This window comes from Agrococcus beijingensis (assembly GCF_030758955.1).
In the GTDB taxonomy this organism is placed as follows: Bacteria; Actinomycetota; Actinomycetes; order Actinomycetales; family Microbacteriaceae; genus Agrococcus; species Agrococcus beijingensis.
The window spans coordinates 1,832,997-1,944,879 of record NZ_CP132360.1; the positions used below are offsets into that span (position 1 = coordinate 1,832,997).

At 71.0% G+C, this 111,883-nt stretch carries 107 protein-coding genes, 5 tRNA genes and 1 pseudogene (2 of these 113 only partly in view); 42 read left to right on the forward strand and 71 right to left on the reverse strand.

Annotation, left to right across the window (positions count from 1 at the left end):
- The 7 genes from Q9250_RS08805 to Q9250_RS08835 form a co-directional block, all read right to left on the reverse strand.
- Nucleotides 1-345 carry the 5' portion of a heavy metal translocating P-type ATPase gene (locus tag Q9250_RS08805; RefSeq protein WP_306231492.1) on the reverse strand. The gene continues 1,863 nt to the left of window position 1, outside the view, so only the first 345 of its 2,208 coding nucleotides appear in the window; the start codon lies at nucleotides 343-345; its stop codon lies beyond the left edge, outside the window.
- Between the two features lie 202 nt (nucleotides 346-547).
- Nucleotides 548-868: a heavy-metal-associated domain-containing protein gene (locus tag Q9250_RS08810; protein ID WP_306231494.1), complete on the reverse strand. Its 321-nt coding sequence runs from the start codon at nucleotides 866-868 to the stop codon at nucleotides 548-550.
- A gap of 25 nt (nucleotides 869-893) precedes the next feature.
- The gene (locus Q9250_RS08815; RefSeq protein ID WP_306231495.1) at nucleotides 894-1,190 is read right to left on the reverse strand and encodes a metal-sensitive transcriptional regulator; all 297 of its coding nucleotides are present in this window, start codon (nucleotides 1,188-1,190) and stop codon (nucleotides 894-896) included.
- Between the two features lie 41 nt (nucleotides 1,191-1,231).
- Nucleotides 1,232-1,822: a TetR/AcrR family transcriptional regulator gene (locus tag Q9250_RS08820; protein WP_306231496.1), complete on the reverse strand. Its 591-nt coding sequence runs from the start codon at nucleotides 1,820-1,822 to the stop codon at nucleotides 1,232-1,234.
- 72 nt (nucleotides 1,823-1,894) lie between these two features.
- Nucleotides 1,895-1,967, reverse strand: a tRNA-Arg gene (locus Q9250_RS08825).
- A gap of 57 nt (nucleotides 1,968-2,024) precedes the next feature.
- Nucleotides 2,025-2,582 carry a prepilin peptidase gene (locus Q9250_RS08830; protein ID WP_306231497.1) on the reverse strand — a complete coding sequence of 186 codons (558 nt, stop codon included), beginning with the start codon at nucleotides 2,580-2,582 and terminating at the stop codon, nucleotides 2,025-2,027.
- A 116-nt stretch (nucleotides 2,583-2,698) separates the two neighbouring features.
- Complete coding sequence (locus Q9250_RS08835) at nucleotides 2,699-3,337, reverse strand: TetR/AcrR family transcriptional regulator (RefSeq protein ID WP_306231498.1); 639 nt, start codon at nucleotides 3,335-3,337, stop codon at nucleotides 2,699-2,701.
- 336 nt (nucleotides 3,338-3,673) lie between these two features.
- Between Q9250_RS08835 and Q9250_RS08840 the strand changes: the two genes are divergently transcribed.
- From Q9250_RS08840 to Q9250_RS08880, 9 genes are all read left to right on the forward strand, one after another.
- Nucleotides 3,674-3,889 (forward strand): Flp family type IVb pilin, encoded by a 216-nt coding sequence (locus Q9250_RS08840; protein WP_306231499.1) that lies wholly within the window; start codon nucleotides 3,674-3,676, stop codon nucleotides 3,887-3,889.
- A 79-nt stretch (nucleotides 3,890-3,968) separates the two neighbouring features.
- On the forward strand, nucleotides 3,969-4,379 hold the full coding sequence (locus tag Q9250_RS08845; RefSeq protein WP_306231500.1) for a TadE family protein: 411 nt from the start codon (nucleotides 3,969-3,971) through the stop codon (nucleotides 4,377-4,379).
- Nucleotides 4,367-5,392: a Tad domain-containing protein gene (locus tag Q9250_RS08850; RefSeq protein ID WP_306231501.1), complete on the forward strand. Its 1,026-nt coding sequence runs from the start codon at nucleotides 4,367-4,369 to the stop codon at nucleotides 5,390-5,392. The genes Q9250_RS08845 and Q9250_RS08850 overlap by 13 nt, the downstream gene beginning before the upstream one ends.
- Nucleotides 5,389-6,132, forward strand: a complete 744-nt coding sequence (gene cpaB, locus Q9250_RS08855) for a Flp pilus assembly protein CpaB (protein WP_306231502.1) — start codon at nucleotides 5,389-5,391, stop codon at nucleotides 6,130-6,132. The genes Q9250_RS08850 and cpaB overlap by 4 nt, the downstream gene beginning before the upstream one ends.
- Nucleotides 6,129-7,313: a CpaE/TadZ family protein gene (locus tag Q9250_RS08860; RefSeq protein ID WP_306231503.1), complete on the forward strand. Its 1,185-nt coding sequence runs from the start codon at nucleotides 6,129-6,131 to the stop codon at nucleotides 7,311-7,313. Before cpaB ends, Q9250_RS08860 begins: the two co-directional genes overlap by 4 nt.
- Nucleotides 7,310-8,770, forward strand: a complete 1,461-nt coding sequence (locus tag Q9250_RS08865) for a TadA family conjugal transfer-associated ATPase (protein ID WP_306231504.1) — start codon at nucleotides 7,310-7,312, stop codon at nucleotides 8,768-8,770. The genes Q9250_RS08860 and Q9250_RS08865 overlap by 4 nt, the downstream gene beginning before the upstream one ends.
- Nucleotides 8,767-9,696 carry a type II secretion system F family protein gene (locus Q9250_RS08870; protein WP_306231505.1) on the forward strand — a complete coding sequence of 310 codons (930 nt, stop codon included), beginning with the start codon at nucleotides 8,767-8,769 and terminating at the stop codon, nucleotides 9,694-9,696. Before Q9250_RS08865 ends, Q9250_RS08870 begins: the two co-directional genes overlap by 4 nt.
- A 131-nt stretch (nucleotides 9,697-9,827) precedes the next feature.
- Nucleotides 9,828-10,586, forward strand: a complete 759-nt coding sequence (locus tag Q9250_RS08875; protein WP_306231506.1) for a type II secretion system F family protein — start codon at nucleotides 9,828-9,830, stop codon at nucleotides 10,584-10,586.
- A 38-nt stretch (nucleotides 10,587-10,624) separates the two neighbouring features.
- On the forward strand, nucleotides 10,625-11,416 hold the full coding sequence (locus tag Q9250_RS08880) for a transglutaminase-like domain-containing protein (RefSeq protein ID WP_306231507.1): 792 nt from the start codon (nucleotides 10,625-10,627) through the stop codon (nucleotides 11,414-11,416).
- A gap of 94 nt (nucleotides 11,417-11,510) precedes the next feature.
- On the opposite strand, the gene Q9250_RS08885 is transcribed toward Q9250_RS08880, so the two are convergent.
- Complete coding sequence (locus Q9250_RS08885; protein WP_306231508.1) at nucleotides 11,511-12,116, reverse strand: RAD23 family protein; 606 nt, start codon at nucleotides 12,114-12,116, stop codon at nucleotides 11,511-11,513.
- A 62-nt stretch (nucleotides 12,117-12,178) separates the two neighbouring features.
- Between Q9250_RS08885 and argS the strand changes: the two genes are divergently transcribed.
- Complete coding sequence (gene argS / locus Q9250_RS08890) at nucleotides 12,179-13,837, forward strand: arginine--tRNA ligase (protein WP_306231509.1); 1,659 nt, start codon at nucleotides 12,179-12,181, stop codon at nucleotides 13,835-13,837.
- Nucleotides 13,838-13,984: 147 nt separating this feature from the next.
- On the opposite strand, the gene Q9250_RS08895 is transcribed toward argS, so the two are convergent.
- Nucleotides 13,985-14,680 carry a DNA-3-methyladenine glycosylase gene (locus tag Q9250_RS08895; RefSeq protein ID WP_306231510.1) on the reverse strand — a complete coding sequence of 232 codons (696 nt, stop codon included), beginning with the start codon at nucleotides 14,678-14,680 and terminating at the stop codon, nucleotides 13,985-13,987.
- Nucleotides 14,680-16,062: a Fic family protein gene (locus tag Q9250_RS08900; protein WP_306231511.1), complete on the reverse strand. Its 1,383-nt coding sequence runs from the start codon at nucleotides 16,060-16,062 to the stop codon at nucleotides 14,680-14,682. Before Q9250_RS08900 ends, Q9250_RS08895 begins: the two co-directional genes overlap by 1 nt.
- Nucleotides 16,063-16,078: 16 nt before the next feature.
- On the opposite strand from Q9250_RS08900, the gene lysA reads away from it, so the two are divergent.
- From lysA to Q9250_RS08940, 8 genes are all read left to right on the forward strand, one after another.
- Nucleotides 16,079-17,539 carry a diaminopimelate decarboxylase gene (lysA, locus tag Q9250_RS08905; protein WP_306231512.1) on the forward strand — a complete coding sequence of 487 codons (1,461 nt, stop codon included), beginning with the start codon at nucleotides 16,079-16,081 and terminating at the stop codon, nucleotides 17,537-17,539.
- Entirely contained in the window at nucleotides 17,536-18,840 is a 1,305-nt protein-coding gene (locus Q9250_RS08910; protein ID WP_306231513.1) for a homoserine dehydrogenase, read from the forward strand. The genes lysA and Q9250_RS08910 overlap by 4 nt, the downstream gene beginning before the upstream one ends.
- A gap of 11 nt (nucleotides 18,841-18,851) precedes the next feature.
- The gene (gene thrC / locus Q9250_RS08915) at nucleotides 18,852-19,952 is read left to right on the forward strand and encodes a threonine synthase (protein WP_306231514.1); all 1,101 of its coding nucleotides are present in this window, start codon (nucleotides 18,852-18,854) and stop codon (nucleotides 19,950-19,952) included.
- Between the two features lie 38 nt (nucleotides 19,953-19,990).
- Nucleotides 19,991-20,932: a homoserine kinase gene (gene thrB / locus Q9250_RS08920; protein ID WP_306231515.1), complete on the forward strand. Its 942-nt coding sequence runs from the start codon at nucleotides 19,991-19,993 to the stop codon at nucleotides 20,930-20,932.
- A gap of 141 nt (nucleotides 20,933-21,073) precedes the next feature.
- Entirely contained in the window at nucleotides 21,074-21,307 is a 234-nt protein-coding gene (locus tag Q9250_RS08925) for a hypothetical protein (protein WP_306231516.1), read from the forward strand.
- A 222-nt stretch (nucleotides 21,308-21,529) separates the two neighbouring features.
- Entirely contained in the window at nucleotides 21,530-21,889 is a 360-nt protein-coding gene (locus Q9250_RS08930) for a response regulator transcription factor (protein ID WP_306231518.1), read from the forward strand.
- The gene (locus Q9250_RS08935) at nucleotides 21,886-22,851 is read left to right on the forward strand and encodes a HEAT repeat domain-containing protein (RefSeq protein WP_306231519.1); all 966 of its coding nucleotides are present in this window, start codon (nucleotides 21,886-21,888) and stop codon (nucleotides 22,849-22,851) included. Before Q9250_RS08930 ends, Q9250_RS08935 begins: the two co-directional genes overlap by 4 nt.
- Complete coding sequence (locus tag Q9250_RS08940) at nucleotides 22,848-24,329, forward strand: glycosyltransferase family 2 protein (protein WP_306231520.1); 1,482 nt, start codon at nucleotides 22,848-22,850, stop codon at nucleotides 24,327-24,329. Before Q9250_RS08935 ends, Q9250_RS08940 begins: the two co-directional genes overlap by 4 nt.
- On the opposite strand, the gene Q9250_RS08945 is transcribed toward Q9250_RS08940, so the two are convergent.
- From Q9250_RS08945 to Q9250_RS08965, 5 genes are all read right to left on the reverse strand, one after another.
- Nucleotides 24,294-25,943, reverse strand: a complete 1,650-nt coding sequence (locus Q9250_RS08945; RefSeq protein WP_306231521.1) for a sensor histidine kinase — start codon at nucleotides 25,941-25,943, stop codon at nucleotides 24,294-24,296. The genes Q9250_RS08940 and Q9250_RS08945 overlap by 36 nt on opposite strands.
- Before the next feature lie 2 nt (nucleotides 25,944-25,945).
- On the reverse strand, nucleotides 25,946-27,781 hold the full coding sequence (locus tag Q9250_RS08950; RefSeq protein ID WP_306231522.1) for a helicase HerA-like domain-containing protein: 1,836 nt from the start codon (nucleotides 27,779-27,781) through the stop codon (nucleotides 25,946-25,948).
- 15 nt (nucleotides 27,782-27,796) lie between these two features.
- On the reverse strand, nucleotides 27,797-29,017 hold the full coding sequence (locus Q9250_RS08955; protein ID WP_306231523.1) for a multidrug effflux MFS transporter: 1,221 nt from the start codon (nucleotides 29,015-29,017) through the stop codon (nucleotides 27,797-27,799).
- Complete coding sequence (locus Q9250_RS08960; protein WP_306231524.1) at nucleotides 29,014-30,231, reverse strand: amidohydrolase; 1,218 nt, start codon at nucleotides 30,229-30,231, stop codon at nucleotides 29,014-29,016. Before Q9250_RS08960 ends, Q9250_RS08955 begins: the two co-directional genes overlap by 4 nt.
- A 97-nt stretch (nucleotides 30,232-30,328) precedes the next feature.
- Nucleotides 30,329-30,775: an SRPBCC family protein gene (locus Q9250_RS08965; protein ID WP_306231525.1), complete on the reverse strand. Its 447-nt coding sequence runs from the start codon at nucleotides 30,773-30,775 to the stop codon at nucleotides 30,329-30,331.
- Nucleotides 30,776-30,866: 91 nt separating this feature from the next.
- On the opposite strand from Q9250_RS08965, the gene Q9250_RS08970 reads away from it, so the two are divergent.
- Complete coding sequence (locus Q9250_RS08970) at nucleotides 30,867-32,264, forward strand: MFS transporter (RefSeq protein ID WP_306231526.1); 1,398 nt, start codon at nucleotides 30,867-30,869, stop codon at nucleotides 32,262-32,264.
- Nucleotides 32,265-32,268: 4 nt separating this feature from the next.
- Here the strand turns inward: Q9250_RS08970 and Q9250_RS08975 are convergent, their stop codons facing one another.
- Nucleotides 32,269-33,435 carry a cystathionine gamma-synthase gene (locus tag Q9250_RS08975; protein WP_306231527.1) on the reverse strand — a complete coding sequence of 389 codons (1,167 nt, stop codon included), beginning with the start codon at nucleotides 33,433-33,435 and terminating at the stop codon, nucleotides 32,269-32,271.
- Between the two features lie 2 nt (nucleotides 33,436-33,437).
- Entirely contained in the window at nucleotides 33,438-34,826 is a 1,389-nt protein-coding gene (locus tag Q9250_RS08980; RefSeq protein ID WP_306231528.1) for a cystathionine beta-synthase, read from the reverse strand.
- 248 nt (nucleotides 34,827-35,074) lie between these two features.
- Here Q9250_RS08980 and Q9250_RS08985 point away from each other — a divergent pair, with 248 nt between their 5' ends.
- Nucleotides 35,075-35,455, forward strand: a complete 381-nt coding sequence (locus Q9250_RS08985) for an MGMT family protein (protein ID WP_306231529.1) — start codon at nucleotides 35,075-35,077, stop codon at nucleotides 35,453-35,455.
- A gap of 193 nt (nucleotides 35,456-35,648) precedes the next feature.
- Here the strand turns inward: Q9250_RS08985 and Q9250_RS08990 are convergent, their stop codons facing one another.
- From Q9250_RS08990 to Q9250_RS09000, 3 genes are read right to left on the reverse strand one after another with little or no spacing between them, the layout of a single operon-like run.
- A complete protein-coding gene (locus tag Q9250_RS08990) occupies nucleotides 35,649-37,508 on the reverse strand; it encodes an ABC transporter ATP-binding protein (protein WP_306231530.1) in 1,860 nt (619 codons plus the stop codon).
- A 52-nt stretch (nucleotides 37,509-37,560) separates the two neighbouring features.
- Complete coding sequence (locus tag Q9250_RS08995) at nucleotides 37,561-38,247, reverse strand: MBL fold metallo-hydrolase (protein WP_306231531.1); 687 nt, start codon at nucleotides 38,245-38,247, stop codon at nucleotides 37,561-37,563.
- The gene (locus Q9250_RS09000; RefSeq protein ID WP_306231532.1) at nucleotides 38,244-38,519 is read right to left on the reverse strand and encodes a helix-hairpin-helix domain-containing protein; all 276 of its coding nucleotides are present in this window, start codon (nucleotides 38,517-38,519) and stop codon (nucleotides 38,244-38,246) included. The genes Q9250_RS08995 and Q9250_RS09000 overlap by 4 nt, the downstream gene beginning before the upstream one ends.
- Here Q9250_RS09000 and Q9250_RS09005 point away from each other — a divergent pair.
- Nucleotides 38,518-39,045, forward strand: a complete 528-nt coding sequence (locus Q9250_RS09005; protein WP_306231534.1) for an HXXEE domain-containing protein — start codon at nucleotides 38,518-38,520, stop codon at nucleotides 39,043-39,045. The genes Q9250_RS09000 and Q9250_RS09005 overlap by 2 nt on opposite strands.
- A gap of 71 nt (nucleotides 39,046-39,116) precedes the next feature.
- Here Q9250_RS09005 and rplL read toward each other — a convergent pair whose 3' ends face one another.
- From rplL to Q9250_RS09030, 5 genes are all read right to left on the reverse strand, one after another.
- A complete protein-coding gene (rplL, locus tag Q9250_RS09010) occupies nucleotides 39,117-39,500 on the reverse strand; it encodes a 50S ribosomal protein L7/L12 (RefSeq protein ID WP_306231535.1) in 384 nt (127 codons plus the stop codon).
- 34 nt (nucleotides 39,501-39,534) lie between these two features.
- Nucleotides 39,535-40,053, reverse strand: a complete 519-nt coding sequence (gene rplJ / locus Q9250_RS09015; RefSeq protein WP_306231536.1) for a 50S ribosomal protein L10 — start codon at nucleotides 40,051-40,053, stop codon at nucleotides 39,535-39,537.
- A 267-nt stretch (nucleotides 40,054-40,320) separates the two neighbouring features.
- On the reverse strand, nucleotides 40,321-41,892 hold the full coding sequence (locus tag Q9250_RS09020) for a sensor histidine kinase (protein WP_306231537.1): 1,572 nt from the start codon (nucleotides 41,890-41,892) through the stop codon (nucleotides 40,321-40,323).
- Nucleotides 41,893-41,920: 28 nt separating this feature from the next.
- Nucleotides 41,921-42,664: a response regulator transcription factor gene (locus Q9250_RS09025; protein ID WP_306231538.1), complete on the reverse strand. Its 744-nt coding sequence runs from the start codon at nucleotides 42,662-42,664 to the stop codon at nucleotides 41,921-41,923.
- Nucleotides 42,665-42,757: 93 nt separating this feature from the next.
- On the reverse strand, nucleotides 42,758-43,753 hold the full coding sequence (locus Q9250_RS09030) for a phosphotransferase enzyme family protein (protein WP_306231539.1): 996 nt from the start codon (nucleotides 43,751-43,753) through the stop codon (nucleotides 42,758-42,760).
- 71 nt (nucleotides 43,754-43,824) lie between these two features.
- On the opposite strand from Q9250_RS09030, the gene Q9250_RS09035 reads away from it, so the two are divergent.
- A complete protein-coding gene (locus Q9250_RS09035; protein ID WP_306231540.1) occupies nucleotides 43,825-44,421 on the forward strand; it encodes a YqaJ viral recombinase family protein in 597 nt (198 codons plus the stop codon).
- Nucleotides 44,421-45,164 (forward strand): alpha/beta hydrolase, encoded by a 744-nt coding sequence (locus Q9250_RS09040; RefSeq protein WP_306231541.1) that lies wholly within the window; start codon nucleotides 44,421-44,423, stop codon nucleotides 45,162-45,164. Before Q9250_RS09035 ends, Q9250_RS09040 begins: the two co-directional genes overlap by 1 nt.
- Here Q9250_RS09040 and Q9250_RS09045 read toward each other — a convergent pair whose 3' ends face one another.
- Nucleotides 45,165-45,890 (reverse strand): DUF998 domain-containing protein, encoded by a 726-nt coding sequence (locus Q9250_RS09045; RefSeq protein WP_306231542.1) that lies wholly within the window; start codon nucleotides 45,888-45,890, stop codon nucleotides 45,165-45,167.
- Between the two features lie 117 nt (nucleotides 45,891-46,007).
- Between Q9250_RS09045 and Q9250_RS09050 the strand changes: the two genes are divergently transcribed.
- Nucleotides 46,008-46,946, forward strand: coding sequence for an NADP-dependent oxidoreductase (locus Q9250_RS09050; protein ID WP_306231543.1), 939 nt, complete (start codon nucleotides 46,008-46,010; stop codon nucleotides 46,944-46,946).
- 37 nt (nucleotides 46,947-46,983) lie between these two features.
- Complete coding sequence (locus Q9250_RS09055; RefSeq protein ID WP_306231544.1) at nucleotides 46,984-48,627, forward strand: ABC transporter ATP-binding protein; 1,644 nt, start codon at nucleotides 46,984-46,986, stop codon at nucleotides 48,625-48,627.
- 432 nt (nucleotides 48,628-49,059) lie between these two features.
- On the opposite strand, the gene Q9250_RS09060 is transcribed toward Q9250_RS09055, so the two are convergent.
- From Q9250_RS09060 to Q9250_RS09070, 3 genes are all read right to left on the reverse strand, one after another.
- On the reverse strand, nucleotides 49,060-49,971 hold the full coding sequence (locus Q9250_RS09060) for an ABC transporter permease (RefSeq protein ID WP_306233968.1): 912 nt from the start codon (nucleotides 49,969-49,971) through the stop codon (nucleotides 49,060-49,062).
- Nucleotides 49,972-49,994: 23 nt separating this feature from the next.
- On the reverse strand, nucleotides 49,995-50,999 hold the full coding sequence (locus Q9250_RS09065) for an ABC transporter permease (RefSeq protein ID WP_306231546.1): 1,005 nt from the start codon (nucleotides 50,997-50,999) through the stop codon (nucleotides 49,995-49,997).
- Nucleotides 51,000-51,123: 124 nt separating this feature from the next.
- Entirely contained in the window at nucleotides 51,124-52,794 is a 1,671-nt protein-coding gene (locus tag Q9250_RS09070) for an ABC transporter substrate-binding protein (protein ID WP_306231548.1), read from the reverse strand.
- Nucleotides 52,795-53,014: 220 nt separating this feature from the next.
- Here Q9250_RS09070 and Q9250_RS09075 point away from each other — a divergent pair, with 220 nt between their 5' ends.
- Nucleotides 53,015-54,376: a sensor histidine kinase gene (locus tag Q9250_RS09075; protein ID WP_306231550.1), complete on the forward strand. Its 1,362-nt coding sequence runs from the start codon at nucleotides 53,015-53,017 to the stop codon at nucleotides 54,374-54,376.
- Nucleotides 54,373-55,023 carry a response regulator gene (locus tag Q9250_RS09080; RefSeq protein ID WP_306231551.1) on the forward strand — a complete coding sequence of 217 codons (651 nt, stop codon included), beginning with the start codon at nucleotides 54,373-54,375 and terminating at the stop codon, nucleotides 55,021-55,023. The genes Q9250_RS09075 and Q9250_RS09080 overlap by 4 nt, the downstream gene beginning before the upstream one ends.
- 24 nt (nucleotides 55,024-55,047) lie before the next feature.
- On the opposite strand, the gene Q9250_RS09085 is transcribed toward Q9250_RS09080, so the two are convergent.
- The 8 genes from Q9250_RS09085 to Q9250_RS09120 form a co-directional block, all read right to left on the reverse strand.
- Complete coding sequence (locus Q9250_RS09085; RefSeq protein ID WP_306231552.1) at nucleotides 55,048-56,076, reverse strand: L-idonate 5-dehydrogenase; 1,029 nt, start codon at nucleotides 56,074-56,076, stop codon at nucleotides 55,048-55,050.
- Between the two features lie 34 nt (nucleotides 56,077-56,110).
- Nucleotides 56,111-56,836, reverse strand: a complete 726-nt coding sequence (locus Q9250_RS09090) for a FadR/GntR family transcriptional regulator (RefSeq protein ID WP_306231554.1) — start codon at nucleotides 56,834-56,836, stop codon at nucleotides 56,111-56,113.
- On the reverse strand, nucleotides 56,826-58,232 hold the full coding sequence (locus tag Q9250_RS09095; protein ID WP_306231555.1) for an Nramp family divalent metal transporter: 1,407 nt from the start codon (nucleotides 58,230-58,232) through the stop codon (nucleotides 56,826-56,828). Before Q9250_RS09095 ends, Q9250_RS09090 begins: the two co-directional genes overlap by 11 nt.
- Before the next feature lie 124 nt (nucleotides 58,233-58,356).
- A complete protein-coding gene (gene rplA, locus Q9250_RS09100; protein ID WP_306231556.1) occupies nucleotides 58,357-59,046 on the reverse strand; it encodes a 50S ribosomal protein L1 in 690 nt (229 codons plus the stop codon).
- Nucleotides 59,047-59,142: 96 nt separating this feature from the next.
- Complete coding sequence (gene rplK, locus Q9250_RS09105) at nucleotides 59,143-59,574, reverse strand: 50S ribosomal protein L11 (RefSeq protein ID WP_306231557.1); 432 nt, start codon at nucleotides 59,572-59,574, stop codon at nucleotides 59,143-59,145.
- 75 nt (nucleotides 59,575-59,649) lie between these two features.
- Nucleotides 59,650-60,399, reverse strand: coding sequence for a transcription termination/antitermination protein NusG (gene nusG / locus Q9250_RS09110; RefSeq protein WP_422665103.1), 750 nt, complete (start codon nucleotides 60,397-60,399; stop codon nucleotides 59,650-59,652).
- Nucleotides 60,374-60,577 (reverse strand): preprotein translocase subunit SecE, encoded by a 204-nt coding sequence (secE, locus tag Q9250_RS09115; protein WP_422665104.1) that lies wholly within the window; start codon nucleotides 60,575-60,577, stop codon nucleotides 60,374-60,376. Before secE ends, nusG begins: the two co-directional genes overlap by 26 nt.
- Before the next feature lie 132 nt (nucleotides 60,578-60,709).
- Nucleotides 60,710-60,782, reverse strand: a tRNA-Trp gene (locus tag Q9250_RS09120).
- A 174-nt stretch (nucleotides 60,783-60,956) separates the two neighbouring features.
- Here Q9250_RS09120 and rraA point away from each other — a divergent pair.
- Nucleotides 60,957-61,433: a ribonuclease E activity regulator RraA gene (gene rraA, locus Q9250_RS09125; RefSeq protein WP_306231559.1), complete on the forward strand. Its 477-nt coding sequence runs from the start codon at nucleotides 60,957-60,959 to the stop codon at nucleotides 61,431-61,433.
- A 9-nt stretch (nucleotides 61,434-61,442) separates the two neighbouring features.
- A complete protein-coding gene (locus tag Q9250_RS09130) occupies nucleotides 61,443-62,636 on the forward strand; it encodes a pyridoxal phosphate-dependent aminotransferase (RefSeq protein WP_306231560.1) in 1,194 nt (397 codons plus the stop codon).
- A 30-nt stretch (nucleotides 62,637-62,666) separates the two neighbouring features.
- Here Q9250_RS09130 and Q9250_RS09135 read toward each other — a convergent pair whose 3' ends face one another.
- The 15 genes from Q9250_RS09135 to Q9250_RS09205 all read right to left on the reverse strand — a co-directional run bounded on the left by Q9250_RS09135 (nucleotide 62,667) and on the right by Q9250_RS09205 (nucleotide 76,317).
- Nucleotides 62,667-63,119, reverse strand: coding sequence for an SRPBCC domain-containing protein (locus Q9250_RS09135; RefSeq protein ID WP_306231561.1), 453 nt, complete (start codon nucleotides 63,117-63,119; stop codon nucleotides 62,667-62,669).
- Between the two features lie 59 nt (nucleotides 63,120-63,178).
- Nucleotides 63,179-64,342: a UDP-N-acetylmuramate dehydrogenase gene (locus Q9250_RS09140; protein ID WP_306231562.1), complete on the reverse strand. Its 1,164-nt coding sequence runs from the start codon at nucleotides 64,340-64,342 to the stop codon at nucleotides 63,179-63,181.
- Nucleotides 64,339-64,764 (reverse strand): MaoC/PaaZ C-terminal domain-containing protein, encoded by a 426-nt coding sequence (locus Q9250_RS09145; RefSeq protein WP_306231563.1) that lies wholly within the window; start codon nucleotides 64,762-64,764, stop codon nucleotides 64,339-64,341. Before Q9250_RS09145 ends, Q9250_RS09140 begins: the two co-directional genes overlap by 4 nt.
- Entirely contained in the window at nucleotides 64,761-65,210 is a 450-nt protein-coding gene (locus tag Q9250_RS09150) for a MaoC family dehydratase N-terminal domain-containing protein (RefSeq protein WP_306231564.1), read from the reverse strand. The genes Q9250_RS09145 and Q9250_RS09150 overlap by 4 nt, the downstream gene beginning before the upstream one ends.
- A 10-nt stretch (nucleotides 65,211-65,220) precedes the next feature.
- Nucleotides 65,221-66,222 carry a homocysteine S-methyltransferase family protein gene (locus tag Q9250_RS09155; RefSeq protein WP_306231565.1) on the reverse strand — a complete coding sequence of 334 codons (1,002 nt, stop codon included), beginning with the start codon at nucleotides 66,220-66,222 and terminating at the stop codon, nucleotides 65,221-65,223.
- 156 nt (nucleotides 66,223-66,378) lie between these two features.
- A tRNA-Met gene (locus Q9250_RS09160) sits at nucleotides 66,379-66,452 on the reverse strand.
- Between the two features lie 38 nt (nucleotides 66,453-66,490).
- A tRNA-Thr gene (locus Q9250_RS09165) sits at nucleotides 66,491-66,562 on the reverse strand.
- Between the two features lie 87 nt (nucleotides 66,563-66,649).
- Nucleotides 66,650-68,620, reverse strand: a complete 1,971-nt coding sequence (locus Q9250_RS09170) for a glycoside hydrolase family 13 protein (protein WP_306231566.1) — start codon at nucleotides 68,618-68,620, stop codon at nucleotides 66,650-66,652.
- Between the two features lie 80 nt (nucleotides 68,621-68,700).
- The gene (locus Q9250_RS09175) at nucleotides 68,701-70,278 is read right to left on the reverse strand and encodes a solute symporter family protein (RefSeq protein WP_306231567.1); all 1,578 of its coding nucleotides are present in this window, start codon (nucleotides 70,276-70,278) and stop codon (nucleotides 68,701-68,703) included.
- Nucleotides 70,278-70,625, reverse strand: a complete 348-nt coding sequence (locus Q9250_RS09180; RefSeq protein ID WP_306231568.1) for a DUF485 domain-containing protein — start codon at nucleotides 70,623-70,625, stop codon at nucleotides 70,278-70,280. The genes Q9250_RS09175 and Q9250_RS09180 overlap by 1 nt, the downstream gene beginning before the upstream one ends.
- A gap of 117 nt (nucleotides 70,626-70,742) precedes the next feature.
- A complete protein-coding gene (locus Q9250_RS09185) occupies nucleotides 70,743-70,871 on the reverse strand; it encodes a methionine/alanine import family NSS transporter small subunit (protein WP_306231569.1) in 129 nt (42 codons plus the stop codon).
- Nucleotides 70,868-72,400, reverse strand: coding sequence for a sodium-dependent transporter (locus Q9250_RS09190; RefSeq protein ID WP_306231570.1), 1,533 nt, complete (start codon nucleotides 72,398-72,400; stop codon nucleotides 70,868-70,870). Before Q9250_RS09190 ends, Q9250_RS09185 begins: the two co-directional genes overlap by 4 nt.
- 80 nt (nucleotides 72,401-72,480) lie before the next feature.
- Nucleotides 72,481-73,407, reverse strand: a complete 927-nt coding sequence (locus Q9250_RS09195) for a sugar ABC transporter permease (protein ID WP_422665034.1) — start codon at nucleotides 73,405-73,407, stop codon at nucleotides 72,481-72,483.
- Nucleotides 73,407-74,951: an ABC transporter permease subunit gene (locus tag Q9250_RS09200; RefSeq protein ID WP_422665035.1), complete on the reverse strand. Its 1,545-nt coding sequence runs from the start codon at nucleotides 74,949-74,951 to the stop codon at nucleotides 73,407-73,409. Before Q9250_RS09200 ends, Q9250_RS09195 begins: the two co-directional genes overlap by 1 nt.
- A 112-nt stretch (nucleotides 74,952-75,063) precedes the next feature.
- Nucleotides 75,064-76,317: a sugar ABC transporter substrate-binding protein gene (locus Q9250_RS09205; RefSeq protein WP_306231572.1), complete on the reverse strand. Its 1,254-nt coding sequence runs from the start codon at nucleotides 76,315-76,317 to the stop codon at nucleotides 75,064-75,066.
- Between the two features lie 177 nt (nucleotides 76,318-76,494).
- Here Q9250_RS09205 and Q9250_RS09210 point away from each other — a divergent pair, with 177 nt between their 5' ends.
- Nucleotides 76,495-78,141, forward strand: a complete 1,647-nt coding sequence (locus Q9250_RS09210) for a glycoside hydrolase family 13 protein (protein ID WP_306231574.1) — start codon at nucleotides 76,495-76,497, stop codon at nucleotides 78,139-78,141.
- Between the two features lie 70 nt (nucleotides 78,142-78,211).
- On the opposite strand, the gene Q9250_RS09215 is transcribed toward Q9250_RS09210, so the two are convergent.
- Together Q9250_RS09215 and Q9250_RS09220 are read right to left on the reverse strand one after the other, a co-directional pair.
- Nucleotides 78,212-79,318 (reverse strand): M23 family metallopeptidase, encoded by a 1,107-nt coding sequence (locus tag Q9250_RS09215; RefSeq protein ID WP_306231575.1) that lies wholly within the window; start codon nucleotides 79,316-79,318, stop codon nucleotides 78,212-78,214.
- A gap of 279 nt (nucleotides 79,319-79,597) precedes the next feature.
- Entirely contained in the window at nucleotides 79,598-80,401 is an 804-nt protein-coding gene (locus Q9250_RS09220) for an inositol monophosphatase family protein (protein ID WP_306231576.1), read from the reverse strand.
- A gap of 91 nt (nucleotides 80,402-80,492) precedes the next feature.
- On the opposite strand from Q9250_RS09220, the gene Q9250_RS09225 reads away from it, so the two are divergent.
- A tRNA-Tyr gene (locus Q9250_RS09225) sits at nucleotides 80,493-80,574 on the forward strand.
- A gap of 154 nt (nucleotides 80,575-80,728) precedes the next feature.
- Here the strand turns inward: Q9250_RS09225 and Q9250_RS09230 are convergent.
- From Q9250_RS09230 to Q9250_RS09260, 7 genes are all read right to left on the reverse strand, one after another.
- The gene (locus Q9250_RS09230) at nucleotides 80,729-81,901 is read right to left on the reverse strand and encodes a zinc-dependent alcohol dehydrogenase (protein ID WP_306231577.1); all 1,173 of its coding nucleotides are present in this window, start codon (nucleotides 81,899-81,901) and stop codon (nucleotides 80,729-80,731) included.
- 187 nt (nucleotides 81,902-82,088) lie between these two features.
- Nucleotides 82,089-83,579: an MFS transporter gene (locus Q9250_RS09235; RefSeq protein ID WP_306231578.1), complete on the reverse strand. Its 1,491-nt coding sequence runs from the start codon at nucleotides 83,577-83,579 to the stop codon at nucleotides 82,089-82,091.
- An 81-nt stretch (nucleotides 83,580-83,660) separates the two neighbouring features.
- The gene (locus Q9250_RS09240) at nucleotides 83,661-84,863 is read right to left on the reverse strand and encodes a M20 family metallopeptidase (RefSeq protein WP_306231579.1); all 1,203 of its coding nucleotides are present in this window, start codon (nucleotides 84,861-84,863) and stop codon (nucleotides 83,661-83,663) included.
- Complete coding sequence (locus Q9250_RS09245; protein ID WP_306231580.1) at nucleotides 84,860-86,035, reverse strand: M24 family metallopeptidase; 1,176 nt, start codon at nucleotides 86,033-86,035, stop codon at nucleotides 84,860-84,862. The genes Q9250_RS09240 and Q9250_RS09245 overlap by 4 nt, the downstream gene beginning before the upstream one ends.
- 73 nt (nucleotides 86,036-86,108) lie before the next feature.
- Nucleotides 86,109-86,690, reverse strand: a complete 582-nt coding sequence (locus Q9250_RS09250; protein ID WP_306231581.1) for a protein-L-isoaspartate O-methyltransferase family protein — start codon at nucleotides 86,688-86,690, stop codon at nucleotides 86,109-86,111.
- Between the two features lie 231 nt (nucleotides 86,691-86,921).
- Nucleotides 86,922-88,295 carry a glucose-6-phosphate dehydrogenase gene (locus tag Q9250_RS09255; RefSeq protein ID WP_306231582.1) on the reverse strand — a complete coding sequence of 458 codons (1,374 nt, stop codon included), beginning with the start codon at nucleotides 88,293-88,295 and terminating at the stop codon, nucleotides 86,922-86,924.
- A 55-nt stretch (nucleotides 88,296-88,350) separates the two neighbouring features.
- On the reverse strand, nucleotides 88,351-88,611 hold the full coding sequence (locus tag Q9250_RS09260; protein WP_306231583.1) for a hypothetical protein: 261 nt from the start codon (nucleotides 88,609-88,611) through the stop codon (nucleotides 88,351-88,353).
- A gap of 401 nt (nucleotides 88,612-89,012) precedes the next feature.
- Between Q9250_RS09260 and Q9250_RS09265 the strand changes: the two genes are divergently transcribed.
- Nucleotides 89,013-89,585: an HhH-GPD-type base excision DNA repair protein gene (locus Q9250_RS09265; RefSeq protein ID WP_306231584.1), complete on the forward strand. Its 573-nt coding sequence runs from the start codon at nucleotides 89,013-89,015 to the stop codon at nucleotides 89,583-89,585.
- On the opposite strand, the gene Q9250_RS09270 is transcribed toward Q9250_RS09265, so the two are convergent.
- Together Q9250_RS09270 and Q9250_RS09275 are read right to left on the reverse strand one after the other, a co-directional pair.
- Nucleotides 89,582-90,118, reverse strand: a complete 537-nt coding sequence (locus Q9250_RS09270; RefSeq protein WP_306231585.1) for a MarR family winged helix-turn-helix transcriptional regulator — start codon at nucleotides 90,116-90,118, stop codon at nucleotides 89,582-89,584. The genes Q9250_RS09265 and Q9250_RS09270 overlap by 4 nt on opposite strands.
- 44 nt (nucleotides 90,119-90,162) lie before the next feature.
- Entirely contained in the window at nucleotides 90,163-91,296 is a 1,134-nt protein-coding gene (locus tag Q9250_RS09275; RefSeq protein ID WP_306231586.1) for an FAD-dependent oxidoreductase, read from the reverse strand.
- 212 nt (nucleotides 91,297-91,508) lie between these two features.
- Between Q9250_RS09275 and Q9250_RS09280 the strand changes: the two genes are divergently transcribed.
- A complete protein-coding gene (locus Q9250_RS09280; RefSeq protein WP_306231588.1) occupies nucleotides 91,509-92,465 on the forward strand; it encodes an NAD(P)-dependent alcohol dehydrogenase in 957 nt (318 codons plus the stop codon).
- A gap of 1,350 nt (nucleotides 92,466-93,815) precedes the next feature.
- Nucleotides 93,816-94,085: pseudogene (locus tag Q9250_RS09285) on the forward strand (HNH endonuclease); the annotation flags it as partial.
- A gap of 685 nt (nucleotides 94,086-94,770) precedes the next feature.
- On the opposite strand, the gene Q9250_RS09290 reads toward Q9250_RS09285, so the two are convergent.
- From Q9250_RS09290 to Q9250_RS09315, 6 genes are all read right to left on the reverse strand, one after another.
- Complete coding sequence (locus Q9250_RS09290; RefSeq protein ID WP_306231589.1) at nucleotides 94,771-95,157, reverse strand: RidA family protein; 387 nt, start codon at nucleotides 95,155-95,157, stop codon at nucleotides 94,771-94,773.
- A gap of 4 nt (nucleotides 95,158-95,161) precedes the next feature.
- A complete protein-coding gene (locus tag Q9250_RS09295; RefSeq protein WP_306231590.1) occupies nucleotides 95,162-96,061 on the reverse strand; it encodes a fumarylacetoacetate hydrolase family protein in 900 nt (299 codons plus the stop codon).
- Nucleotides 96,058-96,519, reverse strand: a complete 462-nt coding sequence (locus tag Q9250_RS09300; protein ID WP_306233971.1) for a DUF4440 domain-containing protein — start codon at nucleotides 96,517-96,519, stop codon at nucleotides 96,058-96,060. Before Q9250_RS09300 ends, Q9250_RS09295 begins: the two co-directional genes overlap by 4 nt.
- A 2-nt stretch (nucleotides 96,520-96,521) precedes the next feature.
- Nucleotides 96,522-97,805, reverse strand: a complete 1,284-nt coding sequence (locus Q9250_RS09305; protein ID WP_306231592.1) for an FAD-dependent monooxygenase — start codon at nucleotides 97,803-97,805, stop codon at nucleotides 96,522-96,524.
- 72 nt (nucleotides 97,806-97,877) lie between these two features.
- Nucleotides 97,878-98,639 carry a dienelactone hydrolase family protein gene (locus Q9250_RS09310; RefSeq protein WP_306231593.1) on the reverse strand — a complete coding sequence of 254 codons (762 nt, stop codon included), beginning with the start codon at nucleotides 98,637-98,639 and terminating at the stop codon, nucleotides 97,878-97,880.
- A 46-nt stretch (nucleotides 98,640-98,685) separates the two neighbouring features.
- Nucleotides 98,686-99,585, reverse strand: coding sequence for a LysR family transcriptional regulator (locus Q9250_RS09315; RefSeq protein WP_306231594.1), 900 nt, complete (start codon nucleotides 99,583-99,585; stop codon nucleotides 98,686-98,688).
- Nucleotides 99,586-99,824: 239 nt separating this feature from the next.
- On the opposite strand from Q9250_RS09315, the gene Q9250_RS09320 reads away from it, so the two are divergent.
- The 7 genes from Q9250_RS09320 (at nucleotide 99,825) to Q9250_RS09350 (ending at nucleotide 108,338) form a co-directional block, all read left to right on the forward strand.
- Complete coding sequence (locus Q9250_RS09320; protein ID WP_306231595.1) at nucleotides 99,825-100,871, forward strand: amidohydrolase family protein; 1,047 nt, start codon at nucleotides 99,825-99,827, stop codon at nucleotides 100,869-100,871.
- Between the two features lie 194 nt (nucleotides 100,872-101,065).
- A complete protein-coding gene (locus Q9250_RS09325; RefSeq protein ID WP_306231596.1) occupies nucleotides 101,066-102,076 on the forward strand; it encodes an ABC transporter permease in 1,011 nt (336 codons plus the stop codon).
- A 57-nt stretch (nucleotides 102,077-102,133) separates the two neighbouring features.
- Nucleotides 102,134-103,318 (forward strand): substrate-binding domain-containing protein, encoded by a 1,185-nt coding sequence (locus Q9250_RS09330; protein WP_306231597.1) that lies wholly within the window; start codon nucleotides 102,134-102,136, stop codon nucleotides 103,316-103,318.
- Nucleotides 103,315-104,988 carry a sugar ABC transporter ATP-binding protein gene (locus tag Q9250_RS09335; protein WP_306231598.1) on the forward strand — a complete coding sequence of 558 codons (1,674 nt, stop codon included), beginning with the start codon at nucleotides 103,315-103,317 and terminating at the stop codon, nucleotides 104,986-104,988. The genes Q9250_RS09330 and Q9250_RS09335 overlap by 4 nt, the downstream gene beginning before the upstream one ends.
- Complete coding sequence (locus tag Q9250_RS09340) at nucleotides 104,985-106,325, forward strand: DUF3500 domain-containing protein (RefSeq protein ID WP_306231599.1); 1,341 nt, start codon at nucleotides 104,985-104,987, stop codon at nucleotides 106,323-106,325. The genes Q9250_RS09335 and Q9250_RS09340 overlap by 4 nt, the downstream gene beginning before the upstream one ends.
- 2 nt (nucleotides 106,326-106,327) lie before the next feature.
- A complete protein-coding gene (gene hpaD, locus Q9250_RS09345; RefSeq protein ID WP_306231600.1) occupies nucleotides 106,328-107,323 on the forward strand; it encodes a 3,4-dihydroxyphenylacetate 2,3-dioxygenase in 996 nt (331 codons plus the stop codon).
- Between the two features lie 109 nt (nucleotides 107,324-107,432).
- Nucleotides 107,433-108,338 carry a hypothetical protein gene (locus Q9250_RS09350; protein ID WP_306231602.1) on the forward strand — a complete coding sequence of 302 codons (906 nt, stop codon included), beginning with the start codon at nucleotides 107,433-107,435 and terminating at the stop codon, nucleotides 108,336-108,338.
- 11 nt (nucleotides 108,339-108,349) lie between these two features.
- Here Q9250_RS09350 and Q9250_RS09355 read toward each other — a convergent pair whose 3' ends face one another.
- Nucleotides 108,350-109,360, reverse strand: coding sequence for a pirin family protein (locus Q9250_RS09355; protein ID WP_306231603.1), 1,011 nt, complete (start codon nucleotides 109,358-109,360; stop codon nucleotides 108,350-108,352).
- 114 nt (nucleotides 109,361-109,474) lie between these two features.
- On the opposite strand from Q9250_RS09355, the gene Q9250_RS09360 reads away from it, so the two are divergent.
- Entirely contained in the window at nucleotides 109,475-110,185 is a 711-nt protein-coding gene (locus Q9250_RS09360; protein ID WP_306231604.1) for an RDD family protein, read from the forward strand.
- Nucleotides 110,186-110,234: 49 nt separating this feature from the next.
- Here Q9250_RS09360 and treS read toward each other — a convergent pair whose 3' ends face one another.
- A protein-coding gene (treS, locus tag Q9250_RS09365) for a maltose alpha-D-glucosyltransferase (protein ID WP_306231605.1) crosses the window boundary here: on the reverse strand, nucleotides 110,235-111,883 show its 3' portion. It continues 82 nt past the right edge of the window; 1,649 of the gene's 1,731 nt are visible here — the last part of the coding sequence; its start codon lies beyond the right edge, outside the window; the stop codon is at nucleotides 110,235-110,237.

Below are 111,883 nucleotides of genomic sequence, written 5' to 3' on the forward strand. Positions count from 1 at the left end.
CACCCACTGCCAGCCGGTGAACTGCAGCGCGGGCACCATCGACAGCACGCCGACCGGCACGGCGAGCGAGGCCGAGACGATGAGGCGCGTGCGCAGGCTGGTGCCGTGCTCGTCGCGCACGGCGTCGGGCTGGGGGAGCGCGGCCTGGTAGCCGGTCTGCTCGACGGTGCGGATCGCATCCTCGACCGTCGTGCCCGACGGCAGCGTGACGCGGGCGACCTCGGTGGCGTAGTTGACCGTGGCTTCGACGCCGGGCATCTTGCCGAGCTTGCGCTCGATGCGGTTGGCGCACGACGAGCACGTCATGCCGCCGATCTCGAGGTCGATCGTCTGCGTCTCTGTCATGCCTCCACTATACCCCCCAGGGGTATGCGCCGCCACCGTTCACCACCCGTTGATCGAGCAGCTCGCGGCTGCAGCTCCGGACTTTCCCCCGTTGATCGAGTAGCTCGCGGCCACAGGCCGCGCGCGTATCGAGATCCCCACACAGCAAGAGCGCCGGCCCCCTGCACGGGAACCGGCGCTCTCACAGAACGGATGCGTCGCCTCAGACGAGCGAGTACCCCGCGTCGCTCACGGCCGCACGCACGTCGTCGAGGCGCAGCGGTGCGTCAGCGTTGACGGTGACCTTCGAGCGGCCGCCGACGACGAGCTCGACCTGGACGCCCTCGACGCCGGCGAGGCCGGAGATCTCCTCGGTGACCGACGAGACGCAGTGGCCACAGGTCATGCCCTCGACCTCGAAGGTCTGGGCGGCGACGTCGGTGGTCGACTGCTCGGGCACGGCGCAGCAGCCGCCGCCGCAGCAGCCGCCTGCCTGCACGTCGGCGTCAGCGGGCGTGGTCGTGATCTCGATGTTCTGCAGCATGGTTGCCTTCCTTGCGTGACGGGTATCAGGAGCGGACCAGGCGCGCGATCGCGGCGCTGGCTTCGGTGAGCTTCTCTTGAGCGACGGCGCCGCCGGCTTGAGCGGCTTCGGCGACGCAGTGCGCGAGGTGGTCCTCGACGAGCTGCAGCGCGACGGTCTCGAGGGCCTTCGTGGCAGCCGACACCTGCGTGAGGATGTCGATGCAGTAGGTGTCCTCGTCGACCATGCGGCCGATGCCCCGCACCTGGCCCTCGACGCGACGCAGGCGCTTGAGGATCGCCTCTTTGTCCTGCGCGTAGCCGTGGCCGGTGTGGGTGCTCATAGTGCGTCCATCATACCCCCGAGGGGTATGTGTGGCAACGGTCAGGCGACCGCGGTGCGGTACTCGGGCGCCGCCCAGCTGCGCTGAGCTGCCGAGAGCAGCTCATCGAACAGTGCGTCTGCCTCGCTACCGAGGTAGTGGCCGAGCAGCTCTAGGGTGATGAAGCCGTGCACGCCGGCGAAGATCGTCTGCGTCGCGATGGCCGCGTCGCCGTCGAGGTAGCCCACGTCAATGGCCGCGCTCACCGCGTGCAGCAGCGGCTCGGTCGTGCTCTCGCGAGCGTCGTCGATCGCGGCGGAACCCTCGGTGCGGCCGAACACCACCTGGAACTTCGTCGCGTTGCCGCGGGCCCAATCGCGCATCGCGTGCGCAAGGGCGGGGATGCGCTCCGGCACGTGAACGACATCGACCGCCAGTTGGGCATCCACGAACGACCGCGCAGCGCGCAGCGTGATCGCCTCGAGCAGCTCTCCGCGCGAGCCGAACAGCGAGTAGACGGCGGAGGTCGACGTGCCGACCGAGGCGACGAGCGGCCGCAACGAGAAGTCGGGGCCGTCACTGGCCATCAGATCGGTCGCGGCTTCGAGCAGCCGCTGGCGCAGTTGCTCGTCGTGGAGGCGTGGTCGTCCCATAGGGAGAATCGTACGGCCTGCGCAAAAGTTGTTCGACGCTTTCGCGCCGCTACGCGCAACTCTTTGAAAAAGTGCCCCCAGTAGGATTCGAACCTACGGCCTTCTGCTCCGGAGGCAGACGCTCTATCCCCTGAGCTATGGGGGCCGGGCCGCCGAGGCAGCAACTCTCAATCTATCACCGGCCCGGACTGGCCGATGCACGCTAGCGCGTCAGCGCCACCCAAGCGAGGCCGATCGCGGCGCCCACGATCATCGACGGACCGAATGCCAGGTCAGACTTCGCCGACGTGCGCCGGAGTGCGAGCATCACCAGCGCAAGAAGCGCGAATACGATGAACCCGGCCACGATGCCGTAGGCCACGGTCTGCCATCCGAACCAGCCGAGCGTCAGTCCGAGCACCAGCGAGAGCTTGACGTCGCCGAGGCCCATGCTGGTCGGCGAGATCCACGCGAGCACGAAGTAGCCGCCGCCGACGGCGAGCATCGCCAGCAGCGCGGTGCTGAAGCGTGGCCACTCGCCGGTAACAGCGGTGGTGACGAGCAAAACGCCGAGCACCGCCGTCGTCATCGGCCAAACGATCAGGTCTGGCAATCGAAACTCGGCTAGATCCACGGGGATCAGCAGGGCGCTGCCAATTGCTAGGGCGCACAGAGCCAGCGAGAATCCCCAGTGGTCAGGGAACGCAGCCGCTGCTGCGCCGCCCAGCACTCCGAGCAGCGTCGGAATCCAGCGCTGGAGCCACCGCGACTCGCTCTCCACGAGACGCCTCGCCCAGGGGGTGAGTGCCCACGCTGCTCCACCGCAGATCGCAGCGGCCAGGGGGATCGCGAGCACAGGCACCAGACGAGTCTGGCGCATCTCGCGACCCGCGCCGATCAGGCGTCGGGGCTCAGGCCAGCCTCGAGGTCGATGAAGGCCTGGTCCACGATCTCGGCGATGTGGTCGGCCCCACCGTTGGTGTTCACCCACACCTTGATCGCCGTCTTGACGGCAGCCGTTGCCGCGCCCGCGATGAGTCGGGGAAACGCAGCAGTCTCGGGGTCGGCGCCCGTGCGCTCAGCGATGACGAGGTGGATGGCCTCCTCGAGCTCGTCGAACTGCGCAGTTCTATGCGGCAGCAGCGCGGGGTTGGCGTCGACGAGCTGCTCTTTCGCCTTCAACGACTTCAACTGCTCCTTCGACCACGACCGGATGGCTGAGGTGAGCACCTCTCGCAGCGACTGCAGCGGCGCCTCGTCAGCGGGGCGCTCCTCCAGTCCGGCAAGTAGGTCGACTGGTGCGACGTCGCCGGCGGCCACGATCGCAGCCTCCTTTGATGGGAAGTAGTTCGAGACGGTGCGCGGCGAGACGAAGGCGCGGTCGGCGATCTGGTCGATCGTCACGTCATCAAGACCGCGCTCGACGGTCAGCTCGAACGCTGCCTCAGCGATCGTGCGGTGCGTCAAAGCCTTCTTCCGGGCGCGCAGGCCCAGCACGGGCTCTTCCTCGTGTTGCGGGGGAGTGTTGTCAGTCATGAGCGGCTCACTGTAGCGAGTGATCGCAGGCACCGGGCTGTTCTGGCTCGGTGTCAGCTGGGGCGGGTGCGGAACTGGGCGAGGCTCCGAAGAGCCGGCTTTCGGGGTTGGTACAGCGGGCCAAGTTTCCGGCTGCCACGGTGGCGAGCGCAAGTCGACCTACCGATCCAGGAAGAATGCTGAGCCTGCACAGCCGCCTTGAGCGAATCTTGAGACTCAGAAATGTTGCGTGCCGAGCAACCGGTGTGGCAGTGTCACTCTCGGTCGGTCCAGCAGGGCCGGCAGTCACGCGGCACCGGAACCCCAGCCCCGGGCCTGTCTCGTTAGGAAATCATCATGCTCGCATTCCTCGTTGCGGCTCAGACGTTCGTCGCTGACCGCTTTGACAAGAAGAACGACCGCGGCGCGACCGCAGTCGAGTACGGCCTCCTCGTCGCCCTCATCGCGGCCGCCATCATCGGCGCTGTCGTCATCCTCGGCCCGCTCCTCGAGGGCGCGTTCGACTCGGTGAACGACGAGCTCACGGGCGCCGGCATCACGAACGCCGACTAAGCATGTGATTGCGGCGGCTCGCGAGTGCGAGCCGCCGCAATCTCTTCTTCAGTCACCTCCGGCAGTGAGGAACCGTCGCATGAACCGTCATCGGAGCGACCGTGGGGCTGCGGCAGTCGAGTTTGCTCTCGTTCTACCGCTGCTGGTGATCCTTACCTTCGGCATCATCTTCTTCGGCTACGCCTTCCACTTGCAGACCATTCTCGACAATGCCGCGCGCGACGCGGTGCGCTACTACACACTGAGCGAGCCTGCCCAGGCCAGTGTGGCCGCGCAAGATGCCGCCGCGGCTGCTTTAGCACCGGCGTTCGGCAGCGATGCGCTTTCAAGCGGGAACGTGACATTTTCTCCGGCTCTCGCGAGTCTGGGCTGCACCGATGAAGAGATCGTCACAGTCCGACTTCGTTACAACGGCGAGCTTCCCTTGGCTGATCTGTTCGGCTGGGGCACACAGCTCGAAGGCTCAGGGAGCATGCGATGCAACGGTTGAAAATAGAGCGGACGGATCGTGGAGCCGTCGCCGTCTGGGTTGGAATCCTGCTCGTGCCGATCATGGTCGTTGCTGCCCTGGCCATCGACGTCGGATCGATGCAGGCAGATCGACAAAGGCTTCAGACCGGCGCCGACGCGGCTGCTCTCGCCATCGCCCAACATTGCGCAGAAGGCAACCCGTGCGACGATGAACACGCAGAGGACATCGCCGAAGCGCTAGTGGCGGCAAATGATCCGCTGGGAGGCACGGCCTCGGTCGACGATGTCGACCTGGAAGACACTCATGTGATTGTCACGACGACCTCGACGAGCACTTATGTGTTCGCGCCGGCCGCCGATTTCGATGAGAGTGAGCTGTACGCCCGTGGCGCGGCGAGCTGGGCTGGCCAACTGCCGGGTGGGACCTTGCCACTCGCGTTCAACTTCTGCACGATCAAGGCGTTGACCGGAGCCACCGAAATCGTGGACGCCGACGGCAATCTCGGCCTAGACATCACGAGCCCGACGTCGAAGGTCATCCTCTATTCCAAGGGCAACCAGGGGTATGAAACGGCCGCTGCTACGTGTCAGAGCGGGAAAGGCTGGAGCGCAGCGCCAGGCAACTTCGGCTGGCTCGACGTGAATTCCACTTGCTTCGGCGGTCTCCAGTGGGTTTCGACCGGTGTGGTTGAGGGCGTTGCGGAGGGCGACACAGGCTTCTCTCCGGTGCAGGAATGCAAGAGCGCCAACGCCCAGTTCGCGGCTTTGATAGCGGCGAACGAAGAACTGCTCCTTCCGGTCTATAGCACGGTTGCTGGCAACGGAAGCAACGCCAAGTTCACAATCATCGGCTATGCCGTGATCCATCTGAAGGGTATCCAGTTCCCTTCCCTCGGCTCGGCAGGTGTCGGCTGCACTCAGAATGGGTGTGTCAACGCTGAAATTATTGACTGGGTGTCCGCCGAGGCCAACGGATCGCCGATCGGCAACCCTGTCGTTCGCTTGATGCTGCCCGAAAGGCTCGAAGGATGATTCGTCGACTGATCATCGCGCTAGTCGCGCTTCTGATCGCGGCCCTAGGCGGCCTTCTCACCTTCCTCTATGCGGCGAATGCCGATGCGCGGGCGATGGCTCGCGTCCAGCCCACACAAGTCCTGGTCGTCGCAGAAGCGATTCCAGCAGGCACCCCTGCTGAAGGGATTGTCCGGTCGGTGGCACTTTCGGAAGTCCCTGCAGCAGCAGTGGTGCCGGGCGCACTCGACGACCTGTCGTCACTGTCCGGCATGGTCACGACGACCGAACTGCAAGTCGGGGAGCAGTTGCTGTCCAGCCGCTTCGACGCACCTCGCTCTGTCGCTCGAGAATTTGAAGTGCCACCAGACCTGCACCAACTCTCCATCCAGCTCGACGGACAGCGGGTTATCGGTGGAGAACTACACCCGGGCGACACTGTAGGCATCTTCGTCTCGGGTTCCCTGACGGAAGTAGCCGCTGATGGGACAGAGTCGCAGGTCGACATGACCCACCTCATCTTGCACAAGGTCCTCGTCACTGCGGTCGAAGGCGCCGCGACGGTGACGACCAACGAGGAGGGGCAACAGGTTGAGGAGGAGGCGGCCGCGCAGTTGATGGTCACCATCGCGCTCTCGCCCGCCGACGCCGAACGAGTCGTGTTCGCCCAGGAGTTCGGCTCTGTCTGGCTTTCGCTCGAGGGAGCAGAAGTGCCTGTCGACGGCACACGAGTTGTCACTGCAGAGGAGATCTTCGGATGAACAACGTGCTGCTGACCACCGATTCCAACGATCTCCAGGCGCGAGTGATGGAGGCATCAGACGGCAGGTGCATCGCGTTGAGTGCACTCGACTTGCCGACGGAGCCCGCAGACCTGCTGGCTCGGCTCGGACATCCGTCTTTGCCGGACGTCATCGTGCTCGACGCGACGCATGAGCCCGAGCGGGCGCTTGCGCTCGCAGCGAGGATTGATCAAGACCTGCCCGGCACTGCGGTTCTCCTCATCGGTGAACCAGCGGCACTGGCTGTACCCGCCATGCGCGTGGGCGCCCGCGACGTCTTGCCCGCCGACGCCTCGGCACCGCTGTTGCAGGAGACGCTGAGCCGCGTCGGCTCGCTGTTGGAAAGGCGGAGGGCTCACGCGCATCCGGCGGTCCTAGTGCCCGACGTTCAGGGTGCGCCGGGTCGCGTCATCACCGTGTTGTCGCCGAAGGGCGGAGCGGGGAAGACGACGGTCGCGACCAATCTCGCGATCGGGCTCGCGCAGTACGCTCCGGGCGCGGTTGTCTTGGTCGACCTCGACGTGCAGTTTGGCGATGTCGCGACCGCGCTCAGCCTGCAGCCAGAGTTCACGCTTGAGGATGTCGTGCACGGTGCAGCTCTGCGCGATCCGATCGCGATGAAGACCCACCTAACGCTGCACGACTCCGGGCTCTCGGTTGTGTGCGCACCTGAGAATCCTGTTGTGGCTGATTCCGTCACGCCCGAGCAAGTGAGCGAGTTGTTGACGGCGCTCGCGCGGCAGTTCCGTTACGTCGTTGTCGACACGGCGGCCGGCCTGGAGCCTCGCACGCTGGCCGCGCTAGACCACACAACCGACCCACTGCTCTTGACGACGTTCGATGTCACCGGCGCCCGCGGCCTGCGAAAAGAGATCTCAACGCTTCGCGAACTCGGCATGCTGACCAACGCCCGTCAGGTTGTTCTGAACTTCGCAGACCCCAAGTCGGGCCTCGGCGTCGCCGATGTCGAAGAGACGATCCAATCTCGCGTAGACATTACGATCCCACATTCGAAGGCGGTGACGACCTCACTTAACACAGGTACGCCGTTGCTCCTCCATCGCCCCAAGGACGTGGTGTCGAAGCAGCTCAGGCAGCTCCTCGGCGTGTACACGAACGTGAGCGAGGCGGCACGGGAAAATCGCCGGAGCAAGCGATGAGTTCGCTCTCTGAACGCCTTTTAACAAGAGCGCCAAGGGCGGAGGAGGCTGCGCCCGAGCCGACCACACGTCGGGCGGCGCGCATTGCGCAGAGCGCGCAGACGGACACGCTGGATCACCCATCGGTGGACGTCGACGGCCCCGACGCAGCGGAAAGCTTGGCGAGTGGTGAGGCCGGAGGCGATGGGCTACTCAGAGTAAAGGCAAGGGCCGCAGAGGCACTCTTCGCCCGCATCGGCGCGCGCCTGAACGACCCCAATCTCTCCGAGGACCAGCTCCACCAACTGGTGCGGGAAGAGCTGCACCGCGTAGTAGAGGCGGAGCAAGCGCCGCTGACCAGTGAGGAGCGACAGCGCCTCATTCAGGAAGTCCGCGACGACGTCCTCGGTCTTGGGCCGCTCCAAAAGCTGCTGGACGACGAGTCCGTCACCGAGATCATGGTCAACGGCCCAGAGAACGTTTACGTCGAGCAGCACGGCCAGATCGGCCGCGCCGCAGTGCACTTCAACTCGGAGCAGCACCTGAGGCAGATCATCGACCGGATCGTTTCCCGCATGGGCCGCCGTATCGACGAGTCGTCGCCTATGGTGGACGCCCGTTTGGAGGACGGGTCTCGAGTCAACGCCATCATCCCACCTCTTGCATTCACCGGCTCTACGCTGACAATCCGCAAGTTCGCCAAGGACCCCTTCAAAGTGGCGGATCTCATCCGATTCGGCACCCTCACCACGCAGATGGCTCGGTTGCTCGACGCATGCGTCCAAGGCAAGTTGAACATCATCGTCTCCGGTGGAACCGGCACCGGGAAAACGACGCTTCTGAACGTGCTCTCGTCGTTCATCCCCAGCCGCGAGCGCATCATCACGATCGAGGACGCCGTGGAGCTGCAATTGCAGCAGGAGCATCTTGTGCGCCTGGAGTCGCGGCCGCACAACACCGAGGGCAAAGGCGAGATCACGATTCGAGACCTAGTGCGCAACTCACTGCGCATGAGGCCAGATCGAATCGTGGTCGGCGAGGTGCGTGGCGGTGAAACGCTCGACATGCTGCAGGCGATGAACACCGGGCACGACGGCTCGTTGTCAACAGTGCATGCGAATACGCCGCGCGACGCGATCGCTCGACTCGAGACGCTGGTGCTCATGGCTGGCATGGATCTGCCACTGCGAGCGATTCGAGAGCAGATTGCGTCGGCGATCGACCTCATCGTGCAGGTCGAGCGCCTGCGAGATGGCACTCGTCGCGTCGTCGCAGTCACGGAAGTCGTCGGCATGGAGGGGCAGATCGTCACGCTTCAGGACATCTTCCTCTTCGACTTCTCCGCAGGCACTGACCACGCGGGCAAGTTCGTCGGCGTACCGCGCGCAACAGGCGTGCGCCCCAAGTTCTCGGAGCGGCTCGACGACCTAGGCGTTCATCTCCCGCCGGGCATCTTCAACGTGGAAGAGATGCGATGACTCCCGACGTCCTCGGAGCGATCGTCATCGCACTCGGGCTCGCGGTTGCGACATTCGTTGTCGCAGATCCGGGCCGGATACGGCTTCCAAGGGAGCGTCGCAGGCCGTACGAAGATCGCGAGGACAGCGCGCTCGCTGGAGCCGCTGAAGCGGCGACGAGCGTTGTCGGCCATGTCATCCGACGCCGAGAGCAAAGCCTTGCACAAGCGCTCGATCTAGCTGGCTTCGCGACCCGGCCCCAGGACTTCGCATTCCTGACTGCTGTCGCAGCGATGGCTGTGGCGGGTGTCGTGGTGGTTCTCGGTGGCGGGTGGTTCGCTGTGCCAGCCGCGGTCGTGGCGCCGTTGGGAGCCGCGACTCTGGTGAGGGTGAGAACCAGCCGCCAGCGGAAGGCGTTCGAACGACAGCTCGACAGCACTTTGCAACTCCTTGCCTCGAACCTGCGCGCTGGCTACAGCACCATGCAAGCACTGGCCTCAGTCGCCAGGGACTCGGAGGAACCGACGTCCTCCGAGCTTGCTCGAGTCGTCAACGAGACGCGAGTGGGTCGACCCGTGGTGGAAGCGTTGGAGACGGCGGCGGAGCGCATGAAGAGCGATGACTTCATGTGGGCAGTGCAGGCGATCGCGATCAACCGTGAAGTCGGCGGCAGCCTGTCCGAGGTCCTGGACGGTGTGGCGGGCACCATCCGGGAGCGCGGCGAGATCCGACGGCACGTCGGGGCGCTGAGCGCCGAAGGCCGTCTTTCTGCCGTGATCCTAATGGTCCTACCCTTCGTCGTCGCGGGATTCCTCTTGTTGATCAGCCCGGCTTATTTGCTTCCCCTCATCGAGACTCCGGTAGGCATCGCGCTGCTTGTGGCCGGTGTGGTGATGTTGACGGTCGGAGGACTCTGGATGCGCAAGAGCGTGGAGGTGAAGTTCTAGTGCCAACATCGATGGTTGCCGCTTGCCTTCTCATCGCCCTCGCTGTTGGCCTGCTCGCGTGGGCGCTACTCGGTGCCCTTCAGCCGGCACGATCGAGGAGCCTCGCGAACCTGCGGCGTGGTGTCAACGGGATGATCGCTGTCGAGGCGAGCGCAGACCGTGCGCCGCTGGTGGAGCTGGCAACTCGCGTGACACCGATGCCCCTCCGCCAGCTGCTCGAGCGGCAGCATGCGCGCGCTGGGCGGCCGAAGGATTGGCCTATTGAGCGACTGCTCATGCTCAAAGCCCTGGTTGTGCTCGTCGGCGCAATAGTCGTCGTGATCGTCGCAATTACCCGCGCGTCGGTGATCATGGTGGCTCTGTGCGCTGTCGTCGCCCTTATCGTCTACTGGCTGCCCGAGCTGCTACTCATCAGCCGCGGTCAGGAGCGCGATCAGAAGATCGTGCTCGAGCTTGCCGATACGCTCGACCAGATGACAATCTCCGTCGAGGCGGGTCTCGCCTTCGATGCCGCGATGGCAAGGGCTGCAGCGAACGGCAAGGGCGTGCTTGCCGAGGAGCTCACGCGCACGCTGCAAGACCTGCGCATGGGTCAGTCGCGTCGGCAGGCATTCGGCGATCTCGCAGTTCGGACACAGGCAGAGGATCTGAAGCAGTTCATCCGAGCGGTCATGCAGGCCGACGCGAACGGCATTTCTGTGGGCGACGTGCTGCGGACGCAGGCCGATGAGATGCGCCTGAAGCGCCGCCAGCGCGCCGAGATGAAGGCGCAGCAAGTGCCTGTCAAGGTGCTGATGCCGCTCATGCTTTGCATCCTGCCCGCACTTTTCATCGTCGTGATGGGGCCAGCCGCGATCAACGCCTACGCGGCCTTCACCGGCACGGGCTGACCCTTCCAGGCGGGCGGTCTGTGGGAGGATCGACGCAAATGCGCACCGCCCACGCCACCTTCTCGATGTCCCTCGTGGGCGAGACCGACGTCACGCTCCTCGTGCTCCCGGCTGCCGCGTACGCATCCGATGACCGCATCGAGGTGACGGTCGACGGGGCGCCGGTCGAGTGGCAGATCGTGCCCGCGGCACACGACACCCGCCAGCTCGTCTTCACGGCGCCGGCAGGCTCGCTCGCCGTCGATGTGCTGACCACGATCGAGGGCGCCGCGCGTCCGCTCGACGACGGCGACCCCGAGCGCTACCTCGAGGACTCCCGCTACGTCGAGGCGAGCGCATTGCGCGGCTTCGTCGAGGAGCGCTTCGGCCGGGCCACCGGCCACGAGCAGATCGCGGCGATGCGCAACTGGATCGCGCGCGGCTTCACCTACTCGCCGGCCATGTCGGCGATCGACGACACCGCCGTCATGTCGCTCGAGAAGGGCGGCGGCATGTGCCGCGACTACGCCCACGTGATGGTCGCGCTCGCGCGCGCGGCCGGCATCCCGGCGCGCTACGTCGGCGTCTACGCGCCGGGCCTGCGCCCGCCCGACTTCCACGCCGTCGCCGAGGTGTTCGTCGACGGCGAGTGGTTCGTCGTCGACGCGACCGGGCTCGCGCCGCGTCCCAGCCTCATCCGCATCGCCACGGGGGCGGATGCCTTCGAGACCGCCTGGGCGACGACAATGCGGAACCCCGTGGTGCTGCAGACGCTGCAAGTGCGGGCGAGCGACGATGCGCTGCCCGACGGTGCGGTCGACGACCCGCGCCAGCTGGTGCGCATCCTCTAGGAGGCGGTCTCGATACGCGGCCGGCTTCGCCGGCAGCTACTCGACCAGCGGGTGGGGCAGCCGATCGACCAGCGGGTGCGGCAGTCGGAGGGCGTCAGCCGATGTTCGCGACCACCTGGTCGAGCACCGGGCGCGCGTCGCGCTCCTCGGCGAAGTACTCCGAGGCGATGCTGACAGCGGTGCCGCCGGTCACGGTCGTGGCGATGCCGATGTCGCCCTCGCTCGCGAAGGTGGGCGACGAGAATCCCCCCGCGTCCCGCAGCACGCCCACGAGCAGCCGGTCAGACCCGGTCACGTGCTGGTAGATGCAGACGGTGCCGCCGGCATCGGCGATCTCGGCGACGGCACCGGGCAGGGTGCCCTGGTCGCCGGTGGGCGCGAAGTTGGGGTTGAACTCATAGAGCTGCTCGGCCGTGTAGACGGTCGAGCACGGGATGTCGCCCGCGACCGGCGGCGTCGTCGGCTGCGCGGTCTCGCTCGGTGCGGCCGTCGGCTCGCCGCTCTCGGTCGGCTCGGCGCTCTCGGTCGGCTCACCGCTGGCCGCGGGGTCGGGCGTCTCGCTGGCCGACGCCGTCGGGCTGGGGGAGTCGCTCGGCGCCAGCGCGCCCGGCTCACCGCAGCCGGCGAGCCCGAGCGCCGTCACCGACGCCATGATCACGGCGGGAAGGAGACGACGGATGCGCAGGGTCGAGTCAGACATGCCGCCAGACTACGGGCGGGGCCGGGCGTCGCGGCCCCGGCACGCTGGCTACGATTGAGCCCATGCAGCCTTCCGACCTCTCCTCCGCAGTGCTCGCCGCCGTCCGTGCCGCGGTCGTGCGCCGAGGGGTGGCAGTGGAGGTCGGCGAGAGCGACATCGTGCTCGAGCGCCCCCGCAACCGCGACCACGGCGACTGGGCGACCAACGCCGCGATGCGCTTCGCGAAGAAGGTCGGCACGAACCCGCGCGAGCTGGCCGACGAGGTCGCATCCGAGCTGGCCGCGATTGACGGCATCGCGAAGGCCGATGTCGCCGGCCCCGGATTCATCAACCTGACGCTCGCCGCAGGCGCCGCAGGCTCCCTCGCCCGCACCATCGTGGAGGCCGGCGACGCGTACGGCAACGGCACGGCGCTCGACGGTGTGCGCATCAACCTCGAGTTCGTCTCTGCGAACCCGACCGGACCCATCCACATGGGCGGCACCCGCTGGGCCGCCGTCGGCGACAGCCTCGGCCGCGTGCTTGAGCGCCAGGGCGGCCTCGTCACTCGCGAGTACTACTTCAACGACCACGGCGCCCAGATCGACCGCTTCGTCAACAGCCTGGTGGCCGCGTTCCGCGGCGAGCCGACGCCCGAGGACGGCTACGGCGGCGCCTACATCGCCGAGATCGCCAAGCGCGTCGACGACGGCTACCACGGCGACCTGCTCGACCTCGACGACCAGCAGCTGCACGAGACGTTCCGCGAGCGCGGCGTGCAGCTGATGTTCGAGGAGATCAAGCGCGACCTGCACGACTTCGGCGTCGACTTCGACGTGTTCTTCCACGAGCACCAGGTGCAGAGCGACGGCTCGGTGCAGCGCGCGATCGACACGCTGCGCGAGCGCGGCCACGTCTTCGAGGAGGAGGGCGCGCTCTGGCTGCGCACCACCGAGTTCGGCGACGACAAGGACCGCGTCATCGTGCGCTCCAACGGCGCCCCCGCCTACTTCTCGGGCGACCTCGGCTACTACCAGAACAAGCGCGAGCGGGGCTTCGAGCAGAACATCATCATGCTCGGCGCCGACCACCACGGCTACGTCAGCCGCATGATGGCCATGTGCGCCGCCTTCGGCGACACCCCGCACGTCAACCTCGAGCTGCTCATCGGCCAGATGGTCAACCTCATGCGCGAGGGCCAGCCCGTGCGGATGTCGAAGCGCGCCGGCACCATCGTCACCATGGAAGACCTGGTGGAGGCCGTCGGCGTCGACGCCGCCCGCTATGCGCTGGTGCGCTCGAGCGCCGACACGCCCCTCGACATCGACCTCGAGCTGCTCACCCAGCGCACGAACGACAACCCCGTCTACTACGTGCAGTACGCGCACGCCCGCATGTCGGCGGTGGCCCGCAACGCTTCGGCCGCCGGCGTCGATCGCGGCGAGTTCGACCCGACGCTGCTCACGCACGAGAGCGAGTCGGCGCTGCTCGGCGCGCTCGCCGACTTCCCGCGCGTGATGACGCAGGCGGCCGAGCTGCGCGAGCCGCACCGCGTCGCCCGCTTCGCCGAGGAGCTCGCCGGCCTCTACCACCGCTGGTACGACGCCTGCCGCGTCACCCCGCAGGGCGACGAGCCGATCACGACGCTGCACCGCACGCGGCTGTGGCTGAACGACGCCACCGGCCAGGTGCTGCGCACGGCGCTGTCGACGGTCGGGGTCTTGGCGCCCGAGCGGATGTAGCCGGACCGCGAGCGCGGGCCGCCGGGCGTCACCGAAAGCGGATGGATTCGTGATCTGCCGCGAAACGCGGACGGATCGTGGGCCTTTCGCAACGCGTCCGCGTCCTGAGACCGCTCGCGCCGCCGCACCAGCGAGCTGGCGAGCTGGTCACGTCGTCGGTCGGTTGCGGGATGCTGCCGCGCGGTACGCCGAGACGCTCGGCTCCCCGGGTATCCAGAAGCGCCAGGGGTAGGCGGATGCGTCGCCTCCCGGGCCGCTGACACCCACACGCGGGCCCGTGGTGAAAGAGGGCGGCTGGTCGGCGGGGGTGAAGGACCAGGTGGGCGCTGGCGCCGCGGCTTGCTGCGTGGGGATCTCGATACGGGCCTGCGGTCCTCCTCGATCATCGGGAGTGACGAGCGGCGCGCCGTCGTCAGCGAGCGTCGCACCCAGCGCCTGGGCGACGTTGCCGGGGCCGCGAGCCAGTTCGCCCGCGATGCGGGTCGAGCGCCGCGTGTGGCGACGTGACGCCGCCAGCTCGAGGCCCTCCACCACCGCCCCCGCCCGCACGAGCACGCCCCAGCCGGAGCCCTCCGGCCCGGCGACGATGTTCACCGCGTGGTGCATGCCGTAGGTGAAGTAGCAGTAGATGTGCCCGCCCGGCCCGAACATGGTCGCGTTCCTGGCCGTCCTGCCACGGAACGTGTGCGCGCCGGGGTCGTCGGAGCCGCGGTAGGCCTCGACCTCGGTGAGGCGGAGCGCGACGGCACCCGACGCATCCGCTCGTCTGAGCACTCCGCCGAGCAGCAGCGGCGCCAGCTCGAGCGGGTCGCGCTCGAACCAGACTGGGGGAGGAGCGACCATCACTTGCCGGTTCGCGTGCGACGGCCGGCTCGCTCCGCGAACCGATCAAGGGCGTTCAGGACCTCGTCGGCACGCCAGAGCGAGTCACCGAGCTTGTGCTCGTGCTTCGACTGCACGATGCCAGCCTCGGTGAGGGCGCGCAGCGGTGGATAGATGTTGCGCGTGGCGACGCCGACCGACTCGGCGGCGATCGCCGCCGAGAGCACGGGTCGTGCAGCGAACAGGTCGAGCAGCCGCCACGCGTTGGAGGAGCGCCGTGCTGTGAGCCGTTCGTTCCAGCCCGCGCGGATCTCCTCGATCTCGTCGACGAGGACCTGAGCATTCGCGACGGCCCGGGAAGCCGCGTGCGCGAACGCCCGCACGATTGGTCCGACCTCGCCACGGCGGTAGTCGTCGAGCGCCGCGTGATAGCCGTCGACATCGGTCAGCAGGCCGGCGGAGACCGGGATCGCGACCGATTGGGTGATCCCCTCGGCGCGCAGCATGGCCTGTGCCAGCGCCCTGCCTGTGCGGCCGTTGCCGTCGGTGAACGGGTGGATCGTCTCGAACTGCGCATGCGTGACGGCGATCTTGCTCAGCGGGTCGATGTCATCGCGCCGAGCGAAGTCGATGAGATCGTCGATCAGCGCGGGCACCATCTCAGCCGGGGGCGCGACGTAGCTCGCGCCGAACGGGGCGTCGGAGCGCGTGCCGATCCAGACAGGCTCGTCGCGCCAACGACCCGGGCGATGTCGCGGCTGCTGCTCGAGCAGGGCCGCGTGCATCGCGAGGATGGAGGCCGGCGCGATCGAGCCGGCGGGGTCGATCGCGGCTTGCAGCGCCCTGGTGTTGGCGACCACTTCCTCGGCATTGCGACCGCCCTTGCCCCCGAGCTCCGCCGACAGCACAGATCGGGCACTCGCGGTCAGGTTCTCGATCCGACTGGAAGCGGCGGCCTCCGATCGGAGGAGCAGCGGGCCGAACTGCTGCACACGGTGCCCGAATTCGCTGTCGAATCGCATGAGCTGTCGAGTCGCCGCGATCGCGAGCCCGCGCGTCTCGGGGTCGAGCTCGGGGGAGAGCCGGCCGATGCGCGCCGGAACCGCAGCGCTGTAGTGCTGGCCAGCTCGCCCATCGATCCCGGTGGCCGGCTCCCAGGCGACGCTCGTGCTCCCCGTGGCCGGCCAACCCGTCGACGTGCTGCTCATACACCAACCGATCCGAATTCTGCATACGACGTGTTGCTCAGAATAACCACCGTGCTGTGTCTGAGCAAGGATGCGCCCCCGCCGAACCCGCCACGCGGCCGACCCGCCATGCCGAGCCTCGTAGGATGGTGGGAGCGCCACAAGCGCCGACGCCGCCTGCCCAGCGCTGACGAGGGCAGGCCACCAACCACCCACCCGGACGGAGTCCGACGTGCCGCATCCGCTCGCCCCGCAGCTCCCTGACGCAGGCGACCCCAACGCGCTCGTCGAGGGCGTGTGGCCCGAGGGCGCCGAGCGCGTCGACGGCGCGCTGCGCGTCGGCGGCGTCGACGTGCGCGAGATCGCGCAGCAGCACGGTACCCCCTTCCTCCTCGTCGACGAGACGGTCGTGCGCGGCCGGGCCCGACGCATCCGCACCGCCTTCGAGGCCGCGTTCGGCGCCGACACCGACGTCTACTACGCCGGCAAGGCGCTGCTCACCGCCGACGTCGCCCGTTGGATGCGCGCCGAGGGGCTGCGCATCGACGTCTGCACCGGCGGCGAGCTCGCGACCGCGCTCCGCGCCGGCATCGAGCCGGCCGCGATCGGCTTCCACGGCAACAACAAGAGCGAGCTCGAGATCGAGGCGGGCGTGCAGGCGGGCGTCGGCACGTTCGTGATCGACTCGCCCATCGAGGCCGAGCGCATCGCCGCCGCGGCCACCCGCGCCGGCCGCGTGCAGCGCGTGCGGCTGCGCATCTCGGTGGGCGTGCACGCCTCGACCCACGAGTTCCTGGCGACCAGCCACGAGGATCAGAAGTTCGGCGTGCCCGTCGCCGAGGCGCCCGCGCTCGTCGCGCGCATCCGCGAGCTGCCGAGCCTCGAGCTCGTCGGCCTGCACACCCACATCGGCTCGCAGATCTTCGACGCCGACGGCTTCGCCGAGTCGGCCCGCCGCATGCTCGCGCTCCACGCTGAGCTGGGCGCAGACGACGCCCCGCTGCCCGAGCTCAACCTGGGCGGCGGCTTCGGCATCGCCTACACCGCCGCCGACAGCCCCGAGCCGATCGAGGCGATCGCCGACAGGCTCGCGGATGCGGTGCGCACCGCCGCAGACGAGCTCGGCATCGCGGTGCCCAGGATCGCGATCGAGCCCGGTCGCTGGATCGTCGGGCCCGCCGGCATCACCGTCTACACGGTCGGCACCACCAAGCCCGTGCAGCTCGGCGCCGGCACCCGCACCTACGTCTCGGTCGACGGCGGCATGGGCGACAACGCGCGCCCGGCGCTCTACGGCGCGCAGTACTCGGCCCGCATCGCGAGCCGCGCCTCGACCGCCGAGGCGGCGCTCGTGCGCGTCGCCGGCCGCCACTGCGAGTCGGGCGACATCGTCGTCGACGCCGAGTGGCTGCCCGCCGACGTCGCGCCCGGCGACCTGCTGGCCGTGGCGGCGACCGGCGCCTACTGCCACTCGCTCGCCTCGAACTACAACGCGGCTCCCCGGCCGCCCGTGCTCGCCGTCGCCGACGGCGACGTGCGCGTGCTGGTGCGCCGCGAATCGATCGACGACCTGCTGGCGCGCGACGCCGGCCTCGACGCACACGGCATCGACGCACACGGTCTCGACGCAGACCCCCTCGACGCACGCCGTCCGGACGCAAACAACCTCGACGCACACCCTGGAGTGGCATGAACTCGTACCGCAGCCTCCGCATCGCCCTGCTGGGCGCGGGCAGCGTCGGCGCGCAGGTCGCGCGCCTGCTGCTCGAGCACGGCGACGAGCTGGCCGCGCGCGTGGGCGCGCCGCTCGAGCTCGTCGGCATCGGGGTGCGCGACGTCGACGCCAAGCGCGACGTCGAGCTGCCCCGCGAGCTGCTCACCGACGACCTCGCGACGCTCGTCGCGGGCGCCGACATCGTGGTCGAGCTGCTGGGCGGCATCGAGCCGGCTCGCACGCTGCTGCTCGACGCGCTCGCCGCCGGCGCCGACGTCGTCACCGCCAACAAGGCGCTGGTCGCCGCGCACGGCCCCGAGCTCTTCCAGGCCGCCGAGACCGTCGGCGCGCAGGTCGCCTACGAGGCCGCGGTCGGCGGCGCGATCCCCATCATCCGCCCGCTCGAGCAGTCGCTCGCCGGCGACCGCGTCATGCGCGTGATGGGCATCGTCAATGGCACCACCAACTTCATCCTCGACCGCATGCACACCGAGGGCTCCTCGCTCGCCGACGCGCTGGCGATCGCGACCGAGCTCGGATACGCCGAGGCCGACCCGACCGCCGACATCGAGGGCTACGACGCGGCCAGCAAGGCGACGATCCTCGCCTCGCTCGCGTTCCACACCGAGGTGCCGGCCGAGGTCGTGCACCGCGAGGGCATCACTGCGGTGACGGATGCCATGGTCGCGCAGGCGGAGCGCAACGGCCGGGTGCTGAAGCTCGTCGCGATCTGCGAGCGCCTGGAGGACACCTCGGGCAGCGGTGCGGGCGACCGCGTCTCGGCACGCGTGCATCCCGTCTCGCTGCCGTCGACGCATCCGCTCGCCGCGGTGCGCGAGGCGAAGAACGCCATCTTCGTGACCGCCGAGTCGGCGGGCGACCTGATGTTCTACGGCGCGGGCGCCGGCGGCCCCGAGACGGCCTCTGCCGTGCTCGGCGACCTCGTCTCGATCGCCCGCCGCCACGTGCTCGGCGGCCCGGGCGCGGCGGCATCGACGCACGCCGACCTCGAGATCGCGCCCTTCGGCGACGTGCTCGCGCGGCACGAGCTCGGGCTCACCGTGGCCGACCGACCGGGCGTGCTCGCCTCGGTGGCGCGGCTGTTCGCCGAGCACGACGTCTCGGTGGAGTCGGTGCGGCAGGATCCGGGCGACGGCTTCGCCTCGCTCGTGCTCGGCACCCACACCTCGACCGAGGCCCGCATCTCGGCAGTGCTCAGAGCGCTCGGCGCGCACGACGACGTGGAGCGGATCGACAGCGTGATCCGACTCATCGACTAGGAGGCAGACAGATGGCGAACCAGGGTTCTCGCAGCCAGGGCCAGCGCAACCAGTGGCGCGGCGTGCTCCGCGAGTGGGCCGATGTGCTCGACGTGACGGATGCGTCGACGGTCGTGACGCTCGGAGAGGGCGGCACGCCGCTCATCGAGTCGAAGGCGCTGTCGGCGATGACCGACGCGCGCGTCTTCGTGAAGTTCGAGGGCCTCAACCCGACGGGATCGTTCAAGGACCGCGGCATGACCGTCGCCGTCTCGCGCGCGATCGAGCGGGGCGCGAAGGCCATCGCCTGCGCCTCGACCGGCAACACGTCGGCCGCCGCCGCCGCGTACGCCGCGGCTGCCGGCATCCAGGCGATCGTGCTCGTGCCCGAGGGCCGCATCTCGATGGGCAAGCTCGCCCAGTCGGTCGTGCACGGCGCCCGCATCGTGCAGATCCGCGGCAACTTCGACGACTGCCTCGAGATCTCGAAGGAGCTCGCCGAGCAGTACCCGGTGCACCTCGTGAACTCGGTGAACGACGACCGCATCGAGGGCCAGAAGACGGCAGCGCTCGAGATCGTCGACATGCTCGGCGACGCCCCCGACATCCACTGCATCCCGGTCGGCAACGCCGGCAACATCACCAGCTACTGGCGCGGCTACTCGCTCGCCGAGACGAACGGCTGGGCGACGAAGCGCCCGCAGATGCTCGGCTTCCAGGCCGCCGGCGCCGCCCCGATCGTGCGCGGCGAGGTCGTGCGCGAGCCCGACACGGTCGCCACCGCGATCCGCATCGGCAACCCGGCCTCGTGGCAGCAGGCGCTCGACGCCCGCGACCAGTCGGGCGGCTTCATCGGCGCGATCGACGACACCGCGATCCTGCGCGCGCAGCGGCTGCTCGCCTCGTCGACCGGCGTGTTCGTCGAGCCCGCCTCGGCCATCTCGGTCGCCGGCCTGCTCGAGCGCCACGCCGCTGGCCAGATCCCCGTCGGCTCGACCATCGCGCTGACCGTCACCGGCCACGGCCTGAAGGACGCCGGCTGGGGCCTGAAGCTCGACGACGGCACCGACGCCAGCCCCGAGTCGGCCGACGCCGACACGAAGCAGGTCGCCGAGATGCTGGGCCTCGCGTGACGGCCGCCTCCGAGGTGCCGGTTCCTGTCGGGAGCACTGTGCCCGTCGGGCGCAGCGTGCACGTGCGCGTGCCGGCCACCAGCGCCAACCTGGGCCCCGGCTTCGACACGCTCGGCCTCGCGCTCAACGTGCACGACGAGCTCGAGGTCGTGGCGACCGAGTCGGGCGTCACCGTCGAGGTCTCGGGCGTCGGCGCCGCCGGCGACCCCGAGGGTGCCGTGCCCACCGACGAGAGCAACCTCGTCGCGCGCGCCGCGCTGCACGTCTTCGACCGGGTCGGCGTCGAGGCGCCCGGCCTCGCGCTCAAGGCGACCAACAGCATCCCCCACGGACGCGGCATGGGCTCCTCCGGCGCCGCGATCGTGTCGGGCGTGCTGGCGGCGAAGGGCCTGCTCGCCGGCATCGTCGACGTCAGCGACACCGACGTGCTGCGCTACGCGACCGAGCTCGAGGGCCACCCCGACAACGTCGCCCCGGCGATCTTCGGCGGCCTCACCATCGCCTGGGTCGACGAGAGCGGCCCCCGCCACAAGCAGCTCGCCGTGCACCGCGGCGTCTCGCTGCTCGTGGCCGTGCCCGAGGCGACCATGTCGACGAAGCTCGCGCGCAGCCTGCAGCCGGATGCCGTGCCGCACGCCGACGCCGTCTTCAACCTGTCGCGCTCGGCGCTGCTCGTGGCCGCGCTGACGCAGAGCCCCGAGCTGCTGCTCGACGCCACCGAGGACCGCCTGCACCAGGCCTACCGCGCCAGCGCGATGCCCGAGACCAGCGCCCTGATCGGCGACCTGCGGGCCGCCGGCCACGCCGCCGTCGTCTCGGGTGCTGGCCCCTCGGTGCTCGTGCTCGCCTCCGACCCCGCAGCCCGCCTCGAGGCCGCCGCAATCGTCGAGCAGCGGCCCGCCGGGTGGCACGCGCGCCTGCTGGCCGTCGACATCCGCGGTGGTATGGTGGAGCCCATCCCCAGCAGCACCGCGGCCTAGCCGCGCGCAGGGGACATCCTGACTCCCTCGTCCGCATTCTGACGTGCTCGTCGGCCGCTCTCGGCCTTGGGCGCAGCGTTCGAGAAGGTCCCACGCCCGCGAGCATCGCGCGCGGGCCGACATCGAAGGAGCACTCGCGCCATGACGAGCGAGATCACCGACAGCATCCCCGCGGCAGCCGCCGCGGATTCCGAGACCACCACGACGGCGCCCAAGCGCCGCTCGCGCCGCGCGACGTCGACGTCGGTCGCAGCGCAGGCGGCAGCCCCCGCCGTCGAGGCGCCGGTCGCGACCGAGGCCCTCGCGGCCGACAGCGCAGCACCGGCTGCCGACGCCGCCGAGGCGCCCGCCGCCGAGGCGGGACCTATCAAGTGAGACCTATGTCATGAACCCAGACACCCCATCCTCCGCTCGACGTGCAGGCGGGATGTCCTCGGATGTCCCGCCTTCGTCGTCCTCGTCGTGCTGCACCGGAGCGCTCGGTGCAGATTCGGCACATCTGCCTGTAGGTTGGAGGCGTTCGATCGCCTCGTCACGTGTTGGAGCGTCCATGCCCCGCAGCCGTCCGTCGCTCCCCGACCGACCTGAGGTCGCACCGTGAGTGGCCGCATCCTCGTGGTCGATGACGACCGCGACATCCGCGATCTCGTCGCCATCAAGCTCGAGTCCGCGGGCCACGAGGTCGTCACCCGAGCCGACGGGTCGCAGGCGCTGGAAGCCGGGCTCGAAGGCGGCTGGGACGCGATCGTGCTCGACGTCATGATGCCCGGGATGTCGGGCATCGACGTGCTCCGCGCGCTCCGCGACCGCGGAGTGGCGACACCCGTGATCCTGCTGACCGCGCGCGGCCAGGAGAAGGACATCGAGGCCGGCTTCGCGGCCGGCGCCGACCACTACGTCACGAAGCCCTTCAGCCCTCGGGCGCTCCTCGCCCGCGTCACGGCCGCGATCGGATGAATCCGCTGCCGCCGGAGCTGCTGCAGGCGGTGCTGCTCGTCACCTCGATCGTCGTGGTCGGCATGCTGCTCTCCTTGGTCGTCCAGCGCACGATCCGGCGCCGACGGCTGCGGCGGATCGCCGAGCTCGACGCTCGTCACCGGCGTCTGGTGCTCGAGGCGACGATCGCCGAGGACGACGAGCTCGAGCCGCTGCTGGCCCGCGTGCGCTCGTTCGACGCCGAGGAGCGGGCGCACGTGGGCCGCACTGTCTTCCTGATGCTGCGCGACATCACCGGCGAGGCCGCGGAGCGGCTGCGTGCCGTGGCGCTGGCCTCCGGGCTCGTGCCGCGCGTGCTGCACGCGGCGGAGCGACGATCCGCCGTCGCCCGTGCCGATGCGGCCGAGGCGCTCGGCCTGCTCGCCCCGGAGGGCGCGCTGGAGCTGCTGCTCCGGCTCTCCGCAGACCGCGATGCCGAAGTGCGCACGGTCGCTGTGCGAGCGCTCGGCTCCTTCGACGACACCCTCGCCATCGACCGGGTCATCGAGGCGCTCGCGACCGACAGCGGCGTGCCTGCCAGTGTTGCCGCGAGCGCGCTGCTGCAGCAGGGCACCGCCGCCGTGGCGCGCGTGCGCTGGGCGCTCGACGACGCCGATCCCGGCGTGCGCCGCGGCGCCGCCCGGGTCGCGGGCCTGCTGCAGGTGCCCGCCGCGGGCGAGGCGCTCACCCGCCTCGTCGCCGACGAGCACGAGTCGGTGCGCCTCGCGGCGATGCGCTCGCTCGAGCTGCTGCCGGTGCGCGAGTCGCTGCCCGTCCTGCTCGACGCCGCGCTCGGCGGCGGCGTGGTCGGCGAGGCCGCCGCGAACGCCATCGTGCGCATGCCCTCCTCCTGGCAGGGCGAGGCGCTGGCGCGGATCGCCGCAGAGGCCGAGCCGGGCGTACGCCGTGCCGCCGGGCTCCCCAGGGCAGAGGCTGCCGCGTGACCTGGCTTTACGACCTCCTGACCGACGTCTTCGCGGTGCTCGTGTGGCCGTCGGCCATCTACTTCCTGCTCGGCAACACGCTGATGCTGCTGCTCATCCTGCTCGCCTCGCGGCACTTCACGCGCTACCTGCGCCGCAGCGAGCACCGCGGCGAGGATGCGATGGCCGCCTCCCCCGTCAGCCTCGGCGTCTCGGTGATCGTGCCGGCCTACAACGAGTCGGCCGTGATCCTCACCAGCGTGCGCTCCATGCTCGACCTGCGGTATCCCGACCACGAGGTCATCGTCGTCAACGACGGCAGCGCCGACGACACCTTCGAGCGGCTGCGCGTCGCCTTCGACCTGGTCGAGGACCACCGCGACGTGCCCGGGCGCGTGCCCGTGCGCGGTGCGATCCGGGGCATCTGGCGCTCCCGGGAGGGCGGCGTGCCGCTGCTCGTGGTCGACAAGGAGAACTCCGGCCGCTCCGACTCGGTGAACATCGGGCTCGACCTGGCGAGCCGCGAGCTGGTCGTCATGGTCGATGCCGACTCGATCCTGGAGCCCGACGCGCTGCTGTCGGTGTCGAAGCCCTTCGCCGACGACCCCGACAGGATCGTCGCCACCGGCGGCGTCGTGCGCATCGTCAACAACAGCCGCGTGCAGGGCGGCCGCATCACCGAGCTGCGGATGCCGAAGCAGATCATCACCCGCATCCAGGTGGTCGAGTACCTGCGCGCGTTCCTGCTGGGCCGCACCGCCTGGTCGGATCTGAACGCGCTGATCCTCATCTCGGGAGCGTTCGGGATGTTCCGCCGCGACGTGCTCATCGAGGTGGGCGGGCTCGACGCCGACTCGATCGGCGAGGACTTCGAGCTCGTCATGCGGATCCAGCGCTGGATCCGCGACGGGAAGCGCGACGCTCGGGTGCAGTTCGTGGCCGAGCCGGTCAGCTGGACAGAGGCTCCTTCGACGATCAAGGTGCTCGCCCGCCAGCGCCGCCGCTGGCACCGCGGCCTGTGGGAGGTGCTCTGGAAGTACCGTGGCATGCTGCTGAACCCGAAGTACGGCCGCCTCGGCTTCGTCGCGCTGCCCTACTACTGGCTGTTCGAGCTCTTCGCCCCGCTGGCCGAGCTCGTCGGCATCGTCATCGTCGTGGCCGGCCTCGCCGTCGGCGCCGTCGACCCGGGAGCCGCCGTGCTGCTGCTGCTCGTGTCGTACGGCTACGGGACGCTGGTGACGCTGGCCGCGATCGTCGTCGAGGAGGCGAGCTTCCACCGCTACGAGCGCTGGCGCGACCTGGCCGCGATCCTCTGGGCCGTCGTGGCCGAGAGCCTGGGCTACCGGCAGCTCACGGCGATCTGGCGCATGCAGGGATGGTGGGCAGGCATCACCAACCGCAAGCAGGTGTGGGGCGAGATGACCCGCACCGGCTTCTCCGGCAGCGAGGAGACGGCCGACGCGTCAGCCGGCGAGGGGCAGTCGGAACGAGCCGACTGAGCCGACGCCCGGCTCGCTCTGGAAGTCGATCGTGCCGCCGTGCGCGCGCACGATCGAGCTGCAGATCCACAGCCCCAGGCCCGCGCCGGCCACGCCCGACGCTCGTGCGGAGCTCGAGCGGTAGAACCGCTCGAAGACGCGCGCGGCCTCGGTGGGGAGCATCCCCGGACCGTCGTCGATGACCCGAACCACCGCATCCGCACCCTCGACGCCGACCTCGATGCCGATGTGGCCGCCCTCGTGCGAGTACTTGATGGCGTTCGACAGCAGGTTCTCGATCACCTGCCCGATGCGGCGGCCGTCGACGTCGAGCACGATCGCCGGGCCGTCGGCGAAGGCGATCGTCAGATCGCGCTTGCGCGCGCGGTGCTCGAGCTGGGCGATCGCGTCTGCCGCGAGCGAGCGGATGTCGACCGGCTCGTGCGCCAGGTGCATCTGGCCGCGGCTCATCTCGCCCACGAGCAGGAGGTCCTCGACCAGCGCGCGCAGCCGGTTGGCGTTGCGCTGCACCGTCTGCAGCCACGACTCGAGCTCGGGGCGCATGCCGTCCTCGTCGAGTGCCAGCTCGAGATAGCCCGAGATCGAGGTGAGCGGCGTGCGCAGCTCGTGCGACACGAGCGCCACGAAGTCGTCGCGATCCTCGAGCATGCGCATGTAGTCCGTCACGTCATCGACCGACGCGATCGAGCCGCGGAACTCGCCGTCGACCATGAGCGGTCGGGACGACACCGTCACCGCGAACATGTCCTGGCCCGGACGTGCGATCCAGAACCGGCTGTTGTCGAACGACTCCCCGCGCGCGGCTCGCAGGAACGGCATCTCCTCGAGCGGGATCGGCCGACGGGACTCGAGCTCGAGGAAGCCCGCGCCGTCGAGCACGTGGTCTAGGCTCGTGCCTTCGAGCGCGGGATGGTCGCTGAGCGTCGGGTTGATGCGGACGACGCCGCCGTCGGCGTCGAGCAGCATCAGGCCGATCCGTGCCGTCTCGAAGATGGTGTCGAGCAGCACGCCGTCGGCCACCGTCTGCCGTGCGAGCGCGGTCCGCTCGCGCTCCCGCTCGAGGATCTCGAGCTGCTGCTGCTCGAGCCTGCTGGTGTAGGACGCGGCGAAGAAGGCGGCGGCGGTGAGCGCGACAGGCACGAGCACCGCTCCCACCGCGTTCGCGGTCACGGTCGTCCCCGTCGAGCCGGCGATCCGCAGCGCCATGAGGATGCCCATCGCCGTGCCGCCGGCTGCCGCGATGACGACCCCCCGTCGGCGCGCGACGAATCCCAGCCAGAATGCGGGCACGACCGCGAGCATCGCCGCGATCCGCGGCACCTCCAGGTCGCCGAGGATCAGCATGATGACGAGGAGGTCCAACGCCGGCACCAGCGCCGGCAGCCACCTCGCGTCGTAGAGCGGGCCCTGCCCGAGCACGGCGATGCCGGTCGCCGCCACGACCACGACGACGCCGGCCCACACCCACGGCCGGTCCCAGATCTCGGCGGCGACGATCGTGTGCACGACGAGCACGAGCGCGAGGACCCCGACCGACAGGAGCTGGCCGCGGAGCGTCTCGGTGAGGGGGTGCGGGCGACGCGTCTGCTCGACAGCCTCGGAGCGTTCAGTCACGCTCACCGGCGTCGGTTGCCGAAGACGCCGCGCACGATCTCGCGGATCAGCGACTGGCCGGTGCGGGAGCCGATGAAGTCGGTGACCACGTTGCCTCCAGACCGCTGCCCGGAGCCGCCGGAGCCGCCCGAGCCGCGACCCTGTCGCGCCGCCTTCTCGAGCCGTGCCGCCTCAGCCTCAGCCTCCTCGCGGGCCGCCTCGTCCTGCTCCGCCTTCTGCGCCGCCCGCAGCTTGGCCTGCAGGATCTCGTACGCCGACTCGCGGTCGACGGCCTGACCGTACTTCGGCAGCAGCGACGACGACTGCACCGTCTGCCGCATCGCGGCCTCGGGCGTCGGATCCATCGAGCCCTGCGGCGCCCGCAGGCGCGTCCAGGCGACGGGCGTGGGCGCGCCGCGCTCGTTCATCACGGTCACGATCGCCTCCCCGATGCCGAGCCCGGTGAGCACCTGCTCGAGGTCGTAGCCGCTGCGCGGGTAGGTGCGCACGGTGGAGCGCAGCGCGGTCGCGTCGTCGGGCGTGTGGGCGCGCAGCTGGTGCTGCACGCGCGAGCCGAGCTGCGCGAGCACGTCGCTCGGCACATCCTTCGGGGTCTGCGTCACGAAGAAGATGCCGACGCCCTTCGAGCGGATGAGTCGGACGGTCTGGGTGATGGCGCTCAGGAAGTCCTTGGAGGCGTCCTTGAACAGCAGGTGCGCCTCGTCGAAGAAGAAGACCAGCTTGGGCTTGTCGATGTCACCCACCTCCGGCAGGTCCTCGAACAGGTCGGCGAGCAGCCACATGAGGAAGGTGGAGAAGAGTGCGGGCTGGCTGGCGACACCGGGAACCTCGAGCAGGCTGATGACGCCACGGCCGTCGGGGGTGGTGCGCATGAGCTCGCGCGTGTCGATCTCGGGCTCGCCGAAGAAGACGTCGGCGCCCTGCTCGCTGAAGGCGGTGATCTCGCGCAGGATCACGCCCGCCGTCTGCGTCGAGATGCCGCCGAGCCGCTTGAGCTCCTCCTTGCCCAGGTCGCTGGTGAGCCAGAGGAGCAGCTCGCGCAGGTCCTTGAGGTCGACGAGCGGCAGCCGCTGCTCGTCGGCGTAGGCGAAGACGATGCCGAGGCTCGACTCCTGCGTGTCGTTCAGGCCCAGCACCTTCGACAGCAGCACCGGGCCGAACGAGAGCACGGTCGCTCGGATCGGCACGCCGATGCCCTCGCCACCCAGCGCGAAGTACTCGACCGGGAATCCGGCGCCGTCCCACGCCTGACCGATGCCCGCAGTGCGCGCCAGCAGCTTGTCGCTGGACTCGCCGGGCGTCGCGACACCCGAGAGATCGCCCTTGATGTCGGCGGCGAAGACGGGCACGCCCGCAGCCGACAGCTGCTCGGCGAGCACCTGCAGCGTCTTGGTCTTGCCCGTGCCGGTCGCCCCGGCGATGAGGCCGTGGCGGTTCACCATGCCCAGCGGGATGCGCACCTGGGTCTCCGGGTCGGCCTCGCCGTTGACGAGCGCTCCCATCTCGAGCGCGGCGCCCTCGAACGCGTAGCCCGCCCGGATCGCGCCGACCTCGTCGGCGGCGAGCGGTCCGGTCGACGGCGCGGGCTCGAGGTGGGCACCGGGCTCGACCGGCTGATCGAGATCGGCCGGCGCCGGCGCCGACTGCGGCGCCTCCTCGAAGCGCTCCGCGACCGGCGGCGCCTCGTCGGGCGCCGCATCGTCCGCCGGCAGCGGCGGCGTGTCGATCTTCACCCGCTGCTGGCTCGCCTGCAGCTCTGCCAGCCGAGCCTCGGCCTCCGCCTGAGCCTTGCGTGCCGCTTCGATCTCTGCCTGCACCTTGGCCAGCTCGTCGCTCATGCCGCCATCCTTGCATCACTCGATCGGAGGCACGTCCTTGGGGCGCACGACGAACCAGAGCATGCAGGTGGCGAGCACGCCGCAGACCAGCATGATCGCGCCCATCGGAACGGCGCTCTCGACCCCGAAGAGGCCGACGACGGGCCCCACGAGGCCCGCGATCGACATGTTGAGCGCCCCGAGCAGCGAGGCTGCGGTGCCCGCTTCGCTGCGGTGGCCGACGAGCGCGAGCGTCTGGACGCACGGCATCGACAGCCCGAAGGCGAAGGCGAACAGCGCGATCGCGGGCACGAGCCCGGCGACGCCGAAGGCGAGGAGGTCGAACACGATCACCAGCGTCGCCCCGACGATGAGCAGCGCCGTCGAGACCGAGAGCACCCACTGCGGCCCGAAGCGGTTCGCCGCGCGCCCCGCCGTCTGGGTGCCGATCAGCACCGCGATCGAGCAGAGCGCGAAGACGATGCCGAACTCGCCGGGCGTGAAGCCGTAGACCTCCTGCAGCAGCAGCGACGAGGTCGATAGGTAGGCGAACATGCCGCCGAAGATGCTCGCGCCGATGACGGCGACGCCGACGAAGACGCGGTCGGTGAGCACCGCCCGGTACTTCTGGGCGAGCGTCGAGTGGCCGGGCACATGGCGCAGGTGCGGCGGGAGGGTCTCGCGCAGGAAGACGAGCTGCAGCACGATCACCAGCGCCGCATAGGCGGCCAGCACCCAGAAGAGCCCCCGCCATTCGAGGAAGCCGAGCAGCCACGAGCCGAGCACCGGCGCCGCGATGGGCGCGATGCCGATCACCAGCGCCAGCCGCGACAGCGCCGTGGTCAGCTTCTTGCCGGCGAAGAGGTCGCGCACCATCGCCATCGCGACGACGGTGCCGGCAGCCGCACCGAACCCCTGCACGACGCGCAGCACCAGCAGCGAGGCGATGTCGGGGGCGAGCGCGACGCCGACGCTCGCCAGCACGTGCACGCTGGTGGCGATCAGCAGCGGCCGCCGCCTGCCGATGCGGTCCGACAGCGGGCCGACCACCAGCTGCCCGAACGCGAATCCCAGGGTCGTGGCCGACAGGGTCAGCTGCACCGCCGCATCCGTCGTGTCGAACGCCCGCTTCACCGCCGGGAAGGCCGGCAGGTAGAGGTCGATCGTGAACGGCCCGAGCCCGGCGAGCAGCCCCAGCACGACGAGCGTCGTGATGCGGCGGCCGCGGGTCAGCCCGTCGCCGGGCGAGGCGGTCACGCCTGGGGCAGCACGAGCGGCACGTCGTCGCGCGGGGCGACGCGCTCGTCGCCGGTGGCGGCGTCGTGCTCGAACACCACGCGACCGTCGACCAGCACCGTGCGCGGGCGCGCCATCGGATCCATCCAGTCGCCGCCCCAGACCACGATGTCGGCGCGCTTGCCCGGCTCGAGCGAGCCGACCTCGTCGGCGACGCCGAGCACCTTCGCGGGGTTGATGGTGATCGCGCGCAGCGCCGTCTCGCGGTCGAGCCCCTCACGGACGGCGAAGGATGCCTGGTGCACGAGGAACGAGATGGGGATCACCGGGTGATCGGTGATGATCGACAGCTCGACGCCCGCCTTCGCGAGCTTGCCGGGGTTGGCTATCGAGCGCTTGCGCAGCTCCATCTTCGACTTGGTGGTGAACAGCGGGCCGATGAGCACGGGCACCCCGCGCTCGGCGAGCAGGTCGGCCACCACGTGCGCCTCGGTGCCGTGGTCGATCACGAGGTCGTAGCCGAACTCGGCCTGCAGCCGCAGCGCGGTGATGATGTCGTCGGCGCGGTGCGCGTGCTGGCGCCACGGGATCTGCCGCTCGAGCACGAGGGTCAGCGCCTCGAGCGTCAGGTCGACGTCGTGGCGCTCGTCGTTGCTCGGGTCGGCCTTGCGGCGCTGGTAGCTCTGCGCGGCCACGAAGGCGTCGCGGATCACCTTGGCCGTGCCCATGCGGGTGGAGGGCAGCACCTTCTTCTCGCCGTAGACGCGCTTCGGGTTCTCGCCCAGCGCGCTCTTCACCCCAGCGGGCGCCCGCAGCACCATGTGGTCGACGATGCGCCCGTGCGTGTGCAGCGTGGTCGCCTGGCCGCCGATCGGGTTGGCGGAGCCCGGGTTGACGTTGACGGTCGTGACGCCGCCCGCGAGCGCCAGGTCGAAGCCCTCGTCGTAGGGGTCGATCGCGTCGACCGTGCGCAGGCCCGCCGTGTTGGGGCTCGTCATCTCGTTCGTGTCGTTGGCGGTGCTGCCGTCGCCCTCCGGGTGCACGCCGAGGTGCACGTGCGCGTCGATGAGGCCGGGCGTGACCTGCGCGCCGCCGACGTCGAGCACCTCGGCGCCCTCGGGCACCGTCACGTCGGCGCCGAGCTCGGCGATGCGGCCGTCGCGCACCAGGATCGTGCCCTCGAACTCCTCGCCCTCGACGGGCACGACGTGGGCGTTGACGATGGCGAGCAGCATGGGTGTCCTCTTCGTGTCGGGTGTCGGGCGTCTGGGCTTCAGCCTACGACACTGCTTAGCCCGGCGAACGACTTCACCGGCTCCGAACCGGCGGGGCTCAGGCGTCGAAGAGCTCCTCGAGCCGCGTCAGGCAGTCCTGCCAGCCCTGCCGGAAGTCGTCGACCTCGTCCATCAGGGCGGTCTGGCGCACGGTCACCAGCGTGCCGCCGTCGCGCTCCTCGAGGTCGACGATCACCAGCTGCGACGGCTGGGGCGCGAACTCCTCGCCCTCCAGCCAGTCCCACGACTGCACGATCCGCCGGCCCTCGTCGAGCTCGAGGTAGCGGCCCTGCACGCCGAAGCCGCCGGTGGCCGTGCGGATCCGGTAGGTGCCGCCCTCCTGCGCGTCGATCTCGTAGCGGGTGTCGTCGAACATCGGCCACCACCACTGCTCCAGACCGGCACCCGTCGTCAGGAGCGGCCACAGCGCATCCGTCGTCGTCGTGACGAACGCGACCACCTCGGCGTGCTCGGCATCGTCCGGGATCTCGAAGGCGTCGCTCATGCGGCCACGCTATCGCCGCATGGGGCCCGCACTACAGTGGTGCCGTCCGGCGATGCGCGCCTCGAGGCGCGCCCTGACGAGAGGCACCCGCATGACCGCCCTTGCCCCGCCCGACGGCCTGACCCGCTCCGAGCGCCTCGACCGACTGCCGTTCACGCGCAGGCACGGCCGCCTGCTCGGCACCTCCGGCATCGGCTGGGCGCTCGACGCGATGGACGTCGGCCTCATCTCGTTCGTGATCGCCGCGCTCGCCGAGCAGTGGAGCCTCGGCCGCACCGAGACCAGCTGGATCGCCTCGATCGGCTTCGTCGGCATGGCGATCGGCGCGACCGTGGGCGGGCTGCTCGCCGACCGCATCGGCCGTCGCAGCATCTTCGCGATCACGCTGATCGTCTACGGGCTCGCCACCGGCGCCTCGGCGCTCGTCGGCTCGCTCGCGGCGCTGCTGGTGCTGCGCTTCATCGTCGGCCTGGGCCTCGGCGCCGAGCTGCCGGTCGCCTCGACGCTCGTCAGCGAGTTCGCGCCCAAGCGCATCCGCGGCCGCGTCGTGGTGTGGCTCGAGGCGTTCTGGGCGGTGGGCTGGATCGCCGCCGCGATCATCGGCACCTTCGTGATCGGCGCGAGCGACGACGGCTGGCGGTGGGGCCTCGCGATCGGCATGGCGCCGGCAATCTTCTCGATCGTGGTGCGCTGGGGCATGCCCGAGTCGGTGCGCTTCCTCGAGTCGAAGGGCCGCTTCTCGGAGGCCGAGCGCACCGTGCGGCGCTTCGAGGAGGCCGCCGACGTGCCCTCACCGGGGCACCTGCCCGACCTCCCAGCCGCCGACGACGCGGCGTCGGCCGAGACCACGACGCCTGCCGAGACCACGACGGCGGATGCGTCGGCTCGGCCCGAGACCGCCCCTGCGGTCTCGATCTGGTCGCCCGCGCTCCGCCGGCGCACCCTCGCGCTCTGGACCGTCTGGTTCTGCATCAACTTCTCGTACTACGGCGCGTTCATCTGGATCCCGTCGCTGCTCGTCGAGCAGGGCTTCTCGCTGGTGCGCTCGTTCGAGTTCACGCTCATCATCACGCTGGCGCAGCTGCCCGGCTACGCGCTCGCCGCGTTCCTCATCGAGAAGTGGGGCCGTCGCCCCACGCTGACCGTGTTCCTGATCGGCTCGGCGCTCGCCGCCGCCTGGTACGGCACCGCGTCGACCGAGGCGATGATCATCGCCGCCGGCTGCGCGCTGTCGTTCTGCAACCTCGGCGCGTGGGGCGCGCTCTACGCCATCGGGCCGGAGCTCTACCCGACGACCGTGCGCGGCACCGGCACCGGCGCGGCGGCGGGCTTCGGCCGCATCGCGTCGATCCTGGCGCCGCTCGCGGTGCCGCCGCTGCTGGCGCTCGGCGGACCGCTGGTGCTGTTCGGCACGTTCGCGCTGGCCTTCGCGATCGCCGCGATCGCCGCCTGGACGATCCCCGAGCGGCGAGGCCAGGCGCTCGACTGACCCGCTAGATCGCCGCGAACGCCTGCTGCAGGTCGGCGACCAGGTCGCCGGCGTCCTCGAGCCCGACCGACAGCCGCAGCAGGTCGTCGGGCACCTCGAGCTCGGTGCCGCGCACCGACGCGTGCGTCATCTCGAACGGGTAGCAGACGAGGCTCTCGACGCCGCCGAGCGACTCCGCCAGCTGGAACACGCGCGTCTGCTTCACCAGCCTGAGCGCCGCTGCCCTCCCGCCCGTGAGCTGGATCGACACCATGCCGCCGAAGCCACGCATCTGCCGCGACGCCAGCTCGTGCTGCGGGTGGTCGGGCAGCCCCGGGTAATGCACGGCGGCGATCGCCGGGTGGCCGACGAGCGACTCGGCGACCGCCTGCGCGTTCGCGCAGTGCCGCTCGACGCGCACGCTCAGCGTCTTCAGCGACCGGGTCGTCAGCCAGGCGTCGAACGGGCTGTTCACGGCACCGACCGCGAACTGGTGGAATCCGATGCCCTCGGCGAGCGACGCATCCGCCGTCACCACCGCACCGCCGACGAGGTCGGAGTGCCCGCCGATGTACTTCGTCGTCGAGTGCACGACCACGTCGGCGCCGAGCGCGAGCGGCTGCTGCAGGTACGGGGTCGCGAACGTGTTGTCGGCGACGACGATCGCGCCGGCCGCATGGCCGATCTCGGCGAGGCCCGCGATGTCGGCCACCTTCATGAGCGGGTTCGAGGGCGTCTCGACCCACAGGATGCGGGTGTTGGGGCGCACGGATGCCTTGACGGCGTCGAGGTCGGATGCGTCGGCGGTCGTGATCTCGACCCCCCACTTCTCCCAGACCTTCTTCACCAGGCGGTGCGTGCCGCCGTAGACGTCGTTGCCCATCAGCACGTGCGCGCCGGGCTCGAGCACCGAGCGCAGCACCGCGTCCTCGGCGGCGAGGCCGGAGCCGAAGGCGAACGCGTGCGTGCCGCCCTCGAGGCTCGCGAGCTGCAGCTGCAGCGCGTCCCGGCTGGGGTTGCCGCCGCGCGAGTACTCGTAGCCGTCGCGGAAGCCGCCCACGCCGTCCTGCACGAACGTCGAGGTCATGAAGATCGGCGGGATGACGGCGCCGGTGCGCGGGTCGAACGGCTGCCCGTCGTGGATCGCGCGGGTCGAGAAGCCGCGGGGCTCTGCCGGATGGGTCTCGGTCACGGTCATGCCTCCTTCGAGAGGTGGGTGAGCAGGTCGGTGCGGGTGACGACGCCCACGGGCTTCGCCTCCTCGAGCACGAGGAGGGCGTCACTGGTCTTCAGGGCCGCCAGGAGCGCATCCACCGACTCGGTGATGCCGATCTGCGGCAGCCTGGCGCCCAGGTGCTTCGACACCGGGTCGGCGAGCTGCGCGTGCTCGGCGAAGACGGCGTCGAGCAGGGTGCGCTCGTCGACGGCCCCGGCGACCTCGCCGATCACCACGGGCGGCTCGGCGGTGAGCACGGGCAGCTGGCTGACGCCGTACTCGCGCATGATCTCGATCGCGTCGTGCACGGTGTCGGTCGGGTGCGCGTGCACGAGCGAGGGCATCGAGCCCTCCTTGCCGCGGGCCGCGCCCTTGCCGACGAGCACGTCGCGCACGGTCGTCTCGCTGGCGGGGGCGGCGAAGCCGTAGGAGCGCATCCAGGCGTCGGAGTAGACCTTCTGCAGGTAGCCGCGGCCCGAGTCGGGCAGCAGCACCACCATGACGGCGTCGGCGGGGAGCTCGCGCGCGACGCGCAGCGCGACGACCACGGCCATGCCGCTCGAGCCGCCGACCAGCAGGCCCTCCTCGCGGGCGAGGCGGCGGGTCATCGCGAACGACTCGGCGTCGTTCACCGCGATCACCCGATCGACCACGCTCGGGTCGTAGTTGCCCGGCCACATGTCTTCGCCGACGCCCTCGACGAGGTACGGCCGGCCGGTGCCGCCGGAGTAGATGGAGCCCTCGGGGTCGGCGCCGATCACGGTCACCGCGCCCTCGGAAGCGCGCTTCAGGAATCGGGACGTGCCGGTGATCGTGCCGCCGGTGCCGACGCCGGCGACGAAGTGCGTCAGCCGGCCGTCGGTGTCGCGCCAGATCTCGGGGCCGGTGGTCGCCTCGTGCGCGGCCGGCGCGGCCGGGTTGAAGAACTGGTTGGGCTGGTAGGCACCCTCGATCTCGTCGACGAGCCGGTTCGCGACGCCGTAGTACGACTCGGGGCTGTCGGGGGCGACCGCGGTGGGCGTCACGACCACCTCGGCGCCGTAGGCGCGCAGCACCGCGAGCTTGTCGTCGGCGACCTTGTCGGGGCAGACGAAGATGCAGCGGTAGCCCTTCTGCTGCGCGACGAGCGCGAGGCCGACGCCGGTGTTGCCGCTGGTCGGCTCGACGATGGTGCCGCCGGGGAGCAGCAGTCCCTTCGCCTCAGCGTCGTCGATCATCGCCGCCGCGATGCGATCCTTCACGGAGCCGCCGGGGTTCAGGAACTCGACCTTCGCGAGCACGGTCGCGGCGATGCCCTCGGTCACCTTCGACAGCCGCACGAGCGGGGTGTCGCCGATGGTGTCGAGGATGGACTCTGCGTAGCGCATGGGGCCTCCTGCCTTGCCGCACGAGCCTACCGGCCGACCACGCGCGGCCCCTCCTCCCTCCCCCCATCCCTCATCCCCGGTCGGATGCACAACGCAAGCCGCGGGGCGGCTTTCCGCAGCGCTCGCCGCCGTGCCGGGCCGACTGCCGCGCCGATCGCCGATCGGGCTTGCGTTGTGGACGGCGGTGGCGGGGGCCTGGACGGGGTCGCGGGCGAAGAGGGGCGGATGCGCTGCGGCAGGATGTGGGGATGGACGCCAGGCGGGAGCTCGTCATCGAGCGCGTGCTGCGCTGCGTCGAGCTCGTGCCGCCGGGGCGCGTCGCCTCGTACGGCGCCGTCGCCGCGATCTGCGGCATCGGGCCGCGGCAGGTGGGCTCGATCCTCAAGCACTACAGCCACGGGCTGCCCTGGTGGCGCATCACCAGCCACGCGGGCGACTTCGGCGGCGACCTGCTGCAGCACGCGCTGCCGCACTGGCGGGAGGAGGGCATCCGCGTGAAGCCCAACGGGCTCGGCTGCCGATACGCCGACTACGCCGCCGACATGGACGACCTCGAGCGGCGCTGGCGGGAGGCGACCCGCGACCTGCCTGGCCTCGACGACGACGGCCTCGACGCATCCGCCCCCTGATCGCTGGGCGGCGCTACGGGCGCCGTGGGCGCGGCTGGCGCGGCTTGCTGCCTCCGCGAGCCGGACCCCTTCCACCGAATCCGATCCGGTGCACCGGGTCGAGATTGGTGCACGGGGTCGAGCTCGCCGGCAGTCGCGGCCCATGCGCGCTCGGCCGGCTCAGGCAGTCGCGGCCCGTGCGCGCCCGACCCGCTCAGACGGTCGCTGCCTGCTGCGCGAAGAGCGTCGCGTAGGTGCCGCCCGCGGCGAGCAGCTCGCCGTGGGTGCCCTGCTCGACGATGCTGCCCCGGTCGATGACGAAGATGACGTCGGCGTGGCGGATGGTCGAGAGCCGGTGCGCGATCGCCAGCGTGGTGCGGCCACGGGCCGCCTCGTCGAGCGCGCCCTGCACGATGCGCTCCGAGACGGTGTCGAGCGCGCTGGTGGCCTCGTCGAGCACGAGCACCTCGGGATCCTTCAGGAGCACGCGCGCGATCGCGATGCGCTGCTTCTCGCCGCCGGAGAGGCGATAGCCGCGCTCGCCCACGAGCGTGTCGTAGCCGTCCGGGAACCGGTGGATCGTGTCGTAGATGCTGGCCGCGCGCGTCGCGGCGTCGAGCTCGTCGTCGGTGGCGTCGGGCTTGGCGTAGCGCAGGTTCTCGGCGATGGATGCGTGGAACAGGTAGGGCTCCTGGCTCACGATGCCGATGTGCTCGGTGAGCGCCGCCGGGTCGAGCTCGCGCACGTCGGTGCCGGCGAAGCGCACCGCTCCCCCGGTGACCTCGTGCAGGCGCGGCAGCAGGTAGCCGATGGTCGTCTTGCCGGCGCCCGACGGCCCGACGAAGGCGGCGAACGTGCCGGGCGCGAGCGAGAAGGAGACGCCGTCGAGCGTGTTCGGCTCCTCGGCCTTGGCGTCGGGGTAGCGGAAGACGACGTCGTCGAACGCGACCTCGCCGAGGTGCGCGCGGTCGAGCGGCTTGCCCGCTGCCGGCGGCACGATGGCGGGCTGCAGGTCGAGGTACTCGAAGATGCGGGCGAAGAGCGCGCCCGAGGTCTGCAGGTCGAGGCCCACCCGCAGCAGCCCCATGAGCGGCATCAGCAGGCGGCTCTGCACGGTCGTGAACGCCACCAGGGTGCCGGCGGTGACCGCGCGGTCGCCGCCCTCGATGAGGAAGCCGGCGATCACGTAGACGACGGCGGGCAGCACCGAGATGAAGATCGACACCAGCGCGAAGAACGTCTGGCCGCTCATGGTCAGCCGCACCTGCAGCCCCACCTGGCGGTCGTTCTCGTCGCGGTAGCGCTGCGACTCGTCGCCCTGCCGCCCGAACGCCTTCGCCAGCAGGATGCCCGAGACCGAGAGCGCCTCCTGCGTGATCGAAGTCATCTCGCTCAGCGACTCCTGCGTCTGCGTGGCGATGCGGGCGCGCACCTGGCCGACGCGGCGCTGCAGCAGCACGAGCACGGGGGTCAGCACGACCGCCATGATCGTCAGCTCCCACGACAGGATGAGCATCGTCACGAGGCTCGCGATCACGGTGACGGTGTTGCCGACCACCGACGAGACGGTGTTCGACAGCACGTTGGCGACGCCGCCCACATCGTTCTGCAGCCGCGACTGGATGACGCCGGTCTTCGTGCGGGTGAAGAACGCGAGCTCCATCGACTGCAGCTTGTCGAACAGCGCCGTGCGCAGCTCGCCCATCAGCCGGTTGCCGACGCGGGTGGTCAGCCACACCTGCCAGATGCCGAGCAGGCTCGCCGACACCCAGAGCGCCACCATGGTGCCCACGAGCATCCACAGCAGCGGCAGGTTCGGGCCGCCGCCGTCGAGCGGGAACAGCGCCTCGTCGAACACCCGCTGGGTCAGCAGCGGCGGGAACACCGCGATCGTCGCGACCACCAGCACCAGCGCGATCGTGAGCGTGATCGCCGCGCGGTGGGGCTTGAAGAGGGCGAGGATGCGTCGGCCCAGATCGGGCACGCGGGGCGCGGTCGCGTTCACCTCGCGCTGCGCCGCATCGTCGCGCATCCCCATGCCGCCACGGCCGCCGCGGCCCATCCCCATGCTCATGGCTTCACGCTAGCCGCTGCGGGGGACGCGGCCCGACCGCCGGGCTCGGCGCTCAGCCCGATCGGAGGTGCGCCTCGAGCAGCGCGCGATGGTGGTCGAGGCGCTCGCGCCCGCAGGGGTCGCCGTGGCCCGGCACCAGCAGCGGCTGGCCGTGGGCGCCGAGGCGGTCGAGCGCGCGCAGCCATCCGCCCACGTCGGTCTGCTCGTCGAGCTGCGGGTCGCCGGCCGTCTCGACGAGGTCGCCCGCGAGCGTCGCGGCGGCGGCCGGCACGTGCACCACCAGGTCGCCGCGGGAGTGGGCGTGGCCGATCGGCTCGAGCTCCACCGCCAGCGCGCCGATCTGCAGGCGGTGCGGGGTCTCCACCTGCACCGTCGGGAGGGCGATCGTGAGGTGGCGCAGCGCATCCGCCGTCTCGCCGGAGGCGGAGCCGAGCGCCGCGGCACGCTGCTGCTCGCCGCGCTCGCGCAGCTCGGCGATCGCCGCCGGATGCGCGAACGAGGGCACGTCGGCGAAGGCCGCGAGCGCGAAGCAGTGATCCCAGTGCGCGTGGGTGACGACCACGCCGACGATGCGGTCACCGCGCGCCTCGATCGCCGTGCGCAGCCGGCCGGCGCGCGAGGGCAGCGTGCCCGGGTCGACCACGAGCGCCTCGCCGCCGTCGGCGACCACCAGCGCGTTCATCCCGGCCTCCGGCATCGGCCAGCGATCGATGCCCGGCGCGATCGGCTCGAGGCTCACGCGGCGAGCTCGATGCCGGCCGCCTCGAGCGCCTCGCGCAGCAGTCGCACTGCCTTCGGGCCGATGCCGTGCCGGGCGAGCAGCGCGCGCTCCCCCATCGCTCCCACCTGCGCCAGCGTGGTGACGCCCAGCTCGAGCAGCGCGCCGTTGGCCGGGCGCCCGATCGGCGGCAGATCGCCGATCTGCGCGGGCAGCCGCCTCGTGCTCATGGCGAGCATGATCGCAGAGCGCTCCCAGTCGCGCGACACCCGCGGGCCCGATGCTCGAGGCATGACGGATGCTGCGGCGCGATGGGCGACCTGGGGACTGCTGGGTGCATGGACGCTCCACGACCTCGAGGAGGCCATCACGATGCCCGGCTGGACGCAGCGGGCGGCCGACGCGTTCGACCGGCAGGGGCTCGCCGTCTACGCGCGCATCGTGCGCCGCTCGCGCGAGGAGATCTGGACGGCGATCGGCCTCGTCGGGATCCCGTTCGCGCTCGCCGCCGCCGACGGCGCGCGCACCGGCGGCCGCAGCGCCCTCTACCAGGGCGCGCTGCTCGGCTACGGCCTGCATGCGATCACCCACATCGGCGCGAGCGTCGCCCGCCGCGGCTACACGCCGGGCGTCGCCACCACGCCGCTGCTGGTCGCCGGCTTCTCGCTCGCCGCGGCCGGCGAGCTGCTGCGGCAGCGGGTGCCGTTCCATCCCGCGGCCGGAGCCGTCACCATCCTGCTCGGCGCCTGGGTGCCGGTCAGCCACGCCGTCGCGCGACGAGCCGCGCGCGCCCGACGGGGGCGACGCATCCGCCCCTGACCGCCTGCGACGACGAACGACGAAGGGCCGCACCCTCTCGGATGCGGCCCTTCGTGCTGTGCGGGGGAACGCTACTTGAGCGTGACCGTCGCGCCGGCCTCTTCGAGGTCAGCCTTTGCCTTCTCGGCGTCGTCCTTCTTGGCGCCCTCGAGCACCGTCGCCGGCGCACCGTCGACGAGTGCCTTGGCCTCGCCGAGGCCGAGCGACGTCAGCGAACGGACGACCTTGATGACCTGGATCTTCGCGGCGCCGGCGCTCTCGAGCACGACGTCGAAGTCCGTCTTCTCCTCGACCTCCTCGGCAGCAGCAGCGGCAGCGGGGGCTGCGGCGGCGGCGACCGGGGCGGCTGCGGTGACCTCGAAGGTCTCCTCGAATGCCTTCACGAACTCGCTGAGCTCGATGAGGGTGAGCTCCTTGAACTGCTCGAGCAGCTCGTCAGTCGACAGCTTTGCCATCGTCTTCTCCTTGTTTCTGGTTCAGACCGCGCGCCTATTCGGCCGCGGACTCCTGCTTGGCCCGCAGCGCGTCGACCGTGCGAACGGCCTGGGCGAGCGGAGCGTTGAACATGTAGGCAGCGCCGAAGAGCGAGGCCTTGAAGGCACCGGCCAGCTTGGCCAGCAGCACCTCCCGGGACTCGAGATCGGCGAGCTTGTTGACGTCGTCGGCCGTGAGCGGGTTCCCGTCGAAGAAACCGTTCTTGACCACGAGCGCCGGGTTCGCCTTGGCGAAGGCACGCAGCTCCTTCGCGACGGCGACAGGGTCGCCATGCACGAAGGCGATCGCGGACGGGCCGGCAAGCGACTCGTCGAACGCCGAGATACCGGCGTTGTTGGCAGCGATCTTGGTGAGCGTGTTCTTCACCACGGCGTACGTCGCGTGCTCACTGATGGAGCGACGCAGCGTCTTCAGCTGCGCCACAGTGAGACCGCGGTACTCGGTCAGCAGAACGGCGTTCGAGGTCTCGAAGAGGTTCGAGAGCTCGGCGACCGCAGCTTCCTTGTTCGCCATGGTGCTCCTTGCGTCGTTGCTGGCTTCCCTGGTTCGAACATGAAGAAGAGCTCCGGCGCACGCGCACGGAGCTCTGGGTCTCGACGGACCTGTTGCCACCTGCGCGGGACGACGCTCTTCGAGCGAGCCTTCGGTTGTCGCGCACCCTTGCGGGCACACGCCAACGACCAGCGGTCTTTGGTATGCGGCAAGACTACGGCATGGCGCGCTGCCCGTGCAACCCGAGGCGCTGTGCCCGGCAGGGGGCGGATGCGTGCCGCCGGTCGGTCACGGCGCATCCGTCGTGCGCGGCTCCGGCACGGACGCCGGGATCGGATCGCCGTGATGCGCGGTGTGGCCGGCCGGCGCTGCCGCTGCCTCGGTCGCGGGGCCGATCTGCCACAGCGGCAGTCGCACGGTGAACGCGGTGCGCCCAGGCTGGCTGGCGAGCGAGATCGCCCCGTGGTGCGCGTCGACGATCGCCTGCACGATCGCGAGGCCCAGCCCCGACGAGCCGGTCTCGCGCGAGCGGGAGCGGTCGCCGCGCGCGAAGCGCTCGAAGACGGTCGACTGCTGCTCGGGCGGGATGCCCGGGCCGGCGTCGACGATGTCGACGACCGCGATGTCGCCCTCGCTGCGCAGCGCCACGTCGATCGCGGTGCCCCGCGGCGTGTGCACGCGGGCGTTCGCGAGCAGGTTGGCGATCGCCTGCTGCAGGCGCAGCGCGTCGCCGGCGACGACCACCGGCTCCTCGGGCAGCTCGAGCGAGATCGGGTGCGCGCGGCCCGCGGCCTGCGCGTCGGCGACCGCCTCGACCACCAGCAGCGACAGGTCGACCTCGCCGCGCTCCAGCTCTCGGCCCTCGTCGAGCCGGGCGAGCAGCAGCAGGTCGTCGACCAGCGCCTGCATGCGACGGGCCGCCGCCTCGATGCGCCCGAGCGACTCGCGCGCATCGGGGCTGAGGCCGTCGTCGTGCTTGCGGGTGATCTCGGCATAGCCGCGCACCGCGGCCAGCGGCGTGCGCAGCTCGTGCGAGGCGTCGGCGACGAACTGCCGCACGCGGCGCTCGCTCATCGAGCGGGCGTCGAACGCCTCCTCGATGTGCGACAGCATGCGGTTCATCGACTCCTGCACGCGGCCGACCTCGGAGGCCGGATCCTCGATGCGCACGCGGTTCGTCAGCTGGGCGTCGCCGGAGGCGAGGGGCAGCTGCGAGATGCGCTCGGTGGTGGCGATGACCGAGGTGAGCGGGCGCAGCGCCTGCCGGATGATGCCGTCGCCGAGCATGAGCACCAGCACCGTCGCCGCTGCGGCGGAGGCGGCGATCACGAACGCGAGCGCGGCGAGCGTCTGGTTGGCCTCGGCCATCGAGACGCCCACGATCACGCGCACGCCGCCGAGGTCGCGGGCGATCACGCGGTAGGCGCCGTAGCTGGGCAGCTGCACGCTGGTGACGGCGTCGGTCTGCGCCTCCAGCACCATCTCCTGGTCGCGCTCCGAGAGCCCGAACTGCTGCCCGATCCGGTTCATGATGAAGTTCGTGCCGAGCGCATCGCCCTCCTGCACCGCGATGAGGGCGCCGGACGGGGTGATCGCCGGGTCGACGGTGGCGAGGTCGCCGGTGTTGAGCGCGCGCTGCACCGAGACGGTGGCGCGCCCCGAGACCTCCAGCAGCTGCTCGTCGAGGCGCGACTCGAGCACCACCCGCATCGTGATGACGCTGGCGATCGCGACGGCAGCGGTCAGCACGGCGAAGAGCACGCCGACGACCACCAGCAGGCGGCGCCGGAGCGACCACGAGGCGGGGTTCTGGATGCGTCTGCCCAGCTGGGCAGCGGACGCCGCTGCCTGCTGGGTCATCCGCGATCCCTGTTCGCTCAGCGGGGGCTCACTCAGCGGCGCGCAGCTGGTAGCCCACACCGCGCACGGTGTGGATCATGGGCGGACCGAGCGTGTCGATCTTCTTGCGCAGGTAGGAGATGTAGAGCTCGACGACGCTCGCGCGACCGCCGAAGTCGTAGGACCAGACGCGGTCGAGGATCTGCGCCTTCGAGAGCACGCGGCGCGGATTGCGCATGAGGTAGCGCAGCAGCTCGAACTCGGTGGCGGTGAGGTCGACCTGCTGGCCGCCGCGGCGCACCTCGTAGGAGTCCTCGTCCATCATCAGGTCGCCCACCCAGAGCACGCTCGACTCCTCGGCGGCCGCTGCGGTGCGGCGGATGAGCCCGCGCAGTCGCGCCACGACCTCCTCGAGGCCGAACGGCTTGGTGACGTAGTCGTCGCCGCCAGCGGTGAGACCCGCGACGCGGTCGTCGAGCGAGTCCTTCGCGGTGAGGAAGAGCACGGGCACGTCGAATCCTGCGGAGCGGAGCCGCTGGAGCACGGTGAGCCCGTCGATGTCGGGGAGCATGATGTCGAGCACGACGGCGTCGGGTCGGAACTCGCGCACGGCCTGCAGCGCCTGCTGGCCGTTGGCGGCGGTCTTGACCTCCCAGCCCTCGTACTTCAATCCCATGGCGACGAGGTCGGCGAGGCTCTGCTCGTCGTCGACCACGACGATGCGGATGGGCGAGCCATCCTGGCGCGTGAGGCGGGGCTGTGCCCGCAGCTGCTGCTGAGCGGTGTCGGTCATGCCATCCATTCGGCCAGAACCTCCTATGCGTCGCTCCGGAATCATCCTATGCGCTTCCTGTGCACTTCCTTTCGACTCGAGCGTTCGGCGGGATCAGGCAGCGTCGCGCGTGAAGACGCCCGTGTCGAGCCAGCCCCGCAGGCGCTCGGACGCCTTGCGGACGTAGTCGCGCGCCTGTGCCTGCGCGCCGGCGTTCGACATCGAGAGGAACGCGTTGGCGAGCAGCAGCTGCCGGGCCGCGACGAGCGCCTCGAAGTCGGCCGGGTCGCACTCCGGCAGCGGCGCCACCTCGGTGTAGCCGGCGCGCACGGCGGCCTCGACTGCAGGATCGGCGCCGCGCAGGTAGAACGCGGAGATCGCGAGGTCGAGCACCGGCACCCCGAGTCCGGCGTCGTCGAAGTCGAACACCGCCAGGCGGCCGTCGTGCCACTTGAGGTTGCCGCCGTGCAGGTCGGCGTGCAGCGGCCGCAGCGCTGCTCCGGCATAGAGCCGGTCGAAGGCGGCCGCGCTGCGCTCGCGCGCCGCCGCCAGCACCGCCAGGTCGTCGGAGCGCAGGCCCGATGCGTCGCCGAGCACGTCGCGGTCGCCGAACAGCGGCTCGTCGAACACGGTCAGCGTGCCGCCCGGCGGCAGCTGCCAGTGCTCGGCCTGCGCGTGCAGCTGTGCCATCGCCCGACCCAGCTCGCGGGCAACGTCGGGTCCGAGCTCATCGGCGTCCTCCCCGTCGAGCCAGGAGGCGACGGTCACGACCAGCGCACGCCCGAGCTCCGGGGACGCGACCTCGACGCACCAGTCCCCGTCGGGGGTGCGCAGCGGCTGCGGCACGAGCACGTCGGTCTGCTCGGCGACCGCCGCGATCCACGCCTGCTGGGCGATCGCGTGCGGGGCCGTGGTGGCGGAGTTCGTGCCGACGCGCAGCGCGAAGCGCCGGCCGGCGGCGGCGTCGAGCGCGAAGGTCGTGTTCCAATCGTGCAGCACCAGCTCGAGGCGCGCCACCTCGAGCCCGAAGGCTGCGGCCGCGCGCAGCGCCACAGGGCGCAGCGCCTCGACCTGCGCCTCGTCGTCGAGCTGGTCGTACGGGATGCTCATGCGGCCATCCCACCACGCCACGCGGGCGAGCGTGGGGCGCCGGGGCCGACAGGGCGTGGGACGATGGTCGGGTGGACCTGCAGCTCGACATCTTCGGAACGGAGACGTCGCTGCTGACCCACACCGAACGCATCCTCGCCTACTCGAGCGACCGCGTCGCCTGGCTGCGGGCCCGCTCCACCGGAGTCACCGCGACCGACGCCGCGAAGCTGAGCACGCAGCGCTCGATCGCCGCCGTCGCGCGCGACAAGACGAGCCTGCGAGGCTTCACCGGCAACGCCTTCACCGACCACGGACGAGCCCGCGAGCCGCACATCGCCCGCTGGGTGCACGACCACTTCTCGCTCGCGCCCTCGGATGCGCTCTTCCACTCGGTGCCGGATCGTCGCCACCTCGCGACCCCCGACTGCATCAGCGACGACGGCACGGTGCTCGCCGAGATCAAGACGACGTCGAAGCCGTTCGACAGCATCCCCAAGAGCTACCTGCGGCAGATCTGGTGGCAGCAGTACGTGCTGGGCGCCGAGCGCACGCTCTTCGTCTGGGAGGAGCACTTCGAGTTCGTGCCCATCGGGCGGCCGAAGCACCGCTGGGTGGAGCGCGACGAGGATGAGATCGCGATGCTCGTCGACCGCGCCGACCAGCTGCTCTCCCTGCTCGCCCGCTGATGCTGCTCGCCATCCACGGCCTGGGCAGCGACTCGGGGGCGATGCGCGCCTACCTCGAGGGCGCCGTGCCCGCCGGCGTGCGGGTGCTCGCCCCCGACCTGCGTGCGCACGGCGCCAGCAGGCTCATCGGCGGGCCCGACGACTTCGCGCTCGAGGCGATGGCGGCGGAGGTCGCCGACGAGGTCGCGCGGCACGCCGACGGCACGCCGCTGTCGATCCTGGGCGTCTCGCTCGGGTCGGCCATCGCGGCGAGCATCGCGCGCTCTGGCCGGTTCCCGCTCGACCGCGTCGCGCTCGTGCGGCCGGCCTTCACCGACGAGCCGCTGCCGGCGAACCTCGCGGTCTTCCCGGTGATCGGCCGGCTGCTGGAGGCCTACCGGCCGCAGCGCGCGCTCGCCGAGCTGCACCGCTCCGGCGCCTGGCGGGCCATCGCCCACGAGTCGCTCGCGAACGCCCACGCGCTCGAGGCGCAGCTCACCCAGCCGCGCGCGGTCGAGCGGCGCATCCGCCTGCTCGAGATCCCGCGCAACAGCGCCTACCGGCTCGGCGAGCTGCGCATCGCCGCACCGACGGTGGTGCTGGCCAGCCACCGCGACCCCGTGCATCCGCTGCACGTCGCCGAGGCGTGGCGCGCCGAGCTCGCCTGCCGCATGCTCGTCTCCCCCGCCCGCGACGACGGCGAGGCCGCGATGTTCGCGTGGTTCCAGCAGCAGCTGGGCAGCTTCCTCGTCGGCGTGCGGTAGTCAGTCGCGGGCCGCGTCGCGCGCCAGGTGCAGCGCGGCGGCGGCGGCGGGCACCGCGCCGCCGGCACGTCCGTGCACCGACGACCGGGAGGCATCCGCCCGAAGCACCGGCAGGGTGTGCACGACGACCATCGCGATCATCCAGGCGACGCCGATGCCCGCCGCCACGAACTCGAGCGTCGAGCCGATGTCGGTGTTGCCTCGCGCGAGCGAGATGATGCCGCCCGTCGCGGCGATGATGCCGACCGCCAGGCCCCCGACGATCGACAGGCGAGCCACCCAGCGATCGCTCGCGGTGGCGAACTGCAGCATGGCCAGGCAGCCCGCGACGAATGCGAGCACGGCCGCGATGATGTGCACCCAGTCGCGCAGCTCTGCCTCGGGGCCGAGCAGGCTAGGGCAGCCGGGCGAGCAGGGCACCGCGTCGGCGACGCCGAAGAGCGCCCCCGCGACGACGAGCGACGCGGCCGGCACCCACAGCCGCAGGATCGGCAGCTCGGTGCGCACATCGCGCACCGCCACGGCGGTGAGCAGCACGCCCACCACGATCAGGCCGAACCCGACCTGGAACTGCGCCGCGGAGTGCATGTGCTGGGCGCCCAGCTCGGAGATGTACAGGAAGCGCTCGTACATCGCCCGCGCATCGCCGATCACCGCAGCGCCGGCGACGAGGCTCGCGATGGCGAGCAGCGCGACGACGACGTCGGCGATCCGAGGCGGGAGCACAGCACGACTGTAGTCGCGCGCTCCGTCGGTCACATGTCGTCATCCGGACACACGCCCGTCACATGCGTGGGATACGTTCGGGGAGATCCGGAGGGAAGTGCGATGCGAGCAGTACTGGTGCGAGAGTTCGGCCCGACCGACAGCGTGGAGATCGGCGAGGTCGAGGCGCCGCTGAAGCTCGGCACCGAGGTCATCGTCGACGTGCACGCCGCGGGCATGAACCCGATCGACTACAAGACGGTGATCGGCAAGGGAGCCGCCAAGGCCGTCGAGCCGCTGCTGCCGTGGGTCCCCGGCGGCGATGTCGCCGGCACGGTCGCCGAGGCGCCGTACGAGGCCCACGACCTGCAGCCGGGCGACGCCGTGTTCGGCATCGCGAACCACTGGCGCACGCGCGGCACCTTCGCCGAGCAGGTCGTGGTGCCGAGCCTCGCGCTCGCGCCGAAGCCGGAGTCGCTCAGCTTCGAGGCGGCGGCGGCAGTGCCGTGCGCCGCCCTCACGGCGTGGGATGCGGTGGTGCGGGTCGCGAAGGCACGCGCCGGTCAGCGCATCCTGATCCACGCCGGCGCCGGCGGTGTCGGCCACTTCGCCGTGCAGCTCGCGAAGTACTTCGGCGCGCACGTCACGACCACCGTCTCGACCCGCAACGTCGACTTCGCCCGCTCGCTCGGCGCCGACGAGGTGATCGACTACACCCAGCAGCGCTTCGAGGAGGTCGTGCAGAAGGTCGACGTCGTCGTCGACCTCATCGGCAACGTCGCCGACGACACCGGCACCCGCTCGCTCGACGCGCTGAAGCACGGCGGCCTCTACCTCAACGTGCCCACCGGCTCCTGGCCCGATTACGCATCCGCCGCCGCCGGTCGAGGCATGCGCGCCTCCTCGGTCAAGGTGGAGTCCGACGGCTCGAACCTCGGCATCATCGGGCGCCTCATCGACGCGGGCGACGTGCGCGTCGAGCTGCAGCACGTCTACCCGCTCGAGCAGGTGCACGACGCCTTTGCCGAGCTGCAGCGGGGGCATGTGCGCGGAAAGCTCGTCCTGAAGGTGCGCTGAGCGCGCGGCGGGGCCTCCGACAGTGCAAGATGGTCGGATGAGCGACGCGAAGAAGCCGCTGCTGGAGGTCTCTGGACTCAAGGTCGAGTTCACGACCCAGGACGGCACAGTCACAGCCGTGCACGAGGCGAGCCTGTCGCTCGCCGCGGGCGAGACGCTCGCGATCGTGGGTGAGTCGGGCTCGGGCAAGTCGACCACCGCGATGGCGGTGATCGGCCTGCTGTCGGGCAACGGCCGCGTCTCGGCCGGGAGCATCAAGCTCGACGGCCAGGAGCTGGTCGGCGCGAACGAGGCGACCATGCGCGGCGTGCGCGGCCGCCGCATCGGCCTCGTGCCGCAGGATCCGATGTCGAACCTCAACCCGGTCGCCAGGATCGGCACTCAGGTCGCCGAGACGCTGCTCGCGCACGGCCTCGCCACGCGCAAGGACGTCGATCAGAAGGTGATCGAGACGCTCGAGGCCGCCGGGCTGCCGAACGCCGCCGAGCGCGCGAAGTCGTACCCGCACGAGTTCTCCGGCGGCATGCGCCAGCGCGCGCTCATCGCCATCGGCCTCGCCTGTCGGCCGCAGCTGCTGATCGCCGACGAGCCCACCAGCGCGCTCGACGTGACCGTGCAGCGCACGATCCTCGACCAGCTGCAGCAGATGACCGAGCAGCTCGGCACCGCCGTGCTGCTCATCACGCACGACCTGGGCCTGGCGGCCGAGCGCGCCCAGCGCGTCGTGGTCATGCACCGCGGCCGCGTGGTCGAGCAGGGATCCGCGAAGCAGATCCTCGAGTCGCCGCAGCACCCGTACACGCAGTCGCTCGTGAAGGCGGCGCCGTCGGTCGCGATGGCGCGGCTGCGCCCCGAGGACTTCGCCACCGAGGCTGCGGATGCGTCGAAGCCGCAGGACGTCATCGTCGAGTTCGAGAACGTCACGAAGGAGTTCCACGTGCGCGGCCGGCGCGAGCCCTTCAAGGCCGTCGACGACGTGAGCCTGTCGGTGCCGCGCGGCAAGACCGTCTCGATCGTGGGCGAGTCGGGCTCGGGCAAGACCACCACCGCCCGCATGCTGCTGAAGGCCTATGAGCCGACCAGCGGCACCGTGAAGTTCGAGGGCAAGGACGTCTTCGCGCTCTCGCGCGAGGAGCAGAAGGCCTTCCGCCAGCGGGTGCAGCCGGTGTTCCAGGACCCGTACTCGTCGCTGAACCCGATGTTCACGATCGAGAAGATCATCGAGGAGCCGCTGTCGTTCTACGGCAAGGGCTCCCGCACCGAGCGGCAGAAGCGCGTGCGCGAGCTGCTCGACCAGGTGGCGCTGCCGAGCGAGATGGCGCGCCGCTACCCGTCGGAGCTGTCGGGCGGCCAGCGGCAGCGCGTCGCCATCGCGCGCGCGCTCGCCCTCTCCCCCGACGTGATCGTCTGCGACGAGCCGGTCTCGGCGCTCGACGTGCTCGTGCAGGATCAGATCCTGCGGCTGCTGGGCGAGCTGCAGAAGGAGCTCGGCCTCAGCTACCTGTTCATCTCGCACGACCTCGCCGTCGTGCGCCTCATCAGCGACTACGTCGCGGTGATGCAGAACGGGCGGCTCGTCGAGGCGGCGACGAGCGAGGAGATCTTCACGAATCCTCGCGATCCGTACACGCGCAAGCTGCTCGCGTCGATCCCCGGCAACGAGCTGAAGATCGCGAGCTGAGCGCCCGCAGCGCCCTCCACCTCCGATTGGCGCCTTCCGCGCCTGAGCGGCGCCTTCCGCGCCTGAGTGGCGACTTCCACGCCTCAGTGGCGCCTTCCGCGCCTCAGTGGCGCCTTCCGCGCCTCAGTGGCGCCTTCCGCGCCTGAGTGGCGCCTTCCGCACCTGAGCGGCGCCTTCCCCGCCTGAGCGGCGCCCTCCGCCCCTGAGTTGGCCACTCCCGCGCCCGAGTGGCCGCTTCCCGCGGAACCCTTCCCTGCCGCGGGAGCGCCACTCACCTGCGGGAAGCGCCACTCACCCGCGGGAAGCGCCACTCACCCGCAGGAAGCGCCACTCAGGGGTCGCGGGGCAGCAGCAGGACCGGGGGCCGGGACGGCCCCCGGAGCTGCGGTCGCGGCAGAGGCCCGAAAGGGCCTCTGCCTCCAGCTCCACCGCTCAGCGCTTGCGGGTGCGGGGGTCCATCGCCTCGCGCAGCGCCTCGCCCAGCAGGGTGAAGCCGAGCGCCGCGACCATGATGCAGATGCCGGGCAGGAACGCCAGCCACGGGGCGATCGCCAGCTCTGCCTGAGCGTAGGTGAGCATGCGCCCCCACTCCGCGGTCTCGGGGCGGCCGCCGCCGAGGCCGAGGAACGACAGCGCCGCCGCATCGATGACGGCGGTCGCGAGCGTCAGCGTCGCCTGCACGATGACCGGCCCGACCGAGTTCGGCAGCAGGTGCGACATGGTGATGCGGCCGGTGCCGAGCCCCAGCGTGCGCGCCGCGAGCACGTAGTCGGCCTCGCGCTGCTGGAGCATCGACGAGCGCAGCAGGCGCGCGAAGATCGGCACCTGCGCGACGCCGATGGCGATCATCACCGCGAGCGGCGTGCGGCCGAGGATCGCGGCGATCGAGACCGCCAGCAGCAGGTGCGGCACCGAGAGCAGGATGTCGACGACCCGCATGATGACCGTGTCGACCCATCCGCCGAAGGCGCCCGCGAGCGCGCCCAGGAACATGCCGCCGAGCAGGCCGAAGAAGGTCGACACGACGCCGATGAGCAACGACGCCTGCGCGCCCCAGATGAGCTTCGAGAGCACGTCGCCGCCGAAGCGGTCGATGCCGAGCGGGAACTCGGCCACCTCACCGGGACCGGGCAGATAGGTCGGCAGGCGCAGGCCTGCGCCGGGCGTCGCGAGCTCGGGGTAGGGCGCCAGCACGGGTGCGAGCACGGAGACGAGCACGAACAGCGCCACGACGATGGCGCCCGCCCAGGCGGCGGGGTTGCGGCGCGTGCGGCGCAGCACGTCGCCCCAGAAGCTGCCGGAGCGGCGCGCCTGCCCCTGGTCGCCGCCCTCGGGCGTCGGCAGCGTCGGAAGAGCTTCTGCGGCGCTCACTGGATCCTCACCCTCGGGTCGATGAACGAGTAGGAGATGTCGACGAGCAGGTTGATGATCGCGTACGCGAAGGCGATGAAGAGCACGAAGCCCTGCAGCACCGGGAAGTCGCGCGCGAAGATGGCATCGGCGAGGAACTTGCCGATGCCGGGGAACGCGAAGACCGTCTCGGTGAGCACGGCGCCCGAGATGAGCAGGCCCGTCTGCAGGCCGATGGTCGTCACGACCGGCAGCATCGCGTTGCGCAGCACGAAGCGGTCGCGGATCACCTGCGACGAGACGCCCTTGGCGCGGCCGGTGCGCACGTAGTCGGCGTTCACGACCTCGAGCACCGAGGCGCGCGTGATGCGCACGATGATGGCGAGCGGGATCGTCGCGAGCGCGAGCGCCGGCAGCGTCAGGTGCACGATGGCGTCCCAGGCGGCGTCGAGCTCGCCCGTGAGCAGCCCGTCGAGCACGTAGAAGCCCGTCGCATGCGTCGCATCGACGCTCCGATCCTGGCGGCCGGTGGAGGGCAGCCAGCCGAGCTGCACCGCGAACACCCACTTCAGCATGAAGGCGAGGAAGAACACCGGGATCGTGATGCCGATGAGGCTGCCGGTCACCGACAGGTGGTCGATGAGGCGCCCATGGTTGCGCGCGGCCCAGTAGCCGAGCGGCACGCCGATGCCGACGGCGATGATGAGCGCCAGCACGGCCAGCTCGACCGTCGCCGGGAAGCGGTTCGCGAACTCCTCGAGCACCGGTCGACGGGTCTCGATCGAGTTGCCGAAGTCGCCCTGCAGCAGGCGCCCCAGCCAGGTGAGGTACTGCTCGGGCAGCGGGCGGTTGAAGCCGTAGGCCTCGTTGATGCGCTCGATCGCCTCGGGCGTCGCGCGCTCCCCCAGCAGCGCCGCGGCCGGCCCGCCGGGCAGCGCGCGCACCCAGAAGAAGAGCAGCACGGTCAGGCCGAACAGGGTCGGGATCAGCAGCAGCAGGCGCTTGCCGATGGTTCTCAGCACGTGGGTCTCTCCGGGTGGTGGGACAGGGGCGGGCGCGGCTGCGCCCGGTGAGCGACCGAGGGCGCTCGTGCCGGATGCCGTGGGTCGAAGGGGACCCACGGCATCCGGGTGATGAGCGTCGAGGCTACTCGCTCAGCTCGATCATGTTGAACACCTCGTCGTTGACGGGGCTGGCCGGGTAGCTGGTCACCCGCGCGTCGAACGCGAGCGTCGGCGCCGGGTGCGCGAGCGGCACGCCGGGCACGAACTGCGCGATCTGCTCGTTGATCTCCTGGTAGGCATCGCCTGCAGCATCCATGTCGGGCAGCTGGCGCGCCTCGGAGAGCGCCGAGAACAGCTCGGGGTTCTCGAAGCCCCACTCGTTCGAGTAGCCGTTGAAGAAGACGCCGACGAAGTTGTCGGTGTCGTTGTAGTCACCGGTCCAGCCGAGCAGGTGGATGCCGTGGTCGGCCGTGCCGCGCATGCGGTCGAGGTAGTCGGTCCACTCGTCCGAGACGGGCTCGACCGTGATGCCGACCGCCTCGAGCTGCGTCGACAGCGTGGAGAAGATCTCCTCGGGGTTCGGCATGTACGGGCGGGAGATGTTCACCGGGTAGTTGAACGTCAGCGTCAGGCCATCGGGGTAGCCGGCCTCGGCGAGCAGCTCCTGCGCTCGTGCGGGGTCGTACTCGTAGTCGGTGACGCTGTCGTTGTAGCCGTTGACCACGGGCGGGATGAACTGCGTGGCCACCTCGGTGCCCTCGGGCAGCACCTGCGTGGTGAGCGCCTCACGGTCGATCGCGTGGGCGATCGCCTGGCGCACGCGCACATCCTGCAGCTCGGGCACCGTCTGGTTGAAGCCCAGGTAGAGCACCGTGAAGGGGTCGCGCTGCATGACGTTGAAGCCGGCGTCCTCGAGGGCGGCGGTGTCGGCCGGCGCGACGAGGTCGTAGCCGTCGATGTCGCCCGACTCGAGCGCCTGGCGGCGCGCGGTCGAGTCGTCGATCACGCGGAAGACGATCTCCTGCACCTGGCCCTGGTCGCCCCAGTAGTCGGGGTTCGCCTGCAGCACGACCTGCTCACCGGGCGCCCAGGACTCGAACGTGAACGGGCCGGTGCCGGTGGGGTGCGCCTCGCCGTACTGGCTGTACTCCGGCGCCTCCTCCGAGCCGCCGACCTCGTCGGCGCCGAACTCCTCGAGCGCGGCGGGGCTCTGCATCGCGAAGGCGGGCAGCGAGAGCGACGCGATGAAGCCCGAGAAGGGGCGCGTCAGGTTGACGGTCGCGACGAGATCCTCGTCGGCCGAGCACGACTCGTAGAGCGCGTTCTCGTCGCCGGCGAAGCCGCCGTAGAGCGAGCCGTAGTAGTAGGAGAGGCTCTCGGTGGCGGTCAGGCCAGTCCAGTTGTACCAGCGGTCGAAGTTCGCGCAGACGGCCTCGGCGTTGAACTCGGTGCCGTCGTGGAAGGTGACGCCCTCCTGCAGCTGGAACGTGTAGGAGCTGCCGTCGTCGTTCGGCTCCCAGCTGGTCGCGAGCAGCGGCGCCGGGTCGGCCGTGCCCGGCTCGACGCCGACGAGGCCCTCGAAGATCTGCCGGGAGATGCGGAACGTCTCGCCGTCGGAGGCGAACGCCGGGTCGAGGCCCGACGGGTCGCTCGAGGACGCGAAGACGAACGTCGAGTCGACGTCGCCCTCGGGGGCCGCGCTGCCGGTGGTGCCGGGGTCGCGCTGGCTCTGCACGCAGCCGGTGAGCACGAGCGCGAGCGCTGCGCCGCCGGCGAGGCCTGCGAGCAGCCGTCGCTTTGCGGATCGATTCACGGTCTTGGACCTTTCCTGGAAGGGACTGTTCGCACGGCCCGCGGCTCAGCGGCGAGCATGCGTAGCTGTCAACCTAGTCGCAGTTGCGCGCGAACAATGTCACAGCAGGGTCACGATTGGGTTTCGCGAATCGCTCCGCCCGACGAGGCGCCTCCTCATCGAGGACGAGATGGGGGCGGATGCGCTGCGGCCCGCGGGTGCACCGCCCTAGCCTGAGCGCATGACCCTCACGTCGACCGTCGGGCGAATCGCACCATGGCTGCCCGCGGCGATCGCGGCCGCGCTCGTCCTCGGCGCCCTCCTGCTCGAGGGAATGGATGACGGACCGGTCGGGCTGCTCGCCATGACCCTTGCCGGCGCTGGCCTGTCGCTCGCGCGCCGCCACCCTGCGTGGGCGCTCGTCCCGGCAGCAGCTGGCGCGCTCCTCGCGACAGCCTTCTGCCCGCGAACCGGGTGGTTCACCCTGCTCATCGCGCTCGCGACCGCCATGCTGGCCGCCTACAGCGCATCGACGATGCGGATCGCCGGGCTGCTCGGAATCCCCGTCGCGCTGCTCTCTGCCATCTCGCTGTCCACCTGGGGCATCTCGGCCCAGGGAACCTTCATCGGCTGGTTCGTCGTTATGGCCACGTGGGCGTGTGCTCTGGGCGCTCGCGCGCTGCGCGACGCGCTGCGCGCCGAGTCGGCGAAGGAGCAGGCAGTCGCGCGCACGACCGTCGTCGAGAGCGAGCTGCGCGACGAGCGGCTGCGCGCCGACCTCACGCACGACTTCCACGACGTGATGGCGCACTCGCTCGCGGTCCTCGCCGCTCAGGCCGAGGGCCTGCGCCTCACGCACGAGGCGCATCCCGAGCGGATCGGGCCGGTGCTCACGACCATCAGCGACACCGCGCGGCTCGCGCTCGTCGAGGTGCGGCAGCTGCTCGAGCGGGTCGACGACGACGCGCGCCGGCCGCAGGCGACGAGCGCCGAAATCCCCGGGCTGGTCGCGCAGCTGCGCTCCGCGGGCCCGACGGTCGTGCTGCACGACGTGGGCGCGCACGGCCACCTCTCGCGGACGGCCGACATCGCCGCCTACCGGATCGTGCAGGAGAGCCTGACGAACGCGCTCCGCCACGGCGGATCCGACATCGACATCGCCGTCACCCTCGCATGGACGGGCCCGGGCCTCTCGCTCGCGGTGTCATCGCCCATCCGCGATCGCGATGCGCTGCAGCCGACCGGCCGCGGCATCGCCGGCATGCACGAGCGCGCCCGCGTCGCCGGCGGCTCGCTCGAGGTCGACGCCGAGGGCGACCGCTTCGTCGTGAGCGCCTACCTGCCGTACGAGCCCGTCAGCCACGAGCCGACGGAGCCGCTGACCGAGGACCAACTGTCGACGCTGCCTCTGCCCACGCAGGCGCCTTCGCCGCGACCGGAGGATGTGGTCGCTCCCTGGATTGTGGAAGCCACGCGGCTGCACCGCCAGCGTCACCCCGGCCAGCCCGATTCCTGGGCGCAGGCGACCACGGTCGACCTGACGCCCGACCGTCTTCCTGACGGACGCATCCGCAACCCCGTCGCCGACGCGGGCCCGGCGTGATCCGGCTGCTGCTGGTCGACGACCAGGAGCTCTTCCTGCAGGGACTGTCGATGATCCTCGAGAGCCAGGAGGGGCTCGAGGTCGTGGGCACCGCCGCCGACGGCGAGCAGGCGATCGCCCGCACCCGAGAGCTGCGGCCCGACGTGGTGCTCATGGACATCCGCATGCCCGTGCTCGACGGGGTCGCCGCGACCGCCGCGATCCGCCGCGAGGCGCCGGAGCCGCCGCCGCACGTGATCGTGCTCACGACCATCCGCCAGGACAGGGCGGTGGTGGATGCGCTGCGGGCGGGGGCGAGCGGGTTCCTGCTCAAGGACGCCCGGCCCGAGTTCCTCGTGCAGTCGATCCGCGCGGTCGTCGACGGGCAGCAGGTGATCGCGCCGGCCGAGACGTTCGACCTGCTGCGCGCCTTCGCCCCGGTGCGACCGGCGCCGGACACGAGCGTGCTCGACCCGCTCACCGAGCGCGAGCGCGAGCTCTTCGCCCTCGCCGCCCGCGGCCTCTCGAACGCCGAGATCGCCCAGCGGCTGTGGGTCGCCGAGACGACCGTGAAGACGCACATGCGCGCGATCCTCGGCAAGCTCGGCGTCGCCTCGCGGGTGCAGCTGATCGCCCTGGCCTACGAGCACCGGCTCATCGAGGTGTGAGCGACCGTCACCGGTCGCACCAGCTCAGAAGCGCAGCAGCACCTTGCAGCTCGAGCGGGAGTCGGCCGCCGTCGCGAACGCCTGCTCGAGGTCGTCGAGGCCGAACTCGTGCGAGACGACCGGACCGATGTCGAGGCCCTCGGCGAGGGCTGCGACCGCGTCGCTGATCTCGTCGACGAAGCGGTAGCTGCCGCGCAGGTCGATCTCGCGGCTCACCAGCCTGCCGAGCCGCGCCTGCACGGCCTCGGCCGGCAGGTTGCCGACCTGCACCATGACGCCGCCGGGCCGCACGGCGTCGATCGCGGTGCTCACCGCGGGCCCGACGCCGGACGCCTCGAACACCACGTCGAAGTCGTCGGGCACCGGCTCGCCCAGGTCGAGCGTCGCGGTCGCCCCGAGCGACGCCGCGATGCCGCGGGCGCGCTCGGAGGGATCGATCGCCGTGACCTCGGCGCCCTGGTGGACGGCGGCCGCGACGATCAGCGCACCGATGGGGCCGCATCCGCTCACCAGCACCCGGCGTCCCGCGACGCCGCCGGACCGCTCGATGGCGTGCAGCGCGACGCCGAGCGGCTCGGCGAGCGCGGCCGCCCTGGTCGACAGCCCCGCGGGCAGCGCGCGCAGCTGCCCTGCGCGCACGACGAGCTGCTCGGCGAAGCCGCCCTGCGTGTGCGGGTCGCGCGCGGCGGAGCCGAGATAGCGCAGGTCGGGGTGCAGGTTGTCGCGGCCCCGCAGCTCGTCGGGCAGCGCACCCGTGACGGTGGCCGGGTGCACGGTGACCGCATCGCCGAGCTCGACGCCCGTCACGCCCTCGCCCAGCTCGACGACCGTGCCGGCGATCTCATGGCCGAGCACCAGCGGGTGCCGCTGCACCGCGGTGCCGGATGCGCCGTGGCGCCAGTAGGAGAGGTCGGAGCCGCAGATGCCGCCCCACGCGACCGCGATGCGCACCTCGCCCGCAGCGGGGCTCGGCACCGGCTGCTGCTCGACCCGGAGGTCGCCGGGCGCGTGGAGCACGACCGCGCGCATCGTCGTCGCCTGCAGCATGGACATCCCTCGATCGTGCCGCGCGTCTCGCGCGCCCTGCCTACGGTGCGGTGTGCGGCGCACGCTGCTCGATGGCGTCGGTGATGTCGATCACCGCGCCCATGTGCTCGCGCATGGCGATCTCTGCCGCCATGGCGTTGCCCGAGGCGATCGCGCCCGCGATCGCCATGTGCTCGGCCTGCTCGAAGCCGACCATGCCATGCCGCTCGCGGTGCGCGCGGATCTGCACCATCGCGTGGAACACGCGGTCGCGCACGGCGCCGGTGAACCAGACGAGCGCCGGGTTGCCGGTCAGCTCGGCGATGCGACGGTGCAGGTCGAGATCGGCCTGCGCATAGGCATCGCCGTCGGAGGCGATCGTCGCCATGCGCCGCACCTCGTCGACGAGCGCCTGCGCGGAGGCCGGGTCTGCCCGCTCGGCCGCCAGCCGGGCCGCCTGGATCTCGAGGGGCGCACGCACCTCCATGAGCGCGACGAGCGGCTCGTCGGTCGCCTGCAGCGCGCGCGTCAGGAAGAGCGAGATCAGGTGGTCGTCGAGCCGGCGCACCACCGCGTTGCGGCCGTTCGTCAACTCGACCGCGCCGATCGCGTGCAGGGCGCTGAGCGCCTCGCGCACCACGGGCCGCGACACGTCGAAGCGCTCGCTGAGCGCCGCGGTCGAGGGCAGCGACTGCCCGGGGGCCAGGCCCTCGGCGTCGATCAGCTCGAGGATCGCGCGCTGCACCTGCGCGGTGAGCGTCGTCGACGCGATCGGGCTAGAAGGCATTGACCAATCCCATCACGCCGACGAACACGATGGCGGCGGCGGAGATGATGAGCATGACGGTGAACGCCTTGCCGTCGCGGACCGAGGGGTCGGTCTGCTTGCGCGAGAGGTAGAGCGTGGCGATGGCGACGCCGATCAGGAAGACGGCGTTCAGGATGCCCGCCAGCACGACCAGCGCGAGGGGCGACGAGATCACGGTGCCGAACAGGCCCCAGATGATCGGCATCACGATCATGATGCCGCGCATCCAGCGGTCGCGCTTGACGCGGTCCTTCCAGTCGAAGGCGCCGAAGATGGCGAGCGTGTTGCCCACCTGCCGGCCGAGGCTCGGCACGTTGGCGACGATCGTCTTGAACAGCGCGATGCCGGCGCCGATGAGGAAGACCACGGCGCCCCAGCGGCCGACGGCCGAGTCGAAGATCGACGACAGGTCGGTCATGACCTCGGTGCCCGAGGGGATGAGGCCCTGCGGGTGCAGCACGGCAGCGCCCAGGATGTAGAACGACGCGGTCGCGACCGTGTAGACGACCCACGACACCCACGCATCCAGCTTCATGACCTTGATCCAGCCGCGCGCACGCTCGGTCCAGGCCTTCGAGCCGTCGTTCGGGCCCGTCCAGGCGGCGTAGCCCTTCTCGACGGTCCAGTAGGTGTAGGCGGTGATCTCGCCGGCGCCGACGCCGGTGAGGCCGAACATCGACAGCGCGATGCCGAACGCGCCGGCGGCGATCTGGAAGCGCATGCCGTCGGCGAAGTCGGCGCCCGTCCAGGCGAACTCGGTGCCCTGGATGACGAAGACGGTCGCGATGGCGAAGGCGGTGACGAGGAACACCAGTGCGGTGGAGACCTTCTCGACGACCTCGTAGCGGTTCGAGAGGTGGATGGCGATCGCGATCGCGACGAGGATCGCGACCCAGCTGCCGATCGAGACCGGGCCGTAGGGGTCGCCGCCGCCGATCGGCATGAGCGACGAGAAGGCGAAGGCGGATGCGGTGATCACGCCCGCCTGGCTGGTGAGGAACTGCACGAACATCAGCAGCACGAGCCAGGCCATCCAGCCGCGCTTGCCGATGCGCGGGGGCACGTCGTCGTAGCCGTCGATGGCCACGCGGCCGGTGGAGATCGACCAGCGGCCGAGCTCGACCTGCACCCAGACCTTGACGAAGGTGGAGACGAGCACCAGCCACAGCAGGATGAAGCCGACCTCGGCGCCGAGCGCCGTGGCGGTGAGCAGCTCGCCGGAGCCGACGACGGCCGCCGAGGTGATCATGCCGGGGCCGAGGAATTTCGCCCGGCCGCGCCAGGTGGTGGGCGGCGCCTTGATGTCGTCGACGGAGAGCACGTACGGGTCGCGACCCTTGAACGTGGTCGTTGCCTGCTTCGCTGCTGTCGTCATTGACGGACTCCTCGTCGAGTGTGGGCTGTCGCCTTGCCTGTCAGCCTAGCAGATAGGTCGCACTCGCCGGAGGACGCAGAACGGCCCCGCCTTCGAGGCGGGGCCGCTCTGGTCGCTCAGACGCTCAGATCGAGGTGACGTCGATCGGGATGCCGGGGCCGAACGTGGTCGACACGGTCGCCTTCTGCACGTAGCGGCCCTTCGACGACGACGGCTTGAGGCGCACGATCTCGTCGAGCGCAGCGGTGATGTTGTCACCGAGCTGCTCCTCCGAGAACGAGGCCTTGCCGACGATGAAGTGCACGTTGGCGTGCTTGTCGACGCGGAACTCGATGCGGCCGCCCTTGATGTCGGTCACAGCCTGCGCCACGTTGGGCGTGACGGTGCCGGTCTTCGGGTTCGGCATCAGGCCGCGCGGGCCGAGCACCTTGCCGAGACGGCCGACCTTGCCCATGAGCTCGGGGCTCGCGACGGCGGCGTCGAACTGGGTCCAGCCCGCGGCGACCTTCTCGATGAGGTCGTCGGAGCCGACCTCGTCGGCGCCGGCGGCGATGGCTGCCTCAGCGGCCGGGCCCTGCGCGAAGACGATGACGCGAGCGGTCTTGCCGGTGCCGTGAGGAAGAGAAACGGTACCGCGGACCATCTGGTCTGCCTTGCGCGGGTCGACGCCGAGCTTGAGCGCCACCTCGACGGTCGAGTCGGTCTTGGCCGACCCGGTCTCGCGAGCGAGCGCGACGGCCTCGAGGGCCGTGTAGGACTTGTCAGCGTCGATCTTCGCCGCTGCGGCCTTGTAGGCCTTGGACTTCTGTGCCATGTGGATCTCCTAGATCAGGGTTCGCGGTGCGCGCCTGGCCGGCGCTCCCACTGGTGAGCCCGAGGGCTCGGTCTGCGCAGAGCGCAGGATCGGGGGTCAGCCCTCGACCGTGATGCCCATGGAGCGGGCGGTGCCGGCAACGATCTTCGCAGCGCCTGCGAGGTCGTTGGCGTTGAGGTCGGGCAGCTTCTGCTGCGCGATCTCCTCGACCTGCGCCTGCGTCAGCTTGCCGACCTTCGTCGTGTGGGGCACGCCGGAGCCCTTCTTGACGCCTGCGGCCTTCTTGATGAGCTCTGCTGCCGGCGGGGTCTTGAGCACGAAGTCGAACGAGCGGTCCTCGTAGACAGTGATCTCGACCGGGATGACGTTGCCGCGCTGGTTCTCCGTCGCGGCGTTGTACGCCTTGCAGAACTCCATGATGTTGACGCCGTGCTGACCGAGCGCCGGACCGACCGGCGGTGCGGGGTTGGCGGCGCCGGCCTGGATCTGCAGCTTGATCAGACCCGTGACCTTCTTCTTGGGTGCCATGTCTCTTCCTTCTTGGTGTGTCGCGGACGCGGGCTCGCGTGTGGAGCCCGGGACCGCATCCAGCCCTCTGGGGGACTAGAGCTTGCTGACCTGACCGAAGCCGAGCTCGACCGGAGTCTCGCGCTCGAACAGGCTGACGAGCACGGTGAGCTTGCGGCTCGCCGGCTGGATCTCGCTGATCGTGCCGGGGAAGCCCGCGAACGAGCCCTCGGTGATCGTGATGGTCTCGCCGACCTCGAAGTCGACCTCGACGGTGAGCTGGCTCGGCTGCGACGCGGGCGTCGACTTCTGCTGCTCGGCCAGCTGCTCGTCGGCGATGGGCTTCAGCATCGTGAAGGCCTCGTCGAAGCGGAGCGGAGCGGGGTTGTGGGCGTTGCCGACGAAGCCGGTCACGCCGGGCGTGTGGCGGACGACCGACCAGGTGTCCTCGTCGAGCTCCATGCGGACGAGCACGTAGCCGGGCACGCGGACGCGGTTGACGCGCTTGGCCTGGCCGTTCTTCGTCTCGAGGACATCCTCGGTCGGGACCTGGATCTCGTAGATGCCGTCGACCTGCATGTTCTCGGCACGCGAGGCGATGTTGGCCTTGACCTTCTTCTCGTAGCCCGCGTAGGAGTGGATGACGTACCAGCGGCCGGGCTTCAGGCGCAGCTCGCGCTTGAACTCGTCATACGGGTCAGCCTCCGGCTCGGCCGGCTTCTCGTCGGCAGGGACGAGGTCGTCGAGCGCCTTGTTCAGCTCGATGTCGAGGTCGTTCACGTCAGACACAGTCCACCTTCTTGTTTCGTCGCAGCCGGGCTCAGACGAGGCCGAACAGCGGCAGATCGCCGAAGACCCAGCCGACCACGGAGCCGAACAGCAGGTCGAGACCTGACACCAGCAGCATCATGAACACGACGAACACCAGCACGACGAGCGTGTAGCGGATCAGCTCCTTGCGGGTCGGGGTGACGACCTTGCGGAGCTCGACCAGGACTTCCTTGAGGAAGGTCCACAGGCGCAGGAACGGGTTGCGAGACGCACCCTCGCGCGTGCGGGGTGCCTCCTCGATCGCGTTCTCAGCCACAGTGACCCTTCGGTTCCGTTCGACCCGGCAGATGCCGAGGCCTTCAGGCACCCTGGCGGGTGCCTCGAGCAGGGCGGACAGGACTCGAACCTGCAACCTGCGGTTTTGGAGACCGCTGCGCTACCAATTGCGCCACCGCCCTAGGCGGGTGGAAAGCCATGCGCGCCGGCCCCGTGCAGGGCATGCAACATCATGGCGGTTGTCAACCACCAAGGGAACAGCATACTTCGGCCTGGTGCCCGCTGTCCACTTGCGCCAGCGCGCCGCCGTATGCCGCGCTCCAAGGATACCGTGGGCGCGACCCGAGGAGGCGCCCATGAGCCAGTCCACCGCCGACCTGTACGACGAGCGCGGCGAGTCGCTGCAGTCGCTCGAGACGCCGCTGCTCGACCTCGGCGGGCGCGTGCGCTTCGCCGGCCCGGTGCGCACGATCCGCTGCCTGGGCGACAACGGGCTCGTGAAGGCGACGCTCGCCACGCCCGGCGACGGCGCGGTGCTGGTGGTCGACGGCGGCGGCTCGATGGCGAGCGCGCTGATGGGCGACATGATCGCGGCGTCGGCGGTCGCGAACGGCTGGGCGGGCGTCGTGATCCACGGCCCGGTGCGCGATCGGGCGGCGCTGGCGCAGCTGCCGCTGGGCGTCAAGGCGCTCGGCTCGAACCCGCGCAAGAGCGCGAAGGACGGCGTGGGAGAAGCGGATGCGCCGGTCGAGTTCGGCGGCGTCGTCTTCCGTCCCGGAGCCATGCTCTGGGCGGACGAGGACGGCGTGCTCGTGGAACGGCCCGCGCCCTAGGCTGGGAGCGTGAACCGCATCGCAGCGCGCATCGCCGCCATCAACGAGTCCGCGACCCTGAAGGTCGACGCGAAGGCCAAGGCCCTCAAGGCTGCAGGCGGCGACATCATCAGCTACGCCGCCGGCGAGCCCGACTTCGCGACGCCGCCGAACATCCTCGAGGCCGCGCAGCGCGCGCTCGCCGACCCCAAGAACTACCGCTACACGCCCGCTGCGGGACTTCCGGTGCTGCGCGAGGCGATCGCCGCGAAGACCGCCCGCGACAGCGGCTGGCAGGTCGAGCCCGGCCAGACGCTCGTCACCAACGGCGGCAAGCAGTCGGTCTACCAGGCGTTCCAGACGATCCTCGACCCGGGCGACGAGGTGCTGGTGCCGACGCCCTACTGGACGACCTACCCCGAGGCGATCGCGCTCACGGGCGCGAAGCAGGTCGACGTCTTCGCGGGCGCCGACCAGGGCTACCTGGTGACGGTCGACCAGCTCGAGGCCGCCCGCACCGAGCGCACCAAGGCGCTGCTCATGGTGAGCCCCTCGAACCCGACCGGCGCGGTCTACCCGGCCGACCACATCCGCCAGATCGGCGAGTGGGCCGAGGCCCACGGCCTGTGGGTCGTGAGCGACGAGATCTACCAGAACCTGACCTACGACGGCGAGCGCGCCCTGTCGATCGTCGAGGCGGTGCCGGCCCTCGCCGACCGCACGATCCTCGTCAACGGCGTCGCGAAGACCTACGCGATGACCGGCTGGCGGGTGGGCTGGATGGTCGGCCCGGCCGACGTGATCAAGGCCGCCGCCAACCTGCAGTCGCACCTGACCAGCAACGTCAACAACGTGGCGCAGCTCGGCGCGGTCGAGGCGCTCACCGGGCCGCAGGACGCGGTCGCCGAGATGCTCGCCGCCTTCGACCGGCGCCGGCAGACGATCGTCGCCGAGCTGTCGAGGATCCCCGGCTTCTCGGTGCCCACGCCCAAGGGCGCCTTCTACGTCTACGCGGATGTGTCGGGGCTGCTGGGCAAGGAGTGGGCCGGTGTCACGCCCACGTCGAGCCTCGAGCTCGCCGACCTCATGCTCGAGCAGGCCGAGGTCGCGGCGGTGCCCGGCGAGGCCTTCGGGCCGTCGGGCTACCTGCGCTTCTCGTACGCGCTCGGCGACGACGCGCTGCTCGAGGGTGCGCAGCGGCTGCAGCGGCTCTTCGCGGCCTGAGCCGCGCACGGCGGCGCTCTGCGGTCGGCCTCAGATGTGCTGGGCGTAGGCCTTGTAGCGCTCGAGCAGCAGCGGCCAGTCGCTGTGCTTGAGGCGGCCGGCCGCGTTCGAGTCGTTCCACCCCGAGTGCGTGAAGCGCACGCGCGTGCCGCCGTGGGGCAGGTCGTCGAACGTCAGCGTGACCTGCGACGCGTCGCCCTCGTGCGAGAGGCGGAACGTGTGCGCGAAGCGCTCGCCCGGCACCGCATCCGTCACCTCGCCCCAGACGACCTCGCGGCCGTCGCGGCCGACCTCGACGATGCGCGCGCCCACGTGCGGATCGACCTCGATGCGGTCGAGCCCGGCGCCGGTGGCCGTGTAGCCGGGGTGCCACCACTCCGAGAGGCCGTGCACGTAGGCGTCCCACGCGCGGGCTCTGCTGACCGCCACTTCGAGCTCGATCTCGATCGGTGCGGTGCTGCTGTCTGCTGCGTCGTCGCTCATGGAACCCCCGCTCTCGACTCTCTCACTCAAGCCTGAGAGGTTCAACCAGCCGGCCTCGGTCAGAGCGTGAGGCCCACCAGCACCGGCTCGGGCACCAGGTGCACGCCGAACTGGTTCTCGACGCGCGCCTGCACGAAGCGGGCGAGCTCGGCGACCTGCTCGCCGGTCGCGCCGCCGCGGTTGGTGAGCGCGAGCGTGTGCTTCGACGAGACCGCGGCCCGCGAGCCGGGCAGCGAGAAGCCGCGACCGATGCCGGAGTGCTCGATCAGCCAGGCCGCCGAGAGCTTCACCCGCGGCACGGGCCGCTCGAGCGAGGGCACCGCCATGCCGCCGTCTGGCGCGTCGGCGTCGAGCGGCAGCACGGTGGCCGACAGCTCGGGCGACATCGACCAGCGGGGCGCCTCCTCGGGCAGGCCCCTCGCGAAGCGGGCCGAGACGATGGGGTTCGTGAAGAACGAGCCGGCGCTCACCGAGTCGGGATCCTCCGAGAGCACCATGCCCTTCGAGCCGCGCAGCGCGAGCACCGAGGCGCGCACGTCGGCGAGCGGCACGCGCGTGCCGAGCTCGACGCCCAGCGCGCCCGCGAGCTGCTGGTAGGCGATCGGCTGCCCGCGGCCGTCGGCCGAGCGCCGCAGCCGCAGATCGACCGACAGCACGACGCCCTGCAGCAGGCCGCGCTTGATCGCCGAGTCGCGGTAGCCCAGGCGCAGCTCGGCGGCCGGCACGTGCCGCACCTCGAGCGTCTCCGACTCCAGCAGCTCGACGCCGACCAGGGTCGAGGCGACCTCCTGGCCGTACGCGCCGATGTTCTGGATCGGCGCGGCGCCCGTCGAGCCGGGGATGCCGCTGAGCGCCTCGATGCCCGCGAGGCCCTGCTCGACCGCGTGCGCGACCACCGCATCCCACGGCTCGCCCGCCTCGACGCGCAGCACGACGCTGTCGTCGGCGGGGGGCTCCTCCCCCGCCGGGCGGTGCGGCGGCTGCGCCGCGGGCAGGGTGCGGATGCCTCGGGTCGCGATCCGGAGCACGGTGCCCGGGAAGGGCTCCGACGAGGCGACCGTGTTGGAGCCGCCGCCGAGCAGCACGTGCGGCTCGTGATCGTCGGCGACCAGCGCGGCGAAGGCCTCGGCGACCGCATCGCGGGTGGTCGCTTCGACCCACGTCTCGACCTCGCCGCCCACGCGCATGGTGGTGGCGTCGGCGAGGGTGCGCACTGCGCTCATCGGTCGGTCGCGACGACGACCTGCGCCTTGCCGAGCACGGTCTGGTCGGCGAAGGTGACGGTGAGGTCGATGCGGGCGGTGCCCTCGTCGAGCTTGCCGACGGTGGCGACCACGTGCAGCGCGGCGCCGGACTCGGGGTCGACCACGACCGGGCGGGTGAAGCGCACCTGGTAGTCGAGCACGCGCGACGGGCCCGCCCAGTCGATCACCGGCTGCACGGCGGCGCCCATGGTGAGCATGCCGTGCGCGAGCACGCCGGGCAGCCCGACGGCTGCCGCCACGTCGTCGCGGTAGTGGATGGCGTTGAAGTCGCCGGAGGCGCCGGCGTAGCGCACCAGGCCCTCGCGGGTCAGGTGCAGGTCGCGCTCGGCGACCACCCGACCGACCTCGAGCTCGCCGAGCCCGTTCGCCGTCTCGCTCATGCTGCCTCCCCCGCCACCACGAGCGACGACGTGGCCGTGACCACGTGGGCGCCCGACGCATCCGTCACCTCGGTCTCGCACGTCACCATGTCGTTGCCGCCGAGCGAGCGCACGCGCGTCACCGTCAGCTGCGCCGTGAGCTCGTCGCCCGCCACGATGGGCCGCGAGGCGGTGAAGCGCTGGTCGCCGTGCACGATGCGCTCGAGCACGATGCCCGCGGTCGGGTCGTCGAGCAGCTGGTTCCAGGTGAGCTGCTGGATGACGATCGCGAACGTCGGCGGAGCGATCACGTCGGCGTGACCCGCGGCGCGCGCGGCCTCGACGTCGTGGTGCTCGGGGTGCGTCGCCTGCACGGCGCGCGCGAACTCGCGCACCTTCTCCCGTCCGACGAGGTAGGGGGCCGTGGGCGGGTACTGACGGCCCTGGATCTCGGGGTTCACTGGCACGCCAGCCAGTCTAGGCAGGCGTGCGCTCCTCCCACAGCGCGGCGACGTGCCGGCTGTCGGTGCCGCAGCATCCGCCGACGACCGCGAGGCCCGGCAGCTGTGCGCGCAGGGCGTCGTGGCCGCGCCGCAGCTCGTCGATGTCGCCGGCGTCGATGCTCGTCGCGTCGTCGAGCTCTGCGTGGCTCTTCGTCGAGGCGTTGTAGCGCACGCTCACCACCCGCTCGCGCCAGGCGCCGTCGTCGATGGCGTGCTGCACGTGCTGCGGATGCGCGCAGTTGATCATGTACTGGACGGTGTCGGTCTCGGCGTCCACCGTCTCGATCGCCTCACGCAGGGTCAGGCCGCTGCGGAGCCGCCCGTCGGTCTCGACGGTGAAGCCGATCACCGCCGGCAGGCCGTGGAAGAACGCGGCGTTGGCGATGCCGATCGCCTCGCCCGGGTCGGAGAGCGTGAAGGCGGTGACGAGATCGACGCCGCCCTCGGCCAGCGCCCCGATCTGCGGCTCGTGGTAGATGCGGGCCTCATCCGGGTCGATCTCGGGCATGTCGGCGTACGCGTCGTTGCGCGGCCCGATCGCACCGCTGATGAGCACCTCCGGCAGGTCGGCGTAGCGCTCGCGCAGCCCGTGCAGGTGTCGCACGGCCTGCACGTTGACGTCGTAGAGCGTGCGCCGGTCGTCGCCGAGCCGGGCTCCCCAGTCGGCGCTCGCGCGCCAGGTGGGCGTCTCGAGCAGCAGGCCGGTGCTGTGTCGGCGGGCGATCTCGGCGTAGCCGTCGTAGTACGCGTCGAGCATGGCCCGGCCGCGCTCGGTGCGCAGCAGCGGGTAGGCGGCGAACTCCCGCAGCTGCACGCCGTGGTTGAAGATCAGGTCGGTCTCGAGGCCGCCGTCGGTGACATACGGATGCGCTGCGGAGGGCCAGGCGCTGGTCGTGCGGTTGGGCACGACGTGGTGATGCGTCGATGGCTTCGTCGTCATGTTGACGGCGGTGCTGCGACGCGCGACGGTGGACATCGTCGTCCTCCTCGGATCGAGGGATGGGGCCGCTGGGGGGCCTCCTGGCGCGCAGGATACTCCGGTGCCGACACGTGCGAAAGGCCCGGTCGTGGAACCGGGCCACGGTGCCTACACGTGCGAAGGGCCCGGTCAAGACCGGGCCCTTCGAGGCGGTAGCGAGGGCGGGGTTCGAACCCGCGACCTCACGATTATGAGTCGTGCGCTCTCACCAACTGAGCTACCCCGCCAGAACGCTCACCCAAGCACGAAGCATCAAGCGAACGCGAGCCCCGGGCGAGGATTGAACTCGCGACCCCTTCCTTACCATGGAAGTGCTCTACCACTGAGCTACCGGGGCGAAGCCCTTGCAGGCAACCGGAAAATCATAGCACCGTCGCGCAGGCTCCCGCGAACCGCGGATCGCGCGCCGGGCCGCTGCCGACGCTCATTCCTCGTCGAGCGTGTCCTTGCTCCAGGCGGCCGTCAGCGTCGGGGCGGCCGGCTCGCCGTGCGCGAGCGCGGCATCCTGCGACGCGTTCTGGTCGAGCAGGTCGCGCTGCGCCCGCTCCTCGTCGCCGTCGGTCGTCGGCAGAGCGATGCCGGGCAGCTGCCATGCCGCGAACGACGGCCCCGAGCCGGTCAGCCGCAGGCCGCCCAGGCCGAACGCCGCGATGCCACCGTCGCCGAAGAGCGCCTCGGGCGGCCCGTCGATGGCGACCGCGCCCTCCTCGAGCACCACGTCGTAGAAGCCGCGCGCGGCGACGCACAGCACGCTCGACTCGACCGTCTCGCGCACCCAGACCAGCACCTCCTCGCCCACGTGCAGCCACCGCATCCCCCCGCCCCGCAGGGCGGGCTGAGCGGCCCGCAGCGCGAGCAGCTCGCGGTGCAGCGCGATCGTGTCGGCGTGGCTCTCGATGGTCGCCCACGGCATTGGCGTGCGGGAGTCCTCGCCGTTGACGCCCGTGAGCCCCAGCTCGTCGCCGGCCCAGACCACCGGGATGCCCGGCAGCGAGACCGCCATGCCGAGCGCCGCCGGCACGGCGCCCGGCAGCGCGTTGGTCGCGAACCGGGGGGTGTCGTGCGTGTCGAGCGCGTTCATGTTGTGCAGCCGCGTGCGCCACGGGATGCCCGCCACGAAGCGCTGGTGCTGCGCGTGCACGTCGACCCCCGTGTACGAGGGGATCACCGAGCGCGCCATGCCGAGACCGCCGAACGCGGCCGAGCCCGGCACCGACAGCCAGCCCCAGACAGGGCGCGTGAAGTTGGCGTACGTCATCGCGCCGTGCCAGGCGTCGCCCTGGAAGTCGTCGGTCGCGTCGTTGGTCGACTCGCCCAGCAGCAGCGTGTCGGGGTTGATGTCGATCATCGTGCGCCGGATGATCTGCCGTACCTCGGCGTTCAGGTCATCGCCCTCGTAGCGGCCCGTCATGTTGGCGACGTCGATGCGCCAGCCGTCGAAGGAGTAGGGCGGGCGCAGCCACTTGCCGACCACCGAGTCGGGGCCCTCGATGAAGCGGTCGCGCAGCTCCTGCGAGTTCCAGTTGAGCTTCGGCAGTGACGCGTGGCCGAGCCACGAGGCGTAGGTGCCGCCCTCGTGGAAGTAGTAGAAGTCGCGCTCGGGCGCCTGCTCGTCGGCCGCAGCGGCCAGGAACCAGTCGTGGGTGTCGCCGGTGTGGTTGCTGGTGAGGTCGCCCATCACCTTGAGCCCGCGCGCGTGGGCCGCCTCGACGAGCGAGACGAGCGCCTCGTCGCCGCCGAGCAGCGGATCGACCTCGTCGAAGGTGGATGCGTTGTACCGGTGGTTCGACGCCCCCGGGAAGACGGGGGTCAGGTAGAGCACCGTCGCGCCCAGGTCGACCAGGTGGTCGAGGTGCGCCTCGACGCCCGCCAGGTCGCCGCCGTAGAGCTGCTCGGAGACGCCCGGGCCGGAGCCGATGACGGGCTCGTCCCAGGCGACGGCCGTCGCCCACTCGGGCGTCGCGTGCTGCGCCGCCTGCTCTGAGCGCGCGAACCGGTCGGGGAACACCTGGTAGAGCACCGCATCCGTCGCCCATGCCGGCGGCGCCGGGTGCGCGACGAGCGCGAAGTCGGCGTCGTCGCGGGTCTCGATGCGGTGCACGCCCTCCTGGTTGATCCAGTCGGTCTGGCCCGACTGCCAGTGCACCAGCCAGCGATACCGGTGCACGGGGTTCGCGACCCGGATCTCGGCCTCCCACCAGTGGAAAGAGCCGACGGTGCCGACATGCACCGCCTTGTTGAAGAACGGCTCCCGGTCGGGGCACGAGCGCACGAGCACCTCGAGCGGCTCGTCGTTCGAGACGGGGATGCGCAGGCGCACCGTGACGATGTCGCCCAGCTCGGGCGTCAGGGTCGAGACGTGGAGGGCGGAGCCGTCGTGGTGGGGCTGGAGCACGCGACCACGCTAGGGCATGCGCCGGCCCTCCCGGCACCGCGTCGGCCAGGCGCGCGCGGCATCGGGAGGGCCGGGCCGGGTCAGTGCTCCGAGGCCTTCTCGGCGCCGGCGCCCGTGAACGAGCGCACCTCCATCTCGGCCTGCTTCACCGCGTGGTCCGGCGACGGCTTCGTCACCAGGGTGCCGATGATGCCGAGCAGGAACGCCAGGGGGATCGACACGATGCCGGGGTTCGACAGCGGGAAGATCGCGAAGTCGGCGTCGGGGAACATCGACTTCGGCCCGCCCGAGACGGCGGGCGACAGGACGATCAGCAGCACGCACGAGATGAGCCCGCCGTACATCGACCAGAGCGCACCGCCGGTGTTGAACCTGCGCCAGAACAGCGAGTACAGGATCGTCGGCAGGTTGGCGCTGGCCGCGACGGCGAACGCGAGCGCCACCAGGAAGGCGACGTTCTGGTTCTGCGCGACGATGCCGCCGACGATCGCGATCAGGCCGATCACGATCACGGTGAGCTTCGCGACCTTCACCTCGGCACCCGGCGCGGCGTCGCCGCGCTTGATGATGGATGCGTAGATGTCGTGCGCGAACGACGTCGCGGCCGTGATCGCGAGGCCTGCGACGACCGCGAGGATCGTCGCGAACGCGACGGCCGAGATGATCGCCATCAGCACCGGACCGCCGAGCGCGAGCGCCAGCAGCGGTGCCGCGGAGTTCTCGCCGCCGGGTGCTGCGGTGATGGTCTCGGGGCCGACGAGGGCGCCGGCAGCGAAGCCGAGCACGAGCGTGAACAGGTAGAAGATGCCGATCAGCCAGATCGCCCAGACGACGCTGCGTCGGGCCTCCTTGGCGGAGGGCACCGTGTAGAAGCGCATGAGCACGTGCGGCAGGCCGGCTGTGCCGAGCACGAGCGCGAGGCCCAGCGACAGGAAGTCGACCGGGTTCGTGTACTTCAGCCCGGGTGCCAGGATCGCCTCGCCCTGCGGCGACGCCTCGACCGCGCGCGCGAGCAGCGCGTTGAAGTCGAAGCCGACCATGACCATCACGATCACCGTCATGATGCCGGCGCCGGCGATCAGCAGCACAGCTTTGATGATCTGCACCCAGGTGGTGCCCTTCATGCCGCCGACGATCACGTAGACGATCATCAGCACGCCGACGACGGCGATCGTGATCGACGTCGCGAGCGGCCCGCTGAAGCCCATCAGCAGCGCGACGAGGCCGCCGGCACCGGCCATCTGCGCCACCAGGTAGAAGAAGCACACGGCGAGCGTCGCGAGCGCGGCGGCCATGCGGACCGGCCGCTGCTTGAGCCGGAAGCTCAGCACGTCGGCCATCGTGAACCGGCCGGTGTTGCGCAGCAGCTCGGCGACGAGCAGCAGCGCGACCAGCCAGGCGACCAGGAAGCCGATCGAGTAGAGGAAGCCGTCGTAGCCGGCCACGGCGACCGCGCCGCAGATGCCGAGGAAGCTGGCGGCCGACAGGTAGTCGCCCGCGATCGCGACGCCGTTCTGGCGGCCCGAGAACGAGCGGCCGGCGGCGTAGAACTCGTTCTCGGTGGCCTTCTGACGCGAGACGCGGATGACGATGAACAGGGTGACCGCGACGAACAGGCCGAACACGATCATGTTGATGACGGGATTGATCTCGGGCATCAGGCGCTCCCGACCTTGACGACCTGCTCCATCTCGTGCCGCAGCGGCTCTGCCTGGCGGTCGTAGACGCGGTTCGCCCAGCGGCTGTAGAGCATCGTGATCGCGAAAGTGGTCACGAACTGGCCGAGCCCGAACAGCAGGCCGATGTTGATGTAGCTGTCGCCGACGCGGGTGGCGAAGAAGTCGGGCGCGAAACCGGCGATCAGCACGTAGGCGAGGTACCAGGCGAGGAAGATCGCCGCAGCCGGCACGATGAAGCGCATGAAGGTGCGCCGGAGGTGCTGGAACTCGGGCGAGGCCTGCATGGCCACGCTCCGTTCGGCGATCGGATCGTCATGCTCGGCCATGGGAACGCTCCATCTCTCGGGCGCAACGCTGCACCCGCTGCATCTTCGCAGTCGGGGCAGACTATCCGCTGCCGGAGCGTCGGCTCAAGCGACGCTCAGAGATCCTGCGAGCGGAAGTCAGAGATCGCGCATCGACTCGGTGGGCTCCGGGCCCTTGAACCGCACGATGTTGACGATGGCGGCGGCGAGGCCGCCCCACAGCACGACCATGCTCACGACCATCAGCACCACGGCATCCGCGGTCATCGGATCACCTCCTCGTCGTGCGTCGGCGCTTCGAGCGGCGTCGACGCCTTCCACTTCGGGATCGCGAGCAGGATGCCCGCGAGCAGCGCGGCGGCGGCGATCCCCCACCCGAACACCGCGAGCATCCAGGGCGCGTACCCGCCGTAGGGCACGGTCACCGCGTCGATCACCTCGAGCACCAGCATGAAGGCGACGAGCACGGGGGTGATGAACAGCACGAGCGCCACCCACCAGCGCCCCAGCCGGATCGAGCCGTAGCGACTCATGTGCTCGGCGAACCAGGGCACGCGGCGGATGCCCCAGCCGACCGCGAGCATCGCCACCAGCGCGACGAGCAGGATGCCGAAGCGGTTGATGAAGTAGTCGGAGATGTCGAGCACCGTGAGTCCGCTCGTGGTCGAGAAGAGCAGGATGCTGACGAGCGCGATCGGCACGGTCACGACGAGCGTCGCGGCGACCCGGCCGAGCTCGAGCTTGTCGCGCACCGCCGAGATGACGACCTCCATGATGCTGACGAGCGACGTGAACCCGGCGAGCACGAGCGAGGTGAAGAACAGCACGCCCAGCAGCGTGCCGAGCGGCGCCTCGGAGATGATCGCGGGGAAGGCGACGAACGCCAGGCCGATGCCCTGCGCGACCACCTCGTCGACCGGCACCGCCGATGCCTGAGCGAGGAACCCGAGCGCCGAGAACACGCCGATGCCGCAGAGCAGCTCGAAGCCGGAGTTCGCGAACCCGACCACGAACGCCGAACCGGTCATGTCGATCTTGCGCCCGACGTAGGAGGCGTAGGTGATCATGATGCCGAAGCCGACCGACAGCGAGAAGAAGATCTGCCCGAAGGCGCTGGCCCACACCGCAGGGTCGAGCAGCGCCACCCAGTTGGGCTGGAAGAGCGTCTGGAGGCCGTCGATCGCACCGGGCAGCGAGAGCGCCTGCACCACGAGCGCGCCGAAGGCGATCAGCAGCACGGGGATGAAGATGACGGATGTCGCCCCCACGCCGTTCTGGACGCCCAGCGCCATCACGACGATCAGCAGCAGCCAGACGATCAGCATGGTGATCAGCACCGCGGGCACGAAGTCGAGCGTGATCGACGTCGACTGCGAGCGCAGGAAGTCCTCGAAGAAGAACGTCTCCGGGTCGTCGCCCCACGCCTGGGTGAAGGAGAAGCCCACGTACTGCGCCGACCAGGCGAGGATCGCCGCGTAGTAGACGGCGATGACGACGCAGATGGCGACCTGCCACCAGCCGATGAACTCGAGCCGACGCGACAGGCGGGCGAACGACAGCGGCGCGGAGCCGCGCTGCGAGTGCCCGATGGCATAGTCGAGCAGCAGCAGCGGGATGCCCGCGACGAGCAGCGCGACGAGGTACGGCAGGATGAACGCGCCGCCGCCGCCCTCGTAGGCGACGTAGGGGAACCGCCAGATGTTGCCGAGCCCGACGGCCGAGCCGATGGCCGCCATGATGAAGACGGTCTTGTTCGAGAATCGACCGCGATCGATCGGTGCCTTGGTGACGGTCATCGCGCGCCTGCCGAGCGGCGCTTCGCTGCACTGTGGGACATGCCGCCACCTTGCCACAGGACGGCGCCGGGGGCGCTCCCCTACTTGACCGCGCCGGCGGTCAGGCCACCGACGATGTATTTCTGCAGCCAGAGGAACAGCACCATCACGGGGATGGCGGCGAGCACCGCGCCGGCGGCGAACAGCGGGAAGTTGGCGTTGTTCTCGTCGGAGATGAGCCGGTAGAGGCCCACGGCCAGCGTCAGCTTCTCGGGGCTCTGGAGGATGACCGAGGCGATCAGGAACTCGCTCGCGGTGCCGATGAAGGAGAGCAGCCCGACGACCGCGAGGATCGGCGCGACCAGGCGCAGGATGATCGTGAAGAAGATGCGCGCGTGGCCGGCGCCGTCGATCTTCGCTGCCTCGTCGATCGAGGCGGGCACCGTGTTGAAGAAGCCGTACATCAGGTAGGTGTTCACGCCGAGCGCGCCGCCGAGGTAGACCAGGATCAGGCCGATCTGACTGTCGAGGCCGATCGCCGGGAAGACGTCGGAGATGCCGCGCATGAGGATGTAGATCGCGACGATCGCGAGCATCTGCGGGAACATCTGCACCAGCACGAGGCTCAGGAGGCCCGCGCGGCGACCGGTGAAGCGCATGCGGCTGAAGGAGTAGGCGGCGAGCGCGCCGAGGAACACCGTGGCGAGCGACGTGACGATGCCGACCAGCATCGTGTTGGCGAACCAGGCGCCGTATGGCCGGTTGGGATCGGTGAACAGCGTGACGTAGTTGTCGAAGGCGATGGTGCGGAAGAGCACGTTCGAGCCCGTCAGCGAGCCGCTCGGGTTGAGCGACGCGCTCAGCACGTAGAGCAGCGGGAAGATCGCGAACAGGCCCACCGCGATGCCGACGAGGTGGCGCCAGCCGAGCTCGCGCAGCCACTTGCGGAAGCTCATCCTGGGCTGCGGAGCGGGCCGGCGCTCGTCGCGCTGCAGGCCGGCGGCGATGGGTTCGATCTCGATGCTCATCAGTTCAGCTCCTCGAGGGCCTTCGTCTGCCGGAACGCGATCGTCGAGATGGTCGCGATGATGATGAAGATGATGATGGCGAGCGCCGAGGCGAGGCCGTACTCTCGCCCGGTGCCGGCCTCGAAGGCGGTCTTGTAGACGAGCGTGATCAGCAGGTCGGTGTGGCCCACGTTCTCGCTGACGCCGAGGATGCGCGGCCCGCCGCCGGTGAGCAGGTAGATCGTGTTGAAGTTGTTGAAGTTGAAGGCGAACGACGCGATCAGCAGCGGCGCGGTCGACACCAGCAGCAGCGGGAACTTGATGCGCTGGAACACCTGCCAGCCGTTGGCGCCGTCGACGGTCGCCGCCTCGGTGAGCTCTTCTGGGATCGACTGCAGGGCGCCCAGGCACACCAGGAACATGTAGGGGAAGCCGAGCCAGACGTTGACGATCAGCACCGAGAGCTTCGCCAGCCACGGATCCGACAGCCAGGGGATGTCCGCGGAGCCGAACAGCACCTCGTTGATGAAGCCGAACTGCGTGTTGTACAGGCCGAGCCAGACCAGCGCCGCGAGGAACGACGGGAAGGCGTAGGGCAGGATCATCACGATGCGGTAGATCTTGCGCGAGCGCATGCGCGCGTCGTTGAAGGTGATCGCCAGGAACAGGCCGAGCACGAAGCACAGGGCGACCGACAGGATCGCGAACGCGAAGGTCCAGACCAGCACCCCCAGCAGCGCAGAGCCATAGCGCTGCTCCTGGAAGGGCTTCAGGAAGTTGTCGAAGCCGACGAAGATCTGCCAGCCGGTGCCCAGCACCTCGCCGTCCGTGGTCTCGAACTGCCCGTTGCCCAGGTCCTGGTAGACGACGCCGTTGACCGTGTCGGTCATGGTGTCGGCCGCCTCGTCGTAGACGAACGTCGACTGGAACTGATAGCCGAGCCTCGCATCCGTCGTGCGCAGGAAGCCGTCGTCGAGGTCGTCGCTGAAGGGCACCTGCAGGTCGGCGATCTCGCGCTGGCGCTGCAGCAGCTGATCGAGCGCGAGCGCCGTCCAGCCCTCGGCCGCGACCGCCACGTCGTCGTTGAGCGTGACCGCGCTGGGGTCGAGCGGCGCCAGCGGCTGCTCGGCGCTGCCCACCAGCACCTCGCCGTCGGGCGCGGTCGCCAGCAGGCCGAGGCCCTCGAAGCCCTCGACCACGGTGACGCGGTAGGCGGGCGATCCCTCGACGCGCACCGTGTTCTGGAGCACGACGGCGGCGATCGCATCCTCCTTGTCGGAGTTGTGCCCGTCGCCGTAGTTCGTGAACGCGATGAAGAGCGTGTAGACGATGACGAAGACCTGGAAGATCGCCAGGAAGATGAGGCCCGGGGTCAGGTACTTCCCGGGCAGCAGGCCCGGGCTCAGGTAGACCCAGTTGACGATGACCGTGCCGACGGCGAGCACGCCGAGCACGATCCAGTTCTCCTGGAAGAACAGCACCGTCGCCGCGAACACCGCGATGGCGTCGACCACCGCGAGCAGGGCGATCTTGATGAGCGTGGAACGCACGCTGGTCGGCTGCATGGCGAGGCTTCGCTTGCGCCGCGCGGCGGGGGCTGGGGACGTCGTCGTCACGGGCTGCTCCGGTCGGGATGCGATGGATGTGGGCGAGACGGCGACGCCGACCGCTGGTCGATCAGCCGCCGATCGTGGCCTGGATCTTCGCCGCCATGTCGGTCCACAGCGTCGCGGGGTCGCCCTGGCCGGTGATGATCTGGATCTCCGTGGTGCCCCAGTCGCCCCACACGGCGTCCATCGCGGGAATGTTCGGCATCGGGACGCCGTTCGCGCCCACCTCGCCGAACGCGGCAACATCCTCGTTCGACTGCGCCGCCTCGAAGGCCGCCGTCAGTGCCGGTGCGCGCTGGCCGCCCTCGTAGATGGCCGTCTGCGCCTCCTCGCTGGCGACGTACTCGGTGAGGAACTGCGTCGCGACGATGGGGTTCGGCGCGAATGCCGAGAGCATGAAGCCCTGCACGCCGACGAACGGCGTTGCGGGCAGGTCGCCCGGAGCCGGGATCTCGGAGATCGCGTAGTCGATGCCGGCCTCCTGGAAGGTCGCCAGGTTCCACGGACCGGTGATCGTGTACGGGCTGGCGCCGGCGGCGAACTGCTCCTTGGCGATGTCGCCCGAGATGTTCTCGTTGATGATGTCGGCGGCACCCCACTCGGCGAGCGCCTGCGCGAACTGCACGTTGCCCTCGTTGCCGATCTGCAGGTCGTCGGCGTTGTAGGAGCCGTCGTCGTTCTGACCGAACAGCGGGCCGCCGAACGAGGCCTGCAGCGGGAACAGGTGGTACGGGTCGGAGTTGTTCGGGTCGATGCCGACGAGCACGGGGAACTGCGCGGTGCCGGCCGCGACGGCGGCCTGACCGTTCGCGATCATGTCGTCCCAGCTGGCGGGCGCGTCGGGCGCGAGCGCCGTGTTGCGCACCAGCGCGATGTTCTCGACCGACGCGGGCACGCCGTAGACGGCACCCTCGTACGTCATGGCCTGGATCGAGACCTCCTGGAAGTCCGCGGCCGCGTCGCCCAGCTCGATCGGCGCCACGACGCCGTTCTGCACGAGCTTGCCGATCCAGTCGTGCGCGCCGACGACGACGTCGGGACCCTCGCCGGATGCCGCCTGGGTGGTCAGGTCGTCGCGGATCGAGCCGAACTCCTTGATGACGATCTCGACCGTCGTGCCGGTCTCCTCCTCGAACGTGCCGATGACGCCCTCGAGCGCCTCTGCCCGGTTCTCGTCCATCCAGATCACGAGGTTGCCGCCGCCCTCCGGGGCAGCTGCAGACGACTCGGCGGGGGCGGGGGTGCCGCCCCCTGCGCATGCGGCGAGCGTCAGCGCGAGCGCACCGACTCCCGCGATCTTCATGAGGCTGCTGTGCTTCATGGTGCCTTCCTTCAGCTGTCGGGGCTGCCACACCGACGGCCATCGTCGGCAGTGCCCGGCTCATGGTGACCGACGCCGAGACCGGTTGCAAGCCGTCGCACGCGAGCGGGATCAATCGTTGGCAAGTCGTGACAATCCCACCGACGCGCCCAGACGCATCCGCATAGCCTGGTGCGCATGACCGACGCCACGACGCAATCCGCAGCGCCCGCGACCACCACCGGTGACGAGTGGTGGCGCTCCGCAGTCATCTACCAGATCTACCCGCGCAGCTTCGCCGACGCCTCCGGCGACGGCATCGGCGACCTCGCCGGCATCGCCGCACGGCTGCCGCAGGTCGCCGAGCTGGGGGTCGACGCCATCTGGCTGAGCCCCTTCTACCGATCGCCGCAGAAGGACGCCGGCTACGACGTCAGCGACTACCGCGACGTCGACCCGATCTTCGGCACCCTCGACGACTTCGATCGGATGCTCGACAAGGCTCACGAGCTCGGCCTGCGGGTGATCGTCGACCTGGTGCCGAACCACTCCTCCGATCAGCACGCCTGGTTCCAGGAGGCGCTCGCCGCCGGGCCGGGCAGCCAGGCCCGCACCCGCTACATCTTCCGCGACGGCAAGGGCGTCGACGGCGAGCTGCCGCCGAACAACTGGCAGAGCGTCTTCGGCGGCCCGGCCTGGACCCGCGTGCCCGACGGCCAGTGGTACCTGCACCTGTTCGACGCCTCGCAGCCCGACTTCGACTGGGACAACCCCGAGGTGGGCGACATGTTCGTCGACGTGCTGCGCTTCTGGCTCGACCGCGGCGTCGACGGCTTCCGCGTCGACGTGGCGCACGGCAATGCCAAGGCGGCCGGGCTGCCGGACGTCGACGCCGAGATGGCCGAGGCCGGCTCGATGGAGTCGCCGTACTTCGGCCAGGAGCACGTGCACGAGATCTACCGCCGCTGGCACACCGTGCTCGAGGAGTACGAGGGCGACCGCGTGCTGTGCGCCGAGGCGTGGGTGAGCCCGCTCGAGAAGATGGCCCGGTTCGTGCGGCCCGACGAGATGCACCAGGCGTTCAACTTCGTCTACCTCGAGACGCCGTGGGACGCGAAGCGGCTGCGACCCGTGATCGACGAGTCGATCGAGGTCTTCGGCGCGGTCGGCGCTCCGCCGACCTGGGTGCTGTCGAACCACGACACGATCCGCCACCGCACCCGGCTGGCGCTCGTGCCGCCGCCGCCCCACGGCGCCGGCATCGGCCCCACGTCGATCTCCAAGGCCGACCCGGTCGTGTCGCTGCGCCGCGGCCGCGCCGCGACCGCGCTGATGCTGGCGCTGCCGGGCGGCGCCTACCTCTACCAGGGCGAGGAGCTCGGCCTGCCCGAGGTGACGGCGATCGACGCCCTGCAGCGCCAGGACCCGACCTTCGCACGCACGCAGGGCGAGCTGTGGGGGCGCGACGGCTGCCGCGTGCCGATCCCGTGGGAGGCCGACGCGCCCGCCTACGGCTTCAACGACTCCGGCGCCAGCTGGCTGCCGCAGCCCGCCGAGTGGGCGAGGCTCGCCCGCGACGCGCAGGAGGGCGTGGCCGGCTCGACGCTCGAGATGTACCGACGGGCGCTGGCCCTGCGCGAGCAGTTCGGCCTCGCGCGCGGCACCCTCGAGTGGCTCGACGTCGGCCCGACGGCGCTCGCCTTCCGCAACGGCGACGTCACCGTGGTGGCGAACCTCGGCCACGACGCGGTCGACGTGCCGCGCGGCGAGATCCTGCTGACGTCGTCGCCGCTCGACGCGGCGTCCCTGTCGGCCGACGACGTCGTCTGGGTGCGCACCGTCTAGCTCGTGCGGAACGGCGAAGGCCGCGCTCGTCCTCTCGGACGGTCGCGGCCTTCGCCGTCGCTGTCGTCGCCTAGCGGCGGTACTCCAGCTGCATCTCCCGCGTCTGCAGCCACACGGTCGCGTTGAACGAGATGTAGTCGCCGTTCTTCATCTCGAGGTGCAGGTGCGGGCCGGTCGAGCGGCCGGAGTTGCCGACCTGGCCGATGATCGTGGTGATGTCGACCACGTCGCCGACCTCGACCTGGATCGAGCCGGGCAACATGTGGCCGTACCAGGACTGGACGAACTGGCCGTCGACGTTGTGATCGATGAAGACCGAGTAGCCGCCACCGCCCGGGTTGTCGCCCTGGAAGACCGCCGAGACCACGCCGTTGGCGATCGGCCGGATGTCGGTGCCGACGCCGGGGGTGAAGTCGCTGCCGCCGTGGAAGCCGCCGGGCCGGTTGCCGAAGCCGCTCGACATGGGCACCTGGTCGAGGTTCGGGAAGGGCGTCTGCACGAAGCTGGTGCTGAGCATGCCCCACACCTGCGGGAAGGCCGGGTCGCCGCCGTACGACGTCCCGGGCGTCTCGCTGTCGGCGACGGCCTGGAACGCGGCGCGCTCGCCCTCCGACATGCGGGCGGCAGCCACCTGGTCGTTGACCGCGATGTCGTCGCGCGCGAAGTAGGTGGTTGCCTCGGCGTCGACACCCGCGAGCGTCTGCTCGCCCTCGTAGTGCATCTCGGCGACCTGCGGGTCGATGCCGGCGGGTGCCTGCACGGCCTGCGCCGGCAGCGAGGTGACGACGACGAGCGAGCCGATGAACAGCAGCGCGCCGCCGGCGGTGATCTTCTGCGCGATGCCGCGCGCGCTCGTGCGGCGCTTCGGCGGAGCGGTGATGGTCAACGGCTTGCGCACCACGCGCGGCGCCAGCGGGCGCACCGCGGGGCGGGCACCCGGCAGCCGGTCGCCGCCGTTGCCGAGCGACGGCGCATCGACGGTGATGATGGGCGCAGTGAACGTCGACTGCGCCATCGTCACCGGCAGCTCACGGGCGGCCTGGGTGGCCGCGTCGCGCATCGCGCGGCGCGTCGTGTACAGCGGGGCGGAGCCCTCGACGACCGTGACGCGCGCTGCCGCGCGGGCCTCGCTGTTGGTCTGCGCGATCGCCTCGGCGGCGCGCTCGCGATCGCGCATCGCACGGCGCGTCGATGGCGCAGGGGCCCGGTTCGCAGCCGTCGAGGGTCGCGCGGCGTCCACGGGAGACGAGCCGGGGGCTCGTCGGGTGGGGTGCGTCACGCTCAAGGATTCCTATTGATCTGCGGTCTGGGCGCCGCGGCGCTGATCTTCAGCCGGCGGCACTGCCGAGATCGATGAAAGCATGAACCGGCAGTCAGGAGCAACGGCACGCTGGGGCAGCGCTCGGTGTTGGCTCGAAGTCTCCAATATAACGGCTGGGTAACGGCGTGACAAGGCTCAGACCTCGCCGATGGGCATCGGCGAGAGCAGCTCGAGCAGGTCGTCGGCCAGCGCCGGGTGAGCCGCGAGCAGGAATCCGGAGCCCGCGGGCGCGCCCTGCCAGCCGCGCACGGCACCGCCCGCCTCCTCGACGATCAGCGCGCCAGCAGCCAGATCCCACGGCTGCAGGCCCACTTCGTAGTAGGCGTTCAGCCTGCCCGCGGCGACGCTCGCGAGATCGAGCGCTGCGCTGCCGATGCGGCGGATGTCACGGACCGAGCCGATCAGGTGCTGCACGATCGCGGCCTGCCGCTGCCGCCGCTGCGCGTCGTACCCGAATCCCGTGCCCACGAGCGCGGTCGCGGGCGGCACCGCATCCGCCACCCGGATCGGACGGCCGTCGAGCCGCGCGCCCTCGCCCCGGAGCGCGTCGAAGCGCTCCCCCGTCGCCGCGTTGACGACCACGCCGGAGAGCGCGTGCCAGGTGGCCGGATCGGGGTCGCCCTCGACCAGCGCGATCGACACGGCGTAGGCGGGGATGTCGTAGAAGTAGTTGACGGTGCCGTCGATGGGGTCGATCACCCAGGTGAGGCCAGAGGTGCCGGCGACGCTGGTGCCCTCCTCGCCGAGGATGCCGTCGTCGGGGCGGGCGGCGCGGATGCGGTCGACCACCAGGCGCTCGACGTCGCGATCGGCCTGGGTGACGATGTCGACGAGGCTCGACTTGCTCGCCGCCACCTCGACGCCTGCCCGGCGCCGGGTGCGGGCGAGCGCTGCGGCCTCGAGGGCCAGACCGATGTTCAGCTCGTGGAGCTCGCGCATGCGTCGAACCTACCCGGCCCGGCGCCGCCCCGCCGGAGTCGTCGGGCCGGCTGTGGGCCATGTATGCTGGACGGCGGCCGTGACCGGCCACGGCGAGTTACCCAAGCGGCCAAAGGGATCTGACTGTAAATCAGACTGCTCAGCATTCGGGGGTTCGAATCCCTCACTCGCCACGCTTGTGATGAGTCGCGACATAGGTCTCACCTGAGTCGACCCCACGGCGGCGCGGCAGGCGCCCCACAAGCTCGATACGGGGGCCTGCGGCCGCCTACTCGACCTTGACCCCTCCGCACGCAACGTCGCGCTGCGACATTGCGTGCTGCGGCGTCAAGGCTGCAGCACCACCTTGATGCAGCCGTCCTCCTTCTTCTGGAAGGTCTCGTACATCTCGGGCGCGCGATCGAGCGGCACGCGGTGGGTCACGAGGTCCTCGACGCCGAGCGGGTCTGCAGGGTCCTCGACGAGCGGCAGCAGCGCATCCCGCCAGGTCTGCACGTTGCACTGCCCCATGCGGATCGAGATCTGCTTGTCGAACAGGGTCATCATCGGCATCGGGTCGGCGGTGCCGACGTAGACGCCGCTGAGCGAGACGGTGCCGCCGCGCCGCACGGCATCGAACGACGCCATCAGCGCCGCGAGCCGGTCGAGGCCCGCCTCCTGCATGAGCGGCCGGGCCGCGGCATCGGGCAGCAGGCCGATCGCGTGCTGCGCGAGGGCCGCCGCGCCCGAGCCGTGCGCCTCCATGCCGACGGCGTCGACGATCGCGTCGGGGCCGCGGCCGTCGGTGAGGTCGCGGAGCGCGGTCACCGGGTCGTCGAGGTCGAGCGCCTCGACGCCGTGGCGCTCGGCCATCGCGCGGCGCTCCGGCACCGGGTCGACGGCGATCACGCGGTGCCCGAGGTGGCGGCCGATGCGCGCCGCGAACTGTCCCACCGGGCCGAGCCCCATGACGCCGAGGGTGCTGCCGGGCAGCAGGTCGGCGTAGGCGACGCCCTGCCAGGCGGTCGGCAGGATGTCGCTCAGGAACAGGTAGCGGTCGTCGGGCAGCGCGTCGCCCACCTTCGTCGCGTTGAAGTCGGCGAGCGGCACGCGCAGGCGCTCGGCCTGCCCGCCCGGCACGGAGCCGTAGAGCGAGGTGTAGCCGTAGAGCGTCGCACCGGTGCCCTGATCGCGGTTCTGCGTGGTCTCGCACTGCGTCGTGAGGCCCCTGGCGCACATGAAGCAGTGGCCGCAGGCGATCACGAAGGGGATGACGACGCGGTCGCCGGGCGCGATGGCGGTGACCTCCGAGCCGACCTGCTCGACCACGCCCATCGTCTCGTGGCCGAGCACGTCGCCCTTGCTCAGGAACGGCGCGAACAGCTCGTAGAGGTGCAGGTCGGAGCCGCAGATCGCCGTCGACGTCACGCGGATGATGGCGTCGGTCGGCTCCTGCAGCACAGGGTCCGGCACCTCCTCCACCGAGACCTTGCGCTTTCCCTGCCAGGTGAGTGCTCGCATGGCGACGACCGTACGCCGGTGGGGTACACGCCGATATCGGCCGACTCCCAGGGTTCGGGGTCGGCGACCGCGCGGAGCGGGTGCCGGGCCGCGACCGACGGATGCGCTCCCACCGGTGGTGCGGAGCGCATCCGTCGTCGTGCGGTCGGTCGGCGCTGGTCGGTCGGCGCTGGTCGGTCGGCGCTGGTCAGTCGGTGTCGCGCCTGCGCGCCTCGTCCGAGCCGGCGGCTGCCGCCTGCACCTGCTCGAGCTCGCCCGCCGGGTCGTGCACCTTGCCGATCAGCGACTCGCCGATCGCGACCCGGTCGAGGTCGTCGTCGCCGGGCACGACGTCGCCGCGCAGGCTGCGCCCCGCGGTCTCGTTGAAGGTCAGGATCGCGACCAGCCCGATGATGCCGGCGACGGTCATGTAGAAGCCGGGCACGAGCGTCGAGCCGGTGCTCTGGATGAGCGCCTCGTTGATGAGCCCGGCGGGGCCGCCCAGCAGCGAGGTGGCGACGTTGTAGCCGAGCGCGAAGCCCGCGTAGCGCACCGTGGTCGGGAACAGCGCCGGCAGCGTCGCCGAGATGTTGCACAGCAGCATCACGAGGAAGAGGCCGAAGATCGCCAGTCCCAGCACCTGCAGCACGATGTTGCCGGTGTTGAGCAGCATGATCGCCGGCACCGAGAAGAGCGTGAAGCCGATCGCCGCCGTCAGCAGCACCGGCCGCCTGCCGATGCGGTCGGTGAGGGCTCCCAGCGGGATGATCACCGCCATCATCACCAGCTGCACGCCCACGAGCATGAGGCCCGACTGCGTCGCGTCCATGTCGAGGGAGGTGGTGAGGAAGGTGGGCATGTAGGTGAGCACGAGGTAGAACGCGGTGTTGATCAGGATCGTGATGCCCATGATCTTCAGCAGCTGCTTCGGCTGCTTCGTCACCACGTCGCGCAGCACCTGCCACGCGCTCGTGCGGGTGTCCTGCGCCTTCGCCTCGGTGAAGGTCTCGGAGTCGTGCAGGTTGCGGCGCATGAGCAGCGCGACGATGCCGAGCGGCAGCGTGAGCAGGAACGGCAGGCGCCACCAGCCCGCGGCCATGCCCTCCGGTCCGACGATGAGCTCGAGCCCCGTGACCAGGATCGCGGCCATCGAGAAGCCGAGCAGGGTGCCGAACTCGAGGAACGAGCCCCAGAAGCCGCGCCGGTCGTCCGGCGCGTGCTCGGCCATGTAGACGGCGGCGCCGGCGTACTCGCCGCCGGCCGAGAAGCCCTGGATGATGCGCAGCAGGAACAGCAGGATGGGCGCGAGCCAGCCGACCGTGTCGAAGGTCGGCAGCAGGCCGATCGCCGCGGTCGCGAGCGAGATCATCAGGATGGTGAAGACGAGCACCTTCTGGCGCCCGATGCGGTCGCCGAGCGGGCCGAGCACCGCGCCGCCGATGGGGCGGATGAGGAACGAGACGGCGAAGCCGAACAGCGTCCAGAGGATCGCGTTCTCCGAGCCGCCGAAGATCTGCTGCGAGAGGTGGACGGCCAGGTAGCCGTAGATGCCGTAGTCGAACCACTCGATGGCGTTGCCCGCCATCGCGCCGAGCACCGACTTCTTGACGGTCTTGCGCTGGATGGGCGAGAGGTCGAGCTCACGCGTGATGGGGGGCGGCTCGGTGGGCGGGTGGCCCTGTGCTGTCTGCTCGGTCATGGCCGTATCTCTCCTTGAGGGGTCGGATCGTGCTTGGTGGTGCAGGGTAGGTGCGGTGCAGGGTGGGTGCTGGGCGGTGGATCAGGGCTCGGCGAGCGCCAGGAGCAGGCGCGCGTAGGCGCGCGCGGCGGTCGCGAGGTCGGCGATGCGCACCCGCTCGTCGGGCTGGTGGGCCTGGCCGGTGATGTCGCCCGGGCCGAGGATGACGGTCGGGCAGCCGTGGTGCTGGGCGATGAAGCCGCCCTCGCAGGCGGCCGTCCAGGCCTCGACGGGCGCGCTCGCGCCCTCGGCGACGAGCGCGTCGACGGCGCAGACCACGAGCGGATGCGTCGTGGCCGTCTCGAAGCCCGGCATCTCCATCAGCAGGGAGGCCGCAGCGAGGCAGCCGGTGCCGTCCGTCGCGCGGGCGATCCCCGCCTCGAGCTGCGCGAGCGCGGCGGCGCCCGTCTCGCCGGGCATGAGCCGACGGTCGATGAGCAGGGTGCACGCGTCGGGGACGATCGACGTGCCGTGGCCGCCCTCGATGCGCCCGACGCTCCACGTGGCCGAGCCAAGCAGCCCGCCCGCGTGGCGACGCATCCGCTCGTGGTCGTCGGCGACCCAGGCGGCGATGCGGGCCGCGGCGGTGATGGCGTTCGCGCCGTCCTCGGGGCGGCCGGCGTGGGCTGCGCGCCCGCGCACGTCGACGCGCAGGTTCGCGGCGCCGCGGCAGGCGACGACCACGGCGAGGTCGGTCGGCTCGGCGACGATGCAGGCCCGGTAGGGCGCCGGCGGCTGCTCCAGGTGCGCGACGATGCCGGTGGCGAGATCCTCCTCGTCGACGGTGACGAGCAGCTCGAGGGGCAGGTCGGGCCGCACCCGGTGCACGGCGGCCATCGCCTGCAGCGCCGCGGCGAGCCCGCCCTTCATGTCGGCGGCGCCGCGACCGGTCAGCCAGCCCTGCTCGACCCGGGGGTTGAAGGGGTCGGCGCTCCACCCGGTGCCCGCGGGCACCACGTCGGAGTGCCCCAGCACGAGGATGCCCGGGGTGCGGACGTCGGCGTCCGGGCCGAAGCGGATCGACACGTTGGGGCGCCCCGGCGCGACGAGCGTGCGGCGGCTGCGGCCGCCCAGGCGCGAGGCGATCGACTCGAGCACCCGCACGGCGACGAGCTCGGTGCCGCCCGGGTTCTCGCTCGCGGCGAGGATCAGCGAGGAGGCGTCGGCGACGATCGTCGCCTCGTCGACGAGCGCGAGTGCCGCCGCGACGTCTGCCGCGTCGGGAGCGGGTCGGGCAGCGGTCACGCGGCCCCCACGACGATCAGCTCGCGCGGCGCCGAGGTGAGCAGCTCGACGCCCGTGGCGGTGATCGCCACCGACTCGCTCAGCTCGCAGCCGTACCCGTCCATCCACATGCCAGCGATGATGTGCAGGCACATGCCGGGCTCGATGACGGTCAGGTCGTCCTCGCGGATCGACACGGTGCGCTCGCCCCAGTCGGGCGGGTAGCCGATGCCGATCGAGTAGCCCAGGCGCGAGGGCTTCTCGATGGCGTGCTGCGCGAGGTGCTCGCGCCAGATGCCGTGCACGTCGGCGACCACGCGGCCGGGTCGCATGCCGTCGAGCACCGCCTGCAGGCCCTCGGCGGCGATGTCGGCGAGGCCCGCCAGGCGCGCCTCGGGGCGGCCGAGCGACACGGTGCGCGCCAGCGGCGCGTGATAGCGACGGTGGGTGCCGGCGAGCTCGATCGAGACCGCCTCGCCCGCCTCGACCCGGCGTGCGCTGAACGTCAGGTGCGGGGTGTCGGCCGACTCGCCCGTCGGCAGCATCGGCACGATCGCCGGGTAGTCGCCCTCGGCCCCGTCGACGCCGGTGGTCTGCGCGTACTGGATCGCCGCGGCGACGTCGTTGAGCCGCACGCCCTCGCTGAGCGCGTCGATGCCGGCCTGCATCGCGGCGCTCGCGATGCGGCCCGCGGAGCGCATCAGCGCGAGCTCGTGCTCGCTCTTCACCAGCCGCACCCAGTTGACGAGGTCGTGCGCGTCGATCAGCTGCCACTCGGGCAGGCCGCGCTCGAGCGCGTGGAAGGCGCCGACGGTGAGGAAGTGCGCCTCGGCCTCGTAGCCGATGCGGCCGCGCTGCGCGAAGCCGTGCTCGCGCAGCTGCTGCGCCGCCCCGTCGTAGGGGTGCACGTCGCGCTGGTGCACGAGCGACTCGGGGTAGCCGAGGATGCGCTCCGGCGGGGTCTGCGCGGTGCGGTGCGCGCCGCCCGCGTCCATCGCGCGCATGATGAGCAGGGGCTCGCCCACCAGCGGCACGAACAGCAGCTGCGGCATGTAGAACGACCAGGCGTCGTAGCCCGTCAGGTAGTGGAGGTTGGCCGGGTCGACCACCACCAGCCCGTCGAGCCCGGAGCGCTGCATGCGCGCACGGGTGCGGGCGAGCCGCTCGTCGTGCTCTTCGCGGGTCGGGTGCACGCAGCCTCCTCGTTCGGTGCCGACCACCCTATGCGCCGTGCCCAGGGAGGCCGATCCGAGCGGCACCGCGCGCCTACCCCTGCAGGGGCACGAACGCGTACCTGCCGCGATCCGTGCGCACGTGCGGTGAGCCGTCGCGCAGGTCGACGACCTGCATCAGCCCGACGATCGGCGCGACCATCCGGCCGCCCTCCGCCAGCTGCGCGACGAGGGCATCCGGCATCCGCCCGAAGTCGGCCGAGACGAGGATGCGGTCCCACGGCCCCTCGTCCGGAAGGCCGAGGAGGCCCGGGGTCGCCTGCCGCACCCGCGCATCCGCTCCCTGCGCCTCGAGGTTGGCGTTGGCGAAGTCGACCAGCTCCGGCACGATCTCGACGCCGACGGCCGCGGCGCCGAGCGCCTCGAGGATCGCGGTGGTCCAGCCGGAGCCTGCCCCGACGTCGAGCACGCGGTGCCCCGGCCGCGCGTCGAGCAGCTCGAGCATGCGCGCGACCGTCGAGGGCTGCGAGTTCGTGGCGTCGAAGCCGATCCCGACCGGCCGGTCGACGGGGGCGAGATGCCGCACGACGGGCGGCAGGAAGCGCTCGCGGGGGGCCGCCACCATGGCCTCGCGCACGCGCCGCGATGTCTCCGCCTCGACTCGCAGCCCCTCCATGCCCGGCAGGCTACTCGCGGCCGTGCGGGCACGAAAGAGCGGTGCGGACTGGCACATCGGCGCTTGCTCTATCGCAAGTGATGGTGAAGGCGCCTGGTCGGTCCGCACCGCTGGTCTTGGCCGCGACTGTACGCCTGCCGCCCAGCGGACGCAACGTTCGGCGGCGCGCCTGTGGAGCGTCGGCGGGCGTGAGCGTCGCGGCATTCCTCGTCCGCCGGTCGCGGACAGGCCTCAGTTCGAGCGCCACCCCCGTGGACCACGGGAGCCGGCCCGGTACTCCTGCATGGGCACCGCATCCGCCCGCCACGCCGCCAGCACCGGCTCGACGATGCGCCAGCACTCCTCGGCGGCGTCGCCACGCACGGCCAGGCGCGGGTCGGCGTCGAGGATGGCGCCCAGCACCTCGCCGTAGGGCAGCAGCGCTCCGCCGCCCAGCTCGCCGCGGAGCACCGTCTGCTCCATCGTGAACGGATCGCCCTTGCCGTTGGTCGTCAGGTGCAGCTCGAAGCCGTCGGGCTTGAAGTCGATCACGAAGCGGTCGGGGGTGTCGCGGCCCGCGAGCCCGCGCGGCACGTGCGCGGGCTGCTTCCAGTGCACGATCGCGCGCTTGCGCACGCCTTCGAGCGACTTGCCCGACCGCAGGATGAACGGCACGCCCGCCCATCGCGAGGTGGCGATCTCGACCTGCACCTCGGCCAGCGTCTCGGTGCCGCGCGCGGCATCGACGCCCGCCTCGGCCACGTAGTCGGGCACGTCGCGCCCCTCGACGCTCCCGGCCGTGTAGCGGGCCCGTCGCGAGTGGCGCTCGACATCGACGACGGTCGCCGCGCGCAGCACCTGGCCGACGGCGTCGCGCAGGTCGCGGGCATCGACGCTCGCGATCGGCTCGATCGCGATGAGGGCCATGATCTGCAGCAGGTGCGACTGGATCATGTCGCGCAGCGCGCCGTTGCGGTCGTAGTAGCCGGCGCGGCCCTCGAGCGTCACCGTCTCGTCGTAGAGGATCTCGACGCGCTCGATGCTGTCGCGATCCCAGGTGCGCTCGAGCAGGCGGTTGGCGAAGCGCAGGCCGAGGAGGTTGAGCACGGTGTGCAGGCCGAGGAAGTGGTCGATGCGGAAGACCCGCTCCTCCGGCACGATGCGCGTGACCAGGGCGTTCAGCCGGCGCGCCGACTCGAGGCTGTCGCCGAACGGCTTCTCGATCGCGAGGATCGTGCCGTCGGGCACGCCGACCTGCTCGAGCGTGCCGCAGACCAGCTCGGTCACGTGCGGCGGCAGCGCGAAGTAGATCACGAGCCGCTCGGCGTCGATCGAGCCGAGCAGGGCGCGGAGCGCCTCCGGATCGGTGGCGTCGGAGGCGACGTAGCGCGTCGAGGCGAGCGCGGCCTCGGTGCCGGCGTGCAGCACGCCGTCGAGCTGCAGCGCGGTGCGCACGCGCAGCTGCCACTCGTCGGCCGTCAGCTCGCGCAGATCGGCGCCGACGATCGAGACGCGGCGCGAGGGCTGGTCGCGCAGCAGCGTCGCGATGCCCGGCAGCAGCAGTCGGCTGGTGAGGTCGCCGGAGGCGCCGAGGATGAGCAGGGTGGTGGTCGGCGTGGTGGCCATGGCCCGATCCAAGCACGCTCGTGCGGGCGGCGGCTGGGCTGTCAGCTCGCCCGGATCACCAGATGATGCCGCCGCCGTTGGAGATGCCCCAGAAGGTCAGGGCCACGAACACAAGCGCGAGCACGGCAGGGGCGACGCCCTTCCCGCCGCTGTGCCGAGACTTGAGGAGCGCGATGATCGCCAGGATGCCCGCGATCACGGCACCGCCGCCGCCGAGGAAGAAGCCGATGAAGAACGGGATCGGCATGAGGATCAGGCCGCCGAGGCCGATCCAGAAGGCCCACCATGCCCAGGCGTTGGAGCGTTTGGTCTGCATGCATCCATCCTCTCGCGCGACGGCTCGGAGTAGTGCCCCATAAAGTGGTGTAGCCGCTCGGTGGCTGGCCTCAGCGTCTTGGACGTGGGCGCGGTCACCGTGGTGGTCCTTCGAGGAATCTCCTGCAACCCACTCGAAAGGACATCTCACGATGACCGCTCCTCATATTGTCGANGCTCGGAGAACGCCGGGAGGTCGCGGGCCCGAGGACCCGCGATCGCGGGCACTTGCTGGGCCGTTGCTCGGCTCTTGCTGGGGTCGAGCTCTTTGCCGTCCGCTGTAACGCTGTCACAATAGTCGTGCAGCGCCCCCGCCTGTCGTGACCAGGCGGGGGCGCGGCGTGTTCGCGGCGTGTTCCGGGTCGTGTTCCACAGCGCGGCAGGGAGTGGCAGGGTGGGCGCATGACGCGCGACCTCCACATCACCGGCGACGCCGACGCCGACCGCCTGCTCTCCGACGACGACTTCGCGCTGCTCACGGGCATGCTGCTCGACCAGCAGGTGCCGATGGAGACGGCGTTCGCGGGGCCCGCGAAGCTGCGCGAGCGGCTCGACGGCCTCGACGCATCCGCCATCGCCACGATGGATCCGGAGGCGTTCCAGGCGGCGTTCGCCGAGAAGCCGGCCGTGCACCGCTTCCCCGGCTCGATGGCGAAGCGCGTGCAGCAGCTGGCCGCGGTCGTCGCCGACGAGTGGGGCGGCGACGCCGGCGCGATCTGGCGGCAGGGCGACCCCGACGGGCCGGAGGTGCTGCGCCGGCTCGAGGCGCTGCCCGGCTTCGGCGCCCAGAAGGCGCGCATCTTCCTGGCGCTGCTCGGCAAGCGGGCCGGCTTCACGGGAGCGGGGTGGGTGGATGCGTCGGCCCCATACGGCGAGGAGGGCGCGAAGCGCTCGGTGGCCGACATCACCGACGCGGCGTCGCTCGCCGAGGTGCGCGCCACGAAGCAGGCGGCGAAGGGGGCCGCGAAGGGCTAGGACGGCTCGCCGCCGCGCGGGCGCTCTCCGCCGCGCAAGGCCTCGCCGCCTCGCAAGGCCTCGCCGCCGCGCAGGGCCTGCTGCAGGCGGGCGAGCGCGACAGCGGCGGCCTCGAGCGACGCGCGCTCGTCGGCGGGCAGCGCCTCGACGGCGCGCACGATGTCTGCCGTCCACGCCTCGGCGATCGCCTCGTGCTCGGCGGTGCCCGCCTCGGTGGCCCAGACGCGCACGACGCGGCGATCCTCGGCGCTGGTCTCGCGCGCCACGAGCCCGCGCTCGCTGAGCGCCCGCAGGGCGGCGCTGGTGTTCGACTGCTTGAGGCCGAGCACCCTGGCGAGCTCGCCGACGGTCGCGCCGGGGGAGTCGACGACCTGCTTCAGCAGCGCGATCTCGGTGGTGGGGATCGGCCCGACGTCGGCACGCTCGGGGGCATGGCGGTGGATGGCCCAGGCGATCTCGCGCAGCGTCATCGCGAGCTGCGGCGCGGCGGCGAGCGCCGGCGGCGCGCTCGCGTCTCCCGGGCTGCGCTTCATGTGCGTCAGTCTAGGTTTCGCGCTCGCGCCGCCGAGCCGGTCGATCAGTAGGGCTGGGCCAGGGTGTCGAGCACCAGGTTGGTCGCGGCGATGTTGTCGAAGCCGGGCTTCTTGCCCTTCTCCCACTCGGCGATCGCGAGGCACGTGTCGACGACCAGCTTGCAGCGCTCGTAGCGGCGCTCCGTGTAGGCGTCGAAGGCGGCCTCGAAGTCGTCGTTCTTCGCGAGCTCCTCGGCGAGCACGATGCCGTCCTCGATGGCCTGCGCGGCGCCCTGGCCGAGGTGCGGCGTGACGGTGTGCACGGCGTCGCCGATGAGCACCACGCGGCCGCGGTGCCACGGCGCGGGCGAGATGAGCGACTCCTCGGGGCGGATGACGATGTCGGCGCCCTCCTCGAGGAACTCGTCGCGGAACCGCCCCGTGAGGCCGTTGAACCCCTTGAGCTTCTCGACCAGCGCCGGGTAGACGTCGTCGCCCTTCGGGCGCTGGTCGCGCTCGACCTCGATGTTCAGGAAGAAGTAGGCGAGATCCTTGCCGATCGGCACGAAGCCGGCCATGCCGCCGGGGCCGGGCTGCAGCAGGATGCGGTCGATCTCGGGCAGGCGGGGCATGTTGACGCGGAAGGCGCTCTGGCCGATGTAGTACGGGCGCAGCTCCTCGTCGAGCACGTGGTTGCGCACCACCGAGCGCACGCCGTCGGCGCCGACGACCAGGTCGAATCGGCGCTCGCGGCCGTCGGAGGCGTGCACGGTGACGCCCGACGCACCCTGCTCGAGCGAGACGAAGTCGGTCGAGTAGACGATCTCGACGCCCACTTCGAGCGCCCTCGACGTCAGGATCTCGTGCAGGCGCGGCCGCGTGATGCCGTTCATCGCGGGGTAGTCGCCGCCCTCGATCTTCGTCGCCTTCATGTCGAACAGCAGGTTGCCGTCGACGTCGTACATCGAGCCCCACTCGGTGGCGCCGTAGCCGTCGGCCATGCAGGCCTCGGCGCAGCCGATCGCGTCGAGCGCGCGCATCGCATTGGCGGGCTGGATGATGCCCACGCCCCAGACGGAGGAGTGCACGTCGGCGTGCTTCTCGATGACGGTGACGTCGAAGCCGGCGTTCGCTCGGAGCGCGATGGCGGTGGCGAGCCCGCCGATGCCTCCGCCGACGACCAGGATGCTGCGGTTCATGGGGTGTCCCTCGCTCCGGCCCGCCGACGCACCCTTGCGCCGGACCAACGGGCCGTCGATCTACCAATCGACATATATATCTTCACATAGGGGTCGGATGCGGTGCGATGCTCTGCGTGCACCCTCAGGTTGCGCTCGGTGCATGACCGCAGCAGACGGTCGGCAGGTCTCGCGCCGGGGCTACGCTGGCGACGACCTGCGAGGGAGCCACGATGCGAGCGCTGATCCAGGATGGCTACGGGCCGCCCGAGGCCCTGCGCATGGGCGAGCGGCCCGTGCCCCAGCCCGGCGAGGGCCAGGTGCTCGTGCGCGTGCGGGCGGCGTCGCTCAACGGCTCGGATCGCGAGCACCTCGCGGGCCGGCCGCTCTACGCCCGCCTGGGCGGGCTGCGGCGCCCGCGCCATCCGGTGCCGGGCTCCGACGTGGCCGGCACGGTCGAGGCGGTCGGCGCCGGGGTCAGCGCCTTCGTGCCCGGCGACGAGGTGTTCGGCGAGCTCGAGGGCTACCGCGGGGCGCTGGCGGAGTACGCCGTGGCGTCCGCTCGGCTGCTCGCGCCGAAGCCACCAGCCCTCTCGTTCGTGCAGGCCGCGGCGATCCCGCAGGCCGGGTGCATCGCGCTGCGCGCCACCGCCGGGCTGCACGCGGGCGACCGTGTGCTCGTGAACGGCGCGGGCGGCTCCGGCGGCGCCTTCGTGCTGGCACTGGCTCGGCAGCTCGGCGCGCAGGTCACCGCCGTCGATCGCGCCGGCAAGGCGGCGCACATGGTCCGCGCCGGCGCGGACCGCACGGTCGACTTCGCCGCGCACGACTGGGCCGATGAGCGAGCGTCCTACGACCGCATCGTCGACCTGATCGGGCATCGCGGCCCGCAACGGGTGCATCGGACGCTGCGGCCCCAGGGCGCGTACCTCGTCGTGGGCGGCAGCACCGGGGTGCTGCTGGCGACCGCGATCGCCGGGCCCCTGCTCGGTCGGGCGACGGGCAAGCGCGTGCGGATGCTGGTGGTGCCGCAGTCGCGCACGCTGCTCGAGGAGGTCACTGCCATGCTCACCGTCGACGACGTCGACCGCGCCATCGACGGCGTGCACCCCTTCGACGAGGCGCCTGCGGCGCTCGCGCGGCTCGCGGCCGGAGACGCCCTCGGCAAGATCGTCGTCGAGATGCCCTGACGCTCGGGCAGCGGGGCGGCGGGGCAGGGGGGCAGCGGGGCGGCGGTCTGGCGGTGCAGCCTGAGCCGAGGGACCGACGCCGGCCCGTCGTCCGACGGGGGTCGGCTTCTCCACAGCGTTGGCCTTCATCGAAGCGCATGTCAGCGGCTCTCGATAGTCTGTTCCCAACAGACGTTCGAAGGCCGCCGATGCTCACGCCGACGCGGGCCGCGATGACGGGAGGCGATGGTGCCGACGATGGAGCAGGGCACGGTCGAGGCGGGCGATCCCGCGCTGACCGACCTTGTCCATGCGGTGCGATCGGCTCGATCGTTGCTGGGCCGTTCGTCATCGCTGTCCCTCGCGTCCGACGCAGTCGTGACCGAGCTGCTCGGCGGCGTCGCCGAGCTCTCCCGAGCCGTCGATGCGCTGCAGGTGCGCATCGCCGGCGAGGTCGCGGAGCGCTCGAGGGGTGCGGCCGAGCAGTCGCTGTGCAAGAAGCTCGGTGCGCGCAGCGCGAAGGAGGCGATCGCGACCGCGTTCGGGTCGCGCTCGCGGGCGGCGGCCGATCTGCTGCTGCTCGCGACCGCCACGGCGAGCGCTGTCGGCGTCTCCGGCACCCCGGTTCCGGCCCGCTTCCCGCAGGTGGGAGTCGCGCTCGACGAGGGTGCGCTGTCGCTACCCCAGGCGCTGTCGATCGTGCGGGTGCTCGAACCGGCGGCGCCGCGCGCCGCCGCCGACGAGCTGACCTGGGCAGAGGGGGCGCTCGTCGATGCGGCGGTCGACGCCGAGTGGCCGCTCGGGCCCGAGCTGCTGACGGAGCAGGGCCGCCTCTATGCCGCGATCCTCGACCCCGACGGGATCCTGCCCGACGCCGAGCGGCAGCGGACGCTGCGCTCGGCCTCCATCCACAGGCGGCGCGACGGCATGTGGCGCACCGAGATCATCAGTCCCGCCGAGGAGGGCTCGGCCCTCAAGGCACTGCTGGATGCGTTCACAGGGCCGCGCGTGGAGGTGCGCTTCCGTGACGACATCGATCCCGCCGCGTCAGGCGTGCGCGAGGGGACCGACGGCAGCGAAGCCCATTGTGGCGACGGCCGCGACGGCCGCGACGGTGACGACGGGGGCTCGGGTGGCGACGGCGGGACGCCGGTGATTGAAGCGCATGACGAGCGCACGCTCGAGCAGAAGCGCCACGACGTGCTTGTCGGGATCCTCCGCGAGGCGGCCGGGACCCGCGCGCCGAAGGCGGGCGGGGAGCCGCCGGTGCTCGTGCTCAGCGGCACCATCGCGGCCTACCAGGTCTACCTGCAGGGCATCCGCCACACCGCCGGCTACCTCACCGTCGAGCACACCGGCGACCTGCTGCCGATGGCGTGGGTCGACCGCCTCGTGTGCGACGGAGACGTGCAGCTCTCCATCGCCGATGAGCATCACCACACGCTGGTCCTGGGTCGCACCGAACGGCTGTTCACGCGAGCGCAACGACGTGCGCTCGCGCGGCGCGACCGGGGTTGCGCGGTCAAGGGGTGCGGGGCCCCGCCGGCGTGGTGCGAGGCGCACCACATCGTCGCCTGGCAGGCCGGCGGCGCCACCGACCTCGACAATGGGATCCTGCTGTGCTCGCACCACCATCACGAGGTGCACGCCGGCAGGCTGCGGGTCGAGCCCACCGGCCGCGGGCCGGGCAGCTGGCGCATCGTCGCCCGGCTGGCGCCGGTGCGCCTCTCCCGCATGGCACTGCTGCCGCAGCCCGACCCCGCTGATGCCGCAGCATCGCTGGCGCGACCTGTCGACGACTCGGGCGAGCCAGCGGGCGGCAAGCCCGCGGGCCGCACGAGCGACAGCATGGCCGCGGGTCGCACGAGCGACAGCATGGCCGCGGGTCGCACGAGCGACAGCATGGCCGCGGGTCGCACGAGCGACAGCATGGCCGCGGTCTCCGCGCCCGATCTCGCGGTCCGTGTCCCCGAGCGACCACCGTCNTCTCCGCGCCCGATCTCGCGGTCCGTGTCCCCGAGCGACCACCGTCAGCGAGTCGACGCTTGGATCGGCCGAGGCGGGTCGAACCGGCCATCGTCGATCAGCGCCGACAGCGCCGGCGGCGTCGGCGGCGCGATCCGTCCGCGGTCGAGTCGCGCCTGCATGCTGGGCTCGATGCGCGAGCGGCGGCAGCCAGCGGGGCGGCGTGCCCGGCAAGAGCCGATCTCCGGTTCCCGCACATGCGTCTCCGCAGATGATGGACGGACGAGCGGTCGTCGGCCGAGCGGTTGCCGGGCATGCGGTCAGAGCAGACGACACCGGCACGGCACCGGCGGCGGCGAGCTCAGTCGGCGAGCACTGCGACCAGGTCGGCGTGCACGAGCGCGCCGCCGTCGAGCTGCGCAGCGACCACCTGTCTCGCCGGGCGCGACGACGCATCCGGGAACATCGCGAGCCACTCGCGGTTGAGCGCGTCGCGGTCGCGGTAGTCGGCGAGCCAGAAGGTGAGCTTGAGGATGTTGTCGGTCGAGCCGCCGGCGGCGGTCATGAGCGCCCGGATGTGGCCGAAGACGACGGCCATCTGGGCGTCGAGCCCCTCCGCCATCGCGCCGGTCTGCGGGTCGCGACCGGTCAGCACCCCGGAGGAGAGGTGCTGCCCGATGCGGCTCGCCGCGGGGATCGGGTTCTCGTGCGAGAAGCCGGGGATGTGGATGCTGACGCGGCGGGCCATGCGGCTATCGTGCCGCAGGCTCGGAGTCTCGCCCGCGCAGCTGCGTGGGAGCGGGCTCGGCGACCACGGTGTTCTCGATGGCGCCGAGTCCTTCGATCTCGGCACGGACCACGTCGCCGACCTTGAGGAACCTGCCGGTCGGCGCGCCGATCCCCGCTGGCGTGCCGGTGGCGAGGATGTCGCCCGGCTGCAGCGTCATCACCTGCGACAGGTAGGCGATCTGCTCGTAGATGTCGTAGATCATGTCGTTGGTCTGGAAGTCCTGCCGCACCTCGCCGTTGACGGTGAGCCGCATGCGCAGGTCGAGGGGATCGGCGATCTCGTCGTCGGTCGTCAGCCATGGACCGATGGGCCCGTGCGTGTCGAACGACTTGCCGAGCGTGAACGTGGGGGAGCGCTTCTGGAGCCAGTCGCGCACCGACACGTCGTTCGCCACCAGGTAGCCGGCGATCACCGAGCGGGCGTCCTCCACCGAGACGTGCCGGCAGGCCCGGCCGATCACGACGGCCAGCTCGATCTCGTAGTCGAGCGCATCCGACACGATCGGCTTGTGGATGTCGTCGTGCGGGCCGACGATGCAGGAGACCTGCTTGTTGAACCACAGCTGGCTGGTCGGCGTGGGGATGCCCGCAGCCGCGGCCTCCTCGGCGTGCTCCTTGTAGTTCATGCCGATGCCGAGGTACTTCTGCGGGTCGTCGATCGGCGCCTCGAGGTGCACGTCGACCAGCGCGTGGGTCGCCCCGGTCGCGCCCTCGATCGCGGGCCGCAGCTCGGCCAGTCGGGGCAGGATCGCCTTGAGCGAGGTGCCGACGCCGGGCACGTCGCTGACGTCCACGAGCGTGTCGCCGTCGACGCGGCCGATGCGGATGCCACCGTCGCCGGCGCGGAACCTGGCGAGCCTCATGCGCGGGCCCCCTTGGCCTGCTCCGAGGGCAGCGTGCCCCATGCCTGCTCGCCCGCGGGCGTCATCTGGAACGACAGGAAGCGCCAGCCGAGCGCCGCGTCGTCGGCGCGCACGAGCACCTGGGTGGCGACGCCGCCCAGCGTGCGCTCGCCGCCCTCCTTGGTGCGCAGGCGGTTGACGAGCTCGCCGGTCATGATCGCTACGTCGCCGACGAGGCGGATCGTGAGCTCGCCGCGGCTGGTGCCCAGGTAGGGCCGCCGCATCGCGACGTGCTCGAGCAGCTGCTGCTTGGTGTGCGACAGGCCCGGCGCGTGGATGTGCACGAGCGACGCGTCGAACAGGTCGTCCAGCGTGTCGAGGTCGCCCTCGAGCAGCGCCTGCAGGCGGCGCTCCTCGACGGCGCGCAGCGCGGCTGCGGTGGCCTCGTCGGCCACGACGACGGATGCGGTGGTCGCCATGGTCACGACGCAGCGCTCTCGCTGGCGACTTCCCAGGTGCGGAAGCCGGTCGCCTCGATCTGGTCGACGCCGGGTCGGGGCTGGCCGACGAGGCGGTGGTAGCCGGAGAAGATCTCGTCGGCCTCGGCGAGCGGCAGCACCTGCTCGATGTCGCAGAAGGGCTTGCCGTCGGTGCGCTCGGCGACCATGCGGCGGATCACCTCGTATCCCTCGCCGCGCATCGACATGATGATGCGGTTCACCGGCACCCGACGGGCCTCGTCGTAGGCGACGAACGCGTCGTGCGGGTCGTCGTGGGCGGCGAGCTGCTCGGCGACGACGCGGGCATCGAGGAAGGCCTGGCAGACGCCGTTGCCGCCGCGCGGGTACATCGCGTGCGCCGCGTCGCCGAGCAGCACCACGCGCCCGTCGACCCAGTCGTCGAGCGGCTCGTGGCGGATGAGGGGGAAGAGGTAGACCTCGCGAGCGTCGCGCATGAGCTGCTGCACGTCGACGAAGTCGATGTCCACCGTCTCGTAGAGCGGCACGATGTCGTCCACCGACCCGAGCTGGTTCCAGTCCTCGATGGTCTCCTCCGCCTCGACCTCGACGACCCAGTTGATGAGCTGCTTGCCGGTGCCCTCGAAGTCGTCGGCGATCGGGTAGACGATCATCGTCGAGATGCGCGGGTCGCCGATGTGCAGGATCGTGTGGCCGTCGCGGATCGGCTCGCGCAGCGTCGTGCCGCGGTACATCGTGATGCCCGAGTAGACCGGCTCCGACTGGTTCGGGTGCATCTGCCGGCGCACGGGCGACTTGATGCCGTCCGCGGCGATGGCGGCGTCGTGGCGCACCTGCGAGGTCGACCCGTCGCGGTGCTCGATGTCGAGCGTGACGCCCGCGTCGTCCTGCGCGTAGCCGACGACGCGGGCGCCGAGCACGACCGAGTCGGCGCCGAGGCGCTCGAGCACGGTGCGGTAGAAGAGCATCTGCAGCGAGCCGCGGTGCACGAAGCGCTGCTCGTGCTCGTAGCCCATGTGCACGCCGCACTTCTCGGCGTAGATCTCCTGGCCGTAGTGGTTGAAGAAGATCGAGTCGACCGCATCGACCGACATCGCGCGGAACTCCTCGAGCAGTCCCAGCTCCTCGATCTCCTTGACGCCGTAGACCTTGATGTCGACGCCGACGCCGAGCGGCTTGAGCTCGGGGACCGACTCGTAGATGACCGGGCTGAAGCCTTGGGCGTGCAGCCGCAGCGCGGTGACGAGGCCCCCGGGGCCTGCGCCGATGATGGCGATGTCGAGCATGGTGCTCCTCTCGTGGTGCGCGCATCCTCGCGCGCACGGCGTGGTTCGGATGAGGTGGATGGGTTCCGACGGTCAGACGACGTCGGCGGTCTGGGTGGCGAACAGGTCGGCGAGGAACTGGCTGGTGGCCTGCCATGCCCGCTCGGAGGCTCGCGCGCTGTACGCGACGCCCGGCGGCATGCCGGGCAGGTCGCTCTTCGGATTCGTGAACGCGTGCTCGACGCCGCTGTAGAGGTCGAGCTCCCACTCGATGCCGGCGGCGTCGAGGTCGTCGAGCAGCGCCTCGCGCTGCCCGCGCGTGGCCATGGGGTCTGCCGAGCCGGTGCAGATGAGCGCGCTCGCGCCCCGGGTGGGAGCCGACCAGTCGCGGTCGAGCAGGTCGAGGCCGCCGTGGATGCTGACCGCGCCGAGCACATCGCCGCCGGTGCGCACGTACTCGAGCGCGCCGGCACCGCCGAAGCAGTACCCGATCGCGACGATGCGCGCCGGGTCGACCTCGGGCTGCGCGGCCGCGACCGTGTGCGCGGCCGCGACCCGACCCATCCACTCGCCTCTGTCTGCGGCCATCGCGCCGATCAGCGGCCCGATCTCGGCGCCGCCCCCAGGCGTTCGGCGGTCGCCCCAGATGTCGGCGGCGAAGACCGCGAAGCCGAGCGAGGCGTATCGCCGGGCCTGCGCGATCAGGTGCTCGCCGATGCCGAACGCGTCGTGCAGCAGCAGCACCGTGGGCAGCCCGGCCTGGTGCCCGGCGGTCGTCTCCGGTGCGACGAGCAGCCCCAGCATGCGGGTGCCGTCGTGGATGTGCTCGATGTCGCGAGCGATCAGCGCAGCCATGGCGCACCTTCCGGGGGCGTGGACGGGAGGGCATCCCGTCGCCCCGTCAGGCGGGGCGCGAGTGCTTGAACCAGTCGGTGATGAAGTTCAGGAAGATCTTGACCCGCTCCGGGGTGGCGTCGCCCGGCGCGTGCACCGCGTAGAGCGAGCGCGTCGGCGGCGGCAGGTCGGGCAGCACCTCGACCACCTCGTCGACCCGCTCCGAGTGCTGCACCAGCGTGCGCGGCACGTGCCCGATGCCGCAGCCCAGCTCGATCATCTGCTCGATGATCGAGTAGGCGTTCGCGGTCACCGCGGGGTTCTGCACCCGCAGCCGGGTGGCATCGTCGCCCTCGCCCAGATGCCACACCGGGTCGCCCGTGTGCGTCAGCAGGTCGTGCTCGCCGAGGTCGCCCGGCGACTCCGGCGTTCCCCGCAGCGCCAGGTAGTCCTGCGACGCGGCCAGCATGAACGGCAGGTCGGTGATGCGCCGCACCTTCACCCGCGAATCGGCGGGGTGCCGCGCGTGGAAGGCGATGTCGAAGCCCTGATCGAGGAAGTCGTGCAGGCGATCCGAGATGCCGCCCAGCTGCAGCCGCACCCTGATGCCCGGGTGCTCGTGCCGGAACGCGCCGATCGCGAGGCCCAGCTCCTGCAGGCCGATCCACTTCGGGCTGATGATCGACAGCCGGCCCTCGGCCGACGCCTTGGTCTGCGTGAGCTGGGCATCCTGATCCTCGATCTCCACGAGGATGCGCTCGGCGAACTCCGCGTACTGCGTGCCGTCGGGCGTCAGGCTCACCGAGCGGGCCGTGCGGTTCACGAGCCGCACCCCGAGCTGGCTCTCCAGGTCGGCCACGTGCCGCGAGACCAGCGAGGGCGAGATGTTCAGCTCTGCCGCCGCCGCGCTGAACGAGGGCGCATGAGCGACCGAGACCAGTGTGCGCATGACGGCGAACCGATCCACGATCGCGCCCCTCCAGGTCGTCCAGCGTGCGCCGGGGACGCTCGGCGGCGTCGGCGCACTGCTTCGAAGCGTACTGCTGCACGAGGTCCCCTCCCGGCTCGGCGTCGATGCCGGTCGGTGCCGGCGGATGCGTCGTCAGGCTAACCGCGCGGGTGCCGTCGGGAGCCTGCGGACGGTGCAACCTGATCGTGCATCCGATCGACTGCCTCGGCGCCCTGGGCCGCCCTACTGTGACGAGCATGACCGTCGTCGACATCAACATCCATCACCTGCCCGAGGACCTCTTCTCGAACGAGAAGATCCTGAACGGGTTCCTCAACAGCGCGCCCCGGGGGTTCGGTGAGATCGCGACCGTCAAGACGATGGAGTCGGGCAAGCGACAGCTGATCCTCGAGAAGCCGGCCGGGTTCCAGAACCTCAACTACGTCGAGGGCGACTACTCGGCCGAGGCGAAGCTCGCGGCGATGGACGAGGCCGGCGTCGACTACGGCATCATGCGCGTGCCCGTCTGGCAGGAGTGGCTCGACCTCGAGACCTGCCGGGCCGTCAACGACAACGCCGCCGAGATCGTCAAGCGCTCCGGCGGGCGCCTCTTCTCGACGGCCTGCGTGCCGCCGTGGGGCGGCAAGGAGAACGTCGACGAGCTGAAGCGCTGCCTCGACGAGGGCGCGGTGGGCGTGCAGCTCGCCTGCCACTACGGCCAGCTGTACCTCGACGACGCGGCCTTCCGCCCCTACCTCGAGGTGCTCAACGAGCTGAACGTGCCGGTGATCGTGCACCACACGCCGCTGCCGGTGGAGTGGAAGTCGGTCATCGACTACACGAACCTGCGCCGCGAGTACGGCCGCATCGTCGACCAGGCGACCGCCGTCGGCCGCGAGCTCTTCTCGGGCATGTTCGACGAGCTGCCCAACCTGCGGTTCATCCACACGATGCTCGGCGGCAACTGGTTCTCGAACACCGCGCTGCTGACTCCCCACGCTCCCAGCAAGCAGGAGGCGATGCAGCGGCTCGACGCCACCGGCGGCGAGAAGATCGAGCGCTACCTGCGCGAGAACATCTTCTTCGACCTGACGCACCCGCACTCGTGGGGCAAGACGCAGATCGAGGCGGCGCTCAAGATCAACGGTGCCGACCACTACATGTTCGGCTCGTCGTTCCCGGTGTTCTACAGCTGGATGAGCCAGGGCGTCGAGTTCATGAAGCACGAGATCGAGATCTCCGACGCTGACCGTGAGGCCGTGATGTCCGGCAACGCGAAGCGGATGTTCAACCTCCCCATCTAGCAGTCACTGCAGCAGGCCCTCCGAGAGCAGACCTGTTGCACCGCGGCACACTCGCTGTACAGTGTGCAAACTGAACTGTCGCGGAGCAAAGCGCAGCACCCCGAACTGCAGCACCCCGAACTGCAGAACCCGGTGCGGCGCCGCCAGCCCGATCACGACAGCCCACGCGCAACGGAGCGCAGAAGGAGCACCCGATGGCCGACACCTCGACCAAGACGGCACCCGCCGCGAGCACGCCCACGCCCGCGCCGGCCGTTCGCGCGCCCTGGATCCGCGACGCCTCGGCGCGCTACGCGGTGATCGGCGTCTGGGTGCTCATGGCAGCGCTGTTCGCGGTGCTCATCCCGCAGACCTTCCTGACCGCCGGCTCGTTCCGCACCATCTTCGGCGGGCAGCAGGCGCTCGTCTTCCTGGCCGCCGCGCTGCTGGTGACGATCATCGTGGGCGAGTTCGTCGACATGTCGATCGCCCAGAACTTCGGCCTCGCCGCGATCCTCGTGCCGGTGCTGCACGTCACGCACGGCTGGGACGTCTGGCTGGCGTCGCTCCTCGCGATCGTCGTGGCGACGATCGTCGGCCTGGTCAACGGGCTGCTGGTGGTCAAGCTGGGCGTGAACACCATCGTCGTCACGCTCGGCATGGGCACGTTCCTGTTCGGCATCGCCCTCTGGGCGAGCAACCTGATGCCGGTCAGCGGCCTGCCCGCCTGGTTCGGCCAGCTCGTGCTCGTCAACTTCCTCGGCCTGCCGGTGAGCTTCTACCTCGGCCTCATCCTCATGCTGGCCTTCGCCTACGTGCTGGCCTTCACGCCGCTCGGGCGCAACATGCGCTTCGTCGGCGAGAACCGCGAGGTCTCGCGCCTCGCCGGCGTGCGCGTGACGCGCATCCGCATCGGTGCCTTCACCACCGCCGGCCTGATCGCCGGCCTCGGCGGCGTGATCACCTCGGCCGCCACCGGCGGCTTCGACCCGAACGTGGCCAACGTCTACCTGCTGCCGATGTTCGCCGCGGCCTTCCTCGGCACCGCCATCCTGCAGCCGGGCCGCTTCAACCCGCTCGGCACGCTCGTCGCGGTGTACTTCCTCGCCACCGGCGTGCTCGGGCTCCAGCTGCTCGGCGCCACTTCGTGGGTCTCGAGCGTCTTCTACGGCGGCGTCCTCGTCGTCGCCGTCACCATCTCCACCGTCCTCAACAAAGCCCGCTGAGCTCCCCAGGCTCACCCAGCGGACCCAACCTCCACGCAACGACGCCAAGGAGTCACCATGCGAACCACCACCATTCGGGCCCGCCGCGCGCGCGCCCTCGCCGCGGTCGGCGCGGCCGCCGTGCTCGCGCTGAGCGCCTGCTCGACCGCCGAGCCGGCCGAGACGACCGAGCCCACCGCAGCCGAGTCCGAGGCGCCCGAGACCGAAGCCCCGGGCAACGACCTCGACGCGGCGCTCGCCGCGCTGCTCGAGCCGCGCGACGCGTACCCCGTGCCCGACTCGCCCACCGGCGACGTCGCCTCGCTCGCAGGCTCGACGGTCTACTACGTGCCGCTCACGCAGCAGGCGCCGCAGTTCTCGGTCACCGGCGTCGCCGTGACCGAGGCCTTCGCGGCGGTCGACATCGACGTGCAGATCTGCAACGGCAACGCGACGCCCACCGACGTCAGCGCGTGCATCACGCAGGCCACGCAGGCCGACGCATCCGCCATCATCACCGACGCCGTGCCCTACGGCATGGCGGCGAACGCCCTCGACGCGGCGCAGGCCGCCGGCATCCCGGTGGTGCAGAACAACAACGCCGAGACGCCCGACCACCCGGCCTCCGACACGCTGCTCTACGCGCCCGACGGCTCGGCCGAGCAGATCATCGCGCACATGCAGTGGATCGCCTCCGACTCCGACGGCGCCGGCACCGTGCTCGTGAACAAGGCCGCCGACGGCGCCTCGGTGCCCGTCACCACCGCGGCGCTCGCCGAGGCCGAGGCCGAGTGCCCCGACTGCACCGTGGTCGTCAACGACGTGACGAGCGCCAACTTCGGCCTCATCGCGCCGTCGACCAGCTCGGCGCTGCTGCGCGAGCCGAACGTCGAGTACGTGCTGACGCAGTACGCCATCCACCTGCAGCCCACGCAGGGCGGCGTCGAGCAGGCCGGCCGCGCGGCCGACACGAAGGGCGTCGTCGGCGCCTCGCAGCTCGGTGCGCTCCAGCAGCTGGCCTCCGAGAACTTCCTCTACGCGGCCACCGGCCAGGCGTCGGTGTTCCAGGGCTGGGTCGTCGCCGACCTCGCCATGCGCGCCGTGCTCGGCTCCGACATCCCCGAGTACGAGATCCCCGTGCGCCTCTTCACCCGCGAGACGATCGGCGAGGTGAACCTCACCGCCGAGGGCGAGGCCTCGGGCGAGTGGTTCGGCCCGGCGACCTTCCGCGAGGACTTCCTCGCCAACTGGGGCGCCGAGTGACCATCGCCCACTCGCCGGAGCCGCGGGCAGCAGTGCCCGCGGCTCCGGCCCCCCGGCTCTCGGTCGAGTCGCTGTCGATGACGTTCGGCGCGGCCCGCGTGCTGCGCGACGTGCACATCGAGGTGCGGCCGGGCGAGATCCACGGCCTGGTCGGCCAGAACGGCTCGGGCAAGTCGACCCTCGCCAAGGTGCTGACCGGCCTCTACCGGCCCGACCCGGGCACGGTGGTGTCGGTCGACGGGCAGCCGCTGCCGCTGCCGATCCGCCCCCACCAGGCGCGCGGCTACGGCATGTCGGTGGTGCACCAGAACCTCGGCCTGATCCCGAGCATGACCGTGATCGAGAACATGCGGATGGGTCGTCTGCGTGCCGCGGGCCCGTTCCGTCGCATCGACTGGGCGCGTGAGCGCGCCGAGGCGACCGACGCCTTCGAGCGCATCGGCCGCCTGGTGCCGCTCGACTCGCGCGTCTCCTCCCTGAGCGAGGAGAGCCGCACCGCGGTCGCGATCGCCCGCGTGCTGCAGGACGCCACGCCGGGCGAGGGCCTGATCATCTTCGACGAGTCGACGCGCGCCCTCGGGCGACGCGCCCTCGAGAGCTTCTACCGCGACCTCGATGAGATCGTCGCGACCGGCACCTCGGTGCTGCTCATCACCCACCGCCTCGAGGAGGTCGTCGACGGCGCCGACAGCGTCACCGTGCTGCGCGATGGCCGCATCGTCGAATCGGGCCGGCAGGTGGAGGGCATGACCGAGCAGGAGCTCACGAGCCTCATCCTCGGCCGCGACATCATCGACCTCGGCGAGCGCATCGCCCACGCCCGCACCGACGATGCACCCAGGGTGCGCGTCGAGGGCCTGACGGGCCTGCGCATCCGCGATCTCACCCTCGAGCTGCAGCAGGGCGAGGTGGTCGGCGTCACCGGGCTCGGCGGCTCCGCCTACGACGACGTGCCCTACCTGCTGAGCGGCGTCGCTCCGGCGACCGCGGGCACGATCGAGCTGCCCGACCAGACGATCGAGCTCTCCGGCCTCAGCCCGGCCGACGCGATCGCCCAGGGGATCGCCATCGTGCCGGAGGGCCGCGAGCACTCCGGCCTCGCGATGGGCATGACGGTGATCGAGAACACCGCCTTCCCGCAGACCGCCCGCACGAAGCGACTGCTCAGCGTGCTGCCTCGCGCCGCCGAGCGCGAGCTCGCCGAGCAGTGGATCGAGAGGCTCGACGTGCGCCCGCCGCGCGCCGATGCCGTCGTCGGCACCTTCTCGGGCGGCAACGCGCAGAAGGTCTTCATCGCGAAGTGGCTCGCCACCGACCCGAGGCTGCTGCTGCTCCACGAGCCGACGCAGGCGGTCGACGTCGGCGCCCGCCAGACGATCGTCGAGGCGGTGCGCGAGGCGGCGAAGGATCGCTTCGTGCTGGTCGCCGGCGGCGACGAGAACGAGCTGGCGCTGCTGTGCGACCGGGTGCTCGTGTTCGTCGACGGTCGCGTCGACCAGGAGCTCACGGGCGACCTGACCCCCGACCGCATCGTGCAGGCCATCTATGCCGGCAGCGCCCGCGCCAAGCTGCGCGACCGCACGCTCACCGGCACGCTGATCATGAACACCCCCGAGCTCGAGGCCGCGCTGGCCGAGGAGCCGAGCGCCCCCGGCGAGGAGACCCGATGAGCGACCAGGGGGGCGAGCGGCTCGACGACTTCTTCTCGACGGCGCGCGTGACCGGCACCGATGAGCGCATCGAGCTCGCCGGCACCGACTTCCGGCCGTTCCTCTACCCGCTCGACGACGAGACGCTCGCGCCCTGGCGCGGCATGGGCTACCAGGAGTTCGCCGACGCGCGCCGCGATGACCGGTTCCTGCAGGCGCTGCTCGACGACTGGAACGCGCTCCTCGACGAGCCGTTCGTGGGCGTGACCTCCGACGGCACGGTGCGCGAGGGGCTGTACGAGCTGCCGGCGGCCGAGACAGGGCATGACACGGCGGATGCGTCGGCGGACGACCGCGGGATCGTCGCGGCCGCAGAGCAGCTGCTCGCCTCGCTCTCCGACGCCGAGCGCGCCGAGCTGCGCCACCCGCTCGACGCGAGGGAGTGGCGCGCCTGGAGCAACCCCGAGTTCGTCTTCCACCGCGTCGGCCTGCGGCTCGAGGATCTCGCCGAAGCGCAGGTGGCGGCGGTGCTGGCGATCGTCGAAGCCTCGCTCAGCCCCGCAGGGTACGCGCGGGTGATCGAGGCGATGGAGCTCAACGGGTTCCTCGGCGAGCTCACCGAGCTGCCGACGATCCTGGGCGAGCGCAGCTACTTCTTCGCGCTCTACGGCGACCCGGCATCCGCCGAGCCCTGGGGCTGGCAGCTGTTCGGCCATCACGTCGCCGTGCACTTCGTCACCGTCGGCGGCCGGCACGTCGTCGCGCCGGTGTTCATCGGCGGCGAGCCGGCGCTCGCCGACGGCAGCCGGGAGCCGCTGTTCGCGGAGCGCGAGGCGACCGCCCTCGCGCTCGCGGCCTCCCTCACCGACGAGCAGCGCGCATCCGCCGTCGTCTTCGAGTCGGTGCTCGACCCCCGCATGCCCGAGGGCCGCCTGCACCCCGCCGACGAGCGGCACCTGGCCGGCGCGTTCCGCGACAACCGGCTGATCCCGTACGAGGGCATCTCGGCCTATGACCTCGACGACGAGCAGTGGGCGCTCGTGGTCGCGATCGTCGACGACTTCCTGCTGCTGCTGCGCGACGACCAGCGGGCGCTCACCCTCGCCGACGTCGAGGCTCATCGCGACGACACGTGGTTCGCCTGGTACAGCGGCACGGACGGCACCGAGCCGTTCTACCTGCGGATCCAGAGCCCGGTGATCGTCGCCGAGCTCGATCACCATGCCGGCGTCTGGCTGAGCAACCGGGTGCCGCAGCGGTTCCACGTGCACACGATCCTGCGCCTGCCCAACGGCAACGACTACGGCCGCGCGTACATCGAGCAGTGGCGCCGACGCCGCACGACCACGGAGGACTGAGCATGCTGCCCGTCACCAACTTCGACCCGCCCTTCGCCGTCACCCGCGCGAGCCACGTCTCGCTCGCGGTGACCGACCTCGAGGCGAGCCGCGACTTCTACCGCGACGTGATCGGGCTGGTCGTCACCGAGGAGACCGACGACGCCGTGTACCTGCGCGGCCTCGAGGAGGCGGCGCACCACTCGCTCGTGCTCGAGCGGCAGGCCGAGGCGAAGGCGCTGCGGGTGGGCCTGCGCGTGCGCGAGGACACGGACATCGTCGCGGCCGAGCGCTGGTTCGCAGCCAACGGCATCGAGCACGAGCGGGTGGAGCGGGCGCACCAGGGCCCGACGATCCAGTTCACCGATGCGGTCGGCACGCGCATGGAGCTCACCTCGTCGATGACGCAGGTGCCGCGCAGGATGCAGGAGTTCCATGAGTTCGTCGCGGGCGCCCCGCAGCGGCTCGACCACTTCCAGGTGGTCACCCACGACGTGCAGACGGCGACCGACTTCTGGACGGGGCTCGGCATGCGCATGGCCGAGTACACCGCCACGGACGGCACCGACGAGCTGTGGGGCACGTGGATGGAGGTGAAGGGCAACACGCACGACCTGGTCTTCACGAACGGCCGCGGCCCGCGTCTGCACCACTTCGCCTACACGGTGCCCGACGCCACCGCGCTGCTGCACGCCGCCGACGTGGCGGGCAGCCTCGGCTTCGGCGACGAGATCGACCGCGGCCCGGGCCGCCACGGCATCTCGAACGCGCTCTTCCTCTACCTGCGCGACCCCGACCAGCACCGCATCGAGCTGTTCACGACGCACTACCAGTTCATCGACCTCGAGGAGGAGCCGATCCGGTGGGACGTCTCGAACCCGCGCCGCGCCCAGCTGTGGGGCATGCCCGCGACGCGTCGCTGGTTCTTCGAGGCGAGCGAGTTCCCCGGCCAGCCCGTGCAGGAGCCGCTGCTGCAGGCGGGGCCGGCGACGCTGGAAGACGTGCTCGGGCTGCACTGATGCATGAACCTGCATGGGGCGCCTCCGGCTCGTGTGAGCCCGTGGCCGGCTGCTGAGGCTCATCCTCGAGGCTGACGAGGGCGCGATGGCGCGCGGCTAGCGTGAGGACATGACCACGCTCGCCGCCCGCGCGATCGCGCCCTTCCGGCCGCTGCCGACACCGACCGACCCCGGGCGCCTGGGTGCGATGCAGGACGCGCGCCAGCGCAGCGGCATCGTCTGGCTCGTCGCCGGCGTCGCCAGCGCGCACCTGGCCGGGCTGCAGTGGCCAGCGCTGGCGTACGGCATGGTCGGATGGGTGTGGATCGCGCTGATCGGGCTCGTCGCGGTGGCCATGCTGACGGCCGGCTTCGCCCAGCTCGCGCTGCTCGCGAGGGCGGAACCGCGGCGCATCCCGACGGCGACGACGGCCGGTGCGCTCGCCGTCGTGGGCGTGCTGCTCGCGCCTGCCGCGGGCTTCCTCTGGATCGCGTTCGGCATGGTGCACGTGCTGCTGCCGGTAGCCGTCGGCGCCCTGGGCGTCGCGCTGCTGGCGCTCGATCCGAGCATGCGCGCGGGCATGCCGCGCCCGGCTGCGGGCACCCTGATCGGCACGGTCTCGGCCGCCCTGCTACTGGGGCTCGGCGTGCTCGACGCATTCGTGCTGCTGCCCATGTCGCTCGCGCCAGATGTGCCGCTGCCGGCGATCCTCGCGCAGCTGCGAGCCGCGGGCGAGGACGGCGGCATGTGGACGCCGCTGGCCTGGGCCGGCATGTGGCTGATCGCGATCGCGCTGCTCGGCATGGGGCTGCTGCGCAACCGTCGCAGCCAGCGGGGCGCGCTCGGCACGCTCCTGGCGGCCGGGGTCGTCGCGCTGTTCGCGCTGCCGATCGTGGAGTTCTCGATCGGCATGGGCGTGGCCGACACGCTGGCGACGCAGGGCGGCATGTCGACGGCGTTCCCGGCGATCTCGCTGCTCGCGGCACTGCTCGCGGCGCTCGCGGCCGGGCTGCTGATCGGCGCTCGGCAGCGCTGAGCGCAGCCGCGCTACCGCGGGCGGCGCTTCGCGCGGCCGCGCGGCAGCAGCTCGACGGTCGGCAGGCGCGGGCTCGGCAGCGTCGTGCCCGAGCCGTCGTCGACGAACCCGAAGCGCGGGCGGTCGTGCGGCGACGCATCCCGCTCCGCCATCCACTCGTCGCGTGCGCGCTCGACCGCGGCGTGGTCGGCGCCGACGAAGTTCCAGAACATCACGAACTCCTCCGGGTGCGGCACGCCGCCCAGCAGGATCGCGATGCCCTCCCCGTCGCCGGCCGAGACGATGGCGGATCCCCGGCCCGGCTCGAGCACGCCGATCTCCCCTCGGCCGATCGGCACGTCGTCGAGCGCGATGCCGTCGGTGAGCGCGAGCACGCCGTGCTCGAAGGAGCCCTCGAGCGCGAGCGCCGCCTCGCCGCCGGCCGGGATCCGCAGCTCGGCGCCGAGCATCGGCGAGAACATCGGCGCCTCGCTCGTGGCGCCGCCATACGATCCGGCGAACACCCGCGCGACCGAACCGCCGCCCAGGTCGACGACCGGCACCGCGTCGACGCCCGCGAACGACGGCGCCATGCCCTGATCCCTGAGCGGCAGCGCGGTCCACAGCTGCACGCCGTGCAGCACCGTCGTGTCGGGGGTCGAGTACTCGCTGTGCGCGATGCCGCGGCCGGCGGTCATCACGTTCACACCGCCCGGCCGCACCGTGTGGGTCGCACCGGTGGAGTCGGTGTGCGCGACGCCGCCCTCGACCAGCCACGAGACCGTCTGGAGGCCCGTGTGCGGGTGCGGGGGCACATCCATGCCCGGTCCGTCGCCGAGCACGGTGGGGCCGAAGGAGTCGGCGAAGCACCAGGCGCCGATCATGTGCCGATGCTTGTTGGGCAGGCTGCGCAGCACCGGCATGGCGCGCGGGCCGCCGAGCGGCACCTCGCGCGGCAGCAGCAGCTCGATGCCCGCCTCGTGCGCCTCGTCGATCGCGCTGCGCTCGGCGTTCTCGACCAGCAGTGCCTCGTCGTTGCTCATGGCTGCAACGCTACGGCGGATGCGTCGACGGCGGAACGCGGAGTGCTCACGTCGTCGGGGCCTCGGGTCGCGCACTGCGGATCGAGTCGTGCGGAGCGCGGCTAAAATCGACGCATGACCTCGTCGCAGCCGCCCGTCTCGCAGCCGCCGGGCTGGTACCCGGACCCCTACGCGGCGGCGCCCGGCGTCGAGCGGTGGTGGGACGGCGCGAACTGGATCGCGCAGACCCGCGATCCGGTGCCCGCCCAGCCGACCTGGTCGCCCGCGCCCTGGCAGACGCCGCCCGCTCCGGCGGCCGCCTCGACCGACGCGTCGCAGCAGCAGCTCGCCGGCTTCGGCTCGCGCGCGCTCGCCTACCTGATCGATCTCATCCCCTTCGTGGTGCTGGCCGCGATCGTGCTGGGCCAGTTCGGCTACTTCGAGATCGTCGACCGGCTCGCGGCCGGTGACGATGCCGCCCTCGCCGACCTCGAGGCGATGGCCTCCGCGGGCAGCGCGGCATCGGTCACCACGGTGGTCGTCGGCGCGATCGCCTACTTCCTCTACAACGTGGGGTTCCACCGCTGGAAGGGCCAGACGCCGGGCAAGATGCTGGTCGGCATCCGGGTGCGCATGGCCGACGATGACCGTCGCCCCACCGGCCGTGCCGCCGTCATCCGGTGGGCGGTGCAGCAGGGCGGGCCGCAGCTGCTGAGCACGGTGCCGATCATCGGCCTGTTCGCCAGCATCTTCACGGTCGTCGACCACGTCTGGCCGCTGTTCGACGCCGAGCGCCGCGCACTGCACGACAAGGCCGCCGGCACGATCGTGGTGCGCGCCCGCTAGGAGCCTGCTCCTCGGCTGCGCGGCCCCGGGCGGCGCACGCTCTCTCGCGTCACGCCGGCGCCAGCCCCAGCCAGTAGAACGACTGGGTGCCGAAGGTGAGCGAGAAGCGGCCGTCGTCGGCGATCGTCGGGAACTCGCCGCCGCCGAACAGGTCGAACAGCCGCGCGCCCGCGAACTGCTGCGCGTCGACCGTGACGTGCACCGGGTTGTGGCTGAAGGAGAAGACGCAGAGCACCGTCTCGGCCCGCGGTCCGGAGTAGGAGCCGTCGCCCTCGTAGGAGCGCACGAACGCCAGCACCGCCTCGTTGTCGGTGTCGAGCACCGTGATGTCGCCCAGCCCGAAGACCGGGTGGGCCCTGCGCACGTGCAGCACCGACCGCATCCAGTTCAGGAGGCTCGACGAGTGGGCCATCTGCGACTCGACGTTGACGGCGGAGTAGTGGTAGACGAGCGACTGCACGACGGGCAGGAAGAGCTTGCCGGGATCGGCGCTCGAGAAGCCCGCGTTGCGATCGGGCGTCCACTGCATGGGGGTGCGGGATGCGTCGCGATCGTCGAGCCAGATGTTGTCGCCCATGCCGATCTCGTCGCCGTAGTACAGGAACGGCGATCCGGGCAGCGACAACAGCAGGGCGTTCGCGAGCTCGAGCTCGGCCCTCGAGTTGTCGAGCAGCGACGCCAGCCGCCGGCGGATGCCGACGTTCGAGCGCATGCGCGGGTCGTAGGCGTACCAGCCGTACATCGCCTGCCGGTACTCCTCGCTCACCATCTCGAGCGTGAGCTCGTCGTGGTTGCGCAGGAACACGCCCCAGGCGGCGCCCGGCGGCACCTCGACCTGCTCGGAGAGGATGCGCTTCAGCTCGAGCGCGTTCTGCGCCCGCAGGGAGTAGAAGATGCGCGGCATGGTCGGGAAGTCGAAGGCCATGTGGCACTCGGGGTCCTCGGCGGTGCCGAAGTACTCGGCGGTCTCCGCCGGCCACTGGTTGGCCTCGGCGATCAGCACGCGGCCCGGGTACTCGTCGTCGACGATGCGGCGCAGCTTCTGCACGTAGGCGTGGGTGGCCGGCTCCGACTCGCCGTTGCCGTCCTCCGACTCGTACAGGTAGGGGATCGCATCGAGCCGCAGGCCGTCGACGCCCAGGTCGAGCCAGAAGCGCATGACGTCCTCGACCGCCTCGTGCACGGCCGGGTTCTCGAAGTTCAGGTCGGGCTGGTGCGAGAAGAACCGGTGCCAGTAGAACTGCCGGCGCACCGAGTCGAACGCCCAGTTCGACTCCTCGGTGTCGACGAAGATGATGCGCACGTTGGGGTAGCCCTCGTCGGTGTCGCGCCAGACGTAGAAGTCGCCGTAGGGGCCCTCCGGGTCCTCGCGGGAGGCGAGGAACCACGGGTGCTGGTCGGAGGTGTGGTTGATCGGCAGGTCGATCATCACGCGCATGTTGCGGGCGTGCGCCTCGGCGACGAAGTGGCTGAAGTCGTCGATCGTGCCGTACTCGGGCAGCACCGCCTTGAAGTCGGCGACGTCGTAGCCGCCGTCGCGCAGCGGCGACTGGAAGAACGGGGGCACCCAGATGCCGTCGATGCCGAGCCACTGCAGGTAGTCGAGCTTCGAGGTGAGGCCCTGGAAGTCGCCGAACCCGTCGCCGTTCGAGTCGACGAACGAGCGCACCATCACCTCGTAGAACACGCTCTTGCGAT

Coding starts and splice junctions, on each gene's coding strand:
- Q9250_RS08810 (WP_306231494.1), bottom strand. CDS start 868: ATGCTGCAGAACATCGAGATCACGACCACGCCCGCTGACGCCGACGTG.
- Q9250_RS08815 (WP_306231495.1), bottom strand. CDS start 1,190: ATGAGCACCCACACCGGCCACGGCTACGCGCAGGACAAAGAGGCGATC.
- Q9250_RS08820 (WP_306231496.1), bottom strand. CDS start 1,822: ATGGGACGACCACGCCTCCACGACGAGCAACTGCGCCAGCGGCTGCTC.
- Q9250_RS08835 (WP_306231498.1), bottom strand. CDS start 3,337: ATGACTGACAACACTCCCCCGCAACACGAGGAAGAGCCCGTGCTGGGC.
- Q9250_RS08840 (WP_306231499.1), top strand. CDS start 3,674: ATGCTCGCATTCCTCGTTGCGGCTCAGACGTTCGTCGCTGACCGCTTT.
- Q9250_RS08845 (WP_306231500.1), top strand. CDS start 3,969: ATGAACCGTCATCGGAGCGACCGTGGGGCTGCGGCAGTCGAGTTTGCT.
- Q9250_RS08850 (WP_306231501.1), top strand. CDS start 4,367: ATGCAACGGTTGAAAATAGAGCGGACGGATCGTGGAGCCGTCGCCGTC.
- cpaB (WP_306231502.1), top strand. CDS start 5,389: ATGATTCGTCGACTGATCATCGCGCTAGTCGCGCTTCTGATCGCGGCC.
- Q9250_RS08860 (WP_306231503.1), top strand. CDS start 6,129: ATGAACAACGTGCTGCTGACCACCGATTCCAACGATCTCCAGGCGCGA.
- Q9250_RS08865 (WP_306231504.1), top strand. CDS start 7,310: ATGAGTTCGCTCTCTGAACGCCTTTTAACAAGAGCGCCAAGGGCGGAG.
- Q9250_RS08870 (WP_306231505.1), top strand. CDS start 8,767: ATGACTCCCGACGTCCTCGGAGCGATCGTCATCGCACTCGGGCTCGCG.
- Q9250_RS08875 (WP_306231506.1), top strand. CDS start 9,828: ATGATCGCTGTCGAGGCGAGCGCAGACCGTGCGCCGCTGGTGGAGCTG.
- Q9250_RS08880 (WP_306231507.1), top strand. CDS start 10,625: ATGCGCACCGCCCACGCCACCTTCTCGATGTCCCTCGTGGGCGAGACC.
- Q9250_RS08885 (WP_306231508.1), bottom strand. CDS start 12,116: ATGTCTGACTCGACCCTGCGCATCCGTCGTCTCCTTCCCGCCGTGATC.
- argS (WP_306231509.1), top strand. CDS start 12,179: ATGCAGCCTTCCGACCTCTCCTCCGCAGTGCTCGCCGCCGTCCGTGCC.
- Q9250_RS08895 (WP_306231510.1), bottom strand. CDS start 14,680: ATGGTCGCTCCTCCCCCAGTCTGGTTCGAGCGCGACCCGCTCGAGCTG.
- Q9250_RS08910 (WP_306231513.1), top strand. CDS start 17,536: ATGAACTCGTACCGCAGCCTCCGCATCGCCCTGCTGGGCGCGGGCAGC.
- thrC (WP_306231514.1), top strand. CDS start 18,852: ATGGCGAACCAGGGTTCTCGCAGCCAGGGCCAGCGCAACCAGTGGCGC.
- Q9250_RS08925 (WP_306231516.1), top strand. CDS start 21,074: ATGACGAGCGAGATCACCGACAGCATCCCCGCGGCAGCCGCCGCGGAT.
- Q9250_RS08935 (WP_306231519.1), top strand. CDS start 21,886: ATGAATCCGCTGCCGCCGGAGCTGCTGCAGGCGGTGCTGCTCGTCACC.
- Q9250_RS08950 (WP_306231522.1), bottom strand. CDS start 27,781: ATGAGCGACGAGCTGGCCAAGGTGCAGGCAGAGATCGAAGCGGCACGC.
- Q9250_RS08960 (WP_306231524.1), bottom strand. CDS start 30,231: ATGCTGCTCGCCATCGTCAACGCCCACGTCGTGCCCGTCGAGGGCGAG.
- Q9250_RS08965 (WP_306231525.1), bottom strand. CDS start 30,775: ATGAGCGACGCCTTCGAGATCCCGGACGATGCCGAGCACGCCGAGGTG.
- Q9250_RS08970 (WP_306231526.1), top strand. CDS start 30,867: ATGACCGCCCTTGCCCCGCCCGACGGCCTGACCCGCTCCGAGCGCCTC.
- Q9250_RS08980 (WP_306231528.1), bottom strand. CDS start 34,826: ATGCGCTACGCAGAGTCCATCCTCGACACCATCGGCGACACCCCGCTC.
- Q9250_RS08985 (WP_306231529.1), top strand. CDS start 35,075: ATGGACGCCAGGCGGGAGCTCGTCATCGAGCGCGTGCTGCGCTGCGTC.
- Q9250_RS08990 (WP_306231530.1), bottom strand. CDS start 37,508: ATGAGCATGGGGATGGGCCGCGGCGGCCGTGGCGGCATGGGGATGCGC.
- Q9250_RS09005 (WP_306231534.1), top strand. CDS start 38,518: ATGACGGATGCTGCGGCGCGATGGGCGACCTGGGGACTGCTGGGTGCA.
- Q9250_RS09000 (WP_306231532.1), bottom strand. CDS start 38,519: ATGCCTCGAGCATCGGGCCCGCGGGTGTCGCGCGACTGGGAGCGCTCT.
- rplL (WP_306231535.1), bottom strand. CDS start 39,500: ATGGCAAAGCTGTCGACTGACGAGCTGCTCGAGCAGTTCAAGGAGCTC.
- rplJ (WP_306231536.1), bottom strand. CDS start 40,053: ATGGCGAACAAGGAAGCTGCGGTCGCCGAGCTCTCGAACCTCTTCGAG.
- Q9250_RS09020 (WP_306231537.1), bottom strand. CDS start 41,892: ATGACCCAGCAGGCAGCGGCGTCCGCTGCCCAGCTGGGCAGACGCATC.
- Q9250_RS09025 (WP_306231538.1), bottom strand. CDS start 42,664: ATGACCGACACCGCTCAGCAGCAGCTGCGGGCACAGCCCCGCCTCACG.
- Q9250_RS09030 (WP_306231539.1), bottom strand. CDS start 43,753: ATGAGCATCCCGTACGACCAGCTCGACGACGAGGCGCAGGTCGAGGCG.
- Q9250_RS09040 (WP_306231541.1), top strand. CDS start 44,421: ATGCTGCTCGCCATCCACGGCCTGGGCAGCGACTCGGGGGCGATGCGC.
- Q9250_RS09055 (WP_306231544.1), top strand. CDS start 46,984: ATGAGCGACGCGAAGAAGCCGCTGCTGGAGGTCTCTGGACTCAAGGTC.
- Q9250_RS09075 (WP_306231550.1), top strand. CDS start 53,015: ATGACCCTCACGTCGACCGTCGGGCGAATCGCACCATGGCTGCCCGCG.
- Q9250_RS09085 (WP_306231552.1), bottom strand. CDS start 56,076: ATGTCCATGCTGCAGGCGACGACGATGCGCGCGGTCGTGCTCCACGCG.
- Q9250_RS09090 (WP_306231554.1), bottom strand. CDS start 56,836: ATGCCTTCTAGCCCGATCGCGTCGACGACGCTCACCGCGCAGGTGCAG.
- Q9250_RS09095 (WP_306231555.1), bottom strand. CDS start 58,232: ATGACGACAGCAGCGAAGCAGGCAACGACCACGTTCAAGGGTCGCGAC.
- rplA (WP_306231556.1), bottom strand. CDS start 59,046: ATGGCACAGAAGTCCAAGGCCTACAAGGCCGCAGCGGCGAAGATCGAC.
- rplK (WP_306231557.1), bottom strand. CDS start 59,574: ATGGCACCCAAGAAGAAGGTCACGGGTCTGATCAAGCTGCAGATCCAG.
- rraA (WP_306231559.1), top strand. CDS start 60,957: ATGAGCCAGTCCACCGCCGACCTGTACGACGAGCGCGGCGAGTCGCTG.
- Q9250_RS09135 (WP_306231561.1), bottom strand. CDS start 63,119: ATGAGCGACGACGCAGCAGACAGCAGCACCGCACCGATCGAGATCGAG.
- Q9250_RS09140 (WP_306231562.1), bottom strand. CDS start 64,342: ATGAGCGCAGTGCGCACCCTCGCCGACGCCACCACCATGCGCGTGGGC.
- Q9250_RS09145 (WP_306231563.1), bottom strand. CDS start 64,764: ATGAGCGAGACGGCGAACGGGCTCGGCGAGCTCGAGGTCGGTCGGGTG.
- Q9250_RS09155 (WP_306231565.1), bottom strand. CDS start 66,222: ATGTCCACCGTCGCGCGTCGCAGCACCGCCGTCAACATGACGACGAAG.
- Q9250_RS09175 (WP_306231567.1), bottom strand. CDS start 70,278: ATGCCCGAGATCAATCCCGTCATCAACATGATCGTGTTCGGCCTGTTC.
- Q9250_RS09180 (WP_306231568.1), bottom strand. CDS start 70,625: ATGGCCGAGCATGACGATCCGATCGCCGAACGGAGCGTGGCCATGCAG.
- Q9250_RS09185 (WP_306231569.1), bottom strand. CDS start 70,871: ATGACCGCGGATGCCGTGGTGCTGATGGTCGTGAGCATGGTCGTGCTG.
- Q9250_RS09190 (WP_306231570.1), bottom strand. CDS start 72,400: ATGACCGTCACCAAGGCACCGATCGATCGCGGTCGATTCTCGAACAAG.
- Q9250_RS09195 (WP_422665034.1), bottom strand. CDS start 73,407: ATGAGCATCGAGATCGAACCCATCGCCGCCGGCCTGCAGCGCGACGAG.
- Q9250_RS09200 (WP_422665035.1), bottom strand. CDS start 74,951: ATGCAGCCGACCAGCGTGCGTTCCACGCTCATCAAGATCGCCCTGCTC.
- Q9250_RS09205 (WP_306231572.1), bottom strand. CDS start 76,317: ATGAAGCACAGCAGCCTCATGAAGATCGCGGGAGTCGGTGCGCTCGCG.
- Q9250_RS09210 (WP_306231574.1), top strand. CDS start 76,495: ATGACCGACGCCACGACGCAATCCGCAGCGCCCGCGACCACCACCGGT.
- Q9250_RS09215 (WP_306231575.1), bottom strand. CDS start 79,318: ATGCGCGATCGCGAGCGCGCCGCCGAGGCGATCGCGCAGACCAACAGC.
- Q9250_RS09220 (WP_306231576.1), bottom strand. CDS start 80,401: ATGCGCGAGCTCCACGAGCTGAACATCGGTCTGGCCCTCGAGGCCGCA.
- Q9250_RS09230 (WP_306231577.1), bottom strand. CDS start 81,901: ATGCGAGCACTCACCTGGCAGGGAAAGCGCAAGGTCTCGGTGGAGGAG.
- Q9250_RS09235 (WP_306231578.1), bottom strand. CDS start 83,579: ATGACCGAGCAGACAGCACAGGGCCACCCGCCCACCGAGCCGCCCCCC.
- Q9250_RS09250 (WP_306231581.1), bottom strand. CDS start 86,690: ATGGAGGGGCTGCGAGTCGAGGCGGAGACATCGCGGCGCGTGCGCGAG.
- Q9250_RS09255 (WP_306231582.1), bottom strand. CDS start 88,295: ATGGCCACCACGCCGACCACCACCCTGCTCATCCTCGGCGCCTCCGGC.
- Q9250_RS09260 (WP_306231583.1), bottom strand. CDS start 88,611: ATGCAGACCAAACGCTCCAACGCCTGGGCATGGTGGGCCTTCTGGATC.
- Q9250_RS09265 (WP_306231584.1), top strand. CDS start 89,013: ATGACGCGCGACCTCCACATCACCGGCGACGCCGACGCCGACCGCCTG.
- Q9250_RS09270 (WP_306231585.1), bottom strand. CDS start 90,118: ATGAAGCGCAGCCCGGGAGACGCGAGCGCGCCGCCGGCGCTCGCCGCC.
- Q9250_RS09275 (WP_306231586.1), bottom strand. CDS start 91,296: ATGAACCGCAGCATCCTGGTCGTCGGCGGAGGCATCGGCGGGCTCGCC.
- Q9250_RS09280 (WP_306231588.1), top strand. CDS start 91,509: ATGCGAGCGCTGATCCAGGATGGCTACGGGCCGCCCGAGGCCCTGCGC.
- Q9250_RS09290 (WP_306231589.1), bottom strand. CDS start 95,157: ATGGCCCGCCGCGTCAGCATCCACATCCCCGGCTTCTCGCACGAGAAC.
- Q9250_RS09295 (WP_306231590.1), bottom strand. CDS start 96,061: ATGAGGCTCGCCAGGTTCCGCGCCGGCGACGGTGGCATCCGCATCGGC.
- Q9250_RS09300 (WP_306233971.1), bottom strand. CDS start 96,519: ATGGCGACCACCGCATCCGTCGTCGTGGCCGACGAGGCCACCGCAGCC.
- Q9250_RS09305 (WP_306231592.1), bottom strand. CDS start 97,805: ATGCTCGACATCGCCATCATCGGCGCAGGCCCCGGGGGCCTCGTCACC.
- Q9250_RS09310 (WP_306231593.1), bottom strand. CDS start 98,639: ATGGCTGCGCTGATCGCTCGCGACATCGAGCACATCCACGACGGCACC.
- Q9250_RS09320 (WP_306231595.1), top strand. CDS start 99,825: ATGACCGTCGTCGACATCAACATCCATCACCTGCCCGAGGACCTCTTC.
- Q9250_RS09325 (WP_306231596.1), top strand. CDS start 101,066: ATGGCCGACACCTCGACCAAGACGGCACCCGCCGCGAGCACGCCCACG.
- Q9250_RS09330 (WP_306231597.1), top strand. CDS start 102,134: ATGCGAACCACCACCATTCGGGCCCGCCGCGCGCGCGCCCTCGCCGCG.
- Q9250_RS09340 (WP_306231599.1), top strand. CDS start 104,985: ATGAGCGACCAGGGGGGCGAGCGGCTCGACGACTTCTTCTCGACGGCG.
- hpaD (WP_306231600.1), top strand. CDS start 106,328: ATGCTGCCCGTCACCAACTTCGACCCGCCCTTCGCCGTCACCCGCGCG.
- Q9250_RS09350 (WP_306231602.1), top strand. CDS start 107,433: ATGACCACGCTCGCCGCCCGCGCGATCGCGCCCTTCCGGCCGCTGCCG.
- Q9250_RS09355 (WP_306231603.1), bottom strand. CDS start 109,360: ATGAGCAACGACGAGGCACTGCTGGTCGAGAACGCCGAGCGCAGCGCG.
- Q9250_RS09360 (WP_306231604.1), top strand. CDS start 109,475: ATGACCTCGTCGCAGCCGCCCGTCTCGCAGCCGCCGGGCTGGTACCCG.